We start from the raw sequence: 111,893 nt of genomic DNA, 5'->3' as shown, positions 1-111,893 counted from the left end.
GCCCGACGCCCGCGCCGCGATCTCCGCCAAGCTGCAGGCCGACCCGTCCATCGACACCGTGCTGACCCTCTCCGGCCCGATGGCCGCCACCGGCCTCCAGGCCGTCCAGGACGCCCACCGCACCGTCGAGCTGGACACCTTCGACCTGGGCACGCAGGTGGTGTCCGGGCTCAAGTCCGGCAGCGTCGGCTTCGCCGTCGACCAGCAGCCCTACCTCCAGGGCTACACCGGCGTCGACCTGGTCTGGCTGTACAAGTACAACCTGAACATGCTCGGCGGCGGCAAGCCCGTCGAGACCGGTCCGCAGATCCTGACCAAGGACAACGCCGACGCGCTCGCCGAGTACGTCGCGAGGGGGACCAGGTGAGCACCCCCGACCTCCTCGCCCACGACGGCCTGGTCGACGGCCGTCCGCCGGCCCTGCGGCGGCTCCTCGCCCGCCCCGAGCTGGGCTCGCTGATCGCCGCCGTCGCGGTCTTCACGGTCTTCGCCGTCGTCGCCGAACCGTTCCTGCGGGTCTCCTCGCTGGGCACCGTGCTGTACGCGGCCTCCACCATCGGGATCATGGCGGTGCCGGTCTCGCTGCTGATGATCGGCGGCGAGTTCGACCTGTCGGCCGGCGTGCTGGTCACCACCGCCGCGCTGACCTCCTCGATGGTCTCGTACCAGTTCACCGCGGTGACCTGGGTCGGCGTGCTGGTCTCGCTGGCGACCACGCTGGCCATCGGCGGGTTCAACGGCTGGATGCTCGGCCGCACCAGGCTGCCCAGCTTCATCGTCACGCTCGGCACCTTCCTGATGCTGACCGGCGCCAACCTGGGCGTCACCAAGGCGATCTCCGGCACCGTCTCCACCAAGTCGATCTCCGACATGGAGGGCTTCGCCGCCTGCCGCTGGCTGTTCGCCTCCGAGGTGACCGTCGGCGGGCTGACCGTCAAGGCCACCGTCTGGTGGTGGCTCGGCCTGCTCGTGGTCGGCAGCTGGGTGCTGCTGCGCACCCGCTTCGGCAACTGGATCTTCGCGGTCGGCGGCGACGCGGACGCGGCCCGCGCGGTCGGCGTGCCGGTCGCCCGGACGAAGACCCTGCTGTACCTGGGCGTCGGCTTCGGCGCCTGGGTGCTCGGCCAGCACCTGCTGTTCTCCTTCGACACCGTGCAGTCCGGCGAGGGCGTCGGCAACGAGCTGATCTACATCGTCGCGGCGGTCATCGGCGGCTGCCTGATCACCGGTGGCTACGGCTCGGTGGTCGGCTCCGCGCTCGGCGCGCTGATCTTCGGCATGGCCAGCAAGGGGATCATCTACGCCCAGTGGAACCCGGACTGGTTCAAGTTCTTCCTCGGCGCGATGCTGCTGCTGGCCGCGCTGCTGAACGCCTACGTCAAGCGCCGGGCCGAGCGGGGGCCGCGATGAACACGGACCTCACGGGGGCCGCGACGAACACGGAAGCCATGGGTACCGAACTGCTCTCCCTCGACGGCGTCGGCAAGAGCTACGGCACCGTCCGGGCGCTCCAGGACGTCTCGCTGACCCTGCGGGCCGGCGAGATCAGCTGCGTGCTCGGCGACAACGGGGCCGGCAAGTCCACCCTGATCAAGATCATCTCCGGGCTGCACCAGCACGACGAGGGCACCGTCACCGTCGGCGGCGAGGCGGTCCGCTTCGACTCCCCGCGCCAGGCCCTGGACCGCGGCATCGCCACCGTCTACCAGGACCTCGCGGTCGTCCCGCTGATGCCGGTCTGGCGCAACTTCTTCCTCGGCTCCGAGCAGGGCATGCGCCGCTGGGGCGGCCTGCGGCTGGACGCCGAGGGGATGCGCGCCACCACCCGCGACGCGCTCGCGCGGATGGGCATCGACCTGTACGACGTCGACCGGCCGATCGGCACCCTCTCCGGCGGGCAGCGCCAGTGCGTGGCGATCGCCCGCGCGGTGCACTTCGGCGCCAAGGTGCTGATCCTGGACGAGCCCACCGCCGCGCTCGGCGTCAAGCAGTCCGGGGTGGTGCTCAAGTACGTCACCGCCGCCCGCGACGCCGGGCTCGGGGTCGTGCTGATCACCCACAACCCGCACCACGCGTACCTGGTCGGCGACCACTTCACCCTGCTCCGGCGGGGCCGGATGGCGGGCAGCCATCCGCGTGCCGAGATCAGCCTCGAACAGCTCACCACCGAGATGGCCGGCGGCTCCGACCTCGCCGAGCTCTCGCACGAGCTGGCCCGACCGTCGCTCTCCGACCCCCGTGGCTCCGCCCCCGGCGGCTCCGGCACCGGGCTCCCCGGTGGCGGAGAATCGGCTTCCGGAGAATCCGACCCCCGAGAACCCGACACCCGTGAGGAGCGTCCGCAGCCGTGACCGGCTCCCAAGGCAGCACCCGGCCACCCGTCCTGCCGACCCTGCTCGGCCTCGGCCCGCGCGCCGAGCGCCGCCGGCGCGCCCTGCCCGCCGGGATACTGCGGCTGCCCACGATCGGTGTCGACATCGGCGGCACCAAGGTGGTCGCCGGGGTGGTGGACGGCGAGGGCAAGGTGCTGGAGAAGCTGCGCACGGACACGCCGCACAAGAGCAAGAGCCCCAAGGTGGTCGAGGACGTCATCGTCGAGCTGGTGCTCCAGCTCGCCGACCGGCACGACGTCCACGCCGTGGGCATCGGCGCGGCCGGCTGGGTCGACGCCGACCGCTCCAAGGTGCTGTTCGCCCCGCACCTCAACTGGCGCAACGAGCCGCTCCAGGAGGCGCTCAGCGAGCGGCTGCGGTTCCCGGTGATCGTGGAGAACGACGCCAACGCGGCCGCCTGGGCCGAGTGGCGCTTCGGCGCCGGGCGCGGCGAGGACCACATGGTGATGCTCACCCTGGGCACCGGCATCGGCGGCGCGGTGGTCCGGGACGGCTACGTGGACCGCGGCAAGTACGGCCTGGCGGGCGAGTTCGGGCACATGCAGGTGCTGCCCGGCGGCCACCGCTGCCCGTGCGGCAACCGGGGCTGCTGGGAGCAGTACTCCTCCGGCAACGCCCTGGTGCGCGACGCGCGCGAGCTGGTCGCCGAGGAGTCGCCGGTGGTGCAGCCGCTGCTGGCCCGGGCGGGCGGCACGGTCGAGGGCATCACCGGGCCGCTGGTCACCGAGGCCGCCCAGGAGGGCGACCCGGTCGCGACCGAGCTGCTCTACGAGGTCGGCACCTGGCTCGGCGTCGGCATCGCCAACCTGGCCGCCGCGCTGGACCCGGGCCGCTTCGTGATCGGCGGCGGGGTCTCCGAGGCCGGTGACCTGCTGCTCGGTCCGGCCCGGGACACCTTCCGCCGCACCCTCACCGGGCGCGGTTTCCGCCCGGAGGCCGCCATCGTGCACGCCGCCCTCGGCAACGAGGCCGGCCTGGTCGGCGCGGCCGACCTGGCCCGGCAGGTGGCGCGGCGCTTCCGCACGATCAAGCGGCGGCGGGTGGAGCGCAGCGCGCTGTAGCGGGGTGGGGGCGCCTGCCGACTGTTCTCCTGGCGCCCCCGCCCGCCCCGCCAACTACCCGTTGGTAGCGGCGCGGTGTGGTTGTCGGATCATCCCTCCTGTGGAACAACTGAGTTGACGCAGACTCAGGAGGATTCGGATGAGGGCTCTGACCCGTCTCGCACCACCACTGCTGCTCGCCACCGCGCTGGTCTGGTCCGGCGTCGGACCGGCCGGCGCCGCGACCCCGCCGACGAAGGCGCCCGAGGCGGTGGGCCGGGGCGGAGCGGTCGCCACCGTCGACGCCGACGCCACCGCCGCCGGCATCGAGGTGCTGCGCAAGGGCGGCAACGCGGTGGACGCGGCCGTCGCCGCCGCCGCGGCCCTCGGGGTCACCGAGCCGTACTCCTCCGGCATCGGCGGCGGCGGGTACTTCGTCTACTACGACCACGCCACCGGCCGGGTGCACACCATCGACGGCCGGGAGACGGCCGGGCGCACCGCCGACAGCGGCCTGTTCCTGGAGGACGGCAAACCGCTGGCCTTCGCCGACGCCGTCACCAGCGGCCTGTCCGTCGGAGTCCCCGGCACCCCCGCCACCTGGGACGCCGCACTGCGCAAGTGGGGCACCCGCTCGCTCGCCCAGAACCTCGAACCGGCCGAGCGGATCGCCGACCACGGCTTCGTCGTCGACGACACCTTCCGCGGCCAGACCGCCGACAACTACGCCCGGTTCAAGGACTTCCCGGCCACCGCCGCGCTCTACCTGCCGAACGGCAAGCCCCCCGAGACCGGCAGCGTGCTGCGCAACCCCGACCTCGCCGCCACCTACCGGCTGCTCGCCAAGGACGGCGTCAAGGCCTTCTACCAGGGCGAGTTGGCCGGGGACATCGCCAACACCGTGCAGCACCCGCCGGTCGACCCGGCGTCCGGCCGCAATGCCCGCCCCGGCAAGGTCGACACCACCGACCTCGCCGACTACCGGGTCCGCGACCAGGCGCCCACCCACGTCTCCCACGGCGCCTACGACGTCTACGCGATGGCCCCCTCCAGCTCCGGCGGCACCACCGTCGGCGAGGCGCTCAACATCCTGGAGGACGGCGGCGACGTCTCCACGTACAGCGGCACCCAGTACTACCACCACTTCCTGGAGGCCTCCCGGATCTCCTTCGCCGACCGCAACCGCTGGGTCGGCGACCCGGCCTTCAACGACGTCCCCACCAGGGAACTGCTCTCCGAGCGCTACGCCGCCTCCCGGGCCTGCCTGATCAGCCCGGACCACGCGCTGACCAGCCCGCTCGCCCCCGGCGACCTTCGCCACCCGGCCCCCTGCGCCGACACCGGCCAGGCCGTCCCCGAGCCGTACGAGGGCCCCAACACCACCCACCTGACGGTCGCCGACCGCTGGGGCAACATCGTCTCCTACACGCTCACCATCGAGCAGACCGGCGGCAGCGGCATCACCGTCCCCGGCCGGGGCTTCCTGCTCAACAACGAGCTGACCGACTTCGACTTCACCCCGCTCGCCCCGGGCGTCCCCGACCCCAACCTGCCGGGCCCGGGCAAGCGGCCGCGCTCCTCGATGTCCCCGACGGTCGTGCTGCGCGACGGCGAGCCGCTGCTGGCCACCGGCAGCCCCGGCGGCGCGACCATCATCACCACCACGCTCCAGGTGCTGCTCGGTCGGCTCGACCGGGGCCTGAGCCTGGAGCAGGCCATCGCCGCCCCGCGCGCCAGCCAGCGCAACAGCGCCACCACCCAGGCCGAGCCCGCCTTCCTGGCGCTGCCCGAGCGGGCCGCGCTGGAGGGCCTCGGACACAGTTTCGTCAACGGCGGCGAGATCGGTGCCGCCACCGGCGTGGAACGGCTGCCGGACGGCCGCTGGGTGGCCGCCGCCGAGCCGGTGCGGCGCGGCGGCGGCTCGGCCGCGGTGGTCCGGCCCGCGGGCTGACCGGGCCGGCCTGTCGGTGCCGGGCGGTATGTTCGGGGTGGGCCTCCCGCACGAGGGGCGGCCCACCCCGTCCGTATGCCCGACTGCATGTCCGTCCGCACCGAACCACCGGGAAGGCCGCCCGCCGTGACCGTCCGCATCGCCACCTGGAACATCAACTCCGTCACCGCGCGGCTGCCCAAGCTCCTGGAGTGGCTGGAGAGCGCCAAGCCCGACGTGCTCTGCCTCCAGGAGCTCAAGTGCGCGGCCGACGCCTTCCCGTACGAGGCGGTCCGCGAGCTCGGCTACGAGACGGCCGCGCACGGCAACGGCCGCTGGAACGGCGTCGCGATCGTCTCCCGGATCGGCCTGGACGACGTCGTGCGCGGCCTCCCCGACCAGCCCGGCTACTTCGCCGACGGCGCCCTGCTGCCCGAGGTCGAGCCGCGCGCCATCGCCGCCACCTGCGGCCCGGTCCGGGTCTGGTCGGTCTACGTGCCGAACGGCCGCGAGGTCGGCCACGCGCACTACCAGTACAAGCTGGAGTGGCTGGAGGCGCTGCGCAAGGCCGCCACCGAGGACGCCGCCGGCCCCCGCCCGTTCGCCGTCCTCGGGGACTTCAACATCGCCCCGACCGACGACGACGTCTTCGACGCCGCCGCCTTCGAGGGCCTCACCCACGTCACCCCGGTCGAGCGCGCCGCACTGGCGGCCCTCGACGGGATCGGCCTCCAGGACGTGCTGCCCCGCCCGCTCAAGTACGACCACCCGTACACCTACTGGGACTACCGCCAGCTGGCCTTCCCCAAGAACCGGGGCATGCGGATCGACCTCACCTACGCCAACAAGCCCTTCGTCGAGGCCGTCACCGACAGCTACGTGGACCGCGAGGCCCGCAAGGGCAAGGGCACCTCGGACCACGCGCCGGTCGTGGTGGACCTCGACCTCTGAGCCGCCCCGCGTGAGCGCCACTCCGGGTGAGCGCCACGGGTGAGCCCCGCCGAGGGTGTCACGACGGGTCACGGGTCGTAACCCGAACGGTCGTGAGCGCTGGCCGAGCGTGGGGCGCGTCCCTACCGTCGGTGAATGACCGGGTGCAGTTGCTCGACCACGTGGACATGGGAGTCCCCGGCTGCGCCCGAGAATCCCGGAGGTTCCGGTATGCGCCCCATGCGTACGGCCGCCGCCGCCCTGATCGGCGCGACGGCGCTGACCGGCCTGACGGCCCCCCTCGCATCCGCCAGGGACGGTTCCGCGTCGGTCAGCCCGTCCCAGGCCGCACCGGGCCAGACCGTGACGGTCACGGTCTCCTGCGAGAAGTCGGACAAGCCCGACGCCAAGACCATCACCGCCCGCTCCGCCGCCTTCGAGGGAGGCCCGGCGACCCTCACCCTGGGCCCCGACGGCAAGCACAGCGGCTCCGCCCGGCTGGCCGGCCAGCACGCCGGGGACAGCAAGGTCGACGGCACCTGCCCGGACGGCGGGGCCTTCGCCACCAGCGTCACGGTCACCACCGTGGCCGTGCCCGACAGGGGCGGTGACAAGGGCGGCGACAAGAACCCCCAGAAGAACCCGGGTCTCGGCGAGTGGGGCGAGGCCGCGGGGGAGTGGGCCGGTTCGCTCGGGCAGTCCGGCGCCGGCAACCAGCAGGTCGCCCCGCACGGCGCCGTGCAGACCGGCCTCGGCGGTTCGGTCGCGGCGAACCCGGGGGAGCTGGCCGGCGGCCTCGCGCTGGTCGCGGGCGGTGTCGGCGGCTTCTGGCTGCTGCGGAGGCGCGGTGCCTGAAGGCCTCGCGCCCCACTGCGCCCCTGCGCCGCGCCGCTGGATCCCGACGGGATCGGCGGCGCGGCGGCGTGTCGGGACGGCGTGCCGGTTCTCCGGAGCGCCGGTGCGTCAGGCGGTCCGCGGTTCGGCGTCCTCGCGGTGCAGCCGGTCCTGGTGGCGGAGGGTGCCGTCGGCCAGCAGGTACTGGGCCAGCACATAGGTCGCCATGATCCAGAACTGATGGCCCGGCAGCTCCCGCCACTTCGCCAGCTGGGTGGCGATCAGCGTGTCGGAGAGCAGGAACAGCGCCCCGCCCAGCCCGGTCCGCCAGCCCAGCCCGGCCGAGGTGACGGCCGTCGACGCGAGCAGCAGGCTGTAGCCGGCCACCGGGACGCGCAGGTCCCCGAGGTCCGGCCAGAGCTGCCCGACCAGGGCCACCCAGGCCGTCGCGTACGCGGCCGCGACCACCAGGGCCCGGCGGCGGTCGGTGAGCGCGCCGCGCTGGACGAACATCGTCACGTAGCAGACGTGCGCCGCCGCGAACGAGCCCATGCCCGCGAGGAACGCGGGGTCGTTCTTCAGCTGGAGCAGCACGTCGCCGCCCGCGCTCAGCAGCAGCGCCGGCGCCAGCAGCTTCGGCGCCTCCCGCCCGGCCTTCGCGGCCGCCGCCACGCTGTGCGCGGCCAGCAGCGGCATCAGGGCCGGCTTGGTGGCGTTCTGGAGCACCGAGGCGCCGGAGGCGATCGCGCCCAGGTGCGCCGCCGAGGTGGCCGCGAAGCCGCCCAGCAGGCCGGTGGCCGAGCGCAGGCGCGCCCCGAGGCCGACGCGGGTGGTGGTACGGAGGGTCATGCGTGCGCCTCTCGGTGATCCGCTGCTTCGGACCGACCCTAGAGGAGCTGGACCGGCGGTGGAAGGGTCGGTTACCGGTGCGTAACCCGGGCGGGGTGCGGCGGATGACGGGGTGGCCGGTGAGCGGAGCGCGGGCGGCCGCTTCGAGGGCTCTTGCGGAGAGTTCCTCAGGAGGGCGGTTGCTGCGGTCGGGTGGCCCGGGCACCGTCTAGTCTGGACCCCGACATGGATCAGCAGGACTACGCGGTCGGCGCCACCCGGGTGGCCGCCGGCAGGCCGGACGGACGCACGGGCGGGGCAGGGCGGGGAACCGCCGCCGCCGTCCTCGCCGTACGCGAAGCCGGTCCCGAGGCTGGTCCCGACGACGGTGGTGCCTCCGGTTCCGACGCGGGCCGCCCCTCCGGTCCCGCTGACAGGACGCCGGGGGCGGCCATGGGGAGCGGTGCTGACGGCCCGCAGGCGTCGGCCGCTCCGGCCGTCGACACGACGCTCTCGCCCGACCCGGGGCTGCTGCGCCTGGCCCACTGGTTCGCCGCCGCCACCCCCGGCACCGCCGACGACCTCTGCACCGCCTCCTTCGGCCTCTACCCCGCCCGCCACCTCGGCACCGCGGCCGAGCCCGCCGCCGATCCCGGCGTCAGCTGGTGGCACGGCCCCACCGCGCACTTGGCCACGCCCGTACGCCCCCGCGAGGACCGCACCGAGGGCGGACTGCGCCGCGCCCGGCGCGACGACGCCGCCCTGCCCGTCGTCCGGTCGGGTGCCAAGACGGGCCGGCCGGGCCGGCACCGCAGGCCCGAACGCACGCGGGTGGCACCGCCCACCGTCGTGGCGCAGGATCGTTCCGGCGAGGAGCTCCCGGCGGCCGAACGCCGGATCGCCGCCCGGCTGTTGCTCGCCCACCCGCTGGTCACCGCCTCCGGCCCGCACGCCGACGGCTTCCCGCTGATCCGCCGTCACCGCGACTGGCTCGCCGAGCGCTTCGACACCCTGCTCGGCTACCGCCTCGTGGTCGGCCCCTGGCACGCCCGGCTCTGCAAGGCAGGCCTGGGCCCCGGCGCCGCGCGCCGCCTCGAACACCCCGTCACCGGCACTCCGTTCACCCCGGCCGGGTACGCCCAACTCGCCCTCGCGCTCGCCCTGTTGGTCGACGCCCCGGAGGAGCTCGGCTACCGGCGGCTGCTCGACGCGATGAACGCCGCCGCCCCCGAACTCACCGCCGAACCGACCGACCTCGCCATGGCGCTGGCCGCGCTGGCCGGCTGGCAGGTGCTCGGCGAGCTGCCGGCCGAGGGCCAGGCCGACGACTCCTTCGTGCTGACCGTGGACCGCGAACTCGCCCGGGCCGTCCCGGCCGGCCCGCCCGCCCTCGCCGACGACGCCGCCGACCTGATCCGCCGCGCCGCCGAGGCCGAGCCCGCCACCGCCGTCCGCCGCCTGCTCGCCGAGACGCCCGCCGTCCTGGCTACCGACCTCCCCGAGGACCACCGCGCCTGGCTGGACGAGCACCGGCTCAGCGGACCGGCGGCGCTCGCCGAGTTCCTCGGACTGGAGGCCGAACTGCGGGCCGAGGGCGTCGCGCTGCTCGACCCGGCCGCCGAACTCACCGACCTCGCCCTCCCCGGCGGGGGCACCCTCACCCAGGCCGCCCTGCTGCTGGTCGAGCGCCTGGTCGAGGAGGTCCGCCCGCTGCCCGACGAGCCGGTGGCCGGCGACGTCCCGATCCCGGACGCGCTGATAGACGGCGTCCTCGGCGACATCGCGGACGAGTTCGGCCTCCCCGCCCGCTACCTCGCCGACCGCACCGCCCTGCGGCGGGACGCCCTCGACGTGCTCCACCGCCTCGCCCTGATCACCCCCACCCCCCATCCCACCCGCCCCCCGGCCTGGCGCCTGCGCCCCCCGGCCGCGCGCTACGCCCCGGCCCCCGACCTCCACCCCACCCCCGGCACCGGCCGCCACTCCCGCCCCGGACAGCCGGCGTAGCGGACCGCCGCCGTGGCGGCGGCGCCCACCGTGCCGCCCCGGCTCCGCCGCCGGGGAGCGGAAAGCAAGAAGCACCGGGCCCGGAACGGGACCGCGGTGCTGGGTGGAGCAGGGGCTACTTGCTGGCGGAGGCGCTCGCGAGGGGGCCGTGTTCGACGGTTTCCACGGTGGCGCCGACGCCCAGGGTGCCGAGGGCGATGGAGGTGAGTACGGCGGTGACGGCGAGCAGCCGGCGGTGCCGTTGGGGCAGGGGGAAGCGCGGTTCCTGGTAGGGCGCCTGAGGGTTGGCGTTCATGACAGGGAGGTTTCCAGGGCGGCGTGAACGGTCGGTACGTGCGGGTGAAGTCCGGACGGGGGTTGGGCGTCGGTTGGCCGCGTACGCCCCACCCGTCACCGGGCAGGGCGTACGCGCAGGTCAGCGGCGTGTGCCCGACTCGCCGACGACCTCCCGGACGGCGTCCCGCAGGCCGTGCGGAGGGTGGAAGCGGGCGGGGGCGGCGGCCGGGTCCTCGCGGAGCTCCTTCACCAGCGAGACGCACAGCAGCAGCATCACGACCACGAACGGCAGCGCGACCAGGATCGTCGCGTTCTGGAGCGCGGTGAGCCCGCCGGCCAGCAGCAGGGCCGCCGCGACCCCGCCCATCAGCACGCCCCAGACCACCACCAGCCAGGTGCGCGGGTGCAGCGAGCCCCGGCTGGAGAGCGAGCCCAGCACCAGCGAGGCCGAGTCGGCGCTGGTGATGAAGAAGGTCATCACCAGCAGCACCGCGACCACGCTGGTCACCGAGCCGAGCGGCAGCGCGCGCAGCATCTCGAACAGCGAGGCCTCCGGGCCCTGCGGGATGGTCGCGACCAGGTCGGCCGCGCCGGTGGTGGACAGCCGGATCGCGGTGCCGCCCATCACGCAGAACCAGATGACCGTCGCCCCGCTGGGCACCAGCAGCACGCCGAGCAGGAACTGCCGGATGGTGCGGCCGCGCGAGATCCGCGCGATGAAGGTGCCGACGAAGGGCGCCCAGGAGAGCCACCAGGCCCAGTAGAAGATCGTCCAGGAGCCGAGCCAGCTCTCGTCGGTGAAGGCGCCGGTCTGGGTGGACATCCCGAGCAGGTCGGAGAGGTAGCCGCCGACCGAGGAGGGGATCGCGTCCAGGGCGAACACCGTCGGGCCGACCACGAAGACGAAGACCATGATCAGCGAGGCCAGCACGACGTTCGCGGTGGAGAGCCACTTCACGCCCTTGTGCACCCCGGAGAACGCGGAGACCACGAACGCGGCGGTCAGCGAGCCGATGATGATCAGCTGGGCGTTCTGGGTGTTGCGGACGGAGGTGATGTAGCCGAGCCCGTCGGCGACCTGGAGCGCGCCGAGGCCGAGGCTGGTCGCGGAGCCGAAGACGGTGGCGAACACGGCCAGCAGGTCGATCGTCCGCCCGGCCCAGCCGTCCGCGCCGCGCTGGCCGATCAGCGGGACGAAGGCGGCGGAGACCCGGTTGCCCCGGCCCTTGCGGAAGGTGGTGTAGGCGAGGGCCAGGCCGCCGACCGCGTAGATCGCCCACGGGTGCAGGGTCCAGTGGAAGAGCGAGAACTCCAGGGCCTGCTGGGCGGCGGCCGCGCTCTGCGGCTCCAGGCCGGAGCCCGGCTGCGGGGTGGCGAAGAGCTGGAGCGGCTCGCCGACGCCGTAGAACATCAGGCCGATGCCCATCCCGGCGCTGAACATCATGGCGATCCAGGCGAGGGTGGAGAACTCGGGCTCGTCGTCGTCGCGGCCGAGCCGGATCCGGCCGAAGCGGCTGAACGCGAGCAGCACGCTGAGCGCCAGGAAGACGTCGGCGGCCACCACGAACAGCCAGCCGAAGTTGTGCAGCACCCAGCCGAGCGCGGTGTCGGAGGTGCGGCCGAGCGAGTCCTCGGCGAAGACGCCCCAGGCGACCACCGCCAGGACCAGGACGGCGCCGATGCCGAACACCGCCCGGTCGGCCGGAAGGGTCGCGGCGGGTTCGTCGGGCTCCTCCACGGGCTGGTCGGACTGGGGCGGCTGGCTGCTCATCGGATGGACCCCTCGACATACTCGGCGCGCGTCGGCACGCTCGGATTCAAGCTGTATGTCGCACTATGTCCAGTCCGCTCCGTGAGCGGAGGGACGGCGCGCCGGGGAAGCGCGGGGTCGGGACCTACGTCCCGTCAGGCCGCCTGCTCCTCGCCGTAGTCGTGCCCGTCGTCGTGCCGGTGCCCGGGCCCGTGCTGCCGTCCGCGGTCGGGCCCGGAGTCGCGCGCGGTGGCGAGGTAGTGGGAGAGCGCCCGGCGGCTGCGGCTGAGGTCCTCGATCCGGGAGTCCAGGTCGGCGAGTTCGCCGCGCAGGATGGCGAGCAGCTCCGGGCAGGCCTCCAGGACGGGGACCGGACCGGTGGCGCAGGGCAGCAGCTCGGCGATCACCCGGGTGCTCAGACCGGCTGAAAGCAGGCTGCGGATCTGCCACACCCGGACGGTGTCCTCCTCGCCGTACTCGCGGTAGCCGGCCGCCGTGCGGTCCGGCCGGAGCAGGCCCTGTTCCTCGTAGTAGCGGAGCAGGCGGGTGGACACCCCGGTCAGGCGGGCGAGTTCTCCGATGCGCATGACCGGGCGAACGCCGCCGCCTGCCGGGGTGTTCCCCCGGGGGGCTCGGCTCGTGAGGAACTCCGGCAGTACGTCGCGCAGTTCGGGCGGCGCCCCGGCCACCGGCTGGTGCCCGCAGGGGAGTTCGGCCAGGCGTGTGCCGGGGATCAGCCCGGCCGGCGACCAGGGCGGGGACGGCTGTCGCGGCCGGTTCGGCGCGGACGTCGGTCCGGGCGGCGGGCCGGAACCGCTGCCGGAAGCCGTCCGGTACCAGGGACTTGGGATGTTCCCGCAGCGGGGCGAGCTCGTCCGGCCGGTCGGCCAGGTCGATGAACAGCTCGGAGAGCGTCCGCAACCGGGCCGGGCCCCGGCCACGCCGGCGAACAGTGGCGGCGAGCGGACCCGCCCGGGGCGGCGGGTGGCGATCCGGACGGCGACGGCGGCGCCGAGCGGGTATCCGGCCAGATCGAAGGTGTCCGGGCGCCGGCCCCGGCCCCGTGGGCGAGCGGCGGTTCCGGGCCGGGACCCGGACGATCCGGGCGGGCGGGGTGGCTGACATGGGGTGCTCCGCTGCGGGGCGGGGTTTCGCCGACACAATGGGAACGGTAGGAGTCCACACCGGTGAGTAGGTCAGACCGGGGAGCGGAAGCCCGTCCAGGACGGCCCGCGGGCCCCGGCGGCGGCCGCGGTCGCGCGCGGCGCCGAAACCGACCACGCTGAAACGGAAGGAACGCCGTTCATGGACGACGAGGTCCGCACCCCGAACGAAGCAGCCCCGACGCCGGCCGATCCGACGCCCGCCGACCGGAGGCAGACCGATCGGAGCAGGGCCGACCGGAGGCGGGCCGAGCCGACGCGGGCCGCCCGGGACGGCGCGCGTGCCGACGGCGTGGACCGCCGGACGCTGCTGCGGGCGGCCTCCGCCGCCGGGGCGCTCGCCGCGCCGGTCCCGGCCGCGCCCCTGGTCACCGCGGGCCGGGCGGCCGCCGAGGGGGCACCCGGGGCGGTGTCCGGGGCGGTGTCCGGGGCCTCGTCCGGGCCCGTGCCCGGGATCGTCAAACCGCTGCCCGCCGAGTGGTTCGTGCCGCACGGCACCAACGCGGAGACGCGCTGGGACACCTTCCGCGGCGCCGACGGCGGCGCCGCTATCGGCCGCCACGTGCCGGTGGAGCGGTTCTTCGTCCGCAACCACACCAGCACCCCGCTGATCGACCCGGACACCTGGAGCCTCAGGCTCTTCGGCAGCGGCCTGCGCGGCGCCCCGACGGCCGGGCGCCCGGTCGAGTTCGGCCTGGACGACCTGCGGGAGCTGCCGTCCACCCGGATCAGCGCGTTGATCGAGTGCGCCGGCAACGGCCGCAGCTACTACTCCGGCCAGCAGGGCCAGCCCGTCCCGGGCACGCCGTGGACGCTCGGCGGCGTCGGCTCGGCGAGCTGGCGGGGCGTCCGGCTGGCCGAGGTGCTGCGGGCCGCCGGGCTGACCGGGGCGGCGGTGGACGTGCTGCCCACCGGCCTGGACCCGGACTTCGTCGCCGGCGGCACCAACTACGGCCCGGTGCGCCGCCCGCTGCCGATCGCCAAGGCGCTGGACGACGTGCTGCTCGCGTACGAGATGAACGGCGAGCCGCTGACCCCGGACCACGGCGCCCCGGCCCGGCTGGTGGTGCCCGGCTGGGTGGGCATCGCCTCGATCAAGTGGGTGGGCAGCGTGGAGGTCGCCGACCACCCGCTGTACTCGCCGTGGAACACCGACTTCTACCGGATGTTCGGCCCGGACTACCCGCCCGGCGGGGGCGACCCGCTCACCGTCCAGGTGGTCAAGAGCGCCTTCGAGCTGGCCGCGGGCGCGCGGCTGGCGGCGGACCGCGAGCACCGGCTGCACGGGCGCTCGTGGTCCGGCGTGGCGGCGGTGCGCCGGGTCGAGGTCAGCACGGACGGCGGCCGGACCTGGCGGCGCGCCGAGCTGCGCGACGAGCCGCGGGCCGACGGCTGGACGCGCTGGAGCCTCGACTGGCGCCCCGGGCGGCCCGGCCCGTACGAGCTGCGCGCCCGCGCGACGGACCGCCGGGGGAACACCCAGCCCGAGCGGGCGCTGTTCAACCGGGAGGGCTACCTGTTCGGTGCCGTGGTGGCCCACCCGGTGACGGTGGTCTGAGCCGAGCGCCGGTCCGCGCCGCGCCAGGAGCCCCGACGGCGGGGCTCGTGGCGCGGCGCGGCTCAGCCGGTGGACTGGACCTCGTACGGGGCCGGGTAGCGCGTCTCGTACGGGGTCAGCACCAGCCGCACCACGTCCTCCAGGCGCCGCCGGGCGTCCCCGAGGGTGGTGCGGCCGGTCACCCAGGCGGTCAGCTCGCCCTGCCAGGCGTGGGCCACGATGTGCCGCACCAGGTCGCTCGCGGCGGCCGGCACCTCGGCCGTCACCGCTTGCAGGGCGGTGCTGTCGGCCCGGGCCATGCCCTGTAGGGCCTCGCTGGCGAAGGGGTCGGTGGAGGCGGCCACGGCCACCCGTAGCCGGGCGAGTTCGGGCTGCCGCTGGTAGGCCCGCATCCCGCCCCGGACGAACCGGACGGCCCGGTCGGTGGCCCCGAGCCCGGCCCTCGGTCCGCGCAGCTCGGCCACCAGGTCGGCCAGCAGCAGGCGGTGCCATTCGGCGATCGCCGCAGCCAGGAGGTGGTCCTTGGAGGAGAAGTAGCGGTACGCCGTCCCCAGGGCGACTCCGGACCGCTCGCAGACTTGTTTCATCTGCATACGCTCGACGCCGATCTCGTTCACCAGGGCGAGCGCGGCCGCGATCAGGCTTTCGCGGCGTTCGAGCTGACGCGGAGACATCGCCTCCACCGGCCGTGGTGACAGGTCAACCTTGGTCACCCGCACCATGATACGGGCCGGGGCCGCTCAGGAGTATGACGCCGTCCGGCCCCCTTCCGTTCGTCCGGCGGTCACCGGGGTGCCGGAGGTGTGACGAGGGGGCCCTCGGGCGTCACGACGGGTCGCGGACCAGCGCCTCCTGGACGGCGGAGGCGACCAGCCGGCCGTCCAGGTCGTAGAACTCGCCGAGCGCCAGGCCCCGGCCGTCCGAGGAGGACGGGCTGCGCTGGGCGAACAGCAGCCACTCGTCGGCCCGGAAGGGGCGGTGGAACCACATCGCGTGGTCCAGCGAGGCCATCAGCAGCCGGGGCGGCTCGGTGCGCTGGAAGAAGTTCGACTGCACGTCCAGCCCGACGGTGGAGGCCAGGGTGAGGTCGGACAGGTAGGTGAGCGCGCCGGCGTGCAGCAGCGGGTCGCCGTCCGGCAGCGGGGAGGCGGTGCGCATCCAGACGAACTGCTGGAGCAGCCCGGGGACGGCCGGCGGCAGACCCGGGGTGTCCGCCGGGACGAACCGCAGGTCGAGGTCGCGGAAGCCGCCGGACGCGGCGAAGCCCCGGCGGACCTCCTCGGGCAGGAGGGCGACGGCGTTCGGCAGCGACTCCGGGTGCGGCAGCGGCGGGATCCGGCGCTGGCGGTCGGCGGCCGGCTCGGGGTGCTTGAAGGAGACCGAGAGGGTGAAGATCTCGTTCCCCCGCTGGAGCGCCGTCACCCGGCGGGTGGTGTACGACAGGCCCTCGCGGACCCGCTCGACCAGGTAGTCGATCGGGTGGCCCGGGGTGCCCGGCAGCAGGAAGTAGCCGTGCAGCGAGTGCACCGGGCGCTCGTCCTCGCAGGTGCGCCCGGCGGCGACGAGCGCCTGCGCGGCGACATGGCCGCCGAAGGCGCGCATCGGGGCGCCGGCATGGCAGCAGCCCCGGAACGTGTTCTCGTCCAGCCGCTCGATCTCCAGCAGCTCGGCGAACGGGGCGGCCGGCACGGCGCGCCGTTCGGCCCGGACGTGCGGTTCGGTGAGGTCGGTCACGAGGCCATAGTGGCAGAAGCCAACCGTGTGGTGGTGTGACCTGGGTAACGCCGCCCGCGGGCTCGTGTGATGACATAGAACACGTTCCAGTCCGATCCCCGGCTCTGGCCCCGCGCCCGGCCGGGTCGAGGCCCTCCCGGCGCCCTCGCGAGGCCGCCCCGAGGCCGCCCCGCGGTCGTCCCGACGGATTGTCAGTGCCCTCACCTAGCGTGCTCGGCATGACGCAATCCGCACACGCGTACGCCTATCTGCGCCCGTCGGCCGTCCTGGACGGCGCCGACGGCCGGCACCTCGACCTGGCCACCTCCGGCGGCGCCACCCCGCTCGGCGCCGCCGCCAACCCGCGCTTCTTCGCGGGCTTCCTGGCCGATCCGGCGCCGGCCGCCGCCGCGCTGCTCGCGGTCGCGGACGTCGCCGCCGCGCGCTACTACCAGCCGCGGCTGCGTGCCTCGCTCGACCCGGTGGTCACCGCCAACGGGGACCGGCTGCGCTTCGAGTCCTTCTCGGGCTGCTGCGGCGTCTACGCCCGGCTCGATGTGCTCGGGGCCGGGCTCGACGGGGACGAGATCGGCCACGGCACCACCAACGTGGACGTCAACAACCCGCTGCGCGAGGCGCTGACCAGGATCGGCCCGGCCGACCCGCTGCACCTCGCGGTCGGGCCGGACGCGCTGGAGGTCACCACCTTCGACGGCTCGCTGGTCGAGAAGAAGGTGCCGCTGCCGGAGCGCTGGCTGCGCGGCTTCGCCGAGACCCAGGTGGTCGCCGCCGGTTTCGAACCGCGCGCCGAGCTGCCCGCCGCCGAGGCGGTGCGGTTCCTGCGCTCGCTGCCGCGCGGCGGGCGGGCCGGCGTCGGCTGGGTCGTCCCGGCCGGGAAGACGCTGCGGCCGACCACCCGGCCGGTGCCCGGCGCGGTCTGCCTGCCCGGGCCCGACCGGCTGGTGGCGCTCCAGCGGGTGCTGCGGCACGCGCTCGCCCTGCGGGTCTACGGGCCGGTCGCGGCCGGGGAGCCGACCGCCTCCGCCTGGGAGGCGGTGCTGCCCGGCATGCGGCTGACCCTGACGCTGTCGCCCAACGCCGCCCGGGGCTTCTCCGGCGAGGGCGGGGTGCTCGACGCGCTCGCCACCGGCACGGCCGAACGGGACGCCGAGCTGATCGCGGTGCTGCTCGCCTGGGAGCCCCGGATCGAGGTCGGGGACCTCGCCGCCCAGTCCGGGCTGAGCTCCGAGCGGGTCCGCGCCGCGCTCACCCGGCTGGGCACCGCCGGGCAGATCGGCTACGACACCGCCGAGGCCGCGTACTTCCACCGGCAGCTCCCGTACGACGCCGGGCGGGCCGAGGCGGCCAACCCCCGGCTGCGGGCCGCCCGGGCACTGGTCGAGGCCGGCGCCGTACGGCTGGAGGAGGGCGGGGCGACGGCCGTCGTCACGGTGGACGAGCACATCCAGCGGGTGCGGACGGACGAGTCGGGGCGGCTGAGCTGCACCTGCCTGTGGTGGGGCAAGTACCGGGGCGGACGCGGGCCGTGCAAGCACGCGCTCGCGGTCGGGATGGTACGGGAGACGGCCGCCGGGGCGGCGGGGACGAAGGGGGCCGGAGCGTGAGCACGGTGGAGGGGGCCGACCGGCAGGGGCCGGTCGGCGAACTGCTGACGACCGTCCGGTCCGGGCGGCTGGCACGGATACCGGAGCTGCTGGCCGGGCTGGACGCGGCCCAGCGGCGGGCCGCCCTGACCGCCCTCAAGGCGCTGCGCAAGGAGCTGCGCCAGGAGTGGTCCCGGGAGGCGACCGAGACCAGGGGACGCCTGCTGGTGGCCGGGGCCGGCTGCCACGCCGGCCCGGCCGCCGCCGCCACCTGGCTGGCCGGCAGCGACTTCGGCGTCCGCGACTGGGCCCGGAACTCCGTGCTGCACCAGGTCGTCGAGGCGCAGCCGGTGGAGTGGCAGGTCGAGGTGGTCGCCCGGCTCGCCGTCCGGCCGGTGCGCAACCAGGGCTGGTCGATGTACCCGGTGATGGAGGCCGTGGTCCGGCGCACCGGCTGCGAGGTGCCGCGCGGCGAGACCTTCGTCCGGGGCTGGACGGACCGCGTGAGCGACTTCGGCAGCCGCGGCGCGCGTCCGACGCTGGCCGAGAAGCTGCGCCAGGACGACTTCACCCCGGTGCTGCTGCCCGAGCTGCTCGAACTCGCGGACGTCGGCTGGCAGCTGACGCACCGGCACAGCCCGCGCCCCGGCGACGTCTGGACCGAGGCGATCGGCGAACTGGCCGCGGCCGGCCTGGTCGACCGGGCCGAGCTGCTCGACCGCTGCCTGGCCCGGCTGCTGCGCGGCGGCAAGCCGGCCGACCAGCGGGCCCTCCTGGAGGTGCTGCGGGCGCTCGGCCCGACACCGGCCGAGTACGCGGCCCGGGTGCGCGACCTGGTGGCGCTGCTGGACGGCCAGTCGGTGCTCGCCGGGCACGCCCAGGAGGTGCTCGCCGGGCTGGACGAGGCCGGCCTGATCGAGCCCGAGGTGCTCGCCGAGGCCTCGGCGGTGGTGCTGTTCCGGACCGAGAAGAAGCTGGTCCGCGCCCAGCTGGCCTGGCTGGACAAGGCCGCCCGGCGCGCGCCCGGGCGCTCCGGCCCGGTGGTGCTGGCCGCGGCCGAGGCCTTCGGGCACCCCGACGCGGCCCTCCAGGAACGGGCGCTGAACGTGGTGGCCCGGCACCTGAAGGCGGCGGGGGAGGCGGTGGTGGCGGAGCTGCGGACCGCCGCCGAGGGGCTGAACCCGGCCCACCACCTGCGCGCGGGCGACCTGCTCGGCGCGCCGGTCGGCGGCGACGGGGACGACCCGGACACCGGGTGGAACGCCTTCCTCCCGCCGGCCCCCGAACCGCGCCCGCTCGGCGCCCCGATCGGCTCGGCGGTGGAACTCGCGGAGGAGCTGTCCGCCCTGCTCGCCTCGCAGGAGCCCGCCGTGGCGGACTTCGAGCGGGTGCTGGACGGGCTGGTCCGGCTCACCCGCCTGGACCGGAAGGCGCTGGCCGAGGCGGTGGAGCCGGTCCGCCGGGTGCACCCGTGGCGCGGCACCAACAGCGTGGGCGACTGCACGCCCCGGGAGATCCTCTACGTGGTGGCCGCGGTGGCCGGGGAGACGCCGCCGTGGAAGGTCTGGGACTACCTCGGCCGCAAGGGCCGCTCCGTGCTGCGCGGAGCGCACACCACCGTGCCCGGGGCCGTCCTCGCCGCCCGCCTGGAGGAGGCCGCCTGGCAGGTCCACCACGCCGGGCTGCCGTACCTGCTCGCCACCCCGACCGACGCCACCGGCGCACTGGACGCGGCCGAACTGGTCGAGCGGCTCGCCGGGTACGAGGCGGCGGGCGTCAAACCGGGGAAGGCCGACCTGTCCCAGGCCCTGCTGCGGGTCGACGTGCGGGCCCAGGAGGCGGTGCTGAAGGCCGCCGAGGCGCTCACCTCCCCGGCCGGGCGGTGGCTGGCGCACTGGCTGCGCACCGGCGGCCTGCCCGGGCAGCCCTCCGAGCGGGTGGTGTTCGCGCCCGGCAAGGGGGTGCGGCACACCAACGTGCACGGGGACCGCTGGTGGGAGGAGGTCGAGCGGATCGCCGTCGCCCAGCCGGGCATCGGCGCCGGACCGAAGGGGCCGGGCGGCGAGCGGCTCCCGGCCGAGCCGCGGGCCCTGCTGGACGGCACTGAGCCCAGCGTCGCCCGGGCCCGCACGGTGTACGGCTGGACGTGGCGGCCCGTCGCGCACTGGTTCGCGATGCTCCCCTGGCACCGGGAGGAGTTGGCCGCGCGCTGGCTCGACCCCTTCGCCGGGGGCGCAGACCAGGACGAGCGCGGCGCCGCCCGCTACCTCCCGCTGCTCGCCGAGGCCGGCGGCCCGGCCGGGCTCGCGCTGCACCTCGCGCTGGCGTACGGCCTGGGCTCCCGGCACGCCGAGGACCGGACGGCGGCGGTGGACGCCCTGCTGGTGCTCGCCGCGCGCGGCGACCTGGACGGCGCGTTGCTCGGCCGCGAGCTCGGCGCCCTGGTGGCCTGCGGCACGGTGATGGCCGGCCGGCTGGGGGCGGCGCTCACCACGGCGGCGGAGACCGGCGCCCGGGCGACGGTCTGGTCGGTGCTCGGGGCGGCCCTGCCGGTCCTGCTGGGCGAGGCCGACCAGTCGGCGCGCGGGCTGGGCGACCTGATCGCGCTGGCCACCGACTGCGCCCGGCGCACCGGGGCCCGCGGGCCGGTCGCCGAGGTGACGGCGGCGGCCGAACGCGGAGGCTCGGGCCGGGTGGTCAAGGAAGCCCGGGCGCTGCGGGACGTCCTCGCGGGCTGAGGGGGCGGCGCGGGCCGGGTGGCGGCTTGCGGCTGACAGCTCTCAGTCGACGGTTTTCGGCGAACAGCTTTCAGCGAACAGATTTTGAAATCTGTTCGCTGAAGGTCGTCGCCTGTTCGCGCGCCCCGGCCGCCCCCGCCCCGGTTGCCCCGGCTTCGGCCGCCCCCGGGCCGGCCACCGCCTCCTCCGGCCGCTCGCCGACCAGCGGCGGGACGCCGTGCGGGCCGGCGGCGACGGCGCGCCACCACAGCCGCAGGGCGGGCGGGGCGGCCGGTTCGAAGGGCTTGCCGGGGCGGGGCACCGCGAGTCGGGCGCCGAGCGTCTGGGCGGCGGTGACCACCCGCTCGGCGGGCTCCTCCCAGGGGTGCGGCGCGAGGTTGAAGGTGCACCAGTGGATCGGCAGCAGCAGCTCGCCGCCCAGGTCCAGGTGTGCCCGCACGCCCTCCTCGGGGGTCATGTGCACCTCGGGCCAGAAGTCGCTGTACGCGCCGACCTGCATCATCGTCGCGTCGAACGGGCCGAGCCGACGGCCGATCTCGGCGAAGCCGGGGAAGTAGCCGGTGTCCCCGCTGTGGAAGATCCGCCGCCCGCCGCCGGCCACCACCCAGGACGCCCACAGGAACAGTGTGCTGGTGCGCGGCCCCCGGCTGCAGTAGTGGCGGGCCGGCGTGGCGGTCAGGGTCAGCCCGGCGACCTCGGCCGACTCCCACCAGTCCAGTTCGACGATCCGCTCGGCCGGTACGCCCCAGTGCTCCAGGTGCGCCCCGACCCCGAGCGGGACGGCGAACGCCGCGCCGGTCCCGATCAGCGCCCGGACGGTGCCCATGTCGAGGTGGTCGTAGTGGTCGTGGGAGATCACGACCACGTCCACCGGCCCGAGTTCGGACAGCGGCAGCGGCACCGGGTGCAGCCGCTTGGGGCCGGTCCAGGAGAAGGGGGAGCAGCGCTCTCCCCAGACCGGGTCGAGCAGCACCCGCCGTCCGTCGATCTCGGCCAGGACCGTGGCGTGCCCCAGCCAGGTCAGCCGCAGCCCGGACCGGGGCGGCGCGGCCAGGTCGACAGGGAGCAGCCGGTGCACCGGGACGGCGGCGGTCGGCGTCCGGCGGGTCTTGTCCCCGGTCAGCTGGGCCCGGGGGATCTCCAGCGGGCTGCGCTCGTACACCAGGCGGCGGGTCGGCACCGGGTTGCGGAAGGCGCCGTCGGCGAAGTGCGGGGAGCGGCGGATGCGGGCCAGCCGTTCGCCCCGGGGCTCGGCGCCGAAGGCGTCGGTCCGGATCCGGTGCCAGGCGGACCGGGGCAGTCCGGCCAGCCCGGGGGCGGCGCGCTCGGCCGCGGGGCCGGCGGACGGCGGGGCGAGCTGCGACGTCAGACCGGCGAGGCGGGAGAACCACGGGGCGGGGCGGGGCACGGCTCCTCCAGGGACGGTCACGGCTACCGGGCGTGCCGGGGCGCGCAGCACAGCGGCGGGTGGGGCTGCTGCGATACGACAACCATCTCGTCGGAGATTACTCGCCGTGGGCCGTCCGGACCTGGTGGAGAGCCCCGCGCGGTCCAATCGGCGTACCCGGGGAGGGCGGCCCGGGCCGGTGCCCGGGTTCGGCCCGGCGCGGGTCCGCGCCGAGTGGAGCGCGGGCCCGAGCGCCCGTCGGTCCGCCCTCCGTCAGGCGTAGAAGCGGGTGATCGTCTCCGCGACGCAGTGCGGCTTGGTGCTCCGCTCACTGGTCACGGTGAACCGCACCACCGCCTGGACCCCGCCCGGCACCTCGGTGGCCGAGAGCAGCTCGGCGGTGGCCCGGACCGCCGTGCCCACCGGCACCGGCGCGGGGAAGCGCACCTTGTCGGAGCCGTAGTTCAGCGCCATCCGCACGCCTTCGACGGCGTAGCACTCCTTCGCGAGCACCGGGATCATCGACTGGGTCAGGTAGCCGTGCGCGATGGTCGAGCCGAACTGGCTCTCCTTGGCCCGCTCCGGGTCCACGTGGATCCACTGGTGGTCACCGGTCGCCTCGGCGAACAGGTCGATCTGCCGCTGCTCGATGGTGTGCCACTGGCTGGTGCCCAGCTCGGTGCCGACGGCGGCGGTCAGCTCGGCGAGGGAGGCGAAGGTCGTCACGGTGCGCTCCTGGTGGGGGACGGACCCGGGGAGGGATCAGGACGCCGGAAGCGTATGCCTACCCATCGGTATCTGTCAGGAGCCGAGCGGGAAACCGGTGTTCACGGGGCCGGTCCTCACGGGCCCCGCGCTCGTCGGCCCCGCGCCCGTCGGCCGTCGCGTCTGGAGCCCCGGGGCGCCCGGGACGCCCGGTCCGGTCGGGAACAGCCGGCGGCCGCTCACCAGCTCCGGCACCAGCGCCACGAACAGCGGCTCCGGATCGCCCACCCACGGCCGCAGGCCGGAGCGCAGCACCCGCCTGACCTGCTCGGGGTCGCTCACCACGTCGGCCCGCCCGTGCACCAGTACGCTCCACCCGGTGCGGGTGACCGGGTCCAGCAGATCCGCCTGGAAGGCCACCACCGTGCCGTCCAGCCCGCGCGCGGTGGCACTTCCCCGGCGTACGGCGAGCACCAGCCGCCCGTCCAGGACCTCGAAGGAGACCGGCAGGACGGCCGGCAGCGCGTGCTCGGTGTACACCACGCGCCCGACGGGCACGGTGCTGAGCAGCCGCAGGCACTCGGCCTCGCTCAGGGTCTCCACACGGTCCTCACGCTCCATGCGTCCGATCGTCCTCGGTCGGTGCCCGCATCGATAGGGCCCATGGTCCCTGAGCGGACGGGCCGGGAGCCCCGTCGGCGGCCGTCCGGGGCGGTAGCCTGCCCGGCGGGTGGAGAAATGGTGCAGGAGGGGGACGGCCGGATGGCGGGCGGGGTCGATCTGGTGGTGATCGGGGCGGACGGCGGGCCCGACCGGGCCTTCGGGGGTGCGGCGCTCGCGCCGGACGGTGCCCGGCTGCTCGCCGAGGTGCTGCCCGGGATGTGCTTCGACACCGGCGCGGCCGGCTGCCGGGTCACCACGGTGCCGCCGGACGCGGACGCCAACGCGATGCTCACCGCCGTCCGGGACGCCGCCCTGCACCCCGGCCGCTGGCTGCTGGTCTGCCTGGTCGGCCAGCTGGTGGCCGATCCGCGGGGCCGCCGGCTCGCCCTGGTCACCGCCGGCAGCACCGCCGACAACGCCTACCGCCGGGGCCTGGCCTGGGACTGGGTGGTCAGCGCGATGGTGCACGGGGACCAGGAGGAGGCGCTGCTGCTGGTCGACGCGGCGGTCGACCGGGACGCCTGGGCGGCGCTGGAGCGCGGCGAGGACGGCGCGGGCGAACTGCTGAGCTACTCGCGGGTCCCGCTGTGGGGCCGGATCGGCCGCTACAGCCCGGGCAGCCGCTACGCCCCGGGCAGACGCGGCCGGGACGCCGTCCTGCCGGGCGGGGAGGGCTCGTTCAGCCGGGCCCTGACCACCGTCCTGCGCGAGGGCGTCCCGGGTGCCCCCGCGGCCGTCTCCCCGCTCGATCTCCAGCCGGCCGTGGCCGCGCTGACGGACGGCGGGGAACCGGCCGGTAGTTCGGGTGCGCCTGGCGCGCGCCTGCTCGTTCCGCCGCACGCCGGGCGGCTCCTGATGCGCAATCGGGCCGCGGTTCGGGGCGCATTGGCCGGATTGTCGCTTTCCGAAGAACTGTTGGCCGTTCTGTGGCGGGAAAGTGCCCCGACGGAACCGCCTTCCGCGTAAGGTCAGGGGGCCTGAGGTGTTGCCGTGATGGGGTGGGTTGGCGAAGAATCGATCCCCAGCGGAAACACCGGTGGGACGGCGGAATTCTCCTGGCGGCCGTGGATCACGGATCAGGTCGGTCGCAATGAGGTGGGGCCATGCGGCAGCGCGGAAATGTGTTGCGCCCTGGGGCGGTTGGGGTCGGTGGGGCGGTTCTGGTGTTGCTGCTCGGTGCTTGTGCGGGCGGTGGTGCGGGCGGTTCCGTCGATCGCATCGGGTCGGCCGCGCCCACCGTCGCGGGAGTGAACCCGCTAACTCCTTCGAGTGGTTCGGCAAACGATTCGATCGCGCCGACCAGCGGTCCGGAAGGGGCCATGGCGCGGCTGGCCCTGAAGGCGTATCAGGACTGGTGGCAGGCCCAGGCCGAGGTGTTCGGACGGTCGGATTCGGACGGTTACGGACTGGAGCAGTACTCCTCCGGTCGGGCGCTGTCCGACAGCCTGGTCAGCCTCCGGCAACTGCGCGACGCCAAAGTGGTGATGACCGGAACGCCGCGCAATTCCGCGGTGGTCAAGACCGTCGACCTGAAAGCCGATCCGCAGACCGCCGTGATCGAGGACTGCGTCGACCTGTCCGGCTGGCACCGCGTCGATGCCGTCACCGGGGCCGCCAAGGATCCCGGAGCACGCCTGAACCGGTACGTCGGAACCGCTTCCCTGCGCTGGTTCCAAGCACATTGGTTGATCTACGACTTCAAACGGGAGGTGGATCGGACATGCTGAACGCGCGGAAACCGGCCCGGCGAATCTCGGTCGTCGCGTCGATGTCGGCCGGGTTGCTGCTGTCCTCGGCGGTGGGTGCGACCGCGGACGAACCGCCGAGCGGCGGGGCCGAGCAGTGCTACCCGAACGTGATCTGCGTGGACGTCAATTCCGGGGGGACGACCACGACGCCCGGCGGATCGAAGCCCGGCGGTGGCGGCGGTTCGGGCACCGGCCCGCAGCTGTGCAGCTACCACGACGTCCCCTGGGCCTGCCACGACCCCCAGTTGGGCTGGTTCAGCAGCGACAAGGGCTGCTACTTCCGCCCGCTGGACAACCCGCCGGCCGCCGGCGACCCGGCCTGGGGCGGCCACGACCCGAAGGACGGATCGCTCTACACGAAGGTCTGCCCGCAGACCGACGGGGGCCTGGGCGGCGCCGAGGTCGTCTTCGAGCCCACCTCGCCGGACGGGCAGAACGTCAACGCGGAGGCCACGGCCATCCAGACCGCCTACGACCGGGTCCGCTTCCGGCCCCCGGTGGGCCGGGCCGCGCCCCAGAAAACGGCGGTGGTCAACGCCCCGGTCTGGCTCTGGGCGGACGACGCCGCGCTGCCCGCACCGGGCAACGCGTCGGTCGCGGGCATCTCGGTCATCGTCACGCCCCGGTTGGTGAAGGCGGACTGGAGCTTCGGCGACCACCTCCAGACCTCCTGCACCACGCCCGGCACGCCGTACGTCCCCGCGTACGGCGACGCGAAGTCCCCGGACTGCGGCTATGAGTTCAGGACCAGCTCGGCCCGTGAGAAGAACGGCGTCTTCAGCGCCACGGTGACGATGCACTGGGAGGCCGCCGTGGTGGTCACCGGCGGGCCGAACCCGCGGAAGTTCACCATTCCGGGCATCAACCAGAGCAGCAAGCCCTTCGAGCTCAAGGTCGCCGAGATGCAGGTGCTCAACTGAGCGCTCCGGCGCGGCGATCCGCGCACTGACCAGCTAGAAGAGCCAGACCGGCCGGACGAGCCGGACGAGCCAGAGACGAACGAGGGAAGGGCGGAACCCGGTGGAGAACCGTACGTTCGCGACGCCGGGATCCGGCACCTCCGCGGGCGCGGCGGCGTCCGTGGCACTCCCGGAGCAGCCGGAGCAGGGCGGCCCGGGCAAGGGCCGGGGTCTGCCGCACGCGCCCGGACGGACCATGCGGGCGCGGCGGCGGCGCCCGGCGGTGCTGGCGATGGCGGTCGCGCTGATCGCGGCCGGTGGGCTGGGCGGGGCCGTCCTCTACAACAGCACCGGCCAGCGGGTCGCGGTGCTGGCGCTGGCCCGGGACGTGCCGTGGGGGCAGGTGATCACCGAGGACGACCTGGTGGTCGCCCGGATCGCGGGGGACCCGGCGCTGCACCCGCTGGCGGCCCAGGACCGGACGAAGGCCGTCGGCATGCGGGCCGCCACCGACCTCAAGCGCGGCGCGATGCTCACCGGGGCCGACCTCGCGCAGGGGCTGTCGGTGCAGCCCGGGCAGATCGTGGTCGGGGTGTCGGCCAAGCGCAGCCAGCTGCCCGCCAGCCGGCTCCAGCCCGGCGTGCAGCTGGTCGTCGTCTTCACCCCCGACAACGGCCGGGCCGACTCGCTGCCCGCCACGGTGATCACCGTCGGCCGGGTGGACACCGACGGCAGCCAGGTGATCGACGTGGCGGTCGGCACCGCGGACGGGCCCCGGCTGGCGCAGTGGGTGGCGAGCGGGCGGATCCAGGTGCTGCTCGCGCCGCGCGGCGGGGCGGCGGGCGGCGCCGCGCCGAACCCGGCGCCGAGCGGTGCGCCCTCGGCCGCCCCCGCCCCCGCCGCTCCTACCCCCGGGGCGACCACGCCGGGTGCCGCCACGTCCGGGGGACCGGCCGCGACGGGCGGCGCCTGATGGCCGTGATCGCGGTGGTCGGCGGCCCGGGCGCACCGGGAGCCACCACCACGGCCCTGGCACTGCTGCTGTCCTGGCCGCTGCCGCCCGGTCGGCGGATCCTGCTGGTCGAGGCCGACCCGGACGGCGGCGCGGTGCTCGCCGGCGCCCTGGAGGGCCGGGTCGAGGCGGTGTACGGGCTGCGCAACCTGGCCGTCGCCGACCGGCGCGGGCTGCTCGCGCAGACCATCTGGGAGCAGCTGATCGACCTCTCTCCCGAGGGCAACGCCGAACGGCTGCTGCTGCCCGGGCTGACCGACCCCACCCAGGCGCCCGGCCTCGCCTACACCTGGGAGCCGCTCGCCGAACTGCTGCACGGCGTGGAACAGCAGGGCTACGACGTGATCGTGGACCTCGGCCGCTCCGGCGCCACCGGCCACAGCGCGGTGCTGGCCCGCCGCGCCGACGCGGTGGTGGCGACCGTGCGCACCACGCTGCGCGGGCTGAGCGCGGTCCGGCCCCGGCTCGCCGCCCTGACCGAGGACCTGGCCGCCGCCGGCACCGGCGCGGACGCGCTCGGGCTGCTGCTGGTCGCCGAGGGGCCGTACGCCCGGGCGGAGGTGACCCGGGAGCTCGGGCTGCCGGTGCTCGGGGTGCTGCCGCACGCCCCCCGGACGGCGAAGGTGCTCTCCGACGGCGGGGACACCACCGACCGGCGGTTCATCCGCTCGGAGCTGATGCGCACGGCGCGCTCGGCGGCGGACGAGGTGCAGCTGCTGGTCCGCCGCCGGCGCCAGCGGCTCGCGCCGGGCGCGGCGCCGGCCCAGCTGACGGCGGGCGGCCCGGTCGCGGGCCCGGTCGCGGCGGCGGTGCCGACGCCGCCGGTCCCGGCCGCTCCGATGCCGGCGGCCCAGGCCCCGGCCCCGCCGATACCGACCCCGCCCGTGCCGATGGCGCCGCAGCCGTCGATGCCCGCGCCCGCGCCGGGCCCGTACGGGCAGTCGGCGTACGGTCCGGGCGGCCGGCCGGGGTACGGGCAGGGCGGTCACGGCCAGACCCCGTACGCGCCGGGCCCGCAGGCCCAGGGCCCGTACCCGCAGACCCCGTACGCGCCGGGCCCGCAGGCCCAGGGCCCGTACCCGCAGACCCCGCATGGGCAGGGCCCGTACCCGCCGGGCCCGTACGGTGCGGCGGCCCACGGCCGCTCCGGGCCCGGCCGCTCCGGCTACGGGACGGCCGAGGGCGAGCAGCCTTCGTACGCCCCGCCGCAGCCCGTCCCACCGGTGATCACCACCGGACCGGTGGCGCCGCTGGCCGGGCTGGCGCCGCAGCCGGCCGCGCCGGCGCCGTTCCCGGCGCACGTCCAGTCCGCCCCGTACGGCGATCCGGACGACCAGTACCCGCTCCAGCAGCCGTTTGTGACAGACAGTCAGGACAACGTGAACGGGCCGTACCCGCACGACCCCGGGGAGGTGCTCCGTGCGCGGTAGCCCCCTGCACCAGCGTCCCAGCGCCGATCCGGCCGCGCTGCCCTGGGCGGGGCCGGTGCCCGGGCCCGCGCCGGTGACCGGTCCGGTCGCCCCGGCGCACGGGTACCAGCCCGGCCCGGTCGCGCCCCAGCCCGGCCCGGCGCAGCCCGTCGCGCCGCAGCCCGTCCCGCCCGGCGCGGCCGCCGGGCCCACCGCCGTGCCCTCCCAGCTGCCCTCGCTGGACCTGCGCGGCTCCGCCACCCGGCCCGCCGTGGACCCGCAGGTCGCCCGCGAGCTCAAGCGTCAGGTCGCGGCCGAACTGCACCAGCAGATCACCCGGTTGACGCTCTCCTCCGGCTCCGAGCCGGACCGCGCCACCCGCCGCCAGCGCGGCCGGGCGCTGATCGAGGAGGCCGTCGCCCGGTGGTCCGACGCGTACGCCCAGACCCACGGCATCCCGCCCACCCGGGATCAGGACCGCGCCCTCGCCGAGGCCGTCTTCGACCTGCTGTTCAGGGCCGGCCGGCTCCAGCCCTACCTGGACGACCCGGAGATCGAGAACATCCTGATCAACGGCTGCGACGACGTCTGGGTCTCCAAGGTGCACCAACCCCTGCGCCAGGTACCGCCGGTGGCCGACAGCGACGCCGAACTCGTCGAACTGCTCCAGGACCTGGCCCGCCAGCACGGCGGCGGCGAGCGCAGCCTGTCCACCGCCAGCCCGACCCTCGCGCTGCGACTGGAGGGCGGCATGCGCCTCCAGGCGCTCACCGAGGTGACGCCCCGCCCGTACGTGGCGATCCGGCGCCACCGGGTGGCCTCCGCGACGCTCCCCGAGATGGTCGAACTCGGCACCCTGGACGCCACCTTGGCCGCCTTCCTGGCCGCCGCGATCCGGGCCCGGAAGAACGTGATGATCACCGGCACCCAGGGCGTCGGCAAGACCAGCCTGCTGCGCGCGATGGCCGCCGAGATCCCGCCGGACGAGCGGATCGGCACCCTGGAGTCGGAGTTCGAACTCTGGCTGCACACCCTCGGCCACCTGCGCCAGGTCGTCCCGATGGAGGCCCGCGAGGGCAACGGCGAGCGCGTCGAGGGGCGCCTGGCCGGGGAGTTGACCCTCGGCGACCTCATCCCGGCCGCGCTGCGGATGACGCTCTCCCGGATCATCGTCGGGGAGGTCCGCTCCGGCGAGGTCGTCCCGATGCTGCGGGTGATGACCAACGGCGAGGGCGGCTCGATGTGCACCCTGCACGCCCGCGGCCCGCACATGGTCGTCGACCGCATCGCCGAACTCTGCCTGGAGTACGGCTCGCACATGACCGACTCACTCGCCTACCGGCTCACCGCCAACGCCCTGGACCTCATCGTGCACGTCACCATGGTCGACGAGACCGCCGTCGGCGGCCGCCGGCACCGCTTCGTCTCCCACGTCCTGGAGGTCACCGGCCTCGGGGAGAGCGGCCGGCCCGCGCTGAACACCGTCTTCGGCCCCCGGCCGGACCTCGGCGAGCCGCGGGCCGTCCCGCACACCCCGCCGCAGTGCCTGGACGACCTGCGCCGGGCCGGCTTCGACGCCTCGCTGCTCGGTTCCCGGTACGGGAGTTGGGCCACCCCGCTGCAGCTGCGGATCGGCGGTGGCACCCGGTGATGCTGCTCTTCGCCCTGTGCGGGCTGGCGGTCGCGGGCGGCATGGTCGCCCTGGCGCTCTGGGCCCGCGGCAGTGAGCCCGTCGAGGAGGACGAGGCCGAGCGGGCGGTCAACCCGCTGGCCGGCCGGCTCCACGTGTTCTGGTACGGCGCGCCCGGGACGGCCGGGCACCGGATGGTGCGGCTGCGCCGCGTCCAGCTGCCGCTGGCGCTCGCCGGCGCGCCGCTGGCCTGGCTGTTCACCGGCATCCCGCTGACCGCGCTGCTGGTGCCGCTGGCCGTCTTCGGCCTGCCCTGGCTGTTCGACACCACCCGCCCGGACACCCACCGGATCGAGCGGCTGGAGGCGCTCTCCGAGTGGACCCAGCGGATCGCCGACGTGCTGCTGCTCGGGGTCGGCCTCAACCAGGCCATCGTCACCAGCCGGCGCACCGCCCCGGCCGCCCTGGAGGACGAGATCGGCGAGCTGGCCGCCCGGCTGCAGGCCCGCTGGCGGCCCGAGGAGGCGCTGCGCGCCTTCGCCGACAGCCTCGCCGACGCCACCGCCGACAAGGTGCTCGCCGCGCTCGTGCTGCGGGCCGGGGACAGCGGCCCCGGCCTGGCCCGCACGCTCTCCGACATGGCCGACTCGGTGCGCGAGGAGGTCCGCCAGCGCCGCGCCATCGAGGCCGACCGGGCCAAGCACCGGACCACCATCCGCTGGCTGGTCGGCATCATCGTGCTGGTCGTCACCGTCGGCTCCTTCAACACCGAGTACACCCGGCCGTACGGGACCTTCCTCGGCCAGGTGGTGCTCGCCGTGGTTGCCGCCCTGTTCGTGGCGATCATCGCCTGGATGCGGGCGCTGGCCTCCCACCCGCCGGTGCCCCGGCTGCTGACGCCCGACCGGCGCAGCAGGAGCGGACGGCGGACCAGCGCCGCGCCGACCGGGCCGGAGCCGGCCGAGCAGCTCGGGGAGGTCCGATGATCTCCCCCTGGTCCGTGCTGGCCGGCGCCGCCGCGGCCGGCGGCCTCGCCCTCCTGGTCGCCGAACTGCGGCCGGCGCCACCGGACCTGCGCCAGGCGCTGGACCGGCTGCACGCCACCCCCGCCGACCGCGAGCAGGACCCGGACGAGCGGCCCCGCTGGTACGACCGGATCGGCGAGCGGTCCGTCCACCTGCGCGGGGTCTCCGTCCCGCGCCGCGAACTCGCCCTGATCGGCCGCACCCCGGCCCGGTTCATGGTGCACAAGCTGCTGTTCTCCGCGCTCGGCCTGCTGCTGCCCGCCTACCTGGGCGCGATGGCCGTGCTGATGGGCGTCGGCCTGCCGTTCGCCCTGCCGCTGGTCGCCGGGCCGCTGCTGGCCGGACTGCTCTGGTTCGTCCCGGACGCCGTCGTGCGCGGCGAGGCCAAGGAGGCGCGCACCGAGTACCTGCACGGCATCGCCGCCTACCTGGAGCTCGTCGCGATGGAGCGGGCCGCCGACTGCGGCCCCGCCGAGGCGCTGCGCCGGGCCGCCGGGGTCGGGCGGGGCGCGGTGTTCCGGCGGATCCGCGACGCGCTGGAGCGCGCGGCCACCGACCGGCTCCCGCCGTGGGCCGGACTCGACGCGCTGGCCGAGGAGTTGGGGCTCAGCCCGCTCCAGGACGTGGCCGACATCATGCGGCTGTCCGGCAACGACGGCGCCGCCGTGTACGACACCCTGCGGGCCCGGGCCAAGGGCCTGCGCGGGGAACTGCTCGCCGAGGACCTCGCCCGCGCGAACGCCGACAGCGAGCGGATGGTCGCGCCCGGGGCCGCCCTGACCCTGCTGATGACCGTCCTGATCGTCTTCCCCGCGCTGCACCAGATGCTCAACTGACAGCCGTCCCAGAGCAGTCGACACCACACCACACCGCCACGTCCCTCCGGAGAGACCCGATGACCGTACGACTCGTCCAACTGGCAGACCGGGTGCTGCGCCCCGTCCTGCTACCGGTCCAGTTCGCACTCCTGCTGTTCACCCTGCGGCTCGGCCGGCTGCGGGCCGCCCGCGCGCGCGGCGACCGGGGTGCGATCAGCATCGAACTCGCCCTCGCCATCATCGCGTTGGTCTTCGTCGCGGGTGCCGTGGCGACCGCGCTCTACCTGCTGAAGGACAAGGTCGTCAAGAAGGTCGAGCAGGACCCGAACATGCCGGGTGCGGGCGGAGCGGGCGGCGCGGGCGGCGCCACCCCGTGATGCGTGCCGCTCTCCGCCGCAGGGGCGACCGGGGGTCGATGAGCGTGAGTCTCGCCATCGTCTTCCCGGTCGTCCTGCTGCTCGTCCTGCTCGTCGTCCAGGCCGCGCTGTGGTGGTACGACCGGCAGGTCGCGCTCACGGCCGCCCGCGAGGGCGTGGACGCCGGACGGGTGCAGGGCAGCGCGACGGACGGCGAGAAGAACGAGGCCGCCCAGCGGCAGGCCCGCGACTTCCTCGACCGGCAGGGCGTGCACGGGTACACGGTGCGGACCGACGGCAGCACGGCGCAGACCATCCGGGTCACCGTGCGGCTGACCCCGCCGCTGCTGATACCCGGGCTCAAGGCGCCCGACATCACCCAGTTCGCCGAGGCGCCCCGCGAGCGCTTCGTACCGCCGGCGGTGACACCGTGACGGACGCGCTGCGGACACCGGGCCCATGGCGGCGGCGGTGGTCGGGGCTCCGGTCGCGACCGCGCAGGCCGGACCGGGGCGGGATCGCGATCGAGGCGGCGATCGTCGTGCCGGGGGTGGTCGGGCTGGTCCTGCTGGCCGTCGCCGCCGGACGGGTGCAGACCACGGCCGGCACCGTGGAGGCCGCCGCCCGGGCCGGGGCCCGGACCGCCTCCCTGCAGCGCAGCGTGGACGGGATGGACCAGCCGGCCAGGGACTCCGCCCTCGCGACGCTGCGCCAGCAGGGCGTGTGGTGCCGCGACGGGGACGTGCGGGTCGGCAAGGGGGAGCTGAACCTGCCCGGCGGACCGGTCACGACCGTCACCGTCACGGTGGTCTGCGACGTGGAGCTGGCCGACCTGCTCGGCGGACCGTCCGGGATACCCGTGACGAAGCACCTCGTCGGCGAGTTCACCTCGGTGGTGGACCGTTACCGGGGCACATGACAGCGCGCGGCGCCGTCACCGGGAAGACAGGGGATTGGAGACGGCCCGTGCGGGGGAGACGCAAGCGGAGAGCGCTCGGGGGATGGCGGAACGGTACCGAGCGGCGCCCGGTGGGGGCCGGTGGGGAGAGCGTCGTGCGAAGTGGGGGGAGGGGACGGAAGTGGTGAGCCGTCTGCGGCGACGGCTGTCGGCGCGCCGGTCCGACCGGGGCGCGGTGGCCCTCTTCGTGGCGATCTGCGCGGCCTACGTCGTGCTCGTCATCGCCCTGGTGATCGACGCCGGCGGCCGGCTGCGGGTCGCCGAGCGGACCGACGCCTACGCCCTGGAGGCCGCGCGGGTCGGCGGCCAGCAGCTCGACCGGGCGGCCGTCCTCCAGGGCAAGGGTTTCAAGGTCCAGGAGAAGTACGTGCGGGACGCCGCCGACGCCTACCTGGGCCTGTACGGCCTGCGGGCGGGCGGCATCGAGTTCTCCGGTGACGGCAGGGTCGTCACCGTCACCGTGCAGGCCGACTACCGCCCGGTCCTGCTGGGCGCCCTCGGGGAGCGGAAGGTTACGGGCAAGGGCAGTGCGACCCTCGTCCACGGAGTAGAGAAAGCGGAGACCGACTGATGGCCGCGCCACGTGCCAAGGACCAGGCCCGTACCGCCCAGGCCCGAAACGGCCAGGCCCCCAACGGCCGGGCCGGGACGTCCCATCGGGCCGGCGGTGCCCGAAGGCCCGCCGCCCCGGCGCCCCGACCACCCCGCGGCCGCGGCCGCGCCGTGATCACCGCGCTCGGCGCGCTGGTCGCCCTGCTCGCGCTGCTGTTCGGCGTCCCCGCGCTGCTGCTGTACGGCACCGACGCGGTCGCCGGGATGGGCGAGGTCGCCTCGGGCGGGGTGGGCGAGGCGCTCACCAGTCCGGACGACGGAAGCCTGTTCCTCTGGGCGCTGGTGGTGGTCGGCTGGATCGCCTGGGCCTGCTTCGCGCTCTCCGTCCTGCTGGAGATCCCGGCCCAGCTGCGCGGCCGGATCGCCCGCCGCATCCCGGCCTTCGGCTGGAGCCAGCGGCTCGCCGCCGGGCTGGTCGGCTCGGTGCTCGCCCTGCTCCCGGTGGCCGGCTCGGCCTTCGCGGCCGTCCCCGAGCCGAACCACAGCCCGGTCGTCCAGGCGCAGTTGACGCCGGGCGTGCAGCGCGCCGCACTGCCCGCCGCGCAGGCCGCGCCGGCCCTGACCCCGGCCGCCGAGCAGCAGAGCACGTACACCGTCCGGGACGCCCGGCCGGCCGACAGCCTGTGGTCCATCGCCGAGCGCCAACTGGGCTCGGGGGAACGCTGGGTGGAGATCGCCAAGCTCAACGACGGCCGGATGATGGGCGATTCGGGCATCCGCTTCGACGCCGACCGGCCGATCCAGCCCGGCTGGGAGCTGCTGATGCCGGCGGACGCCAAGCCGGACGAGGCGAGGACGCCGGCGCCGCCCGCCCCGGCCCCCTCGGGCGACCCGGCGCAGGGCGCGCCGCAGGAGACGCCGCAGAGCGCTCCGCAGTCCGGGACGGAGGCCGGTGGGCCCGGTGGCGCGGGCGGTGCGGCCGGCTCCGGCGGCCAGCGGACCGTCACCGTCCAGACCGGGGAGAGCCTGTCGGCCATCGCCCAGCGGGAGCTGGGGGACGGGGAGCAGTGGCCGAAGCTGTTCGAGGCGAACAAGGGGGCGCAGGCCCCGGACGGGACGCAGCTGACCGACCCGGACGTGGTGGTGCCGGGGATGGTGCTCACCGTTCCGGGGGCGGGGGGTGCCGCACCGGCGCCCGCACCGGCTCCCGCCGATCAGACTCCGGCCGACCAGGCCCCGGCCCCAGCGCCGGCCCCCGCCGACCAGGCTCCGGCGCCGGGCGCTCCCGCGCCGGGCGCGCCGCAGTCGGCCCCGGCGCCCGCGCCCACGCACGCGCCGGCCCACGCCGCGCACGCCGACCCGGCCCCCAGCGACGACTACACCGTCGCCCTCTCGGCCTCCACCGTCGGCGTCCTGCTCGCGGCCGTCATGGTCGGCGCCGTCGCCCACAAGCGCGGCACCCAGCAGCGCGCCCGCCGCCCCCGGCACCGCATCGCGATGCCCGAGGCCGAGGCCGCCGCCTTCGAGAACGAGCTGATGGCCCGGCAGGACCAGGCCGGACTGGACCTGCTGGACCGCTCCCTGCGCACCCTGGCCCGCAACACCGTGCGCGGCGGCAAGCGGCTGCCCGCCATCGTCGCCGCCCGGATCACCCCGGGCCGGACCATCGAACTGCACCTGTCCGGACCGGCCACCCCGATCGCGCCGTTCCGCGCCGCGCACGCCGCCAACGTGTGGTGGTGCAGCGCCGACTCGGGCGACCTGCTCAGCCCCGGCCAGGCCCGGAAGACCGCCGCGCCCTACCCCGCGCTGGTCACCCTCGGCACCTCGCCGGACGGCTCGGTGGTCCTCGCCGACCTGGAGGCCGTCCGGCTGCTCCACTTGTCCGGCCACCCGGACGACGCCCGCGACGTGCTGCGCACCCTCGCCGTCGAACTGGCCCACAGCCCGCTCGCCGACCGGCTCCACCTGCACCTGGTGGACCTCGCCGAGGAGGTGCCGATCAGCGGCCCGGCCGCCGAGCGCGTGCACCGCCACCCCACCCTGGAGGCCGCGCTCGCCGCCCTCGGCCCGCGCACCGCCAAGGCCCGCGCCACCCTGGTCGCCGCCGAGGCCACCAGCCCGCGCGAGGCCCGCAGCCGGGGCCAGGCCGACGAGTCCTGGACGCCCGAGATCGTGCTCTGCGCCCACCAGCCCGGCGGGGACGTCCCGGCCGAGCTCGGACGCCTGCTCGACGCCCGTCCGCGCACCTGCGTCGCCGTCATCACCCGCGCCCCCGAGCGCGGCACCGGCCCGGTCGCCCGCTGGACCCTGCCGGCCTCCGGCCAGGCCGCGATCCCGGGCCTGCACCTCACGGTCGAGCTGCAGCGGCTCAGCGACCGGCAGTACGACCAGGTCGCCGAGCTGCTCCGGGTCGCCGACGACACCACCCAGCACCCGGCCCCGGCCTGGACGCTGGACGGGCCGGAGGACGACACCGACACCACCGAACTGCCCGCCGCCGTACCGGTGCTGGCCGCCGTCGGGGCCTCGGCCGCCGTGGCGGTCCCGGCCATCGGAGGTCCGGCTGCCGCGGCTCCGGTCGGTGGGGCTTCGACCGGCGGGGCCTCCGTCGGTGGGGCCTCCGCCGGCAGGACTTCCGTCGGCGGGGCTTCGGCAGGCGGAGCGGAGGAGGGCGCGGCCGCCGGGCCCCGGCTGCTCGCCCGGGTCATCGGCACCGGTGCCAGCCCGTTCGCGGGCACCGATCCGGTGGCGCCCGCTCCGACCCCTGCCGCGCTGCCGCCCGCGGCGTCGAGTCCGGCTCCGGCTCCGGCGCCTGCCCCGGCCGGCCCCGCGCGGTTCGCCGTCAACGGGCAGGCGGCGACCGACGAGACCACCCGCGACCTGCGGCGGCCGGGCCTGGCGGAGGACGAGGGGACGGCCGGGCCGGGGGACACCGGCTCGGAGTCCACGGCGACGGTCGTGCTTGCCGTCCAGCCGGTCGTGCCGCAGCCCGTCGTGGCGGAGCCGACCGCGTCGAAGACGGCCGAGGGCCTTGTGCCGTCGACCGAGCCCGCTCCCGCTGCCGCTCCCGAGGCCGCCGTCGCCCTCGGGACCGGACCGGCCGGGACCGCGGAGACCGCGGAGGCCGTCGAAGCCGCCGAGGCCGTCGGTGCGGAGCAGCCCGGCCCCGCCGCCGTCGCCCCGGTCGCCCGGACGACGCCCGGCCGCAGCGACAGCGACGACCTGCTCGCCATCCTCCGCTCCCCGGAGGCGCACGCCCCCCGCAACGCCCCCCGGATCCGGCTGCTCGGCCCGGTGGACGTCGCGGGAGTCCTCGGCGCCGCCGCACCCGGCGCGCTGCCCCGGCTCACCGAACTGGCCGTCTACCTGGCGCTGCGCCCCGGGTCCGACCGCCACGCGCTCGACCACGACCTGCACCCCGGCGCGGCGCACCTCGACCCGCACCCCACCGCGGCCGGCTCCGAGAGCCCGCTGCCGGCCAAACTCGCCGACCTGGCCGCCTGGTTCGGCACCTCGCCGGAGGGCCGGGTCTTCCTGCCCACCGAGGGCACCGAGGGCTACTCCTTCGCCCCGGCGGTCACCTGCGACTGGGACGAGTTCCGCGGCCTCTACCGGCGCGGCATGCGCAGCACCAGCGCCACCGCCGACGCGGCCCTCGCCCACGCCCTGGCCCTGGTCCGCGGCGCGCCGTTCGCCGAGGCCCCGCCGGCCTCGTACGGCTGGGCCGAGGCCGAGCGGCAGGACATGATCGCGGCGATCGTCGACACGGCCCACGAACTGGCCGCCCGCCGCCTGCAGTACGGCGACCACCGCAGCGCCGAGGCCGCCGTCTTCCGCGGCCTCGCCGTCGCCCCGGACGTCGAACTGCTGCACCGGGACCTCTTCTACGCCTACGCCTCGGCCGGCGCACGGGACCAACTCCTGCGCGCCGTCAACCGGTTGGACGCCCTCAGCCGCCGGACCGGCCGGGACCTGGACGCCGACACCGTCGCCCTGCTGCGGGACCTGCTCGCGGGCTCCTGACGCCGCGACCGCCCGTCCGGCCACTCCTGTTCCAGGGGTGGCCGGACGGGTTTCCGGGAGCGGTCACTCCTCCCAGGAGAAGGGCCGGCAGGCACAGGTGCCGTCGCGCGCCGGCTCGGCGGCCGAGTGGACGTCCTGGACGACGGCCTCCTGAACCCGTGCCACGGCCACCAGGACCCGCCGGTCGTCCGCCGGGGTCCGCGCGACCACCTCGACCTGCTCCTGCTCCTCCGCCGTCGCCCGGACGAGCGAGCTGAACACGTACGTCCCGCCCTCGACGCCGTACCCGTCCGCCCACAGCTCGACCAATGCCCCGCCGTGCAGGGCCAGATGCCAGCGGGACGGTGTTCCGGCGAGGGGTTCCATGGCGGGGCAGTGCAGTCAGGTCGTCCGCAGCCAGGCGTCCAGCGCGGCGAAGTCCGCGTCGGTGAGCCCGCGTCGGGGATCGACCCGGTGGAGCAGGGCGCGGGCGGGGGAGTGGGCGGCGACCCAGCGGCGGTCGGCCCCGGTGATCTCGTCGTCCACCCAGGCGAACGGCCGCCCGCCAGCCCAGGCGACCAGCGTGCGGGTCTTCCAGTGCAGGCCCTCCGGCGGGTACGTGGCGTCCGCGGTGTCCGCGTCCTCCGCGTCGTCGGAGTCGTCCACCGGCCAGTCCACGACGGGCAGTCGGGGCAGGCCGAGCCAGGGCGCGAGGCACTCGTTGGCGTCCTCCAGCCAGGTGGTGGCCCACACCGGCTCGGCCGGCAGGCGGAGCAGCCGAGGGCCCAACTCCGGGTCCACTCGGGCGATCAGCGGGTTCCCGCCCGGCGTCGTACCGGCCGGGACGTGCGGGCTGCGGTGGACGGGGTAGCCGCCCGGCGGCGGGCCCCCGAAGGGGATCAGCGGACCGTCCACGTCGAGGAAGAGCAACGGGCGATCGGTATCGATCATGACGGCACCTTAGCGGGCGGCGCGGGTGGTGTGGCGCGCCGATCGGCCACCCGGCCTGGAACGGGTGAGCCGGGATCTCGTAGGGTGGCGCGCACGGAGTGTGGTGGCAGGCACCACGCAGTCGAGGGCATCAGACGCCGCGGGAGCGGCGGGGCGGGGCGGTGACCAGGAGATGGCGGAGACGACAGCGGTTTCCGGAGGTCCCGACCCGGCCGGGGGCTCGGGTCCCTGGGACGCCGTACCGCCGCCCCCGCGCCTCCCGGCCGAGGAGCACCCGCCGGGCCCCGCCGCGCTGTACGAGCCGCCGCCGGCGCCCCCGGCCGCACCACCGGTCGCGCCGCCGCCCGCACCGCCCGTCCCGCCCACCGGATGGACCCTCACCGGGCTGCCCGCCGCCGGGGCCGCGTCCACGGCGACCCCGCCGCCGTTCCCGGTCCAGAGCGCGGCGCCGAGCGCCGCCGCCGTCGGCGCGGGCGGGCTCGGTGCCGCGCCGCGCGGACGGATCCTGGTCATCGAGGGCGGGTACGGAACGTCCGGCCGCCGCACCTGGGGCCGCGGCGGACCGACCCAGGCACCCGTACTCTCGGCGATGCTCGCCGCCGTCTCGCCGCAGGTACTGCTCGCCGCGGACGCGGTGGACGCCGTCCACCTCCCCGGCGCCGGGGACCCGCACACCGTCCTCGCCCACCTGCGCGCCGCCTCCCGGCACCCCGGACCGCTGCTGATCCACCTGGGCGGCCACGTCGTCGCCGACAAGCGCGGCGGGCAGCTCCAGCTGACCCTGCGCGACGCCAAGCAGGACGGCCTCCCCTGGCAGGCCGTCGCCGCCGAGCTGAGCCACCGTCCGGCCGAGTGGCAGACCCTCGTCATCGCCGACCTGAGCGCCGACCAGAACGCCTGGCCATACCTCCAGGGCACCGTCTCGCCGCTCAGCGAGGGGATCCCGCTCTGGGCGGTGGTCAGCCCGGACCCGGAACAGATCGGCACCTTCACCCGCGCCCTGATCGAGGCGCTGCACGGCGGGCGGCCCGGCGCGGGCGAGGTGCTCGCGCCGGAGCAGCTGCGTCAGCAGGTGTACTCGGTGCTGCGGCCGGATGTGGTCATCCTGGCCACGCACGCCCCGGACCGGCCGTTCTTCCGCAACACCGCCCGTCGCGGCGAGGGCCTGCCGGCCGAGGTGGCACCGCTGCCGACCGCCGGTACGGCGCCCTCCGACGCGCCGCCGCCCCCGGTGGCGCCGACGGCGCCGCTGCCGCGTCCGGCGGAGCCCCGGGACGCCGCTCCCGAGTGGCCGGTAGCGGCCCCGGCCGGGGCGCCCGCGTCGTCGGCCGGGTCGGCGGGGGCGGTCGGGTCCGCTGCGTTCGCCGGGTCTCCGGTGGCCGCGGGCGGTCCGGTCAGCCTGGTCAAGCCGGGCGTACCGCCCACCCCGCCGCGGCCGGCCCGCCCGGTCAGCCTGCAGAAGGCGGGCGGGAGCGTCGAGGCACCGGGCGTGACCCTGCGCAAGCCCGCCCCGGCCGACACCGTGCCTGAGGACAGCGCGTCCCCGGCGGGCGTCACGCTCCTGAAGTCCCGGCCGGAGCCGGTGGACGGTGCCGTCGCCGAGCCCGAACTCCCGCAGGAGGAAGCCGCGGTGGCCGCCGAAGCCGCGGCGGAGGCGGTCGAGGCCGTGGTCGAGCCGGTGGCCGAGGAGGCAGTGGAGGAGACGGCGGAGGAGACGAGCGAGGAGGCAGCCGAGGGCGCTGCCGGGGAGGTCGTCGAGGAGGCACCCGAGGCCGCGGAGGAGCCCAGGGACGCCGTCCCGGTGGAGTCCGTGCCGACGGACGAGGCGCCCGCCGAGCAGGAGTCCGCCGAGCAGGCTCCCGCCGACGTCGTTCCGGTGGACGGGACACCTTCTGACGAGGTGCCGGCCGACGCCGTGCCGCAGGACGAAGCGCCGGCCGAGGACGCTCCCGCCGACGCGCCGCCCGCCCCGAGTGACGCCCCTGCCGACGCACCGGCCGACGAAGCCGCTGCGGCCGCTGCGGCCGCTACGCCCCGCGCGGACTACCGCGAGGTCATCGGACGGATCGTCCGTAGCGCCGAGGCCGGGGACCACGCCGCCGCCACCGACCTGGCCTTCGCCCTCGAACTGGAGGCGATCGCCGAGCACGGTGCCGTCTCCGAGCCGGTGCTGCAGGTCCGGCAGGTCCGGGCGCACGTCTGCCGGCTCGCGGGCCGGTCGGCCGAGGCCGCGGACATCTACCGCGAGGTGGCGCTGACCCTGCTCCGTTCGCAGGGCCCGGACCACGTGGAGACCCAGCGGGCGGCCACCAACGCCGAGGCCTGCTGGCGCGCGATCGCCGACCGTGCGGAGGCCATCCGGATCGCCCCGGAGATCATCGAACTGCGCGCCTACCTCCCGGGCCCGGACGGCCGCAAGCTCCGCGCCGCCGAGCGCTACCTCGCCCAGTTGGCCGCGACCGGCTGACAACCGGCGGTCGGCGGGCGACAGCTGACGGATAACAGCGAACAGCGGACAGATTTCAAAATCTGTCCGCTGTCGTCTGTTATCTGTTACCTGTCACCCGTCACCCGGTGACCCGCCGGTTCACCGACCGGCGACCGCGTGCACGAACTTCGCACCGTCGATGGTGCCCAGGCCGCTGGCGAGGTCGTAGCCCTCGGTCGCGTTGTAGCCGGTGACGCCGTTCCAGCCGTTGTCGCCCTGCTTCACGTCCACGATGCCGCTCCACTTGCTCGGCAGCAGGTTCATGCCGTACAGGCGCCAGTTGAGCTGGCCGAGGCGGTGGCCGGCGAGCTGGTCGGCGAGCGCGACGACGCCCGAGAACAGCGGGGTGGCCTCGCTGGTGCCGCCGGTGAGGTGCCAGCCGACCGAGGTCGGGTCGTAGGACTCGTAGGTCCAGGCGGCGCCGTCCACGGCCGCGCTCATGCTGATGTCCGGGGTGCCGCGGTGGTTGCCGGTGACGTTGGCGACGCCGGCCTGGTACCACGGACGCTCGAAGATGCCCGAGACGCCACCGCCGCCGGCGCCGGACTTGTCGTGCCACACCTTGTCGGGCGCGGTGCGGTTGCCCTTGTCGTCCAGGGTGAGCTGGGTGCCGCCGATGGAGGTGACCAGCGGGTCCGAGGACGGCCAGGAGTTGACCTTGTACGGGTACAGGTCGGTGCCGTTCTCCTGGGCGTCGGTGGCGCCGTTGTCGCCGGAGGCGGCGAGCACCGTCACGTTGTGGTCGGCGGCGGCCTGGAAGGCGTAGCGCAGGTCGGTGAGCGACTTGAAGTCGCCCTTGTCGTACCCCGGGAAGGTGTTCTCGGTGGCGCCGAAGCTCTGCGAGATGACGTCGGCGCGGCCGGCCTTGATGAGGGCCTTCTCGGCGTCCATCATCTCGGGCAGGCCGGTGGTGCCCTCGGTCTCGGCGACGCCGGTCTCGACCAGGATGATGTGCGCGTCGGGGGCGATCGCGTGGGCGTACTCGACGTCCAGGGTGGTCTCGCCGGCCCAGCCGGTGTGGTCGGGGTTCTTCGGGTCCCAGGTGGGGACGTTGCCCCACTTGACCACCTCGACGTTGGTGTCCGGGATGCCCCACTGCTTGTCGAAGACCTCCAGGTCGTGCTGGATGGTCGGCGAGCCGAAGGAGTCGACGATGACGATGGTGCGGCCCTTGCCGGTGATGCCCTCCTGGTACAGCGGGTCCAGGTTGTAGGCGGTCCGGTACTGCAGCGGCGAGTAGCAGTGGATACCGACCTGGCTGACGCACTGGGTGGTGCTCAGCGGGGCGGGGCGGCCCTGGGCGTTGTGGTGCCCGAAGGAGGCGGGGCGGACGTGGACGCCCGTGAGATCGTGCGCGGGGGCGGCGATCGCGGTGCCGGCGGCCGGTACGGCGACGGTACCGGCCGTGAGGGCGGTGGCCCCCACGGCGAGCAGGGCCAGGGCGCGGCGGAGGGTGGCGGGGCTGCCCATGGGACTCCTTGGGGCGCAGGGCCCGACCTGGTTCGGTCGGGTCGGTGCGGCCATCCCATCGAGAGCTGCATGATCATGCCATAGTCATTTGGTGGGGCCATGTGATCAAGGACATGGTCATACTCGGCCACGCGAAAAGGTAAAGGCCGTCCCAGGGGAAAGTAACCTCCCACCCGGGACGGCGACATGACGATACGTCAGACGACCGCCTAGCGTGCTCCGCCGTTGACGTACAGCGTCTGCCCGCTGACGTACGAGGCCTCCTCGCTGGCCAGGAAGGCGACGACCGAGGCGACCTCCTCCGGCTGCCCGACCCGGCGCAGCGGCGTCCGGGCGGCGACCTCGGTCTGGTGCTCCTCGGCGCTGCTGCCGACCCGCTCGGCGGTGGCCGCGGTCATCGCGGTGGCGATGTACCCGGGCGCGACGGCGTTGACGTTGACGTTGAACGGCCCGAGCTCGATCGCCAGGGTCGCGGTGAGGCCCTGGATGCCGGCCTTGGCGGCCGCGTAGTTGGCCTGGCCGCGGTTGCCGAGGGCGGAGCGCGAGCTGAGCGAGACGATCTTCCCGTACTTCTGCGCCACCATGTACTTCTGCGCGACGTGGCTGCAGTTGTACGCGCTGGTCAGGTTGACCGTCAGCACCGCGTCCCAGTCGGCCTTCGGCATCCTGAAGAACAGGTTGTCCCGGGTGATCCCGGCGTTGTTGACCAGGATGTGCACCCCGCCGAGGTCCGCCGCGACCTGCGCGAACACCGCCTCCACGGCGTCGTAGTCGGCCACGTCGCAGCCGTACGCCCGGGCGGTGCCGCCCTTGGCGGTGATCTCGGCGACCGTCCCGGCCGCCCGCTCGGCGGTGAGGTCGACCACGGCGACCGCCGCGCCCTCCTCCGCCAGCAGGCGGGCGGTGGCCGCCCCGATGCCCTGGGCCGCGCCGGTCACCACGGCGACCTTCCCCGCGAACCGCGTCATGTGAACTCCTCGGAAGTCTGGAGGTTGAAGGTCGGTCCGGGCCCTGGAGGCTCGGACCGACGGAGGTGTGGACCAACAGAGTTGTGGATCGACAGAGGTGTGGATCGACGGACGGGGAGCGCCGGTCGTCAGACGTTCTCGACGAGCACGGCCGTACCCTGCCCCACGCCCACGCACATGGTGGCCAGACCGCGCCGGGCACCGGTACGGCGCATCCGGTGCAGCAGGGTGGTGAGGATGCGGGCGCCGGAGCCGCCCAGGGGGTGGCCGAGCGCGATCGCGCCGCCGCTGGGGTTGACCACCTCCTCGGCCCGCTCGGGGCTGAACCCGATGCCGTCGGCGGAGGCGAGCGCCTGGGCCGCGAAGGCCTCGTTCAGCTCGGCGGTGTCCAGGTCGGCGAGCGACCAGCCGGCCCGCGCGAGCACCTTCGCCGTGGCCGGGACCGGGCCGATGCCCATGACGTCCGGGTGCACCCCGGCCGAGGCGCCGGCCACGTACCGGCCGAGCGGCCGCAGCCCGAGGTCGTGCAGCGCCTCCTCGCCGACCAGGAGCAGCCCGGCCGCGCCGTCGTTCATCGGCGAGGCGTTCCCGGCGGTGACCGTGCCTCCGGGCCGGAACACCGGCTTGAGGCCGGCGAGCTTCGCCAGGCTGGTGTCCTCGCGGATGCCCTCGTCGCGGCCCACCGTCACCCCGTCCGGCCGTTCGACCGGGACGAGTTCCGCGTCGAAGTGCCCGTCCTCGCGGGCGGCGCCGGCCCGCTGGTGGCTGCGCAGCGCGAAGGCGTCCTGGCGCTCCCGGCCGATGCCGTACCGGGCGGCCACCTCCTCGGCGGTCTCGCCCATGCTGAGCACGCCGTGCAGTTCGGCCATCCGCGGGTTGGTGAGCCGCCAGCCGAGCCGGGTGTCGAAGGTCTCCATCCGGTGCGGCAGCGCCTCGTCGGGGCGGGGGAGGACGAAGGGGGCGCGGGTCATCGACTCGCAGCCGCCGGCCAGCACCACGTCCGCCTCGCCGGAGCCGATGGCCCGGGCGGCGAGGGTGACGGCCTCCAGGCCGGAGGCGCAGAGCCGGTTGACGGTGGCCCCGGGGACGGTCTCCGGCAGGCCGGCCAGCAGCACGGCCATCCGGGCGGCGTTGCGGTTGTCCTCGCCGGCCTGGTTGGCGGCGCCCCAGTAGACGTCGTCGATCCGGGCCGGGTCGAGTGCGGGGACGTCGGCGAGCAGGGCGCGCAGCACGGTGGCCGAGAGGTCGTCCGGGCGGACCGTGGCGAGCGCGCCGCGCAGTCGGCCGATGGGTGTGCGGCGGGCGGCGGCGAAGTAGACGGGACGCACGTCGTCGGGCTCCTTGTCGGGAAACGGGTGGCAGGGGACGGGAGCGGGGCAGGCGGCGGGCCGGCGTCAGAAGGCGTTGACGCCGGTGAGGGCGCGTCCGATGAGCAGCTGGTGGATCTGGCTGGTGCCCTCGTAGAGCGTCATCACCCGCGCGTCGCGCAGGTACTTGCCGACGGGGTACTCGTCGATGAACCCGTAGCCGCCGAAGACCTGGAGCGCGTTGTTGGCGGCCCGGACGGCGGCCTCGCTGGCGTACAGCTTGGCGACGGAGGACTCGGTGGCGAACGGCAGGCCGCGGTCGATGTGGTCGGCGACCTTCCAGGTGAGCAGCCGGGCCGCCTCGACGTCGACGGCGATGCCGGCCAGCAGCTCCTGGACGAGCTGGTGCGAGGCGATCGGCTTGCCGAACTGTTCGCGCTCGCCCGCGTAGCGGACGGCGGTCTCCAGGCAGGCCCGGGCGATGCCGACGCAGCCGGCCGCCACCGACATCCGGCCCTTGGCCAGCGCGGCCATCGCCACCGTGAACCCCTTGCCGACCTCGCCGAGCCGGGCGCTGTCCGGCACCCGGACGTCCTCGAAGGAGAGGCCGGCGGTGGCCTGGCCGCGCAGGCCGAGCTTGCCGTGGATCTCGGCGCGGGTGAAGCCGGGCAGGTCGGTGGGGACCAGGAAGGCGGTGATGCCCCGGTGGCCCCGCTGCTCGGGCGCGTCGCCGCCGGTGCGGGCGAAGACCAGGGCGACGTCGGCCCAGGTGCCGTTGGTGATGAAGGTCTTGGCGCCGCTGATCAGCCAGTCCCCGCCGTCCCGGACGGCGCGGGTGGTGAGGTTGGCGGCGTCCGATCCGGTGCCCGGCTCGGTGAGCGCGAAGCAGGCGAGCGCCTCGCCCGAGGTGAGCCGGGGCAGCCAGTGCCGCTTCTGCTCCTCGGTGCCGAAGGCGTTGACCGACTTGCCGACCAGGCCGAGCGAGACCGAGACGATCCCGCGCACGGCCGAGTCGCCGCGCCCGAGTTCCTCCAGGACGAGGCAGTACGCCAGGTGGTCGCCGCCGCTGCCGCCGTACTCCTCCGGGATGGTCAGCCCGAGGAAGCCGACCTTCGCCAGCTTGCCGATGATCGCGCGGTCGACGGACTCGGCGCGGTCCCACTCGGCGGCGTGCGGCACGACCTCGCGGTCGGTGAAGGAGGCGGCGAGGTCCCGGACGGCGCTCTGCTCCTCGGACAACTCCAGGTTCACGGCGGCTCCCGAATCCGGTGTCCAGGGCCCCGGCCCCAGGGCCGGACCCATTAAACTAGCGCTGCAAGTTTTATGGGGGGACTGTAGCCCCGCCCCGCCCGCGCTGGGAAGGGGCACCTGCCAGAATCGGTCCCCAGCACACCCGACCGGAGGAACCGGAGGCACCCGCCGCGATGGCCCGTCCACGCACCCCGCTGCTCAGCCGCGAGCGCATCGTCGCCGCCGCGCTGCGGCTGATCGACGACGAGGGGCTGGACGCCCTCTCCACCCGCCGGCTCGCCAGCGAGCTGTCGGTCAGCGGGCCCTCGCTCTACAACCACTTCGCCACCAAGGACGAGCTGCTGGACGCGGTGGTGGACAGCGTCATCGGCGAGGTCGACCTGTCGATGTTCGGCACCGCCGGGGCTGCCGGAGCCGGTGGGGGTTCCTGGCCGGAGGCGCTGCGCGACTGGGCCCGCTCCTACCGGGCCGCGCTGGCCGCCCACCCCAACATCGTCCCGGTGCTCGCCCAGGGCCCCGGGCGCCGGCCGAACGCCCTGCGGCTGGCCGACGCCGTCTTCGGCCACCTGGTCGAGTCCGGGTGGCCGCGCGGCCAGGCGACCAGGATCGGCGCGTTGATGCGCTACTTCGTCACCGGCTCGGCGCTCGCCTCCTTCGCGGCCGGCTTCCCCGCCGACGCCGAGGTCTACGACGCGGCCGACTACCCGCACCTCGGCGAGGCGCACCGGCTGGCCGGGCACCGCGGGACGGTGGACGAGGGCGCCTTCGAGACCGGGCTGGAGGCGCTGCTCGACGGGCTCGCCCTGCGCTACGCCCGGCTCGCCGAGCGGCCCTGAGACGAGGCTGGAGGGGCCCGGTCGAGCGGAAACGATTCGGCCCCCGCACCCCGCGCTGATCGCGCCGGGGGTACGGGGGCCGAGAGGTCGGCGGGCCGACGGGCGGGTCAGCCCATGTCCTCCAGCCGGACGCCCTTGGTCTCCTTCATGAACTTCGCCACGAAGAGGATGGAGAGCGCCGCGAAGGCGGCGTAGATCAGGTAGGTCGCCGACAGGTTCCAGCGCGACATGGACGGGAACGAGACGGTGATCACCCAGTTCGCGATCCACTGCGCGGAGGCGGCGACGGAGAGCGCGGCGGCGCGGATCCGGTTCGGGAACATCTCGCCGAGCATCACCCAGACGACGACGCCCCAGGACATCGCGAAGAACAGCACGAAGGCGTTGGCGGCGACCAGCGCGACGGTGCCCTGGAAGTCGGGCAGGGTGAGGTTGTCCCCGCTGCCGGTGGCCGAGGAGAAGGCCCAGCCGGCGGTGCCGAGCGCGACCGCCATGCCGGCCGAGCCGATCAGGGCGAGCGGCTTGCGGCCGACCCGGTCGACCAGCACGATCGCGATCACGGTGCCGAGGATGTTGATCACCGAGCCGACGAAGCTGATCAGCAGCGAGTTGCCCTGGTCGATGCCGACCGACTGCCACAGGATCGACGAGTAGTAGAAGATCACGTTGATGCCGACCAGCTGCTGGAAGACCGACAGGCCGATGCCGACCCAGACGATCGGGAGCAGGCCGAAGCGGCCGCCGAGCAGGTCGCGGAAGCGCGGGCGGTGGTCGGAGGCGATCAGCGCCTGGACCTCGGCGATCCGGGCGTCGGTGTCCACGCCCTCGCCCTCGACCTCGGCGAGCACCTTGCGGGCGTCGTCCAGGCGCTCGGCCTGGATCAGGTAGCGCGGGGACTCGGGGATCACCGAGGCGAGCACGAAGTAGACCGCGGCCGGGACGACGCAGATGCCGAGCATCCACTGCCAGGCCTCCAGGCCGAGCAGCCGGCCGCGGGTGTCGCCGCCGGCCGCCTGCGCCAGCACCCAGTTGACCAGCTGGGATATCGCGATGCCGAGCACGATCGCGGCCTGCTGGAAGGAGGCCAGCCGGCCCCGGTACTTGGTCGGCGCGACCTCGGCGATGTAGGTCGGGGCGATCACCGAGGCGATGCCGATGGCCGCGCCGCCGAGGACGCGCCAGAGGGCGAGGTCCCAGGCGGAGAACGGCAGCATCGAGCCGACCGCGCTGATCGCGAACAGCAGGGCGCCCGCCTTCATGACCTTGATGCGGCCGTACCGGTCGGCGAACCGTCCGGCGACCGCGGCGCCGACCGCCGAGCCCAGCAGGGCCGAGGAGACGATCAGACCGGTCACGCCGCTGCCGACGCCGAACTTCTCCTGGATGCCGGAGACGGCGCCGTTGATCACGGAGCTGTCGTAGCCGAACAGGAAGCCGCCGAGGGCCGCTGCCGCGGTGATGAAGACGACGAAGCCGAGGCGGCCGGGCGCGGGGGCCTCGACCGCCCCGGAGGGCTTCTGGGTGACGCTCACGATCTGACTCCTGGTACTCAACGCTGAGCTCGGTAGCCGAGATCGTAACCCCTATTCGTTTAAGTCTTGTACACCGGGAACCTCAAGTTTCGCTCTGAGAATTCGTAAGGTGAACAAGCAAATTGGGCCGTCCGGGCAAGGCGGTCAGGCCGGCGAGGCGAGCGAGAGCCCGAACCGGCCCTCCGGGTCGGTCCACCAGTGGCTCAGCCGCAGCCCGGCCGCCGCCAGTTCCCCGGCCACCCGCTCCCGGCGGAACTTCGCCGACACCTCGGTGCGCAGCTCCTCGCCCCGGGCGAAGTGCACCGGCAGGTCCAGGGCCGGGATCTTCACGGACTGCGCGCGCAGCGAGCGCAGCCGCATCTCGATCCACTCCTGCTCGGCGTCCCAGAGCGCGACGTGCTCGAAGGCGTCCGGGTCGAAGTCGGCGCCCAGCTCGCGGTTGAGCACGTTCAGCACGTTCCGGTTGAACTCGGCGGTCACCCCGGCGGAGTCGTCGTAGGCGGCGACCAGCACCGCCGGGTCCTTGACCAGGTCGGTGCCGAGCAGCAGGAAGTCGCCCGGGTCGAGGGCGGTGCGCAGGCCGTGCAGGAAGGCCGCGCGCTCAAGGGGCAGCAGGTTGCCGAGGGTGCCGCCGAGGAAGGCGACCAGGCGCGGGCCGCCCTCCGGGGGCAGGCCGAGCCCGGCGGTGAAGTCGGCGAGCACGCCGTGCACCGCGAGCCCGGGGTACTCGGCGGAGATGGCGGCGCCGGCCGCGGTCAGCGCGCTCTCGCTGACGTCCACCGGGACGTACGTCTCCAGGGTGCCGAGCGCGCGCAGGGCGTCCAGCAGCAGCCGGGTCTTCTCGGAGGAGCCGGAGCCCAGCTCCACCAGGGTGCGGGCCCCGGTGGCGGCGGCGATCTCGCCGGCCCGGGCGGTCAGGATGGCCCGCTCCGCCCGGGTCGGGTAGTACTCGGGCAGCCGGGTGATCTCCTCGAACAGCTCGCTGCCCCGCGCGTCGTAGAACCACTTCGGCGGCAGCCACTTGGGCCGCGCGGTCAGTCCGTGCTGCACGTCGTGGCGCAGCGCGGTGCTGAAGTGGTCGGCGGGCAGCAGTCGGGTGAGTTCGAAGGTGTCCATGACAGGGTGGTTCCTCTGTTCAGAAGGTGAAGGAAGAGTGGGGATCAGTCGCGGCCGGGGAGGCGGCGTACGGTGACGCCGCGCGAGTCCGCCAGCAGCAGCGAACCGTCGGGGACGGACGTCCAGCCCGGCGCGTCGTCGTACGGTTCGGAGGCCACCACCGTGCCGAGGCCCGGCAGGGTGCGGTGGTACAGGGTGTCGCCCCAGGTGGTCGCGGCGATCGAGGCGCCGTCGGTGAGCAGCAGGTTGAGCCGCCCGGTGGTGTGCGCGGTGACGTCCGCGACGGTGCCCGCCAGGGCCTCGCCCGGCCCGGCGCCGTCCCGCAGCCGGTGCAGGGTGAGCGCCCACAGCAGCGCCGAGTCGGTGCGCGCCTCCAGGCCCAGGAGCTCGGCCGGGGGCAGCAGGGCGGCCAGCGCGTCCAGCTTGCCGGGCCAGCCGGCCACCGCGCCGTTGTGGCTGAACAGCCAGCGCTCGGCGGCGAACGGCGCGGCCGCGCCCTCGCCCGGCGCGCAGCCCTCGGTGGCGGACCGGACGGCGGCCAGCAGCGCCCGGGTGCGGACCACCCGGGCGAGGTCGGCGAAGGCCTCGTCCGCCCAGATCGGCCCGGTCCGGCGGTAGCGGGCGGGCACCTCGTCGCCGTCCGCGTACCAGCCGAGGCCGAAGCCGTCCGCGTTGACCGTGCCGTACTGCTGGACCCGGGGCGCCCAGGACTGCCGGTACAGCCCGTACGGCGGGTGCACCAGCAGCTCCCGGGGCGCCACCGGCTCGCCCAGGTAGGCGATGTGACGGCACATCAGTCCGCCTCCAGGTCGCGGGCGGTGCGGAACCCGGCGAAGATCTGCCGCCGGACCGGGTAGTCCCAGTTGCGGAAGGTGCCCCGGCAGGCGACCGGCGCCACCGCGAAGCAGCCGCCGCGCAGCACCTTGTGCTCGGGGCCGAAGAACACCTCCGAGTACTCCCGGTACGGCCAGGCCCGGAAGCCCGGGTAGGGGCGGAAGTCGCTGGCCGTCCACTCCCACACGTCGCCGATCAACTGGCCCACCCCGTACGGGGACCGGCCCTTCGGGTAGCTGCCCGCCCCGGCCGGGCGCAGGTGGCGCTGGCCGAGGTTGGCGTGCTCGGGGCCGGGCGGGCCGTCGCCCCAGGGGTAGCGGCGGGAGCGGCCGGTGGCCGGGTCGTGCCGGGCCGCCTTCTCCCACTCGGCCTCGGTCGGCAGCCGCCGGCCGGCCCACCGGGCGTACGCGTCCGCCTCGTACCAACTGACGTGCAGGACGGGCTCGTCCGGCTCGACCGGCGCCACCGTGCCGAAGCGCCGGCGGAGCCACTGGCCGTCCTGGTGGCGCCAGAACAGCGGGGCGGTCAGGTCGGCGCGGCGGCGGTGCTCCCAGCCCTCCGGCGTCCACCAGCGCGGGTCGTCGTAGCCGCCGTCCGCGATGAACCGCTGGTAGGCGGCGTTGGTGACCGGGGTGGTGTCCAGCAGGAAGGCCGGCAGGTCGACGGTGTGCGCCGGGCGCTCGTTGTCCAGCGCCCACGGCTCGGTGTCCGTCCCCATGGTGAACGGGCCCGCGGGGATCAGGACTTCGGCGGGCAGGGTGGCCGCGTCGGCGGGCGCGGGCGGTGGCGGTGGGGCGGCCAGGGCCGGCTCGCCCTGGCGGAGCTGGTGGGTGATCAGCATCGTCTCGTCGTGCTGCTGCTCGTGCTGGGCGATCATCCCGAACGCGAACCCGGCGTCCAGCAGCGGCGCGCCCTCCAGCGGGCTCGCCGCCAGCAGGTCCAGCACCCGGCCGCGCACCTCGTGGGCGTAGGCGCGGGCCTCGGCGGGCGGCAGCAGCGGCAGGCTGGGGCGCTCGGCGCGGGGGTGCTGGAAGGCGTCGTAGAGCGGATCGATCTCGGGGTGCATCGGGTCGCGGCCGCCGACGTTGCGCAGCAGCCAGAGCTCCTCCTGGTTGCCGATGTGCGCGAGGTCCCAGACCAGCGGGGACATCAGCGGGGAGTGCTGGGCGGTGAGGTCGCCGTCCCCGACGCATTCGGTCAGTGCGGCGGTGCGGGCGCGGGCGGCCAGCAGCTCGGTGGCGATGCTCTCGCGCAGCGCCTCGGTGCCGATGGCGGCGGCGTCAGGGGCGGCGGTGGCGGCGGTCGGGCCGGTGCTGCGGTCCGCGCCGACCGCCTCGGTGCCCCCGTGGGGTCGGATGTCGGTCATGGTGCGGCCTCCTCCGGGGGAGCGGGTCGGGTGCCGGAGCGCAGGGCGTCCAGCTGGTCGTCGGCCGGGCAGCGGCCGCGCGCGGGGTAGCGCTCGGCGAACTCGGCGACGACGGTGCGCAGTTGACCGGCGCCGGGCAGGCGGCCCAGTGCGGCGTCGGCGGCGGCGAAGCAGGTGAGGGTGGCCCGGCGCAGCTCCGGGTCGGCCATGGCCAGGGTGGCGGCCCGGCGCCAGACCTCGCTGCGCGGCGGGCGCGGGCCGTCGGTGCGTTCCAGCGGCTCCAGCGCGGCCAGCGCGGCATCGGCGGCCACCGGGTCGTCCAGCAGCGCGGTGACCAGCGCCGCGACCACCACCCAGCCGTCTCCGGGCTGGGCGTCGATCATCCGCAGCTCCAGGTGGCCGCGCGGGCGCACCGGTGGGAAGAGGGTGGTGCGGTGGTAGTCCAAGTCGTCGAGCGTGGGCTGGCGTTCGCCCGCGCCGCGGATCCAGTCGCGGAAGGTCAGCCCGGTCGGGGCTGTCCAGGGCAGGCCCTCGGGCCTTCGCACGCAAAGGACTCGGGCGTCCAGCACGTACTGTGCCCAGGCCTCGCGCGGGTCGCCGTGGTCCGGCTCCGGGGCGAGCGTGCGGGTCGGGTCCATCCGGGACCAGACGGCCTGCCGGGTGGACCGATGGCCGGTCGAACTACCGTCCAGTGTCGGGGAGTTGGCGAAGGCGGCGACCAGCACCGGGCCCAGCTGGTGGGCCAGTCGCCAGCGGCGCTCCACCGCGTGCGGCCCGTCCGCCTCGCCGGCGTCCAGGCAGACCTGCACCGACGCGGTGCCGGTCATCATGATGCGGCCCCAGGGCCCGGCGGAGTCGAAGAAGCGCTCCATCGCGAGGTAGCGGGGGTGGTCCAGCACCATCCGTCGGGGGCGGGCGTAAGGGTCCGTCCCGGTGCCGGTGAGTCGCAGGCCCTGTGCCGCGAAGGCGGCCCGCAGGGCGGTCAGATCGCGTCGGGTGTCCTCGACGCAGGCCAGGAGGCCGGTGGCGGGCGGGGAGCTGAGCTCGACCTGTCCGCCGGGTTCGAGCGTGAGGCGCGAACCGGAGGGGAGGGAGACGCCGTCCGGTCCGCCGAGTGGCAGCGACTCCAGTGCGGCGTGGAGCAGTTCCGGCCGTACGGGGCGGGACGGACATCGATCGTCATGGACGAACCATTCGACCTCCACCCCCACCAGGCGGGGCGGTCCGATCTTGAAGCAGACGCCCGACACGTGGCTGCGCGCCCCCGATTCGGTCAACGGGGTCACCCCCGGCGGGGGTGTTGGCGTGCTCTGCCGGTCGGGCGGAGTGGTGCGGGATACCGGTATCACCGGACTCACCATCCTCGGGATCACGATTGCGGCCCGGTCTACTTTGCCCAGTCTGCTACGGAGCATGCGGGGATGCCCCGCAAAAATCGTGTGAACGTTCGTTTTCGCAGGTCAGAGCTGTGGCGAACGGGTGAGTTCGGGGCTGTCAGGCCGATCGGCGGGCAGGGAGCGGTCCGTACCCGGCCGGGGCACGTGCCGGGGTCACAGGCGCTCCAGCCGCTCCAGGGCGCTCGCCAGCACCGGCCCCGGCAGGGCGTAGTTCAGGCGCAGCGAACCCCGGCCGCCGGGCCCGAAGTCGGCGCCGTCGGAGGCCTCCAGACCGCAGCGCTCCAGCAGTGCCCGGCGGGCGTCGGCGGGCGGCAGGCCGAGCGCGGCGGCGTCCAGCCAGAGCAGGTAGGAGGCCCGCGGGGTGGCGCGGACGGCGGGCCCGAGCCGGTCGGTCAGCCGGGTGCGGGCGGCGACCAGGTGGGCGAGCAGCGCGTCCAGCCAGGGCCCGCCCTCGCGCAGCGCCGCCTGCTGCACGGTCTGCTCCAGCAGGCCGCCCTCCCAGAGGCCGTAGCCGGCCAGCGCCTCGGTGAACCGGGCGCGCAGCCCGGGGTCGGGGACGAGGGCGAAACTGCTGGGGATGCCGGAGCAGTTGAAGGTCTTGCCGACGGAGTTGAGGGTGACGACGAGGGGCCGGTGCGCCGGGTCGGCGGTGGTGACGGCGACGGGGTGGGCGCGGTCGGGGTGGGTGAGGTCGCCGTGCACCTCGTCCGAGACCAGCAGCGCACCGCTCTCGGCCGCCCGGGCGGCGAGAGCGCGCACGGCGTCGGCCGGCCACACCGTGCCGGAGGGGTTGTGCGGGTTGCTCAGCAGTACGGCGCCGACGGGGCGGGGGAGCGGGCCCGACGGGAGCCGGTAGCCGCTCGGGCCCAGGTGCAGTACTTGCGGCGGGTGCGCCGGGTGCAGCGGCAGCTCGCGGTACGGGAGGCCGGCCGCGCGGCAGAGCTGGGCGAAGCCTCCCCACTCGGGGGTGGGGAAGAGGACGGGGGCCTGCGGCCGTACGGTCTCCAGGAGGACGCGCAGCGCGGTGCGCGGGCCGCAGGGCAGCAGCAGGACCCAGTCCGGGTCGACCGCGGCGCCGTGCCGGGTGCGGTACCAGTCGGCCACCAGCGCGCGGCCGGCCGGGTCGCAGACCGTGTAGCCGTACGCGCGGTGCCGGGCGCGCCGCTCCAGTGCCTCGGCGACGGCGGGCGGTCCGGGCAGGTCCATGTCGGCGAGGCCCATCGCGATCGTCCCCGGGGCGTCCGCGTGGGCCCACTTGCTGCTGCCGGTGCCGGTGCGGTCGAAGGGGGCGTCGAAGCCGAAGTCGGGGGCGGGGACGTCGGTGGGCGCGGGGCCGGGGCTGTCGCGAACAGATGACAGATTTCGAAAGCTGTCATCTGTTCGCTGAAAGTTGTCGTCTGTCATCTGTTCGCCGCCATCCGTCCTCCGACGCCCGTTGCCCCGCCCGACGCCCGTCACCCCGCCGCCCCCCCGCCAGGTACGCCGCGAGCCCCCGCCGTCCCCGGCGCATCATCACCGCGTGGTTGGCCCGGAACAGCGGGTGCAGCGGCAGGGCGAGCCGGCGCAGCAGGGGTTTGCCGGGCCGGGTCTCCTCCTCGAACAGCACCCGGCTGCCCGGACCGCCCGGCCCGCGGGCCTCGTGCGGTCCGCCGGCCCCGCCCGCCAGGTCCGGCGTCACCGTGAACCGCGACCACCCGGCCAGGTCGCCCCGCATGGCCACCTCCAGCACCCCGGCGGCCGGGTCGCGCCGCCTCGCCGCCAGCCCGATCACCAACCGGTACGGCAGCAGCGCGCGCACCACCACGTCCCCGGAGTCCTCGCCGGTCGGTCGGACCTCGCGGATCTCCGGCCACCACAGCGGATAGCTCCGCACGTCCTCGAGGGCCGCGTACACGGCGGTCGCCGGAGCCGCGAGCCGCCAGACGCCCCGGAATCGGTAGTGGTTGGGGTCCACGGCCCCACCCTAGTCCGGGCCGGTCGCTCCGAGGGGTGAACGCCGTTGGACCGTTGCCGAGTTGGTCCGTGGCACGGCCGGTAACCGGAGGTGAATCTTCCGGAAGCGCCCGTCCGGGAGGAAGGAAGCACTCCGCTTGCACCCGTTCGGGGTGCGGGGGAGGATCTTCTGTGCTTGTAGTCTCATCAGTCACGGCAGCATCCCCTGGGCGCTGCGACCCCAGAAACCGGAGTGAAGGAGTCACAGGCATGCGGCGACCGAGCTGGGTACCGGAGGGCACGGACCTGGACAAACCGAACGCCGCGCGGGTCTACGACTACTACCTGGGGGGCTCGCACAACTTCGAGGTCGACCGGGAGATGGCCCGCAAGGCGATCGCCATGTGGCCGGAGCTGCCGCAGATCATGCGCTCCAACCGCGCCTTCCTGCGCCGCGCCGTGACCTTCCTCGCCGAGCAGGGCGTCACCCGCTTCCTGGACATCGGCTCCGGCATCCCGACCTTCGGCGCCGTGCACGAGATCGCCCGGGCGATCCGCCCCGAGGCCAAGGTCGTCTACGTGGACCGCGACCCGGTCGCCGTCGCGCACAGCCGCCTGCTGCTGGAGGACGACCACGACTGCGCCGTCGCCCAGGCCGACCTGCGCGACGTCGACGACCTGCTGGCCCGCCCCGAGGTCACCGAGCTGCTGGCGGCCGGCGAGCCCGTGGCCGTGCTGCTGGTCGCCGTCGCGCACTTCGTCGGCGACGAGGACGACCCGTGGCGGCTGATCGGAACGATCCGCGACGCCCTCCCGCCCGGCAGCGCGCTGGTGCTCTCGCACGCCGCCCTGGAGAGCCGCCCCGACCAGGCCGAGGACCACCAGAAGCTCTACCAGCGGACGCCGACCCCGCTGACCATGCGCACCCACGAGCAGATCACCGCGATGTTCTCCGGCTTCGAGCTGGTCGAGCCGGGCGTGGTGCACCTGCCGCTGTGGCGTCCGGACCAGCCGGGTACGGTCGGTGAGCACCCCGAGCGGATCGCCGGGGTGGCGGGCGTGGGGATCCGCCCTTGAGCGGACGCGACGGACGAGGCACCGACGGCCGCACGCCCCGCGCGGCGGCCGTCGCGAGGCCTGCCCGGCCCGCTCGGCCCGCAAGGCCTGCCGGGCCCGCCGGAACCGGCGCGTACACCAGAGGAACCAGGTTCAGCAGATGAGTACCACCCCGGTGCGCGGCAACGCGGAGCGGTTCCACGAGGAGTGGGCCCGGCTGCTCTCCGCCGACCACGGCACCGCCGTCCACCCCGGCCTGCTCGGCCGGCTGGTCGCGCGCACCGCCGCGCTGCTGCACCGCGCCCAGGAGGACGAGCCGTTCGAGCCGCGGCTGGCCGCGCAGGCCGGCGCCGACCTGGTCGACGCGCACTTCACCGACCCGGTGCTGCTGGCCCGGGCGGTCGAGCTGCTCCAGGCGCAGCCCGTCCAGGACGACCGCGGCCCGGCCCTGACCGGCGCCTTCGCGGCCGGCTGGGCGGCCGCCCTGCGCGAGCGCACGCTGACCGAGCAGGAGGCGATCCGCACCGCCGCCGACAGCGCCCGCAAGGAGGCCGAGCGGGCGCTGCGCGCCTCCGAGGCCCGGTTCCGGGCGCTGTTCGAGAGCGCCGCCATCGGCATCGGCATCGGTGACACCGACGGCAACATCATGGCGGTCAACAAGGCCCTCCAGGAGCTGTTCGGCGCGGGCCCCGAGGACATGATCGGCCGCCGGGTCGGCGACCTGGTGCACCCCGAGGACGCCCCCGGCGTGTGGGAGGCGTACGAGGAGCTGATCAGCGGCAAGCGGGACTACTTCCAGTTCGACAAGCCGTACTACCGCCAGGACGGCGAGGTGATCTGGACCCACCTGACCGTCTCGCTGATCCGCGACGACGACGGCATCCCGCAGTACCAGGTCGCGATGCTGGAGGACGTCACCGACCGCTACCGGCTCCAGGAGCGGCTGCGCCACCAGGCCACCCACGACCCGCTCACCGGCCTGCCCAACCGCGCGGCCTTCTTCGAGCGGCTGGAGAAGCTGTTCGAGGAGCCCGAGCCGGGCGCCCGCTTCGGCCTCTGCTACGTCGACCTCGACGGTTTCAAGGTGGTCAACGACAGCCTCGGCCACGACATGGGCGACCAGCTGCTGGCCGCCGTCGCCGCCCGGCTGAAGGCCGCCCTCACCCCGCTCGGCCACCTGGTGGCCCGGCTCGGCGGCGACGAGTTCGTCGTCCTGCTGGAGAAGTGCCGGGGCGAGCAGGAGGCGGTGGCCGCCGCGAAGACCGTGCTCAAGGCGCTGGCCGGGCCGGTGCTGATCGGCGACCACAAGCTCGCCGTCGGCGCCAGCGTCGGCGTGCTGGAGCGGCGGGTGTCCACCACCACCCCGGGCGCCGCCGTCCGGGCCGCCGACCTCACGCTGTACCGCGCCAAGGAGGCCGGCCGCGGCCGCTGGACGCTCTTCGACCCCAAGGAGAACGCCCGCGCGGTCAGCCGCTACGCGGTGTCGGTGCGGATGCCGGCGGCCCTCGACCGCGGCGAGTTCTTCATCGACTACCAGCCGCTCTACCGCCTCGCGGACGGCCGGCTGGCCGCCGTGGAGGCGCTGGTGCGCTGGCGCCACCCGCAGCTCGGCGTGCTCGGCCCGGACGAGTTCGTCACCACCGCCGAGGAGACCGGGCTGATCATGCCGCTCGGCCGCTGGGTGCTGGAGCAGGCCTGCGGCCAGGCCGCGGACTGGATCAAGCGGTACGGCGACGCGGCCCCGCAGCTCAACGTCAACCTGGCGGTCCGGCAGGCCCGCAGCGCCGCCCTGGTCACCGACCTCGCCCGGATCCTCGACAGCACCGGCCTGGACCCGGCCCGGTTGCAGCTGGAGATCACCGAGTCGACCGTGGTCGGGCCCGAGGACGAGGCGCTGCGCACCCTGCACGGGCTGGTCGACCTCGGGGTGTCGCTGGCCGTGGACGACTTCGGCACCGGCTGGTCCAACCTCGCCTACCTGCGCGACCTGCCGGTCTCCGGGCTGAAGATCGCCGGCTCCTTCGTCGGCGACCTGCACGAACCGGGGAAGGACGAGTCCACCGGGTGGCGGATCGTCAGCGGACTGGTATCGATGGCGCACGCGCTCGGGCTGAACGTCACCGCCGAGGGCGTGGAGACCCACCGGGACGCCGAACGGCTGCGGACCATGGGCTGCGACTGGGCGCAGGGCTGGCACTTCGGACGCCCGGTGCGGCCCGAGGAGATCGCCCGGCGGATCGTGGAGGAACCGCTGGGGCGCCCGGTCGAGGAGCGCTGAGGCGGGCCGGCTGGACGCCGACTCGAGTTCCGCTCGGGGGCCGGTCCGTTCCCGCCCGGTCCTGCTCCGCTCCGGCGGTCGCGGTGCCGGCCCGACCGCCGTACGGGCAGTGCCGGCCGAGGCGTCGACAGCGGCCGGTTCCCCGTCGGGGATCGCGCTTGCGTACCGGTCCTGCGATGGGTCGGTCCTGATCCGCGAAAGCGGCCGACACCCGCGCCCGCCATGAGGGATGATGACGCGTCACAATCCACCCCGGAACCGGTGCGCCCATGGTCACGGCCCCGCGCCGGTCCGGGCTGCGGGGGAGGGGAGCGTCGCATGGGCACGACGGAGGACGCGGACCCGGCCGAGGGCGGTCGGCGCGGGCCGAGGCCCCGGTCGGCCGCCGGAGCCGAGCCGGGGAATCCGCCGGGGAGCAGGGTGGAGCGGTGGTCGCGGGGGCGCTGGCGTGCCTCCGAGGACGCCCCGGACCGGTCGTCCCGGCTCGGCGCGAACCCGCGGGCCCGGGTGGACCCGCAGGCCGCGACCCGTCGGGTGCCCGCCGCCCCGCCGCGCTTCGATCCGGAGGCCGCGACGCGTCGGGTGTCCGGCAACCAGCCGCGGTACGACCCGGAGGCGGCCACCCGCCGCAGGCCGGACACCGGGCCGAGGTTCGACCCGCACGCTCCGACCGAGCTCCGGCCGAACCGGCCGGGGGGCTCGGGCAGTTCGGGGGGCTCGGGGCACTCGGGACGTTCGCCGGGTGCCGACTCGGAGGCGGTGACCGAGGTCGTCCGGCCCCGGTCGGGCTCGGGGGCCGGCTCGTCCTCCTGGCAGGACGGCATCGGGCCCGGCGGCCCCGCCCCGGCCGGGGGAGTCGGTGGCGGGAGTGCGGGCGGGAGCCCGGCCGGCCCCGAGGACGGGTTCGGCGGGGCCCCGGACACCGGCGGTCCGTTCGAGGGCGTCTTCCCGGACGCCCTGCGGAGCCGCTTCATCCCGCTGGGTCGGGCCGGAGCCGGCTCCGAGGGCACCGTCTGGTACGTCCGGCGCACCGACGGCGGCGGTGACGCGGCCGTCAAGGTGGCCGTCGCGGGCCAGCCGATGGACCACGACCTGCTCTCCCACCTGGGCCACGACGGCTTCCGCCGGCACGTCCCGCAGCTGATCGACTTCGGCCGGGTCCGCCACCACGGCGCCCAGGTCGACTGGGTGGCCATGGAGTACCTGCCGGTCACCCTCGCCGCCCACGTCGCCGGGCTGTGGCAGTCGGGCGGGCACGGCGACCGGCGGACCACCGAGCAGATCGTCTACGAGCTGGTCGCCCTGCTCGACTTCTGGCAGCAGCGGATCCAGCGCAACCCGCTGGACTTCAAGCCCGCCAACATCCTGGTGCGCCCCGGCAGCGGGTCCGGGGAGTTCGTGATCGCCGACTTCGGCGGCGTCGACCGGCTCACCGACAGCCGCCGGTTCACCTCCGAGATGATGGTCACCGTCGCCTACATGGCCCCCGAGCAGCTGGCCGGCAAGAACCACCAGGCCGGGCCCTGGTGGGGGCTCGGCAACGTGCTGTACGAACTGTTCGTCGGCCGCCCCCGCTTCGTCGGCGCGGACGGCGAGCGCCCGGACGACCAGGAGCTGGAACTGGAACTGGTCATGGGCGAGGAGGTCGACCTCAGCGCCGTCCGCGACCCGCGCCAACTGCTGCTCCTCCAGGGGCTGTTCACGAAGATGCCGGAGGACCGCTGGACCGCCCCGCAGGTCCGCAGCTGGCTGGCCGGCGGCACCCCCGAGGTGATCCGCCGCCGACCGCAGGCGCAGGCCAGGGCCCACCGGCCGGTCACCTTCCTCGGCAACCCGTTCACCGACCCGGTCCGGCTCACCGAGGCGCTGCTCAAGAACTCCGGCGCGGCGGCCCGCTGGCTGGCCACCGGGGGAGCGGAACGGGTGCGCGACTGGCTGCGGGACGAGGTCGAGGACACCGTCTTCGACCTGCACTACCTCTCCGACGTGGCCAAGGCGCCCGGCTCCCGGCGCGAGTCCGTGGCCGCGGTGGCGGTGCTCGCCCTGGGGGCCGCCTTCGTCCCGGGCGCCGTCCCGCACTACCGCGACCGGCCGATCGACACCACCGGGCTGGAACGCGTCGTCACCGCACCGGACGGCGCCGAGCTGATCGACGAACTCGTCCGGGGCGGGGTGCCGGCCGTGGTCGCCCGCTACGACTGCTTCCACCCCGAGTGCGCCGGCGAGCACTGCTCGCGGCTGCTAGCACTGGCCGCACTGCCGGAGGTGCTGGCCGAGGTGGACCGGCTGGCCCGCACCGTCGGCGGCGGCCGGCGCGGCGGCGACGGGCTCAGCCCGGAGGAACGCGAGGAGGCGCACCGGCAGGCGGTCTGGCTGAGCATCCGGCCCGAGGAACGCGCGCGGCTGCTCGGCCGGCTCTCGCCGCTGCCCGCCGCACTGCACCGACTGCCGCTGCCCGAGCGGGTCTCGGAGCTCGCCGCCGCGGTGGCCGCCACGGTGGTGGACGGCGCGCTGGCCATGGGCGCGGGCGCCCGCACCGCCGTACGGACCGTGGCCCGCAAGCCGGCGCCCGACCCGGCGGCGGCCACTCCCCGGGACGTGGTCCGGCGCCACTGGTCCGCGCTGCGCCGACGGGCGGTGAGCGCCGACCCGGCGCAGCCGGCCGGCCGGGCGGCCCTGGTCGCGGCGGAGGCACTGCGGCGGCGCGGCCGGGGACGGCCCGAGCGGCCCGAACCGGAGGCCGGGGTGCGACAGGAGGGGCGGGTGGCCCGGCTCTGGCTCAACCGGCGCCGCCGGCCGTCGACGGGCTGGGAGGAGCGGCGGGAGCAGCTGGCGGCCTGGTGGCCGCACGCCCGCACCGCGCTGCCGCGCCGGGCCGGGGCGGTCCTGCTGCTGCTCCTCGCCTTCGGGCTGCTGCTGTGGGCGGGTGCGGTGCTCCGCTACCCGGTCGAGGCGGGGGAGAAGCTCGACCTCTCGCCCGCCGGCGCCTTCGGCGGCCCCCTGCGGAACGCCGGCGAGCACGCGGCCCGGCAGGTGGCCGGACAGCTCGGCGCGGGGCTCGTTGCGGCCGCCGTGATCGCCTTCTTCCCCGCGCGGGTGGGCATCGGCACGGCGCTGCTGACCGGCGCCGGAGCCCTCGCCATCGGCTACCTGCGGCTCGGGCCGCCGATGACGGTGCTGGAGACGCCGCCGTCGGTGGCCGACCGGGTCGTGGTGTTCGAGGGCGGGATGGGGAGTTGGGCCGGCATCGCGGCGGTGGTGGCGACCGTGGTCTCGCTCGTCCTGATCGAGCGGGCCGCCAACCGGCTGCTGAAGCCGGCTCAGGAGGCCCGACGGCAGGCCCGGGAGGCCTGGCGGGAGCGGGGCGTGCGGGGTGTGCGGGGCGCGGGGCCGTCCGGGGCCGGCACCGCCGAGCGGGCGGGGAGCGCGCCGTCCGGGCGGTGGCGGACGGGCGGCGCCGGTGCGCGCGACCGGCTGCGGTTCGCGCTCGGGACGACGGCGGTGCTGGTGCTGCTGCTGTGGGCGGCGGTCGAGGTCCGGCTGGCGGCCACCGGGGCGCACCCGACGCCCGACTCCTGGGGGACGGGGCAGGGCGGTGCGGACTACCAGGCCGGGTTCGTCCTGCTGCTGGCGGTGGTGTCGCTGGTCAGCACCCTCGGGACGCCGGCCACCGCCAAGGGGCTGTTCGTGCTCTGGGTCCCGGCCACGCTGTTCCTGGGCGCCTGGCCGGGTCCGCTGGGCCCGGTCGAGGCGCTGCGGATCCCGGTGTTCGAGGGGCTGTTCCGGGCGATCGCCGGGCTGTGGGGGCACGGGGCCTTCTGGGCCGCGCTGCTGGTGGCGCTGCCGCTGGCGGCCTACGGGGTACTGCGGACAGTCCGGGGGCGCGCGGGGCGCGGGTGACAGCGAACGGCTGACAGCTGACAGATCACAGCGAACAGATGACAGCGAACAGATGACAGCGAACAGATAACAGATGACAGCTGACAGATTTTGAAATCTGTCAGCTGTCATCTGTCACCAGCCGCCTGTGCGGCAGCTCAGCCGACCAGCCGGGACAGCTCGATCGAGTGCCCCGTCCGCTCCACCTTCGCCCGCAGGTAGCGGACGTTGCTGGCCGACAGGTGCACCCCCGTCGGCACCCGGTGCCGCACGACGATCCCCAGGTCGGCCAGCTGCGCCGCCTTGTCCGGGTTGTTGCTCAGCAGGTCGATGCCCGTGGCGTCGAGCGCGGCGAGCATCTGGGCGGCCGCGGTGTAGTCGCGGCCGTCCTCGGGCAGGCCGAGCGCGGTGTTGGCGTCGTACGTGTCCAGGCCGGAGTCCTGGGGTAACGGTACACCCCTCCACCTTGTTCCCGACCTGCGGAAACAGGGTGAGGTGGTGAGGTCCGCGCTCCTCCCGTCACGGGAACAGCCGGTAAGCATCGAGCGCCCGCTTTTCGGCTTCCGCGCGGACCCGCGCGGCCTGCTGCTGGTTGCGCAGGGGGACTTCCCAGGTGCGGAGCAGGTACTTCATGCGGGAGGTGGGGATGCCATAGCGCTGCCCGAGCTTCTTCGGAGACATGCCTTCGTTGTAGAGCCGGGTCGCCTCCTCGCGGTCCATCCGGGGGACGGTGCCGGCCGAGTACCGGGCGATGTCGTGGCGGAGGTGGGCGGCTTGACGGAGGGTGCGTCGGGGGACCTCCCACGCGCTGAGAAGTGACCTCATGCGGTAGGTAGTGACGCCGTAGCGTCGCGCGAGCGCTGCGGGGATCGTTCCGTTGTTGTAGAGCCGGGTCGCCTCCTTGCGGTCCACGCGGGGGTCCGTGTCCGCGCTGGGCCGGTGCCTAGGGGCCTCCCAGTTCCGGAGCCATTTGGACATGGTGCCCTGGGACACCCCGTAGCCCTGGGCGAGCTTGTACCCGGGGGTGCCAGTCGCGTAGGCGGTGATCAGGTCGTCGCGGGTCTTGCCGGTGGGTTCGGGGATCTTGGGTGGCATGGGTCTTCCGTTCATAGGTTCGTATGAAGAAGCCCCGCCCCGTGCGGTGCTGAGGTCGTACACGGAGTGAGGCCGGAGGCGAATCGATCACATAAACCAACTGGCCTCTGGTAGCGGCAAGTTGGCTGTAGGCTGCCAGGATGGAGCTTCCTGACGAACGACTGGCGGCCGGCCATGCCGGCGGCGATGTTCTGGCGTTGTCCACGATCCACCGCTTCACCTCCCTCGATGTTGACGCCTTCGAAATTCCGAAGGGCCGAGAAGAGGACTGGCGGTTCACCCCGCTGTGGCGGCTGAACGGGCTGCACGACGGGACTGCCGTACATCGCGACAACGGCCTCTACTCCGGCCCTGCGCGGCTGGAGAGTGGAGTCCGCGTTGAGGTCGTCGCCTCCGGGGCCGGAGGGGAGGATCCCCGCATCGGTTCGGCCGTCGCGCCGGCCGACCGTGTTGCAGCTCAAGCCTGGCGCAGCCACACCCACGCACTGCTGGTGACCGTGCCACCGGACACGATCGCGACGGAGCCCGTCATGGTCGGAGTCACCGGCCCGGGAGAGGGCACCGCGGCGTACGGCCACGTGACGATCCGGGCCGGCAGGTTCAGCAAGGCCACCGTCGTGGTGACCTACACCGGCTCGGGGACCTTCGCGGACAACGTCGAGCTGGTTGTCGAGGAGAGCGCCGACCTGGCCGTGGTGGTCCTCCACGAGTGGAGTCCGGATGCCGTCCACGTCTCGGCACACCACACGAGCCTCGGACACCACGCCAAGCTGAAGCTGACCACCGTCAGCCTCGGTGGCGCGGCGGTCCGCGTCAGCCCCACCCTGACCTTCGAAGCGCCCGGAGCGGACGCTGAGCTGTCCGGCCTGGTCTTCGCCAAGGCTGGGCAGCACATCGAGCACCGGCCCGTCGCCGACCACACCGGGCCGAACTGCACGTCCCGGGTCAACTACAAGTGCGCTGTGCACGGCCGGGATAGCCGAAGTGTGTGGATCGGCAATGCCTTCATCCGTTCCGCGGCTAAGGGCACCGACACCTACGTGGCCAACCGGAACATCTTGCTGTCGGCTGGCGCCCGTGCCGATGCGGTCCCGAACCTGGAGATCGAGATCGGTGACATCGTCGGCGCTGGCCACGCGAGTGCGACCGGGCGATTCGAGGATGACCAGCTGTTCTACCTGATGTCCCGAGGTATCGACGAGAACGAGGCGCGGCACCTGGTCCTGCGCGGCTTCTTCCGGGAGATCATCGCGAAGATCGACATCCCCGAGGTCGAAGACCGGGTGCTGGGCACGATCGAAGGCGAGCTGGACCGGCTGAGCTGACCGGCTGGTCACCGGACGCTTCCCAGGACGACGTACGCCACGGCCGGGTAGCAGGACGCGAACGCCCACACGAAGCAATTCAATCCCATGGTGATCGCAATGATCATGTGGAAGGCCAGGGCCAGCCCGATCAGCAGCGGAAGGAGCGGAGGCGGCGTCAGCAGCACGAGCGGGAACGCCGTCTCCGCGCTGACCAGGGCCAGCGACAGCCAGCGGCACAGAGCGGGCCGCCCGGACAGTCGGCGCGCCGCCCAGGCGTTGCCCCATGAACGCGTTCGGAGGACCCCTAGGAGGCCGCTCCCGTCGCGCCACTCCGAGTGGAGCACCTTCGCGAACCCTGACGAGAAGTACGCCAAGCACGCCTCCGCGACGATGAACCACAGGGCGATCCGCTGACCGCCGAAGGTCTGCGCCATCGCCAGCGCGCCGAAGACGATCAGGAGCACCTGATCGGAGCCCTCGCCGCCGTAGGGGGCACGCAGGCCGCGCATCGCCAGCGACGCCGTCACCAGCCACAGCAGAAGGGCTTGCCAGGCCCCAGAGGGGGCGGCCAGGACCAGCGCGGCGGCGGCCGCCGATCGCACCGCCACGCCGATCAGGTCGCGCGGGTACCCCAACAGGCCGTCGGCCACGGCCCCGGTGCGTCCCGTCGAAGTCCAGCGCCGGCGCAGCCGCAGAACGCGCCAACTGTTCCACGAGCCGTCGTCGGTGCTTCGAGGCCGAGCCAGGACCTCAAGAGAGGAGATGAGTACGCCGATCCCGGCGATGATCTCCGTGAGGCGGATAGCGGAGGGCGGAATCACCGGGATTCTCCAAGGCGGTGGCGGCTAGATTTGAAGATAACGTCCGGGCTCTCGTCACTGAGAACGCCATGAGAAATCGCCAGGACGAATTGAACCTCGCGGGCGCCTGGATCTCTCGCTGCAACGGCGGTGACGTAGGTCAGAATCGCGAGGTACGGCAGGGAAACCTGCACGGCGCGCGGCCTCTGCACATCAAAGCGGTGGGCGACGGACATCACGTCGGACAAGCCCTTGAATGCACGGCGGTCCGGATTCCAGGCGATGTGCCACCAGCAGCGTTCCGGGGGGCCGGCGACCTGATGCCAGGGGCCGAATTCTCCGGATGGCCCGGCCGTCCGCATGAGGAGGTGATAGTCGTGCTGGACCGGTCGGGGCGCGAAGAATCTGTAATTCGGAACAATCCCGAAGATATCCCAGGCCCTCAGCCGGTCCAGCAGTCGCCGCGGAACCGTCAACTGGCCGACAGCCGACACGATGAACCACGCCGTCAGAACGACGGCCGTGATGACGGTTCCCACGGGATCAGGCCGCGATCAGCAGGGCCGTGCGCCGGACGCCCAGCAGCTCGACCAGGCCGGCGTTCTCGGACGCCGAGTCCACGAGGTCGACGGCGATCTGGTCGTCGTCGGTGACGACGCTGCCGGCCGAGAAGGTCGCGTTCCCCTGGGTGGTGACGTCGGTGACGCCGGTGAGGGCGTCGCTGATCTCCGGGTCGGCCCCGATGACCGCCGAGATGTCGAACGACATGTGCTCTCCTTTCCCGAGCTTCCTTCCAGCGGATGCCGGAAGGAATCTTCGAGACGATCACCCCGACGCGGGATGTGCTCTCGAAGGTGTCATTAACATAGCCGACATCGGAGATCCACTAAAGCGCTTTCGGCGGTACTATTTATAGGGAACTTCGCATTCCGGAGTTTCTGCCTTTGGGCATGACTAAGCCCCCTATTTCGACAAGTGAGATAGGGTGATAGATGGGTGCCGGGCTGCCAATAGATGACAGCCCGGCGCGGGTCGCCCCGAGGCTCTAATTTCGGGGCCCCACCTCCGATCGGAAGACCTCGGGCGCGTCGTCGGAGCACTCCACGAGTGCCACCAGGGCCGTCATCGCGATCACGGCCAAGGCCGAGTGGAGGTCCCTGGTGGCGACAGCCTTCTGACTGGGCCGCATCTTTCGCAGCTTCAGCATGTTCAGCGCCGCGTTGCCCATGCACTCCTGCAAGCTGAACATCAGCAGGCTCAGGAGGTCCGGCGCGTTCTCGGAGCGCGCCTTCAACTGGGCGTGCATGAGGTGCGCGCGTTCCCAGAGCCATTCCGTGTGCATACCTGAATACTCATTTCTCAAGAGAAGGGTGAGCGGTTCGAGCGAGCTGGGTGCCTGGTGGCCGCTGGCTAGCGGGCGCGGGACTGCGGACGGAGTCGGAGTTCGGCCCACACGTCCTTGCCGCAGGCGTACAGGTTGACTCCCCAGCGGTGTGCCAGGCGGTTGACGACCAGGAGCCCCCGCCCGCGCAGGGGTACGTGGTCGGGGCCGGCCGGGAGGCCGGCGTCCACGAAGACCGGCAGCGAGCAGGAGCCGTCGCTGACCGTGATCCGGACCGTGCACTCGCCTAGGCGCTGGATCGAGAGCCCGAGCTTGCGGCAGCACGCCGTCTCGATGGCGTTCGTGACCAACTCGCTCACCACCAGCACGGCGCTGTCGATCAGGTCGAACAGCTCCCAGCCGGCCAGGGCGGCGTCCACGAGCCAGCGGGCCAGCGCGGCCGACTCGGGTACGTAGGGGTACTCCGCGGTGAAGCTTGTGAGGGGGACGTCCAGCTCGACCTGGACGGGGGGTTCGGCAGTGGTAGTCATGTCACCTCCATCCGTCTTAAGCCGTCGAGTAGCCGTTGCATGAGATCGGCCGGCGGCGCCTGGTGGCTGTGGTCCTGGTGGAGCTGTTCGATCTGCTCGGTGCCGAAGTGCTCCTGGAGCGCCTGGCCGGGAGCACGCCGGACCAAGGGGGGCTCCGTGTTCGCGGCCCGGCCCGCGTTCACGACCGATGCGAGCCGGACGGCCCGGATCTTGGCTTGCAGGTCTTCCAGCATCGACCGGTTGAGTCGGAGTTCGATCACGGGAGGGGGGCACTCCCCGGAGGGGTCCGGCTCGATACCGCTGAGCGTCATCCGGAACGACTGCGTCGGACGATCGAGGAGCTGCAACTGCGCCGGCGGGATCTCCTCGACGGAGATCCGCCCTCGTCGCGGCGCGGTGCTGGTCTGGGGGTTCGAAGGCGCGGTCCCGACCGTGGGGCGGAGGACCGTTCGGATCTTGTTCTCCAGCCGCACCACGGTCTTGCGGGTGAGGCGGAGTTCGATCGGGGGAGGGGGGTGGCTCTCGGTGGCGTCGAGGCCGATCCCGCTCAGGGTCAGCAGGATGGGGCAGTCAGGCTGACCGAGGCGTTCCAACCGCGACGGGCCGAGTTCTTCGACGGAGATCCGGCCCCGGCGGAGCGGAGAGCTGTCCTGCGGGTAAGGCTGTATGGACATGCTGTCCGCCGGCCTCATCGAAGTCCCCCTTGAGAGTGGCGCAGACGATCTTGTAGCGGTCGACCGGGTTGAGGTCGTAGTGCCACCGCACGGTCAACTGCGTGACCAGCTCAAAGCCCCTGCCGCCGGTCTCGTCCGGCCCGGCGGCGCGCGGCTTCGGCAGGTCCATCGAGCGGTCCAGAACCTCGATCCAGGGCAGCCTGTTCCAGAGCGCCACAAAGGTCACCTGGTACGGCGTCTCGGCGTGCCGGAGCGCGTTCGTCGCCAGCTCGCAGGCGACGAGCACCGGGTCATCGGGGTCGCTCCCGATGGCCTGGCACGACTCCGTGATGAGCCGCCGGACGCTGCGAACCGAGGTGGGGTCAGGTTCGAAGGATTCCGATCGAAAGAGACGAACGATGGTGCTCAGGTGGGCGTGATCGAACACGGCTTGCACAGCTCCTCCACAGGTCGGCCGGAGGGAGCCGTGCGTCATCGCGGACGCACTACACTCCGCAGATGGCTCGTAGCGGGTGGTGCCCGAATAGTGTTCCGCGTACTTAACTGCGTACGCAACCCCCAGCCTGACGAGCCTTCAAAGTTCACTCCTGGGAGGCATGCTGCCCTCAGGACGCGCTACGCTCATCCAAAGACGATGCAGCTGGATGAAGAGGTGATAGGCGTGGGTACCAGGCCGCAAGCAGCCCGTGCTGCGGCGAGCGTCGGCCGGCGACTGAGCGCCCTTCGGTTGGACGTGCGACCGCGCCTCACCCAGGTCACTGTTGGCAAGGCCCTGGGCAAGAGTCAGGACTTTGTATCCCGGATCGAGAAGGGGGCCCAGCTCCCCACTGATCAGCAGCTCCGTAAGATGCTTGATCTCTATGAGGTTGACCAGGCCATTCGTCTCGATCTGATGGCCGAGATCCGCGAAGCGCGGGCGGCGGAGTCGGAGTGGTGGACCAAGTATGTCGCTGATCTCCCGCGAAGCTTGGTCAAGCTGATCGAGCTGGAGGACGTAGCGACGAAGGTCAGTATTGCCTCTGGCGGACTGATCCCTTGGCCGTTCCAGACCGAGAAGTACATGCAGGGCGTGGACGAGTTCGCTTCAGTCGAGGTCGGCGCGGAACGACTGACCACTCAACACGCTGTTCGAGTGAAGCGCCAGGAGATCGTTACCCGAGCCGACCGGCCGGTGATCGTGGATGCTCTGGTCTCCGAGGCTGCTCTCCGCCCCCACGTAGGTGGTCCGGCTGCAATGCGTGAGCAGCTGGATCGCCTGATCGAGATGGCAGACTTGCCTAACATCACGGTGAGGGTCATCCCCTTCGCCGCTGGTGGTGCTGCCGCCTCGCAGCTGAACCTCACGATCATCGACTTTCCCACCCCGAACGACCCCGGTGTCGCGACCATGGACACCGGGACGGGCGTCGCCATCCTGGACGACCCGAAGGAGGTCCGGGCACGGCGGCGTAGGTTTGACTACCTGTGTGGGAAGGCGTTCAGTTCTACTGAATCGCTAGAGCTGATCAGATCCGCAAGTAAGGAATTCCTCTAACCATGGAAAAGCAGGAACTGTACGACGTTACTCCGCCCATGGAGGATCGCTTCAAGTCGCCGTTCAGCGAGGCGAACGGTGCCTGCGCGACGTTCGCGCCGATCCTAGGTGAGGACGGGCGGTTGATCGGGGTCTTTCAGGGCGACAGTCAGAACCCCGAGATCCTCGGAGTCCGGCACACTATTGCGGAGTTCGTCGCCATGGCGGACGGGATGACCGCCATCCGCACACGGCTCGGCCTGTAGAAGCATCTCTCCATACACTCTGCCCAGGACACCCCTGCCTCCGCCGGAGGCAGGGGTGTTTGCCGTTCCCGGCCCTCGTCATCGAGTCACGACGACGGGGTGGGGCCTGGCACCACCCGGTACGTCTCCTCTTCCTCCGGCGGCGGGAGCGGGACGGCGATGGACAGTTCGATGCCGGCCACGGCTCGGAGCTGGTAGCCGTAGCCGGGCGGGAGGGTGCCCGGCGGGGCGCCCTCGGTGGTCTTCGGTATCCACACGCGCCCACGGAGTTCGACGGTGCCGATCTGTTCGCCCAGGCCCCGGACGACCCGGAAGCGGCCTCGGCGTCCCTCGTAGGTGAGGTCGAAGACCCGGTCGTCCCATTGGCCGTCGGGCAGCAGGTTGGCGGGGTGGGGAATCAGGGGTGTGTCCTTCCGTTCGGGTGGGTCGGGGTGGGACCTGGTGCCAGCGGCCGGCGGAGCCGGTGGAGCACGACCGGGTGGAAGCCGCGGGGGTGGGGCCTGGTGTCCAGAGGCCGATCTCGACTCCGTCGGCGAGCAGTTGCCGGACGGCGGCCTCGGTCTGGTGGGGGTAGGGGTGGCGGGAGTGGAAGTGGCCGTTCTCGCGGATCTCGTACATGTCGGTAGCGAAGTCGCGGTCGTTGAGGGTGACGTCGAGCCGGCGGGCGTGGCCGCTGCCGGTGACGCTCCAGCGGCCGGCACCCACCGCGGACCACGTCAGGTCGATGTCCGCTCCGGTGCGGGCCCGCTGGGCGCGCTCGCGTTCGGCCTGGGCGTCGGCTCGGCGCTGGCGTGCGGCGGCCAGCTCGGCCTGGTGCTGCCGCTCGGCCTCCTCGCGACGCCGCAGGAACTCGGCCCGGCTCTGGGCGGCCTGGCGTTCCAGCTCCAGCATGCGCTGGCGGGCCTTCTCGCGGCGGCGTGCGGCTTCGTGGCCGCCGGGGAGCGGGGGTAGGGCCTGGGGCTCGTGGCGGGCGGGCCAGGGCTCGGCGAGGTCGGTGCGGTGGTGCTGCCAGATGGTGAGCATGGCGCGGCCGTCCGGGGTGGCGACGACGTCGCCGCGCTCGTCCTGGCGGAGGAAGCCGGCCGCGAGGGCCAGCTCGACCACGCGGCGGCGCACGCGGCGGCCCTTGGCGTCGTGGCGGGCTCCGGCGGGGACGAGGCGGTAGCCGGTGCCGTCCCACCACACCCCGCCGTCGGGGTCCTCCCGGGTCGCCGCCGAGACGAGGGCGTACACCCGCGTCGTCCACCCGGACTTCTCGCGGGTCTCGCGGGTGCGCTCGGCGGTGATGTACCGGCGGATCTCGGCTTCGTGGTCGTCGGCGTGGAGGCGGGCGGCGTGGTGGGCGTCGTCGCGGTGGTGGTGGTCGTCGCCGACCTGGGCGGGGCGCCCGGTGTACCGGTCGCCGCAGGACAGGCACCACACCTTGCCGCCTTCGCTCCGGTGGCCGCCGGGGCCGACGCCGACGGGGCAGGTGTCGCGCAGGCCCCACTCCAGGGCGGTTCCGCCCCCGGGTATCCAGGGGGCGCGGGTGGGGGTGGTCACTGGGGTCTCCAAGGGGTGGGGCCTGTGGTCACGCTGGGCGATGGAGTGAGTGGACAGCGTAAGGGTCTATGTCGTTATGTCATTTTTTATGACATTTAAAAAAAATATATAAACAGCACTACAACGGTGGGAACCAACCTGAATCGGGCTCCGACATACGGCACTTCGGCACACCCCACCCTCACCCGGAGGCGGGGGCGGGGCCTGGTGTCGGCGGGGTGGGTCAGTCGGTGCCGAGGGCTTCGAGCCATTGGCCGGCGTCCATGCCGTCGATGGTGGGGTGGCCGTCGTGGAAGCGGATGTCCCGGGGCTCCAGGGTGACGTCGAGGAGCTGCCCGAGGTGCAGGCACTCCCGGACGACGAGTCCCCGGTAGGCGGCTTCGGCGCGGGCCTGGGCGTCGTCTCCGTAGTACTGGCGGGGCTGGTCGCCGGTGGGCATTCGGCCGGCCGCTCCGTACGGCTGCCTCTCGACGGTCCAGGTGCCGGTGGCGTCGGGGGCGACGGTGAGCCGGACGGCCATCGGCGGCTGCTCGGGGTGGGCGGTCGGGTAGGTCAGGGTGTATCGGGTGGGGGCTGGCACTGGTGTCTCCGGGGGGTGCGGGGTCAGGGGTGGACGAGGGGCGCGCAGGCCGGGCAGAGCGGGTCACCGTTGAGGGCCCAGTCCGGGGTGAGCGGGGTGTCGGGGCTGCACAGCGCTCGGCGGTCGGGTCCGTCCACGAGGGTGGCGTGCGGTGGGGTGCCGGGGCGGGCGTAGCCGAAGGTCAGATGGCGTGGCAGGTCCATGACCCGCAGCGGCTCGGGGGTGTCGTGCACGGGGTTCTCCGGGGGCGGGTGGGGCCTGGTGTCAGCGGGGGTTCAGCGGTGTTCGGTGGCGAGGTGCCGGCGGCGGGTCTCGTCGGTGTAGCCCTTGCCTGCGTTCTTCGTCTCCCACCCGCAGGTGCACACGGCCTTCGAGTAGGCCCGGCCGGGGCAGCCCTCGGTCAGGGGCTTGCCCGAGCTGGTGTGCTTGTGGGTGGGCGGGCATTCGGTGCCGTCGGCGTGGTGGTCGGTACGGGGCGCCTTGAACTTGGCCGCAGGGGTGTCCTGCTTCGGCCGGCGGGCCCGGGGAGGGGCCTGGTGCCAGGTGCTGCGGCGGCGGTTGTCGGCTTCCTGCTCGGCGTCCCACTCGGCTTCGGTGAGGGCGTCGCCGACGACCAGGGGCTCGGTATGGTCGTACCACGTCGTCCGGTCGGCCTGGAGGATGCGTTCGGCCGCGTCCTGGGCGGCTTCGGGGCTGTCGGCGAGGACGGGCACCACGTGCACGTCGATGATGTCCACGGCAACGATGTACTTCGGCATGCTGCTTGTTCTCCGGTGCTGCTCGGGGGTGGGGCCTGGGGTCTGGCCGGGCGTCGGCGCGGTCCGGACGTGTGCTCCGGGCCGCACCGGGGCGGGTCAGGCCGCCAGTTCGGTGCCGTTGACGAGCAGGCCGGGCAGGCAGTCCTGGAGGAGGGCGGGGATCATCTCGGTGTCGCGGTCGCGCATCCACGGGTGGCCGGGGGCGGTGACGATGGCGAAGGGTTCTCCGCCGTCGGCGGGGACGACGACGCGGTACCGGGCTCGGGTCTTGGCGACGGGCGGGCAGGCGAGTCCGAGCTCGCGGGGGTGGGTGTCGCTGGCGACGCCGTAGCGCACGGTGCCGTCGGGCTCGGTCCAGCGCTGCCACCCCGCCCCCTTCGTGCGGGTCCGGCTGGGCTTCGTGGCGGGGCGGGGGTCGGGCCCGATCTTCACCGCGCTGCCGGGGCTGCTGACCTTGGGCAGGTCCAGGGCGAGCTGCACAGCCTTCGTGTGCTTCGTCTGTGCGCCGCGCTGGTCGGCCGGGGTGGTGACGGCCACGGTGCGGTGCTTCGTCGTGAACTGGCCCTTCTCCTCGTGCTGGTAGGGCAGGCGAAGCGTGGTGGTGAGGGCGGCGGGGGCGGTCACGGTGGCGCTGTTCCTTCGGTGGTGCGGGAGGGGGTGGGGCCTGGTGTCAGCGGCGGAGGGTCACGCGGCGGCCAGGAGCGCGTCCAGGGGCTCGGGGTCGTGGACGGTCGGTTCGTGGCCGTGGCTGTAGGCGTCGGCGCGGGCGTCGCTCTCGAACACCGACATGGCGGCGGCTTCGGCCGCGTCGTAGTCGTCGGCCTCCACCACGAAGCGGAAAGTCTCGGTGTTGTCGATGTAGACGGCGAAGCGGGGCACAGCTGTCTCCTATAGGTGGGGTGTGGTGGCAGGGCAGTGGGGCCCGGCCGGCATCGGGGCGGGTGACGCCGGCCGGGGGTGGGGCCTGGTGTCAGCGGCCGTCGTAGGAGATCCACCAGTCCGTCTGGCCGGTCGCGTAGGCGAACCACTCGCCGTCGTCGCCCGTCCCGCCGGTGGCTTCGGCCCAGGCGCGGAACCCTTCACGGCTGAGCCGCCAGCCGCGCAGCCTGCTCGCGTCCAGGGCGCCCTTGCCGTAGGCCCGGCTGTCGGCGGTCCACTCGGGCAGTTCCTCCGACAGGTCGACCCACCCCGCCCGGATCACCGGCCGCCACACGACGCGGACGGTGCGGTCGGGGCGGGGCCATTCGACGGCGACGGCTCCACCGGCTTCGGGGGTGAGGGTCGCGCCGTGGTGGACGGCGTGGCGGGCGAGGCGCTGCGTCAGGAGGTGGGGGCTGGTGCTCGGGCTGTCGGCTTCGGTGCCGTACGCCATCGCGCCGTTCCCTGCGGCGTGGTCGCCGAGCTGGCCGACAAGGGTGTCGTAGTCGTAGGTGCCGGGGGTGTTCATGGTGGTGCTGTTCCTTCGGTGGTGCGGGGGTGGGGCCTGGTGTCAGTGGCGCTGGAGGAGGCGGAGGACGGCCGCCCGGAGGTCCGCGAGTTCTGCCCGCAGCGCGGTGTTCGCGGCGGTGACTGCCGTGACGCGGGCGCGCAGTTCGTCCAGCTCGGCGGGGTCCGGTTCGACGTCGGCGGCCCGGATCACCGGCCGCTCTCCGTCCCACGGATGAGCGCTTCGAGTTCGGCGGTGAGGTCGAGCAGCAGTTCCCGGCACTGGTGGGCGCGGTCGGCGTTCGCCTCGTCGTAGGCACCCATGTACCGGTCTTCGGCGGGCTGGTCGGGGTGGTGGGGGTCGTAGGTCGGGATGCGGTCGTAGAAGAGGGTTTCCCAGTCGGCTTCGTTCTCCCGGACGCGGTCGACAAGGGCCTGGAGCTGCATGGTGGTCATGGCGCTGTTCCTTCGGGGGGTGGGGCCTGGTGTCAGGCGGTGGCGGCTTCGAGGTCGCGCAGGAGGGCGTCCAGGGCTTCGGCGGTGGCGAACAGCTGGTCGCGGGAGGCGCGTTCGCGGGCGGCGCACAGGTCGTCGTAGTGGTCGCAGTCGTCGTCGCTGGTGTGGAACTCGCCTTCGGCCGGGTCGGGGTTGTAGGAGGGGATGGCGTGGAACGCCTGCTCCCACTCGTTCTCGAAGGTGGTGTGGGCGGCGAGGACGGCACGCAGTCGGGCGGCGGTGGTCACGGGGGCTCCGGTCCGGGGTGAGGGGGGTGGGGGTTAGAGGTAGATGCCGCACAACTCGTTGTCGGCGCTGCACACGGCGTTGCTGATCGTGTCGTCCAGGTGGGCGGGCGCGGCCTGGTCGCAGGAGTCGCACTCGGTTTTGGCGTTCTCCACGTCGAGGCCGGTGCCGATGAGTTCCACGCTGCCGTCTTCGTCCTGGACGACGTGCAGGAACGCGGGGACGGTGATCGTGAACGTTCCGCCGCACGGGCAGCGCAGTTCCGGGGTGGTGGGGGTGGTCAGGGTTGCGGGCATGGCTGTGCCTCCGTGGTGGCGGTTGGGGGGTGGGGCCTGGTGTCTGTGCACCCTTGGCGGGGGCCCGGCGTGGGGGCTGGGCCCTCACCAGGGGCGCACAGCTCAGAGGGACCGGAAGAGGTGCCCGCTGGCGGTGTGGGCGTAGTCGCACTGCCAGGCGATCAGGTCCAGCTGGGGACGCCATCCCCGGCATCCTTCGACGGCCGCGCGGTACTCGTCGTCCGTCTCCATGAGCTGGTCGTGGGCGAAGTCCTCCAGGCTGTCCCACTCGCCCTCGTAGGCGTCTTCGAAGGTGGCTACGGCGTACTCGGCGTTGCCCACGTACGCGGCGTAGGCGGTGAGGGCTTCCAGCTCGGCGACGACTCCGGCATCTTCGGCAAGCTCGGTCAGGTAGTCGGCGGTGCGGCTCACGGTGGGGTCTCTCTCGGGTCGGTGCGGGGCGTTGGGTGGGGCCGGGCGTCAGACGGTGTCGGGGGCGTCGAACAGCTCGTCCAGCAGGAGGTCGAGACCCCGGGCGTACTCCGGGTCGTGGCGCATGTCGCGGAACGCGTCGAACATCGCGCTGACGTTCTCCGGGTGGTCCATGCCGAGCTTGGCGAGGCGGGGCCAGTAGCCGGACAGGGCAAGGGCGGTGGCGCGGGTCATGGTGGTGCTTTCCGTTCTGTGCTGGGGAGTTGGAGGGGGTGGGGCCTGTTGTCAGGCGGCGCGGCCGTACACGGCGCGGTATCCCTGCGCGGAGCCCCGGACGATGGCGCGGACGTCTTCGCGGTACGCGGCCCCGTGCTGGGTGGCGTAGCCGGTGAGGTAGGGCGTCAGGACGGCGGTCAGGGGCTTGCCGGTGTCGGGGTGGGACGTCTCGTTGAGCGCGCAGTCGCGGCACAGCGGCTCACCGCGCCGGGCGTCCGTGGGGGTCAGCCACTCGTCGCAGTCGGAGCAGGCGGTGTATCCCATGCCGGACAGGACGTCTTCGACTATGGACATGGTGATCTCTCCGAGCGAGGGGCACGACAGCTTGCGGAGCACTTCCTCCCCGTCGACCCCATCCGGCAGGGTGAGGGGTGAGCCCTCGATCTCTTCCACCATCGCGGCGTGTTCCCGCTCGGTGTGGTCGTCGTCGTCCAGCAGCGGGTACCCGGCCAGGCTGTCCGCGATCCGGCGCGCCGCATCGCTGGCCAGGAACGAGTCGGCGTCGTAGATGATGCCTTCGCCGCAGGTGTCCCACAGGGTTCCGCGCTCCCCGGCGGCGTCGCCCATGATCCGGCATGCGGCTTGCCAGTTGGACTGTGCGCGGACGGCGTCCGACTCGTGTTGGTGCCAGCCTTCCCCGTCCTCCAGGGGGCTGCCTGCGCCGTCCATGACCATGCCGAGGCTGGCCCAGCCGTAGGCGTCCGCTTCCGCTTCCATGCGGTTCATGAAGTCCCATGCGTGGCAGTGGTGTTCGGTGGCGGCGAGGAGTTCGGCGGTCAGGGTGGTGCTCATGATCGTGTTCCTTGCGGTGGTGCGGCTCGGGGCGGGTCAGCGGGTGATGGTGGTGAGCCAGTCGCAGGCGTACGCGCTGCCCTGCTCGCAGGCGTCGACCATGGCTTCAGCCCACCCGTCGTTGAAGGCGGTCACCTGTGCGGGGTCGCTGTTGGCCGGTGCGGTGGTCGTGTGGCCAACCAGCCACCCACCGAAGGCAGTTGCGGCGGACAGGGCGATCACGGCGAGGGTGCGGCGGCGGTTCATCGTGGGTTCTCCGAAGGGTTGAGCCGGGGTGGTCAGCGGGCGTTGCGCTTGCGCTTGCCCCGGCGGGTGGGGACGTCGGCGCGGTCGCGGTCGTAGGCGTTCACCGGGGCGGGGGCGACGGTCACCGGCTCCGGCTCCACAGCAGCCACAGCCGGGCTCTGGATGGCCCGCTTGACCAGACCGGGCACCTGCCTGCCCCCGTGGGCCAGCAGGCCGGTCAGCAGGGCTGCTGCGGCCGTTCCGCCCCAGTTGTGGGTCTGCCACGGCGACCCGGCCAGGAACATGGCCAGAGCAAGGGCGGCGGGAGCGAGATTCTTACGCACAGTGACAACTTTCAGGGCCGAGGGGCGCGGCCATTGCGCGCCGCCATTCAGGGGGATTTCAATCCGATCGCTTCGGCGGTGAATTCGTCCGTGGCGGCGGCATTTCGCTTCGCTGCACTTCGGCGGACCGGCCGAGCAATTCCAATGAAGCAAACATGCAGCTCAGAGCGCAAGTTCAGCCGGTGTGACGTGCGTCTCGTGTTTATCGAAATGCACCCCGGGGGGTGACTCCCGCGCGTTTCCTTTTATTGCCCGGAGCGTCATAGCAGTCGAGATCCGATACGAACGCCGGCCGACCCCTTCTTCCAGCTGATTCACGCAGTGTGACCAGTGGGGATAAACTCATTGCCACGCACTGAATGCGGAGAGTGAGGCCGCGGGCGTCGGCCGCGTGTTAACCGCCCCCGCTTAATACATGTGGAGGCGGCTTCGCGCGCGTGCGCGCACCCCGTTGCAGCGGCACCCCGGCCGGCCTCCGCCCGTAGCCCCGCCAGGGCAACGCTCCCCGACCGGCCCTCTCTCCCCGGTCGAGGTCGAGCACCTGGCGGGGCCCTGCGCTTCAAGGAGGCTGCCGTGGCCGCGAGTTCGCGCCGGACGACTCCTCTTCCCCCGCACTGGGCCCGCCTTCGCCGCGCGGTGATGAACCGCGACGCCTGGCGCTGCCAGCACGTCCGCTACGACACCGGCGATCCGTGCGCCGAGCCCGCGCGCCACTGCGACCACATCGTTCCCGCCTCCGAAGGCGGCTCCGACGACCCCGCCAACCTCCGCGCCCTGTGCGACTGGCACGTGCTCCGCAAGGACGCGGCCGACGCCGGCCGCGCCCGCAAGAGGGCCGCCGCGGATCGCTGGCAGCCCGCCCGAACACGCCGACCACACCCCGGGGAGGTCCGCTGAACGTCGACCCGACCGAGAAGAACCCGGCGGTGATCCGCGCCGCGCTGGTCGAGCTGTACGAAACCGAACTCGACCTTGAGCCGACCGACCTCGCGCTGATCGACGTCGCCGCGCCGATGCTCGCCCGCGCGGCCCAGCTCGACGCCGTGGTGAAGCGCGAGGGCCAGATGATCGAGGGTGGGAACCGGAAGGACATGATGGTTCTCCATCCCGGCATCGCGCAGGCCCAGCTCAACCGCACGCAGGCCGCCGGCCACCTCGCCAAGATCCGCGGGGAGGGCGACGGCAACCGCCGTGGCCACAACGCCCGCGACGCCGTGGGCGCCCGCTGGGGCAACCGAGTCTGAGAGGAGCCCGCCGTGGCACGCCGCAAGGCAGCACGGGCCGCCGGCCCCTCGGACGAGTCCCTGCGCATCGCGCGGACCATCGTCTACTACGAGGCGTGCCTGGACTCCGAGGTCCCGCACGCTGTCGCCCGCGAGCTGTGGGCCCACGACATGAACTCGCCCTTCGCGGCCGGTGAGCACGTCTCCATGGAGGCGGCCCGGCTGTTGGAGGACCGCGCCCGCCGGGAGGCAGTCCAGCCGTAGGAGGTGGCCGTCCTGACCATCACCTACGAGCCGCTCCGCACGATCCCGGACACCGTTCCTCACCCGCACCGCACGCTGGCGGGTGAGCTGCTGCGCTGGAGCGCCCGCGCGTTCCGGCCGGACTGGAAGTACACCCCGGAGCAGGTCAGGATCTTGGCGCGCTGGTACGAGCTGCGCGACGACGCCGTGCCCGAGGACCCGAACGACCCCGAGACCTGGGGCCGCGGATTCCGGCACGAGTCCGGCACCCTGCGCCGCCTGAAGGGCTGGGGCAAGGACCCCGCGATGGCCTCGGTCTGCGCGATGGAGTTCGTCGGCCCCTGCCGCCTGGTGGGCTTCCGCGAAGACGGCTCGCCGGTCGGCGGCCCGCCGCAGGAGAGCTGGGTGCAGATCTTCGCGACGGCGGCCGGCCAGAACGTCAACACGATGTCAGCGCTGAGCACGATCTTCTCCCAGGCCGCCATCGACCGGTACGCGATCAAGCTGGGCCAGGAGGTCTGCTACGCCTCGCAGACCGACACCGACGGCCGGCAGTGCCGTCTGGAGGCGAAGGCGTCGTCGTTCCGCGCTGCGGAGGGCGGGCGCCCGTCGTTCGCGCTGCTGAATGAGACGTGGCACTGGGTGGAGGGCAACCACGGCCCCCGCCTCGCCGCGACGATCCGCCCGAACGCCACGAAGGTGGGTGGGCGGACGATGGAGATCACCAACGCCCCGGTGATCGGCGAGGAGTCGGTGGCCGAGGGCACGTGGTACGCCTGGGAGAAGCAGCGCGACGGCATCAACCGCGACGCGGGCATCTACTACGACTCGGTGGAGGCCCCGCCCGGCGTCGACCTCGCCGACGAGGACCAGCTGCGCGCCGCGATCCTGTGCGCCCGCGGCGACTCGGTCTGGATCAACCCGGCCCGGGTGATGAAGGACATCTGGTCGGCCAGCACGTCCGAGGACGAGTCCCGCCGGAAGTACCTGAACCAGCTCAGCTCGCACGACGATGCGCTGGTCGACCGGGACACCTGGGACCTGGCCACGGTGGAGCCGGCCGACGGCATCAAGCCCGGCGAGCGGATCGTCCTGGCTTTCGACGGCGGCAAGACCGACGACTCGACTGCCCTGCTGGGCATGCGCGTTCGGGACCGGCTGGTGCAGCCGCTCGCGCTGTGGGAGAAGCCGGACGGCCCGGCCGGCAAGAACTGGGAAGTGGACGGGGCCGAGGTCAACGACATGGTCGACCACGTCTTCCAGAAGTACACCGTCGTGGCGTTCTTCGCTGACGTGAACGGCTGGGAGGGCCGCATCGCCGACTGGTCGGAGACCTACGGCAAGCACCTGCTGATCAAGGCGTCCGGGAAGTCGTCGGTCGGGTTCGACATGCGCGCCAACCAACGCGAGATCACGGTCGAACACATGGCGATGGTCGGCGCGATCGAGGCCCAGGCCCTCCCGCACGTGCGCGACTACTCGCTGACCCGGCACACCATGAACGCCCGCAAGCGCCCGAACAAGTTCGGCATCGGGTTCGGCAAGGAGTCCCGCGAGTCGAAACTGAAGGTCGACCTCTACGCCACGATGGTGATCGCCTGGATCGCCCTGCGCCGCCTCATGGAGAGCGGCAAGCTCAAGCCCCCTAAGCAGCCCGGAACGCTACAGACCCGAGGAGGGTTCTGATGTCCCTCCCCGCCGTCCTGACGCGTGCCCGGCACGCGAAAGGCCTGATCGACCGCGACGCCGAACGCCTGAACCTGGTCGACCGCTACGCCCGCGGCCTGCACCGCGCGCCGTGGATGCCGGCCAAGGCCAACGCGGAGTTCAAGGACCTCGTGAAGCGCTCGATCGTGAACGTCTCCGCCCTGGCGGTGGAGGCCCCGCTGAACGCCCTGCGCGTGCAGGGCTTCCGCAAGCCGGGCAGCGGCGAGAACGCGTACGAGTGGAAGTACTGGCAGAACAACCGGCTGGACGAGCGCCAGAACGCCGTCCACCGCGCCGCGCTCACCAGCGGCGCGGCTTACGTGGTGGTCACCCCGGACCCGCGCAAGGGCCGCCGTGAACCCGCGATCCGCGCATACGACGGGATCAACACCGTCGCCGTGTACACCGACCCGGCGTGGGACGAGTTCCCGGTGTACGCGCTGCACGTACCCGAGCACCAGCCGGACGAGCACCGCACGCTCGCCTGGCTGTGGGACGACGTGGGCCGGTACACCGTCGACCTGGAGGCCGAGCCGGAGGCCGCGGTGCTCGGCTTCGAGCCGCACGGCATGAACGTGTGCCCGGTGGTGCGCTTCTCCCCGGCCGTGGACCTCCGGGGCCGAACGAGGGGCCTGGTGGAACCCCTGATCACGCCGCAGGACCGCCTCAACCAGCAGACGCTGTCCCTGCTGCTCACCGAGCACTGGGGCGCCCACGCGATCCGCTTCGCCACCGGCCTCGCCCCCTCCGAGCGCCTGGACCCCGAGACCGGTGACCCGCTGCGCGACCCGGAGACCGGCGAGCCGGTGTACGACGTTCCCTCGCTGGACCCCTCCACTCTGCTGATGGCGCCCAACAGCGACGCCAAGTTCGGGCAGCTCCCCGCGATGCCGACCGGCGACCTGCTGGCCTCCCGCCGTCAGACGATCGAAGAGATCATGGGTCTGGCCGACGTGCCGCCGCACTACCTCGCCGGGTCGAACCTGGTGAACCTGAGCGCCGACGCCCTCGCGGCAGCGGAGACCAGCTTCAAGCGGTTCCTGTCCACGCTCCAGGACTCGCTGGGCGAGTCCTGGGAGAGCGTGTTCCGGCTGTGCGCCGTCGCAGCCGGCCGGGGCGAGATCGAACAGGACGAGAGCCAGGTCGAGTGGGCCGAGAAGGCCACCCGCAGCCTCGCGCAGGCCGCCGACGCCATGGTCAAGCTGATGCAGCAAGGCGTCCCCCTCGCCGTCGCGCTGCGCAAGGTGCCTGGCTTCAGCCAGGCCGACATCGACGAGGCGGTGAAGGCCGCCGAGGAGGCCGCCCGCAAGGCGGAGCAGGCCGAAGCCGAGGCCCTGAAGCAGCAGAAGGAGGCGGCCGGTGGTGTGGATTCCAAGGTCCGCCGAGATCCTGCGGGCGGTGGCCGCGTACCAGCTCGCGCAGGAAGCGCTGGCCGGTAGGTTCGCGGCCCGCTGGGCGGAGGCCCTGGCCGCCGTCGAGGCCCGCGACATCGCCAGCTCGCTGACCGAGCTCGAAGCCGAGTACGCAGCGGCGGTCCACGAATCCGCGGCGGCCTCCCGCGCGCTGTCGATCGCCTTCTACCGGCTGGTCCGGGCGCTGGAGACCGGCCGCGTGATCGGAGGCCCCGGCTACCGCCCGGGGGCCTCGCTCGGCTCCCTGTGGGCCGACTTCAACAAGCTCACGGGCAAGCGGACCGGCTCCGGACCGTCAACGCCTCTGCCCGTGGACACCCGCAACCCCTTCCCCGCCGAAGACGTCGCCCGCGAGGCCGAGCGCGCCGCCAAGGCGTTCCGCCACCAGGTCGCCGACCGCGTCGCCAAGCGCGACCGGCAGGGCTCGGCCGCGCTGGACGACGCCGAGCTGATCGCCTGGGAGAAGGAGTTCCTGGAGACGCTGCGCACCGGCAGCACCGGGGCAGGCGGGATGCTCGTCCAGGACGCCGGCCGCGACGCGATCCACGCCGCGCTCCAGGACGACCCCGGGGCGATCGGCTACTACCGCAAGACCGACAGCTCGCCCTGCTACTTCTGCGCGCTCATGGCCTCGCGCGGCGCGATCTACAAGTCGAAGCGCACGGCCGCGTTCGGCGCGCACCTGCACTGCCACTGCCAGCCGGTCCCCATCTTCTCCCGCCGCTACCAACTCCCCTCGGAGAACCACAGGTTCGCCCGGATGTGGAAGGACTTCGGGGGCGGCTCCCTGGCGGACTGGCGCACCTACTACAGCAAGACCTAGATACCACAAGCACTACCGCAGCCCCGCCGGACTGGCCAGCGGGGCTGCGGTGAACGGCTCGGGCCGCCTACTGGGGCTCGTCGATCACCATGGTGAAGCTGAGGACCATGATCTGCTCGTACCTCGGAGGGAACCTCTGGGTCAGCTTGAGGAGGGACTTGGCGTCGACGTCCACGTCGTTCTGCTCGATCGTGATTGTGGCGCCCTTGCCGTCCTTGTGGCTATCGCCGACCTTGACGATCGCCTCCTTGTCCGGGCTGGAGACGGTCAGGGAGGAGGTGATGTTGTCGAAGTCGTCGCCTACGTCACCCGTCGCAGTGAGGGTCTTGCTGCGGCCGGCGAACTTCGAGTCCTCGTACAGCGTCACCGTCCACCCCTTCGGGATGGTCACCGAGCTGATGAAGTCGTTGTCATCCAGCGCGCTCGTGTCGTACGCGCCGGGCTGCAAGGTTTGGCTCTTGCCCTTGCAGCCGCGCTCACCGTGAACGATCACGTGGTCGTTGGCCATGATCCCCTCAATTTCCCTTAGTTGGAACAAGACGAGGGTGACGCTAGGGCCAGAAGGCCCTGGCGGCGGCGGACTCGCCCGCCTATTCACCCTTTCGGGCGTCGGACGGGCCCGCCAGACTCACGAACTTAGGAGAGATATGTCCGAGACCCCGACCCCGACCCCGGCCGAGGCGATCCCCGGCGGCGTGGCCCACCCGGACACCCTGCCCGCCGTCGCCGAGCAGCCCGAGGCCCCGGCCCCGGAGGGCGGCGAGGAGAGCGCCGTCCCGAGGCCGGTGGAGCCGGACTACCGGGCGCTGTACGAGAAGATGCAGGCCGACCTGGACGCCACCCGCGAGCGCTCCACCGAGGCCGGCGTCGAAGCGGACGAGCTGCGCGCCCAGGTGGCCCAGCTCCAGCAGCAGGCCCTTCGGGACCGGATCGCCGCCGAGTACGCGCTGCCGCCGGTCCTCGCAGCCCTGGTCCAGGGCGGTGACGAGGCCGCCGTACGGGCGCACGCCGAGCAGCTGGCCGCCGTCGCCGCGCCGAAGCCGCTGCTGGGCGCGGGCGGGCTGACCCCGCACTCCGAGCCCGACCCGTACAAGGGCCTCGCCGAGACGCTGCGCCGCCGCCGCTACGGCATCTGACCCCCACCCGCACCGCATGAGGCCGTCCCGTCCCGGGGCGGCCTTCCGTCTTCCCGAGGAACAGCGCCATCTCTCTCAACAGCAACCGGGCCAACGCCTTCCAGAACCCCGACAAGCTCGTCCAGGCGGCTCTCGCCAACCTGAAGGACTCCGTGGTCCTGGCGGGCATGTTCGACCGCCGGGCCGCGTCCGAGTTCGTCAACGCCACCGGCCAGGTCATCAACATCCGCCGCCCCGCCCGCCTGAAGGGCGCGGAGGAGGCCATCGACGCCAAGCGCAAGTTCAACGACGCCTCCACCTGGATCCAGTCGGAGAACCTGAACGAGGGCCTGCTCACGGTCAAGATCGACACCCACGCCTACTCCGCGGTGGACCTCTCCGACGCCGAACTCTCCCTGGATCTCCTGTCGTTCGGCGAGCAGGTCATGGTCCCGCAGATCGACTCCATCACCGAGCGCCTGGAGAACAAGGTCGCGAGCGCGATGACCGAGTTCCCCGAGGTCGCCACCGCCGCGAAGATCCCGGCCGACCTCACCAAGGCGGGCAGCGACGAGCAGGCCGGCCAGATGATCCGCAAGGCCCTCGCCCGCCTGCGTGTCCAGCTCAACAAGGAGAACATCCCGAGCGAGGGCCGGACCGTCGTCCTGGGCTCCGAGGCCGCGTTCTACCTCCTCAACGACCCGAACATCCTCAAGGCCAACGAGCACGCCGACGGCGGCGCGGCCCTGAAGGAGAGCACCCTCGGGCGTATCCACGGCTTCCGCCTGGTGGAGTCCACGAACGACAAGCTCAACCCGCTGGGCGTGTACGCCTTCCACCGCTCCGCGATCCAGCTCGTCTCCGGCGCGCCGTCCGTCCCGGAGTCCGCGAAGGGCGGCCGGCAGAGCGCGGAGGGCTTCGCCCTGCGCTGGATCAAGGACTACAACAGCGGCGCGGCGATGGAGCGTTCCTTCCTCTCCTCCTACTGGGGCGCCACCCTGGTCACCGACCTGAAGAAGGGCGAGACCAACTGGCAGGACCCGAAGAACATCGTCAAGGTCCGCGGCGTCAAGGTCACGTTCACCGGCGAGCCGGCCGCCACCGCCGCGAAGTAAGGGGGCCGCGTGGCGCTCGATGTCGCCGACCTCTTCAAGCGCCTGGGCAAGCCCGCCCCCGAACCCGGTACCCCGGACTGGGAGCGGGCCAACGCCGCGCTCGAAGACGCCTTCTGGGTGATCGCCGCGACCGGCCACCCCGCCTGGTCGCCCGAACGGCACCCACCGGTGATCCGCACCCTGGCCCTGGCCGTCGCCGACCGCCGCTTCCGCAACCCTGAGGGGTACGTGCAGGAGCAGGCCGGAGAGGTCTCCTACCGCATGCCGGACGGCACGCCGATCGGCCTGACCCTGACCCGGGGCGAGGTCGCCCTGATCGAGCGGACGGCAGGCCGCGGGGGTCTGCGCTCCGTGCAGGCCCGCCGCGAGGTCGCCTCGCGCGGGATGCGCAGCGGCTACCCGTTCCCGGACCCCGAGGACTCCTGGGGTACGGCGTGAGCCTGCTGGAACGCGGCCGCACCCGCGTGACCGTCCACACCGTGGTCATGGTCGATGACGGCTACGGCGACCGTCGGCCGGCACCCGGCCCGAGCACCACGTACTCGGCGTGGGTCGCCCCGGTCGGCGACGCCGCAGGTTGGCGGGCCCCGGTCGGCGCTCAGGTCGGCTGGTCCCCGCCGATCCGCCGCAAGGTGCTGTTCGGCCCGGACATCGAAATCGACAAGTGGTCCGCCCTGGAGTTCGCCGACGACGGCGACCCCGGTACCCGCTGGGCCGTGGTGGACGCCCCGCGTGCCCACCACGGCGCGAGCGACCGCATGCGCTTCGTGACCGTGATCGTGGAAGGCGGTGGCCAGAGTGGCGGAGATCCGTCCTGACCTTGACTCCGTGATCGCCGGTCTGCCCGGCGTGATGGGCGCCCTCCGGCTCGAAGCCGAGGAGCGCAAGGCCCGCGTCGTCGCGAAGGCCGCGCTGCACATCGACACCGGCGAGTTCATCGCCGGACTGAAGGTCAAGCGGCATGCCAAGGGCTACGCCATCGTCAACGAGGACCCGCTGGCCGCCCACAAGAACTGGGGCGGATGGAACGAGCGGGCCGGGCGCCCCGTGGACGGCATCCACGCGATGGAGGCCGCCCTGTGGTGACCGAGCCCTACCTGATGCCCGACTCCGAGCGCCTCGTCCTGGACGCCCTGCGCACCGCCCTTCCCGGCGTGCGCTGCGCGGTCTACCTGCCCACCGACTGGCAGCTCGCCCTGCGCGAGGCCGGCGGCCTGGTGATCGCCCGCCGCGTCGGCGGGACGATGAAGGACAAACGCTTCATCGACGAGGGCATGTTCACGGTCCAGGCCTACGCCCCCTCGCGCGCGGACGCCTCCCTGCTCGCCCGCCGCGCCCGCGCCGGCCTGGTCCGCCTGACCTTCGAGCAGTTCGGCAACGACGAGGGCCACCTGTCCCGGTTCCGGGAGGCGACGGGGCCGTTCATGACGACCGACCCGATGACCGAGGCGCAACCGGACTTCTACCGGTTCTCGGCCAACTACATGATCGCTACAAGGCCCCGCTGACGGGCCGGAAAGGAGTCAGCATGGCTGCTGACGACGCCCCGGTCCTGGTACCGGGCACCGGATACATCTACGTCGCCCCGCCGGGCACCGCGCTGCCCGACCTCAAGCCGGGCTTCGACCCGAAGGACTCGACCAAGTGGGGCCCCGAGGGCCTGACCTGGAAGTCCATCGGCAACACCTCGCTCGACAACGGCATCGAGATGTCGGTCGACGGCGACGAGCCCGAGGTATTGGGGTCCTGGCAGAACAAGAGCCTGAAGACCACCGACCCCGGCAAGACCTACGCCGTGACGATCAACCTCAGCGACTTCACCGCGGAGTCCTACAAGCTGTACTACGGCACCGACAAGGGTCTGGACTCCAAGGGCCTGTTCTCGATTCCGACCAGCCCCACCGCGCAGAATCGCGCGCTGCTGATCGCGGCCGTGGACGGTGCGAAGTGCGTCGCCTGGCACTACCCGAAGACGTCGATCATCGGCGCGGACTCGGTGACCATGGACCCCGCCGCGCTCGGCGAGATGCCGGTGAAGGCCACCGTCGTGGCCCTCAACCAGAGCACGCCGCTCGGCAGCGTCACCCCCGTGTTCGACCTGGCCGCCGGCCTTCAACCCGCTGCCTGATCTTTCTCGTGATCTAGTGGCGGCTGTGGCGGTCCCTGGCCCTTTCGCAGCTCTGCCAGGACCTTGCGGATCGCTCGAATCGAGATGATCGCATCCTCGCTCAGAGACGGAATCCAGCGCCTTAGCACCACGCGGAGGACCGTAACCACCGCAGCGGCACCGAGGACCACAGGCGCCAGCCAGCCAGGAACCTGCACTACAACTCCCTTGATCTGACAGCAGATCGGGAGTGACCTGTTCTTGGGCAGGCTCGACCCGACCTACCGCGAAATCGCGATAAGACGAATCGAGATGCCTGCCGGTGCAGAAATCTCGTGTTGCGAACCTGGATTTCGAACTCCAGGTCTTTTTCCTAACGAGGGTGTCCTTCCAGTTGCGCTCGCCTCAGGCTGTTGAGGTATGGAAAACGCACGTGTATTCGGTCCGCACACCGGCACAGACCTGCGTCGCCCATGTGAGCTCACCGCCTGCTCTGGGCGGCTTCCGCAGCGGCCAACCCGCCACTGCTTGTGCAATAGCTTCGAGTAAAGCGCGAGGCATCGTCAAACCGGAACCTAACATTGCACTTTGGAGATTTGTACATGACCACCCTGGACTTCGCCGACCTCAAGGCCGAGGCCGAGCGCAAGCACACCGGCAAGGGCCTGAAGTTCGTCGCCAAGAACGGCAAGCGGGTCCGGCTGCGCCGGATCGAGGCCCTGCCCGGCGGCGACCTGAAGTCCGCGCTCGCCCTGCTGGACCTGGTGCAGTCGAAGAAGGTCAGCAACGAACGCCGCATCGAGGCGATGACCGGCTTGCTGATCGCGGTCGCCTCCGACAAGAAGGCGATGCGCGAGAGCGTGGACGCGCTGCCGCTGGAGCAGACCATGACCGTGGTCGAGGCGTGGATGGAGGAGGCCGCGCCGGGGGAAGCCGCGGCCTGATCAGGCTGCTGGACAAGTACGGCGCGGAGGTTACCGCCGACCTTCGCCGCTTCTGCGGCATGGATGTCCTGGACTGGTTCCGGGGCCGGTGCTCCGCCCGCTTGATCCTCGCCCTGATCGGGACGCTCCCCGACGACTCCGCGACGGTGGCCGCACTGCGCGGCGGCCGTGAGGCGCTGGGCTGGGATGCCCGGACCTACGTGCTCGCGGACCTGGTGGACGCCGTGCAGGCGCTCACCCATGTCCAGGTCGCCAAGGCTTCGAAGAACCCGCGCTCGGTCGAGAAGCCATCGCCGTACCCGCGCCCGTACGCCAAGAAGTCCCGCCGGCCGACCGGCACCAACCCCTTCTCGGCCGCCCTCCAGCGTGAGGTCGGCGAGGGCGGCGGCCCGGTCCTCGCCGAGCCGTCTTCCCCCATCACAGACTCGTTCCGCCTTCCGGCGGCCGTGCTCGCGCGCTCCACCGCGCCCGCTCGGCCCGCGCCGGTCCGACTCACGTAGGAGGTGAGCCTGTGGCCGGCCCCGGCGGCAAGGAGGCCGGACGCGTCCACGTGCGCGTCCTGCCGGACACCGACGGCTTCCGGGACCGCTTGAAGCGGTACCTGGAGATGTTGGAGAAGTACACCAAGCTCTCCGTCAAGCTCGATCTTGACACCGGGGGCGTGAACGCCCGGCTGCGGGAGCTGACCCATGACCGCCAGGTCCGGGTCAACGTCGTCGCCGACACCGGCGAGGCCGCCGCCCGGATCGCCGCGCTCACCCGCGAGCGACGAGCGCGGATCTCGGCCGACGCGGACACCGCTCCGGCCGAGGCCCGGCTGCGGGCGTTCACCGGCCGCCGCTGGCGGCTGGGGGTCAACGTCCACCTCGCGAGGGGTGGGTTCGACCGGATCAAGTCCGGCCTGCGGGACATCGGTTCCGGGGCCGCGGAGGTCGCCCGGAACTTCGGCCGGCTGTTCACGCTCAGCATCGAGCAGACGGCCTCCGCCCTCCAGGGCATCGGGTCGGGCATCAGCTCGGCCGCCCAGGGCGCCCTGGGCATGGCGGCGGGTTTCGCCCAGTCGCTCGCGGCGGCGCTGCCGCTGCTGGTGGCGGTCACCGCCATCGCCTCGTGGGTGACGGTCGTCGCCTCCGGGCTGATCGCCGTCCTGGCGCTGGCCGCGCTGCCGGTCCTGCCGATCGGCTTGGCCGCGATCGCGGCGGCCGGCGACATGAAGACCCTCGGCGACAACGCCGAGGAGGCGATGCAGAAGGCGTCGGCGGCGCTGAAGCCCGCGACGGCGCTGATGCGCGCCGAGTTCGGGGGCGCGCTTCGCGACATCACGGGCTGGTTCAAGCAGGCCGAGCCGGTCCTGAAGTCGTTCTTCGACTCGGGGGCGCAGTTCGTACGCCCCATGGTGAAGTCGATCCTGGACTTCACCGACGTCCTCTTCCCCAAGCTCACCGAGGCGATGAACTCGGCGGGGATGAAGGCGTTCACCGACGCCCTCCCGGCCGCGCTCGTCGGCATCGGGGCCAGCCTCGGCGACTTCTTCCTCGTCCTGGCCAACGGGGGTGACCGGCTCAAGTCGCTGCTGCCCCCGCTGAACGGGCTGCTCGACGTCTTCCTTCAGGGGATCGCCTCGCTGGCGGTCCAGTTCTCTCCCGAGATCGCCGCGTCGATCTCGTGGTTCGCGGGCAGCCTCCAGCAGTTCTTCCAGGTCTTCAAGGACAACGCCCAGGCCACGGCCGCGATGATGCGGCTGGTCGACCTGGGCTTGCGCGCCCTGGTCGTCGGCTTCGACATCACCATGACCGCCTGGAACGCCCTGGCGGTCGCCGCCGTGGCCGCCTGGCACGCCGTCCAAGCCGCCTGGGACGGACTGACGGCCGCCACCTCCGCGGCCTGGTCCGCGGTGACCTCGTGGACGGCCTCGGCCTGGGCGTCGGTGACGTCGGCCGTCTCGTCGGCGGCCAGCGCCGTGGGCTCGGCCGTGTCGTCGGCCTGGGCGTCGGTGACCTCGTGGACGGCGTCCGCCTGGGCCTCCGTGACGTCGGCCGTCTCGTCGGCGGCATCCTCGGTGGCCTCTGCCGTCTCGACCGCATGGAACAACGTCTCTTCCTGGACGTCGAGCGCCTGGAACTCCGTGACGTCGTGGACCTCGTCCGCCTGGGCGTCCGTGACGTCCACCGTGTCGTCCCGGGTCTCGGCCGTGGGCAGCGCCGTCTCGGCGGGCTGGAACAACGTCCAGTCGTGGACGTCGTCCGCCTGGAACGCCTGCTACAACGCCGTCACCTCCGCCTGGTCGAACATCGCCAGCGGCGTGTCCAACGGCATCGGCACGGTCGTCTCGTACGTCTCCAGTCTGCCGGGCAAGATCCTCGGCGCGATCGGCGACCTGGGCAACTTGCTGTTCGACAAGGGCAAGTCGGCGATCCAGGGCCTGGTCAACGGCATGAAGTCGATCTCCGTGTCCGGCGTCGTCTCCAGCATCGTCGGCTCGCTCAACCCGTTCAAGGCCAGCATGCCCGCCGCCCCGGCCGCCGCGCCCCGGGCCCTGGCAGCACCCGTGATGGCGTTCACCGCGATGCCGGCCGCCGCGTACGCGAGCCCGCTGGAGCAGGCCCTCCGGCCGGTCGCCTCGGGGATTCGCTCGCTGGACTCCTACGGCTACGGCCAGCGCGCCGCCGCCGGGCTGCGCCACCCGGAGCCCGCGTCCAAGGACGCCGGCCGGGCGCGCTACGGCGCACAGATCACCGTCAACGCCCGCACCAACGCGGACCCCCACGAGATCGGCAAGGCCATCGCGTGGGAGCTGAAGACCTCCGGGAGGTAGCTGCTTGGGGGCTCTCTCCCCACCCTTCATCGGCGACGTCACGGCCCACACCGCCCGCGTCTTCTTCACGAAGACGCCGGGCGCGTGGACGGACGTCGAAACCACCAACACCGCCACGGGCAAGGCGCACTACGACGCCGAAGACCCCCAGTGGCCGGGCACAGCCCTCGTCGGCGACGAAGGCCCGCTCGGCGACGACCCGCCCCTGGAACCGGACACCGAGTACCAGGTCCGCTACCACTGCACCGGCACCGACCTTGACGCCTGGTCCGAGCCGGTCACCTTCCGCACGCTGCCGGACCTGCCCGCGCCGCAGCTCCCGGACATAGGCCCCCAGCCCAGCGCCCACAACCCCTACACCGGCCAGCCGTGGACGGCGACGTGGGGCGGACTGCTGCTCGGCGAGGACTCCACGGTCGTCCTGGAAGAGGTCAGCGGCCTCCTGGACGCACCCGACGTCCGCAGCTCGGACGCCGAACTGCTTCAGCGCGACGGCCTCACCCCGGGCACCGACTACATGGGAGCGCGCACCGTCACGCTGACAATGCTGGCCCTGGACGACCACGAACTCCCGGACGTGCTGGCCGCGTTCGCCCCCGGCGGGCCGGAGCGGCCGTTCGCCTTCGCGTTCCCGGGGGTGGCCGGCGGGAGGGCGCGGATCATGGCCCGGGTGCGCAAGCGCGCCGTCACCGTCGACCGCGAGTTCCACGCCGGCCGCCGCCGCGTCACCGTCGAACTCCTCGCCGCCGACCCCCGGTTGTACTCGGCCGACGAGGCGAGTGCGACCGTGGCGGTGGCCGCCCCGCGCGAGGGTAGGCCGATCTTCCCGCTGACGTTCCCGTTCGACATGGGCAGCGGGCCCGCTGTCCGGGCCGCACCGGACATCACCAACACCGGGTCGGTCGACACCTGGCCCGTCGTCCGGCTCACCCCGCGCGCCGGGGAGGTGCGCGACCCGTCGCTGACCCTCGTCCACAACGGCGAGCGCGCCCGCTTCAGCACCCGGGGGCTTCGGGTCGGCCGCGGTGACGCCCTGGTGGTCGACATGGGTCACCGCCGCATCACCCTCAACGGCGCTTCGCGCTTCGGGCAGGTCGACCCGACCTCCACCTGGTTCTCCGTCCCGCCCGGGGCGAGCACCGTCCAACTCGACGTACTCGAAGGCCCCGACGGGGTCACGGCGGATGTGCAGTGGCGCTCCGCCTGGATGTAAGGACCCCTCACTCTTGGCCGCTGAACTCCGCGCCCCGCTGTTCGTCCAGCAGGGCCGCTACGACGCGCTCGATCTGCGCACGATGATCGGCGGGACCCGGGGCGCCCACGTCGGCGTCGCCGGGCCCACCGCCCTGCTGGTCGAGAAGGTCGACAACCCCACCCCGCGCGTGAGCGTGGCGGCCGGCTCGGTGTGGCTGCCCGACGACGTGGCCGTCTCCCACAAGGGCGCGGTGCACTTCGCGAACCTTGACACCTCCGTGCAGCTCCAGTGCTCCACCCCCAAGCCGGGGGAGGCCGCGCGCACCGACCTGGTGGTGGCCTTCGCCGATCCGGACTCCGTCCCGGCGGGCCCGCTGCTGATGGACATCCGCACCACCGCGGACCAGTACATGCAGCCCGTCTCCTACGCCGCAGACGGCACCCCCTACGCCACCGCCGCCTCCGGCGCGCAGGTGACCAAGGAGGGCGCCAAGGGCTGGTCCATCGCGGTGCTGGCCGAGTCCACCCCCGGGGCGAGGGACTGGCCGGTGCCGTCCAACTCGGTGCGCCTCGCACTGGTGTCCATCGCGCAGACCGGCATCACCGGCATCGAGGACGTGAGGTTCGTCGTCGCCGGGCAGCTCGACACCACCCCGCTGCGGCACCTGCGTACGGCTGGCGCCCAGGGCATCGCCCAGGCCGCCACCGGTGCTCCGGCCGGCTCTCTGGTCTACGACTCGGTCACCACCGCCCTGCACAAGGTCACCGGCCCCGGCACCACCGCCCCCGTGCTGCCTGGTGCCGTCCGCCTGGACGCCTCGTACCAGGCCGGGGACGGGGCGTGGGGCACGCTGGCGTGGCACCAGTTCACGGCCCCCGCCGCCCCCTACCCGCGCCTGGTCACCGTCTCCTTCGAGGTCAGCTATCGAGGCGACTTCGGCGAAGGCTGGATCACGCCCGTGGTCTCCGGACACGGCGAGCGCCGTCGCGCGGGCCGCCCGCAGTTCGTGAGGGCCGGTGACGCCCACGACGCCCGGGGCAGCGCCACCGTCCGAGTGCCGGCCGGGACCCCGCTCAACGTCTCCACCATGGTCTTCACCGACAACTCGGACAACAACAATGTCCGGCTCACCACCGCGTGGACGTCCTACGCCGAAGCCGTCGTCGTTCAGGCGGCCTGATGACGGACGACAACGGCTACCGCGTGATCCTCTCCGAGTTCAAGGGCGGCGCTCTGCTCGCCGAGCTGCCCGTCTCGGCCCTGAACTACCGCTCGATCCTCAACGCCCCCGGCTCCGCGAGCTTCACCGTGCCGCTGGCCGCCGAACCGCTTGCGGGCCTGGACTGGTCGCTGATCTCGCCGTGGCGGATCACCGCCCACGTCCAGCGCGGCTCCCGCGTCCTGTGGGGCGGTCCGCTGCTGACCTGGTCCGTGGACCTGGCCGCCGAGGAGATGACGCTCGACTGCGTGGGGCTGTGGGAGTACTACCGCAGGAACACGATCAACCTCGGCTACTCCACCGGCACGGTGCCCCGCGAACAGACCACCATCGCACGGGAGTTGATCCAGCAGTTCGCCGACAACCCCTCGCCGGTCGCCCCCGGCGAGTACGGGTACTGGGGCAGCAACGGGCCCGGCGCGCTCACCTTCGGCCCCGACCTGGACACCATGAAGCGCGAGCGCACCTACGACTGGTTCGCCTGGAAGTCGGTCGGTGAAGCGGTCGAACAGCTCGGCGCGGTGATCAAGGGCTTCGACTTCCGCATCGACCACGACTGGGACGTGGACGCCCGGGTGATCCGCAACCACTTCCGCTTCCTCTACCCGGCCGGAGGCCAGGACACCGGCATCGTCCTGGAGCACGGGGCGAACTGCACCGTCACCAGCGTCACGTCCGACGGTGACCAGATGTGTACCGAGACCGGCGTCAACGGCGCGGGCGAAGGCTGGAGCCAGCTCAAGAGCTGGTGGTACAACGGCCAGCTCGAAACCGAGGACGGCCGCCGCATCCCTCGCCTCGCGTCCATCGCCACGAACAACTCGGTCGTCCGCGTCGAGACCCTGACCGCGCAGGCCGAGCGCATGATCGCCGTCGGCGCGTTCCCGATCGTCGTCCCCGAGGTCACCCTGCACCCGCGCGGCGAGTACTCCGCCGCCGAGCTGCGCGTCGGCCACAAGATCCGCGTGCGTGCCCGCACCGCGAAGTGGCCCGGCATCGACGCGGAGTACGTGATCCAGGAGATCAACACCAAGGTCTCCCGGACCGGTGAGGAGACCACCCTCGCCCTCGTCCCCGTCACGATCTTCGAGCGCGTGGACGACTGGGTGAAGGGCGAACTGGAGGCAGCCGCGTGACCGCCTACGGCCGCCCCACCCTCGCGGACGAGTTCCAGGGCATCGACACCCGCCTGGCCGCGATGGAACGCACCGCCAGCGCCCTCGGCGCGGTCCTGCCCATGACCCCCTACCGCCCCGGCCTGGACGTCGCCACCACCTGGCGCGCCGCCGCCACCATCCCCACCGCCGGCATCGCCCACCCCGTCATCCGCCTGGACTGCCGCGTCTCCAGCCGCACCGGCGCGAACGTCTGGCTGCGGCTGTTCGACGTCGACCGGGCCCGCGCGGTCACCGCGGAGTGGCAGTACACCGGCGGTGCGCTCAACAACGGCTGGGTCCGCCTCGACTGGGTGCTGCCGATGGGAGGCGGCCAGCCCGGCGAGTGGCAGCGCGTCCTCCTCCAGACCCGCACCGACGTGGAAGGCGGAGGCACCGTCGACCCCGGCGTCGCCATGGCCCTCCCGTTCAACCAGGCCCCCGGCGCGACCGAAGCCGGCACCTGGACCCCCGTGCCGATCCCACCCGGCTACGCCTGACCGACATCTCTTCGGTCCTAGGAACGTTCCTAGTACTGCAACGACACTTCGACATGCCCTCTTCGCTTGTAGTGGCTGGCGCGTGCCCGGGCTTGGGATTTTCTGCGCCAGTGGGACCAGGTGAGCGCGTGCCGGATTCCGTGGCGTATCGGAGAGGAGACGCGGTTGAACAGCCGTCGTGCCTCGTTCATGCTGACGGGCACGAGGGCTTCATCAGTTCGAGTTTTCTCGTCCCCTTTTTTGTCTCGGCCCGCAGGATAGCGAGGAAAGCGAGAGCGGCCATCGAGAGGGTGATGTGCCGGTACCACGGGGTGTAGCCGCGGACCTGGTAGTGGTCGAGGCCAGCCTCGTTCTTCGCGGTCTGGAAGCACTCCTCCACCATCCACCGCGCCCCCGCGATCTCCGTGAGCTTTTCAAGTGGAGTCCCGGTCGGGCAGAAGCAGATGTAGTAGGCGATTTCCGTGGGATCGGAGGTGCTTCGCCGGGCGAGCAGCCAGTGGTCCCATCCCTTGCGCCGCCAGGGCCGGATCGGGGCCGCGGCCCAGTTGTACTCCCGCGGGCCGTGGGCGCCGTCGCCGCAGCTCAAGCGCTGCCACGCCTCGTCCGGAAGGCGGCCGATCAGCTCGTGCGCGCGGGCCTGGCCGAAGAACTCCATGGTCATGACCATCTGGGATTTCGGAACTGCGAGCACATGGGGGATGTCGTTCTCCTCCAGCCAGAGCCGCAGGCGCCCGGTCTGGCCGTAGAGTTCATCGGCTGTCACCCAGCCGAACGGCACTTCGGATTCCACCGCGCGTTTCAGCATCCGCAGTCCGATATCGGGTTTGGTGGCGAACTCGACGTCGTCTCCGATGCCCGCCGCCCGGCAGCGTTCACGGTCCGAGGTCCAGGCCTTCGGCAGGTACAGCTCCCGGTCGATCAGCGCCCGGCCCCGGTTGGATCCGTAGGCCAGGAACACCGCCACCTGGGAATTCTCGATCCGGCCCGCTGTGCCCGAGTACTGGCGGGCCACGCCCGCCGACCGGACACCCTTCTTCAGGAACCCTGTCTCGTCGAGGATGAGAACTCCATCATGGGGATCGCCGATGTTCTCCAGAACGGCATCACGGACATCGTCGCGCAGCGCGTCGGCGTCCCACTGGTAGTGGTTCAGCAGGCGCTGCATCCCCTGCGGGCCATCGTCGCCTGCGGCCTCGGCCAGGGTCCAGCCGTTCTTCCGCTCGGCCTCGCCGAGCAGTCCCCGCAGGTAGGACACCATCCGCCGCCGAGGCTCCACCCGACCGAAGCGGCCGGCGAACCGCGCCGTGAAGTCAGCAAACTCGCCCGACCATCCGTCAGTTATTTCTTCCAGCACGAACACACTCAACGAGGCGAGGACACGCAACGTTACGGAGTGTCGTTGCAGTACTAGGACCCCCCTTAAGGACCTTGTATCTCCCGCGAAGCAATGATCACCGAGGCCCTGAAGTGGGCCGACCAGAACTACCGGGGCGGCCGGAGCCCCAGCGGCAAGTACTACGACACCCCCTTCGGCCGCTGGTACGGGCTGAACCACGAGCCCTTCTGCGACATGTTCGTCTCCTGGTGCGCCGACAAGGGCGGCGAGGCCACAGCCGTCGGCAAGTTCGCCTACTGCCCCTCGCACGTTCAGGCGTTCCGTAGCAAGAGCCAGTGGTTCGGCCGCGACGCCGCGTTCAAGCGCGGCGACATCGTCTTCTTCTCCTGGGACGGCGGCCCGACCGCCGACCATGTCGGCATCGTCCTGGAGGACTCCGCCCCGGGGCAGCAGGTCCAGACGGTGGAGGGCAACACCGCCCGCACCTCCGGCGCGGGGCAGGGCTCCGGCGGCTGCGTCGCCCGCAAGAGCCGCCCGCGCTCCGTTGTGCTCGGCGTCGGCCGCCCCGCCTACGCCTCCGGTGGCGGGGGCACCACCCCGTCGACCGGCCAGGCCGTCACCATCAACGGCAAGGCGTACGGCCCCGGTGCGCGCGGCGAGCACATCACCGCCATGGGGCGTGCCCTGGTCCGCGCGGGCTGCTCGCGCTACATCGAGGGCCCGGGCCCCGTCTGGGGCGGCGCTGACACCGAGTCGATGCGTGTCTACCAGATCAAGATCGGCGACACCGACAGCGCCGACGGCATCCCCGGCCCCAAGCAACTCGCCTGCCTGCTCGCCGAGTTCGGCGACGCTCCCGTGCCGCAGCCGCCGGCCACCCGCACGATCACGGTCCGCCGGGGCATGACCCTGGGAGGCATCGTGGTGGCGCTCGGCACCACCGTGGCCGGACTGCTCTCCCTCAACCCCCAGATCGAGAACCCGGACCGGATCACCGAGGGCCAGCAGATCACCGTCCCCGCTGCCTCGCCGGCATCCGGGTCGACCCCCGACGCGGCCACCGCGGACCCGACGGTGCCCCCGGCCCCGGACCAAGCCGAGCAGCCCGTCCCCGTCCCGGACCCGCTGCCCACCCCGGCCCCGCGCGCGGCCACCCACACCGTCGCCGTGGGCGACACCCTGTCCGCCGTCGCCACCCGCTACGACGTCGGCCTGGACGCCGTGGTTAACGCCAACCCGCAGCTGCTCGACCCCGACCGGATCGAGGCTGGCCAAGTCATCAGCCTGCCGACCGCCACCACCGGAGCCTCCGCCCCGCCGACCCACACCGTCGTGCCCGGCGACACCCTGTGGGACATCGCCGCATGCTACCGCGTCACCCTGGAAGCGCTGATCGCCGCGAACGCGTCCACCGTCGCCAACCCCGACCTGATCTTCCCGGGCCAGGACATCGTGATCCCGGACGGCTCTGCCCCCGTCCCGCGCCCGGCCTCGCCGAAGACCCCGGCCCCCGCTGCGACGCCGGAGCCCGACGCGCCCGCACTGGCTCCGCTGGCCGAGGAACCGCCGGCCACGGTGAGCACCAGCTACTCCAACGACCTCGCCGGGTGGATCGAGGAGGCCCGGGACATCCTGCGGGCGAACGGCGACCTCGTCCCGTCCGCCGCCGCGATCGAGCACCGGGCAATGGTCGAGTCCGGCGGCAACCCGGCTGCCGAGAACCACTGGGACAGCAACGAAGCCGCCTACGGCGGGACGTACGGCCTCCTTCAGACCATCCAGCCCACGTTCGACGCCTTCGCGCTGCCCGGCCACCGCGACATCCTGAACCCGGTGGACTCGATCATCGCCGGAGTCCGCTACGCCAACGCGACATACGGCTCGTTCGAGTCGATTGCCTGGAACGCAGGGGGCTACTGATGGCCGACGAGAACGAGCGCCTGGGCGGCGTGGTCATCGGCCCGCGCGAGATCTATGACCAGCTCGTCGGCGTCAGAGAGGACGTCCGCTCGCTCGCCCAGAGCAGCGACGCGGTCGACCAGACCCTCCGTGACCACGAAGACCGCGTCCGCGCCCTCGAACGCTGGCGCTACGGCGTCGTCGCCTCCGGACTCGCCGGAGGCACCGCGCTGATCACCGACGTCGTCGCACGCCTGAAGGGCTGAGCACCATCCAAGACCTGAAGAACTGGATCACCGACAACCCCGTGAAGGCACGGTCGGCCGTCGTCGCGGCGCTGACCGCGCTGGGCATCGTCGTGCCGAAACTCGCGGGCATCGAGACCAACGAGGCCGTCATCGGCCTGCTGCTGGTCATCGCCACGATGGCCGCCGGCCACTCCGCGGACAAGCGCGTCGTCACCACCGCGACCGACGCCGCCAACACCGACGCGGCCCGCACCGAAGCGCTCGCCGAGTGCTGCGCGTGCCCCCACGCGGACTCCGCTCCCGTCGCCCTACCGCAGAGCGACGGCATGAAGAGCAAGCGGTAACCCCTGGGCCCCGGCTCGTCTTCGGACGGGCCGGGGCCCTTTTCGCGTTCCGGAGGCCCGTGCACGCCGGTTGTTAACCGGCCCGGCTCAACGGCTGTGAAGGAGGGTGCCGACATGGAGAACATCGCACTGATCGGCCGGGCGAGGTCCGGCAAGGACACGGCCGCCAAGGTCCTGGCCGGGTACGGGTACGCGCGGCTCGCACTGGCCGACCCGCTCAAGCAGATGGCGTACGACATCGACCCCGTGATCGGCGTCGAGCTGCTGGGCGTGGACGCCCCGGCCCTCGTCCGCCTCGCCGACGCCGTGGACCGCTACGGCTGGGAGCGGGTGAAGGACGAGTTCCCGCAGGCCCGCCGCTTCTTGCAGCGCCTCGGGACCGAAGGCGTCCGCCGCCACGTCGCCGAGGACTTCTGGATTACCCGGCGCGTGAAGGCCGCCGCCGCGTCGCAGCGCCCGGTGGTCGTCACCGACGTGCGCTTCGACAACGAGGTGGACGCGCTGCGCGCGGCCGGGTTCGCGGTCTGGTTCATCGACCGGGGCGCCCCCGACGGCGAGCACCCCAGCGAACAGCTCGGCCCCGAGCAGGCCGACCAGGTGATCGCCAACACCGGCACCCTCGTCGACTTCCACGCCCGAATCCGCGAAGCCCTGGAGGCCACCGCATGACCCTGCGTGACCGCTGCGACGCGATCGACCGCACCGCAACCGCGATCGAGAACGTCGTCTTCGTCTACACCCCCGTGCCGGACCTGCTCACCCCGGACGAGCGCGAGGCCGACGAGCAGGCCGCGACCGCCCGGGTCGAGGCGGAGGTGCCTGGCTACGTGGAAACGCTGCCGTCGCTACTGCACTGAATTTCATGCTCACAGTCATTGAGTTAAGCAACCTCAAGTCGCGCCGGGAATGGGCGTGACCAGGGATTATTGCTGCACAGTCTATGTATTCCCGAGTAATTTCGGCAGGTAGTTTCGTCGAAAAGCAGTGAGCATGACAACTCCACTTCTGACCTGCAGCGTTACTTGCAACTCGGTAAGTCCCCGGGAGCAAGCTCAGGCGAACGGGGGGTCGAGGAGGGCCGGCCGAACCGCCTCTTCACGCGAATAGCACGGAAGACCTGCGAGTTTGATGGAATGTCATGCGCGACGGTACTCTCGCCCCAAGCGCAAGCGAGTGCGGGCCACCTCTGCCAGGAGGTGGCCCGCGTTTCCTCGCTGCCCCTTGGGAAAGAGCATCGGAAGAGGTTCCATCATGACACACCAGCGCCGCCCCCTCCCCTCTAGCGGGGGTAGTGACCGTCCCGTCACCTGGCGGGATGTCGCGGTCTACGGGCACGGGTTGCTCACAACTGCATCCCTTCACTTCCAGGTCGGCTGGCCGACCGCAACGGCTGCCGCCGTCGGCGCAACTGGCCCAGTCATGTGGGAGCTGCTGCGTCGCGGGTCGGTAAGGTAAGTAAGTAAGTAAGTAAGTAAGTAAGTAAGTAAGGCTCCATCAGCCCCGGTTGTCCCCTTCGGACAGTCGGGGCTTTTGCGTGCCCGCATATGGAAGGACCGCATGTCCGAAGGCGTCCGTACGATCCACCAGCGGGGTTCCCGCTACTACGTCCACCCCGAGTCGGGCGACCTCGCCCCCTCGGTGACGAGCATCCTGAACATGGAGGCCAAGCCCTTCCTCCAGACCTGGGCGGCAGGCATGGCCGCCGAGGCCGCGGTGACCGATCTGGAGGTGGTCCAGCGCATCGCCAGCCGGGACCGGCAGGCCGCCGTCGACTTCCTCAAGTTCGCAGCGAAGAGGTACACCAAGGTCCGCGCCGATGTCGGCAGCCTCGTGCACGACTACTTCGAGCTGCGCCTGCGCGGTGAAGAGGTGCCGTACCCGCACCACGACGTCGAACCGTACGTACCGCACATCGAAGCCTGGCTCGACCGTTACCAGCCCGAGCTGCTGTTCGCGGAGGACGTGGCCTGGTCGCGCGAGCACGAGTACGCGGGCTCGTTCGACTTCATGGTGAAGATCAACGGCAAGACGGTCCTCGGCGACCTGAAGACCGCCAAGTCGGTCTACACCTCCGTGGCCGCGCAGCTCGCGGCCTACGCCCACGCGGACGACCTGATCACCGTGGACCGCAAGATCCAGCCGTTCCCGAAGATCGACGCCGGAGCGGTGCTGCACATCACCCCGGCCCGCGCCGAGTTCCGCCCGGTCAAGATCGACCGCGACGTCTTCGACCGGTTCCTCACCCTGCGCAAGCGCTTCACCGACGACCGCGCCTCGGACGCCGGGATCATCGGCCGAGTCGCCTGGGCCAACGAAGCCGGCCGCCAGACAGGCACGGCCCGTCGCGCCGCCTGACCCGGGGCTGTTAACCGCCCCGACTCAACCATCACGAACCCGGCGGATCGCCCCGCCCGGCCCCAACCCCCGAGCGAACAGAGAGACCTTGAGCAACGCACTCGACAACATCTTCGCCAGCGACCCCGAGCTGGCCGAGCGCGCGGAGCGCGCCGAAGCTGCGGCCCGCCCGGACCTGGCCGGCGTCTTCCGCAACTACGAGGCGGCCCCCGACGGCGGCTTCCCGATCGCCCAGCACCAGTGGATGGTGACCACCGCACTGCCGGCCACCGCCGAGGCCGTGGCCGAGCTGCTGGGCGGTGAGCCGTACGAGCGGGAGACCGAGGCCGAGGACGCCATGGCGGTCAAGACGAACGCCGACCGGGTCGAAGTCGTCATCGACGGCCCCGAAGCCGTCTCGCTGGACTTCAAGCAGTGGGTGAACGGCAAGCTCGCCCACCACTGCGACACCCGCGTCTTCCTGTCGCCGCCGGAGGACGTCGGCGTGCCGTGCCGCTGCCCCGGCACCATCGCCGAGCTGAAGGACCGGGCGAAGGCCGAGCGCGGGCCGAAGCCCAGCATCGAGATCGACTTCACCCTGCCCCACGCCCTGGAGCTGGGCCGCTTCCGCTACAAGTCGAGCGGCTGGTCGCTGATCCCCGAACTACCCGCGCTGAAGGGCGCACTGGCCCGCTCCGGCGGCCCGTCGCTCGCCCACCTCATCAACGAGCGGGTGCAGTACACGAGCAAGTCCGGCCGCGATGTCGACTACCAGAAGGCCGCGGTGAAGGTGATCAAGCCCTACGAGCTGGCGCTCACCGACCCCAAGGCCCAGGCCATCGAGGAGGAGCCGCCGTTCTAACCGGCGCTCCACCCACCAGCACCACCAGCGGGACCGGCCCTTCGGGGCCGGTCCCGCTCCCGTTTCCCTGGAGAGAGAACCGTGCACACCCTGACCGGCCCTGAGCCGATCCCGGCCCGGCTGATCAACCCCCTGGCGGCCACCGACCGCGCGCAGGAGATCATGCGCCTCGCCTTTCGCGAGTCTCCTCGCTCGACGTCGGCCGGCACCCGCAACTCGCAGGCCCGGCTCACCGAGCGCAAGGTCTACGCCATCCGTCGCGCTGCCGACCTGGGCGCAAGCCTCTCCGCCCTCGCGGAGGCGTTCGGCATCTCCGAGCGCGCCTGCCGTCACATCGCGCGGCGGACCTCCTGGGCTCACCTTCCCGAGGAAGGGGCGGCTCGTTGACCGACTACTCCACCCCCCTGTGGCGGATTCCGCCCGAGCAGCGCCGGGCCTTCCTTCACGGCCGGGCGCGGTCGCTCGCCGCCGACGGCGCGTCCGCCGCCCGGGTGCTGCGGGCATCGGACGCCGCGCACACCGCCGACTTCCGCGAACCCCGCGCCCCGGAGGAGACATGATCTACCGCATCGGCCCCGGCTGTGCACCGGCGATCGGCGACCTGTACCGGGCCGGGCCCGGGGACACCATCGTGTTCCTGGCAGGCTCGCGCGAGCGCGAGGACTGGCTGCGCTTCTGGCAGGCCGCGGCGGTCGCCGTGTTCCGGGGCGCTGCCCTGACGGTGGTGACCGCCTAGTGGTCAACCGCGCGAAGGCGAAGGGCACCGCCTGGGAGTCCGCGGTGGCCGACTACCTGAACGAACAGCTCGGCCAGTACCGGGAGTTCTGGAAGGACGGCGACCGTGCGGTGCGCTGGAAGGACCCGCTCAACCCCGACAACGTCCGTCGCAACGTCCAGGAGGGCGTCAACGACATCGGCGACCTCGGGGTGCGCCCGTTCGCAGGGGAATGCAAGGCGGAGAAGTCGTTCGACCTCGCCTCCTACGTCCGCCAGGCCGAGACCGAGGCGAAGAACGCCGGCCAGCCCTTCGGGGTCGCGTACGTGAAGAAGCCCCGCGCGAAGACCGAGGACGGGTACGCCGTCACCTCGATCCGCACGCACGCGGCGATCGTCAAGGCCCTGCGGGAGGCCGGTTACTAGAGGAAGGAGAGGGCTGTGCGGATGTCGGCGATCCTGGACCGCCTGGAGGAGTGGCGGGACTACCAGCCCGGTGAGTGGGTCGCCCGCTGCCCGGCCCACGACGACGGGAAGCCGTCGCTGTGGCTCAACCTGAAGACGTCCGGCATGGTGGGCCTGGCCTGCCGTGCCGGGTGTCGTTTCGAGGACATCGTCGCCGGGATGGACCTGCTGCCGAGGCAGCTGTTCAACGTGGACGCCGAGGGCCTGGTCGCCGTCGCGGAGGCCCGGCCGGAGCCGGTGTCGCCGTTCCTCACGGCGGCGCTGCGGGTGTGGCTGGACGCCATGGCGGCCGGTGAGCTGGACGCCGCCCCGGCCGTGGCCTACGCACAGAAACGTTTCGGCCTGGCGACGGCCGAGCAGGAGCGGCTGGGCCTGCGCTGGTGGCCCGGTCCGCAGCCGTGCCCCGACTGGGTTCCGACCTCGTTCGTCCGGTATCCCCGCCTCGTCGTGCCCATGGCCGACTTCGCGGGAGTGGCCCGGGGCGCCCAGGGCCGGGACCTGTCGGGGCGCTGCCCGGTGAGGTGGATCTCGCTGGCCAACCCGGACGGGTTCGAGTGGCAGCGTTACGGGGTGTTCCCGGGTCCCGACCTCGACGCGCCCTGGGTGATCGCCGAGGGCCTGTCGGACCCGCTGGCGATCGTCGCCGACGGCTACAACGCGGTGGGGGTGCGCGGGGCCGCGCTGCTCAACAACGACCCCGCGACGCTGGACAGCCTAGCCAGCGGGTTGGCCGGCCGCGATGTGCGGGTGTGCGGCGACAACGACCGCTCTGGGCGGGAGTTCACCCGCACCATCCTCGCCGCCCTCCACGAACGGGAGGTGCACGCCCGGCAGTTGACGCTGCCCGAGGGCTTCAAGGACTACGCAGTATGGAGAGAGACCCGATGACGGCGTATGCCATCGACAGCCTGACCACCCCCTACGTGCCGGAACAGCCGTCGCTGACCCTGCCGCCGGCCGAGGCGGTGGCCGCCTACCGTGCGGCGGCGTCCCGGTACGGGGCCTCGGACATCGTCAACGCCCACGCCCTGGTGCGGTACACCAAGGGCGGCATCAAGTACGCCGACGGCGTCGGCTTCCACGTGTGGAGCGGGACGCACTGGGTGCGCAACGAGGTGCTGGTGCGCCAGGCCGCCCACGACCTCGGGGCGGCGATGGTCGAGACGCTGGCCCGGGAAAAGGCGGTCATCCGCGAGGCTCTGGCGCTGAAGCTGGCCGGGGACGCGCTGGAAGTCGAGTACGAGAAGCAGGTCGCAGCCCTGCCGCTCGCGAAGGCCGCGAAGGGCTTCACCATGGCCAGGCGGATTGACGACCTGATGCGCGAGCTGGCGTCGGTGCGCGGGGTCCACTGCGAGGTGGACGACTTCGACAACCGGCCGCACCTGCTGAGCTTCGCCAACGGGACCGTCGACCTGCGCACGGGCAGGCTCCAGCCGCACGACCCAGCGGACATGCTGACCAAGTCCCTGCCGTGGAACTACAACCGGTTGGCGAAGGCCAAGCGGTGGCGGCGCTTCCTGAAGGAGGTCTTCCCCTCCGAGCCGACGATGGTCGACTACATCCGGCGGCTGTGCGGGTACGGCATCACCGGCTCGACGGCGGAGCAGGCGTTTGCGGTGCTGGTCGGAATCGGCGCGAACGGCAAGAGCGTGTTCCTGGACACCCTCTCGCACACGTTCGGCGCGCTGTCCGAGACGACCCGCTTCGAGACCTTCGAGGACCGGGGCAGCTCGATCCCCGCCGACCTGGCCGCGCTGCGCGGGGCCCGGATGGTGATGGCCTCGGAGGGCGAGGCCGGCAAGCCGATGAGTGAGTCGGTGCTGAAGCGCGCGACCGGGTCGGACCGGCTGACCGCGAGGTTCATGCGGGAGAACTTCTTCACCTACCAGCCGACGTTCCTGCTGTGGCTGGCGTCCAATCACACCCCGGCGTTCCGCTCGCAGGACGAGGGCCTGTGGCGGCGCGTGAAGCTGATCAAGTTCGACCGGTACTTCAAGCCGGAGGAGCGGGACCACGGCATCTTCGCCGAGCTGCGCGAGGAGGCCGAGGGGATCGCCGCGTGGGCCGTCGCGGGCGCGGTGGAGTGGTACCGCGACGGGCTGAAGGAGCCCGACTGCATCAAGGCCGCGACCAGCGCGTTCAAGGAGAACTCGGACGCCCTGGCGGAGTTCCTGACGGACGTCCTGGTGAAGGTCGGCGACGACAAGCAGCACGTCCTCTCGCAGGACGCGTACACCGCGTACCGCGACTGGTGCGAGGCACAGGGCGAGAAGGCGTGGACCCGCCGCGGATTCATCAGCGCGCTGGACGAACGCGGTATCCGCCAGCACCGCATGACCCGGGGCCGGGTGCTGCTGGGCGTCCGCTTCGCGGGCGAGCCCGCTGCCGCCGGACCGGGAGTCTTCGACACCACCAACGACTAGGAAGAGAGCACATGCGGGTACACCCGTACCGGCTGGCCCAAGAGCCGGTCGAGATCAAGGTCGCCGAGAACGGTGACGACCTGCGGGAGTTCCGCACCTGGTGGACCGGCCATGCGAACGCCGGAACCCTGCTGGGCTTCGACACCGAGACCACCGGTCTGGCCTGGACGGACCGAATACGGCTGGCCCAGTTCGGCGACACCCACACCGCGTACGTCATCCCGGTCGAACTCGGTGGCCCGTTCCGCGAGGCCGCCCGCGAGGCGCTGGCGAACCTGCCGAACCTGGTCGCCCACAACCTCGCGTTCGACGCGCTCAAAGTCGACACTGAGCTGGGCATCCGGCTCGAAGACCTCTACCCCCGCGCCCAGGACTCCCGCGTGGCCGCCCACCTCCTGGACAGCCGCCACGACTACGAGGGCGGAGTGGGCCTGTCGCTGAAGCCGCTGTCGGCCTGGTACGTCGACCCCGCTGCGCCCGACACGCAGAACGACCTGACGAAGGTCTTCAACAGCATGGGCTTGACGAAGGAGAACGGCTGGGCGCGGATCGCCCTTTCGCACGACGTCTACGAGCTGTACGCCGGTCTCGACGCCTTGCTCGTCGCCCGGCTGCTCCCGAAGCTGCTGGCCCGGTACAAGGCCGAGGGCCTGCGTTCGGCGCTGCTGCCGTACGAACACCGGCTCGCCCTGGTCTGCGCGAAGCTCCAGCGCACCGGGATGCTGGTCGATCCCGAGTACACGAAGGGGTTGGTCGGTCGCCTCGCGGACGAGAAGAAGTGGCACTCCGCGGTGGCGGCCCGGTTCGGGGTGGAGTCGGTGAACTCGCCCGACCAGGTGGCCGGCGCGCTGCTCGGGATGGGCGAGAAGCTGACAGAGAGGACCGACAGCGGCGCGCTGTCGGTGGCCAAGGAGGTGCTGCTGCCCTTGGCGGATCTCGACCCGGACTGGCAGCGTCTCGGGATGCGCGAACCCAACCAGTTGGCCGACTCCGTGTTGAGGGCTAAACGCGCGGGGAAGTGGTCGACCAGCTACGCCGAGGCGATGCTGAACAACCGCGACGCCTTCGACCGCATCCACCCGAAGATCAACCCCCTGGGGGCGCAGACCGGACGGGCCTCCCACTCCGACCCCGCCATGGCGCAGCTGCCCTCCCATGGGTGGGAGGTGCGTCGGTGCGTCGTCGCGGAGCCCGGGCACGTGTACTTCTCGGTGGACCAGCAGGCCGTCGAACTCCGGGTGCTGGCCGCGCTGTCCGGGGAGTCCCGGATGATTCGGGCCATCGCTTCGGGCAAGGACCTGCACGGGTTCGCGGCGGAGATGATGTACGGCGGGGGCTATGACAAGGGGCAGCGCACGCTGGCGAAGATCGCCGGGCTCGGCACCGCGTATCAGGGCGGTGCGGCGACGCTGGCCAAGCAGACCGGCCAGGACGTCCAGGTCATGCGCGACACCCTGTCCCGCTACGGCCGGGCGTTCCCCGGGATCAAGAGGTGGGCCCGCAAGCTGCAACGCCTCGCCCTCGCCGAGGGATGCACGATGACCACGCTGACCGGCCGGCGGCTGCACCTGGACCGCGACAAGCTGTACAAGTCCGTCGCCTACGCCTGCCAGTCGACCGCGCGGGACACGATGGGGCAGGCGCTGATCACGATGGACGAGCAGGGCCTGACCCCCTACCTCACGATGTGGGTGCACGACGAGGTCGTGGGCACCGCCCCGAAGCGGGAGGCCGCGGACGTCGCCCGGGCGTGCGCGGACGCCATGAAGATGACGCTTCTCGGGGTGCCGCTGGACACCGACGCCGAGGTCTACGGTCCGAGCTGGGCCGACGGCTACGGCCTGCCGAAGGAGTGGGCCTATGCGGCGTGAAGTCCGTACTCCCGAGAGCGAGTTCACCCAGTTTTGTGAGGTGTGCGACGACGAGCAACCCCTGGTCCGGTTCGGCCGGCGCAAGCGCGCGCCGAACGGCCGGGCGAACGTCTGCCGCGCCTGTGTGAAGGCCGCGAACCACAAGGCGAACCGCGACCCGCAGGTGGTCCGCAAGCGCCGGGACGCCCGGCTGCGCCGGGTCTACGGCATCACGCTGGCCGACTATGAGCGGATGGGCCGTCGCCAGCGGTGGCGGTGCGCGATCTGCGGTCAGAAGGCTGCCGTCGGGGATCGGCTGGTGGTCGACCACGACCACGACAAACCTGTGGGCGAGGCCGTGCGGAGGCTGCTGTGCCGGGGCGAGAACTCGGCTCTGGGCCACTTCGGCGACTCCTCGGCCCGCCTCGACAAGGGCGCCCGATACCTCCGCGAGCACGGGAAATGAGACCCAGCTCACATTACCATTACTTTACGTAGTGTTGCCTGGTTATTTACATGATCGGGACCCTCGACCTAGGGCAAAGGTCCCCATGGTGCCGTTGCCGACGAACTAGCCCAACCTCTACTCTCTGCACGCAAAGTTATGCATATGGGTACATCCCTCAGAGGACAGGAGTGGTGATGACGGGCCGATACGGCACCGCCCTCGTGGGCATCCGCCGCCTCCTGGCCCGCATGGCCCGCATCCGCCGCCGCTTCGCGGAAATGGCCACCGCCCGGACCCTGCGGGCGTTCTGGCGGGCGGTCGGCGTCGCCAGCGCGGACATGCTGAACCTCGGCCCACTGTCCTTCCAGGTCCCCCTGCGCCAGATCGAGCAAGTGGAGCTGCGCGCGTTAGCCTCCCTGCATACGCATCGGGCCGTGAGCCCCGAGGCGGGCAGGGCTCGCTTCAGACGGGCCCTGCACCTCCTCATCACACGTTGCATGGCGCTGTTCACGCGCCACCTCGCCCTCTCGAACCCCGCGGCCCTGCGCCGCAGTGCTCCGGGAGTCTGAATACCGGCCTGACCTGACGTCAGGCACCTCCAGGCCCCTGCCCTTCGGCTGACCCGAACCGGCAGGGGCTTCTCCATGCCCCGACGCGGCCACCAGTGCCGGCCGGGGCTTTGCCATGCCCTGGCGCGACCGCCGCGCGGCGATACCGCACGCCCATCTATATGTCCTGTACATGCCAAGGAACCTCCATGTCCACGCCCTGCATCACCCCTGCCCTGATCCGCCAGGCCCAGACCCCCAAGCCGCTGCCCGCCCTCACCGGCATGGGCAGGCTCGACCGGGGCCGGGTGGCCACCGAGGAGATCCTGAACGGACTTGAGGGCATCGCCCGGTCCGTCTCCCGCAAGCGGGCCCAGCAGATGGAAGGCGACAGCCACCAGGCCGCCCAGGACATCGCCCAGGAGATGCGGCTGAGCTTCTGGCGCGCCATCCACGCGTGGGACACCGACGCCGACAACACCGCGCAGTTCACCACCTACGCGTTCCAGCGGGCCAAGCTCGACGGCCGCGCCGCCGCCACCCGCGAGATCGCCCCCGGGGTGACACGCGACTCCGCCACGGTGTTCATGGGCGCCCTCCAGCGCAACGGAGGATGCTTCACCGCGGCTAAGGAGGAGGTGGTGACCGGGCTGGACGCCAAACGCCGGCTCTCGCCCGAGCACGCCGACATCGTCGCCGCCGCCTTCACCCGCCCCCTGCCGATCGCCGGTGTCACGGAAGGCGCGCTCGAAGCCTCCACCGCGCAGGACCCGGACCGCCTGGTCGAGTACACCGATCTCGGCACCACCCCCCGCACCGCCCGCCTGCACATGGCCGTCAAGGACGGCCGGCCCGTCGTCGCCGCCGCGACCACCGAAGGCTGGTGCACCGACCTCCAGCCCTCCCTGGCCCACAACCCCCTCGCGATCTCCCGAGACGCCGTGCGCTGCAAGGGCGTTCGCGTCACCGGCACCAAGCGCGGCAAGCACGCCACCGGAGCGATCATCGACCACGCCGCCGACGCCGAGACCTCCGCCCGCTTCACCACCGCCGCCCGCATCAAGGCCGCCGAACTGCTGGCCGGCATGTCGCCCACCGAAGTCGCCGTCGCACGTCTCGCCTTCGGCTTCGACGGCAACCCCCCGATGCTCACCGACGCCGGGAAGCTCGACGCCACCGCGATAGCCGAGGCCCTGGGCAAGACCCCCGGCACGGTCAAGGCCACCTGGTCTCGCGCCCGCAAGAAGCTCCGGGCCACCGCGTGAGCTGCACTGTTAACCACCCCGGCTCAAGCCTTCCGAACCCCACGGAAAGGCCCTCGTGATGAAGAACCCGGTCGGCACCTTCTCCCTGCGCGGCGGCGCGACCCTGCACGTCACCCCCGACGACGGCGACGGCTACCGCCTGGAGATCACCCACGACGGCCAGAGCGTCCGCTACGACGGCGGGCACTCCGCCCGCGAAGTCCAGGCGTTCCTGGCCCTGTTCACCTAGAAGACGGAGAGAGACCCCGATGACAACCGCAACCGAGACCGTACGCCCGGACGAGCAGCGCTTCCCCTGCAAGTACGACGGCCCCCGGGACTACGCCCGCACCCACGTGGACGGCGAAGGCGACGTCGGCCTACTCGTCCACTGCGGCGAGACCACCGCCTCCATCTACCTGAACCCGGAGGTCGCCGAATCGCTGGGCAACGCCCTGGTCCAGTCGGCCACGCAGTCCCGCACGATCGCCCAGGAGATCGCGCGCGTCCGCCAGGAGGAAGCCGAGGCCGCCCTGCGCCTCGGTGAGATGGAGGCCGCCCGCCAGGCCGAGGAGGCCCGCCAGGCGGGACTGCCCTACCTCGCGGCCGGCGGCTCCACCTCGCCCGCCGCCCTCCCGCAGCCGGTCCTGGCCGACATGCTCACCGCCCCTCAGTCGGCCGTCCCCGAGATACCGGCGTACCCGCCGACCTTCGCGGACGTGATGCTGCCGCAGCCCGGCACCGAAGAGCGCGAGCGCGCGTTCCTGCGCGCCTCCGAACTCCTCGGACCGGACGCCGGGGTCGCCTCCAAAATCGCCATGGCCAACTACCTCCTCAAGGGAGCGGCATGACCCTCCCCGTGATCCACGCCGTCGTCCACCAGGCTGCCCGCGCCTACGAAGCCCGCACCCCCGCAGGCGAACGCGTCATCGTCATCGAGACCGAGCACACCCTGCCCGGCCAGATCACCCGATCAGTCCTCCCCCTTCCGGAGCACGTAGCGCTCGACCTCGCCACCGACATCGAGTCCGTCGGCTGGTGACACCTACCCGACCCACGCCAAGGCCCCCGGCCGGCACTGTTCGCACAGTGCTGACCGGGGGCCTTTTCTGCGTTTCAGGACTCGCCCGCCCCGGGCTTCTCGTCCTTCTCCTTCTTTGGCGGCTTCCACCCGCGTGGCTTCGCCCACTCGATGACGATCCGCTGCGGTGTCACGCGCTGGCCGGAGTAGTCGGCTTTCCGGATGAAGACCTTGTCGATGGCCAGCCGCAAGAGCTGACCTCGGAAGGTGTCGTCAGAGGAGTCCCACAGCTCCGCGCAGCGGTCGGGGTCGGTGAGGACGGAGACGTCGCCGGTCGGCTGAGCCACCTTCTCCCATTCCTTCTGCGCCGTCTCCACATCGGACACTGATGCCCGCCGTTGCTTGACGAACGTGGTCTCGCCGTCGCGACCGGGATAGGCTCCAGCGGCGTTCAAGCGGTCGAGCCGGGCGACCGCCTCCTGGGCGACCTTGAGCTGGCCCCGAGCATCGGCCTCAGCCTTGCTCTCTGTCGGGTGAGAGAGCGCAACCCAGCGCTCACCTACAGCCAGCATGGTCGGGTCCAGCGGGTCCTCCGCTGCCAGGCGCTTCTTCCATGCGGCGAGCACGACGCGCAGCACGCCATCGCGTGTAGCGGTGCACGGTTCCTCGCAGGGAATCCCCGCGAGGTTTGCGGCGCACCGGAAGGCATTCCCGTTAGACGTTGCACGGTGCCCCGTCTTCTCGACAAAGCCACCCCCAGCGCACCAGGTGAGGCCGGCGACGGGGTTGTTCTCGGCAGGAGCCTGGTCCTCTGCCCGATCAGTGCCGAAGCCCGCTGGCCGCTCGACTCCGGCGGCTGTCCGGCGGTGCTTATCCCAGACTGCCTGCGGGATGCCGTCGAAGCCCTTGGCGAAGACCCGCACCTTCTTCCCCCTGGCGTTGAGGTAGACCACGGGCGCACCCTTGACGGTCACCACTTGCCAGCCCAGGTAGACAGGATTCCGGAGGATCTTGCCAACAGTGGTCGCCCGCCAGGGCCCGCCGCGAGGTGCGGTGAACCCGTCTGCGGTCAGCCC

121 protein-coding genes and 1 pseudogene (2 of these 122 only partly in view) are annotated in these 111,893 nt (G+C 72.9%); 72 read left to right on the top strand and 50 right to left on the bottom strand.

The genetic code is table 11. From position 1 onward, the window contains the following. The 7 genes from ACWDD9_RS01095 to ACWDD9_RS01065 form a co-directional block, all read left to right on the top strand. Positions 1–367, top strand: the final stretch of a protein-coding gene (locus tag ACWDD9_RS01095; RefSeq protein WP_049654482.1) for a sugar ABC transporter substrate-binding protein. It extends 653 nt beyond the left edge of the window; the window shows 367 of its 1,020 coding nt (coding positions 654–1,020); its start codon lies beyond the left edge, outside the window; its stop codon occupies positions 365–367. Further along, a complete protein-coding gene (locus tag ACWDD9_RS01090; protein ID WP_049654484.1) occupies positions 364–1,410 on the top strand; it encodes an ABC transporter permease in 1,047 nt (348 codons plus the stop codon). Before ACWDD9_RS01095 ends, ACWDD9_RS01090 begins: the two co-directional genes overlap by 4 nt. Positions 1,411–1,448: 38 nt before the next feature. After that, positions 1,449–2,351: an ATP-binding cassette domain-containing protein gene (locus ACWDD9_RS01085; RefSeq protein ID WP_234348494.1), complete on the top strand. Its 903-nt coding sequence runs from the start codon at positions 1,449–1,451 to the stop codon at positions 2,349–2,351. Beyond that, on the top strand, positions 2,348–3,454 hold the full coding sequence (locus tag ACWDD9_RS01080) for an ROK family glucokinase (protein WP_396277058.1): 1,107 nt from the start codon (positions 2,348–2,350) through the stop codon (positions 3,452–3,454). The genes ACWDD9_RS01085 and ACWDD9_RS01080 overlap by 4 nt, the downstream gene beginning before the upstream one ends. Before the next feature lie 139 nt (positions 3,455–3,593). Further along, positions 3,594–5,384 carry a gamma-glutamyltransferase gene (gene ggt, locus ACWDD9_RS01075; protein ID WP_449810478.1) on the top strand — a complete coding sequence of 597 codons (1,791 nt, stop codon included), beginning with the start codon at positions 3,594–3,596 and terminating at the stop codon, positions 5,382–5,384. An 87-nt stretch (positions 5,385–5,471) separates the two neighbouring features. After that, complete coding sequence (locus ACWDD9_RS01070) at positions 5,472–6,314, top strand: exodeoxyribonuclease III (RefSeq protein WP_049654497.1); 843 nt, start codon at positions 5,472–5,474, stop codon at positions 6,312–6,314. Positions 6,315–6,524: 210 nt separating this feature from the next. Further along, a complete protein-coding gene (locus tag ACWDD9_RS01065; protein WP_049654489.1) occupies positions 6,525–7,148 on the top strand; it encodes a hypothetical protein in 624 nt (207 codons plus the stop codon). 108 nt (positions 7,149–7,256) lie between these two features. On the opposite strand, the gene ACWDD9_RS01060 is transcribed toward ACWDD9_RS01065, so the two are convergent. Continuing rightward, a complete protein-coding gene (locus tag ACWDD9_RS01060) occupies positions 7,257–7,976 on the bottom strand; it encodes a lysoplasmalogenase (RefSeq protein ID WP_375873460.1) in 720 nt (239 codons plus the stop codon). Between the two features lie 225 nt (positions 7,977–8,201). Between ACWDD9_RS01060 and ACWDD9_RS01055 the strand changes: the two genes are divergently transcribed. After that, a complete protein-coding gene (locus ACWDD9_RS01055; protein WP_449810477.1) occupies positions 8,202–9,962 on the top strand; it encodes a DUF2398 family protein in 1,761 nt (586 codons plus the stop codon). 115 nt (positions 9,963–10,077) lie between these two features. On the opposite strand, the gene ACWDD9_RS01050 is transcribed toward ACWDD9_RS01055, so the two are convergent. From ACWDD9_RS01050 to ACWDD9_RS01040, 3 genes are all read right to left on the bottom strand, one after another. Continuing rightward, positions 10,078–10,257, bottom strand: coding sequence for a hypothetical protein (locus ACWDD9_RS01050; RefSeq protein ID WP_449810476.1), 180 nt, complete (start codon positions 10,255–10,257; stop codon positions 10,078–10,080). A gap of 120 nt (positions 10,258–10,377) precedes the next feature. Beyond that, entirely contained in the window at positions 10,378–12,009 is a 1,632-nt protein-coding gene (locus ACWDD9_RS01045) for a BCCT family transporter (protein WP_049659793.1), read from the bottom strand. 134 nt (positions 12,010–12,143) lie between these two features. Then, the gene (locus ACWDD9_RS01040) at positions 12,144–12,575 is read right to left on the bottom strand and encodes a MerR family transcriptional regulator (protein WP_449810475.1); all 432 of its coding nucleotides are present in this window, start codon (positions 12,573–12,575) and stop codon (positions 12,144–12,146) included. 718 nt (positions 12,576–13,293) lie between these two features. On the opposite strand from ACWDD9_RS01040, the gene ACWDD9_RS01035 reads away from it, so the two are divergent. Next, entirely contained in the window at positions 13,294–14,709 is a 1,416-nt protein-coding gene (locus tag ACWDD9_RS01035; protein WP_449810474.1) for a sulfite oxidase, read from the top strand. Positions 14,710–14,771: 62 nt separating this feature from the next. On the opposite strand, the gene ACWDD9_RS01030 is transcribed toward ACWDD9_RS01035, so the two are convergent. Next, positions 14,772–15,422, bottom strand: coding sequence for a TetR/AcrR family transcriptional regulator (locus tag ACWDD9_RS01030; RefSeq protein ID WP_063780393.1), 651 nt, complete (start codon positions 15,420–15,422; stop codon positions 14,772–14,774). 112 nt (positions 15,423–15,534) lie between these two features. Continuing rightward, on the bottom strand, positions 15,535–16,443 hold the full coding sequence (locus ACWDD9_RS01025; RefSeq protein ID WP_387969364.1) for an acyl-CoA thioesterase: 909 nt from the start codon (positions 16,441–16,443) through the stop codon (positions 15,535–15,537). Between the two features lie 218 nt (positions 16,444–16,661). Between ACWDD9_RS01025 and ACWDD9_RS01020 the strand changes: the two genes are divergently transcribed. After that, complete coding sequence (locus tag ACWDD9_RS01020; RefSeq protein WP_449810473.1) at positions 16,662–18,047, top strand: SWIM zinc finger family protein; 1,386 nt, start codon at positions 16,662–16,664, stop codon at positions 18,045–18,047. After that, positions 18,044–20,764 carry a DUF7824 domain-containing protein gene (locus tag ACWDD9_RS01015; protein ID WP_449810472.1) on the top strand — a complete coding sequence of 907 codons (2,721 nt, stop codon included), beginning with the start codon at positions 18,044–18,046 and terminating at the stop codon, positions 20,762–20,764. The genes ACWDD9_RS01020 and ACWDD9_RS01015 overlap by 4 nt, the downstream gene beginning before the upstream one ends. Before the next feature lie 70 nt (positions 20,765–20,834). On the opposite strand, the gene ACWDD9_RS01010 is transcribed toward ACWDD9_RS01015, so the two are convergent. From ACWDD9_RS01010 to ACWDD9_RS01000, 3 genes are all read right to left on the bottom strand, one after another. After that, positions 20,835–22,073, bottom strand: coding sequence for an MBL fold metallo-hydrolase (locus ACWDD9_RS01010; protein ID WP_449810599.1), 1,239 nt, complete (start codon positions 22,071–22,073; stop codon positions 20,835–20,837). Positions 22,074–22,424: 351 nt separating this feature from the next. Further along, positions 22,425–22,877 carry a MaoC family dehydratase gene (locus ACWDD9_RS01005; RefSeq protein WP_380738702.1) on the bottom strand — a complete coding sequence of 151 codons (453 nt, stop codon included), beginning with the start codon at positions 22,875–22,877 and terminating at the stop codon, positions 22,425–22,427. A 75-nt stretch (positions 22,878–22,952) separates the two neighbouring features. After that, complete coding sequence (locus ACWDD9_RS01000; RefSeq protein WP_449810471.1) at positions 22,953–23,477, bottom strand: pyridoxamine 5'-phosphate oxidase family protein; 525 nt, start codon at positions 23,475–23,477, stop codon at positions 22,953–22,955. A gap of 117 nt (positions 23,478–23,594) precedes the next feature. Here ACWDD9_RS01000 and ACWDD9_RS00995 point away from each other — a divergent pair, with 117 nt between their 5' ends. The 13 genes from ACWDD9_RS00995 (at position 23,595) to ACWDD9_RS00935 (ending at position 37,952) form a co-directional block, all read left to right on the top strand. Beyond that, positions 23,595–24,485, top strand: a complete 891-nt coding sequence (locus ACWDD9_RS00995; RefSeq protein WP_049658838.1) for a hypothetical protein — start codon at positions 23,595–23,597, stop codon at positions 24,483–24,485. 137 nt (positions 24,486–24,622) lie between these two features. Then, entirely contained in the window at positions 24,623–25,246 is a 624-nt protein-coding gene (locus tag ACWDD9_RS00990) for a hypothetical protein (protein ID WP_147409328.1), read from the top strand. Next, on the top strand, positions 25,240–26,187 hold the full coding sequence (locus tag ACWDD9_RS00985; protein WP_449810470.1) for a hypothetical protein: 948 nt from the start codon (positions 25,240–25,242) through the stop codon (positions 26,185–26,187). Before ACWDD9_RS00990 ends, ACWDD9_RS00985 begins: the two co-directional genes overlap by 7 nt. Before the next feature lie 100 nt (positions 26,188–26,287). Continuing rightward, complete coding sequence (locus ACWDD9_RS00980; protein ID WP_117492594.1) at positions 26,288–27,139, top strand: SAF domain-containing protein; 852 nt, start codon at positions 26,288–26,290, stop codon at positions 27,137–27,139. Next, positions 27,139–28,608 (top strand): hypothetical protein, encoded by a 1,470-nt coding sequence (locus tag ACWDD9_RS00975; protein WP_449810469.1) that lies wholly within the window; start codon positions 27,139–27,141, stop codon positions 28,606–28,608. Before ACWDD9_RS00980 ends, ACWDD9_RS00975 begins: the two co-directional genes overlap by 1 nt. Continuing rightward, positions 28,598–30,238, top strand: coding sequence for a CpaF family protein (locus ACWDD9_RS00970; protein ID WP_387969380.1), 1,641 nt, complete (start codon positions 28,598–28,600; stop codon positions 30,236–30,238). The genes ACWDD9_RS00975 and ACWDD9_RS00970 overlap by 11 nt, the downstream gene beginning before the upstream one ends. Continuing rightward, on the top strand, positions 30,238–31,203 hold the full coding sequence (locus ACWDD9_RS00965; RefSeq protein WP_375873470.1) for a type II secretion system F family protein: 966 nt from the start codon (positions 30,238–30,240) through the stop codon (positions 31,201–31,203). Before ACWDD9_RS00970 ends, ACWDD9_RS00965 begins: the two co-directional genes overlap by 1 nt. Beyond that, positions 31,200–32,078, top strand: a complete 879-nt coding sequence (locus ACWDD9_RS00960; RefSeq protein WP_449810468.1) for a hypothetical protein — start codon at positions 31,200–31,202, stop codon at positions 32,076–32,078. The genes ACWDD9_RS00965 and ACWDD9_RS00960 overlap by 4 nt, the downstream gene beginning before the upstream one ends. 59 nt (positions 32,079–32,137) lie before the next feature. Continuing rightward, positions 32,138–32,437, top strand: a complete 300-nt coding sequence (locus ACWDD9_RS00955) for a hypothetical protein (protein ID WP_049658132.1) — start codon at positions 32,138–32,140, stop codon at positions 32,435–32,437. A 38-nt stretch (positions 32,438–32,475) separates the two neighbouring features. Continuing rightward, a complete protein-coding gene (locus ACWDD9_RS00950) occupies positions 32,476–32,850 on the top strand; it encodes a TadE/TadG family type IV pilus assembly protein (RefSeq protein WP_234348625.1) in 375 nt (124 codons plus the stop codon). Between the two features lie 107 nt (positions 32,851–32,957). After that, on the top strand, positions 32,958–33,335 hold the full coding sequence (locus ACWDD9_RS00945; protein ID WP_143204636.1) for a pilus assembly protein: 378 nt from the start codon (positions 32,958–32,960) through the stop codon (positions 33,333–33,335). Between the two features lie 160 nt (positions 33,336–33,495). After that, on the top strand, positions 33,496–33,945 hold the full coding sequence (locus ACWDD9_RS00940; protein WP_049658128.1) for a hypothetical protein: 450 nt from the start codon (positions 33,496–33,498) through the stop codon (positions 33,943–33,945). Further along, entirely contained in the window at positions 33,945–37,952 is a 4,008-nt protein-coding gene (locus ACWDD9_RS00935) for a LysM peptidoglycan-binding domain-containing protein (RefSeq protein WP_449810467.1), read from the top strand. Before ACWDD9_RS00940 ends, ACWDD9_RS00935 begins: the two co-directional genes overlap by 1 nt. Before the next feature lie 63 nt (positions 37,953–38,015). Here ACWDD9_RS00935 and ACWDD9_RS00930 read toward each other — a convergent pair whose 3' ends face one another. Further along, positions 38,016–38,318 (bottom strand): hypothetical protein, encoded by a 303-nt coding sequence (locus ACWDD9_RS00930; RefSeq protein WP_388047910.1) that lies wholly within the window; start codon positions 38,316–38,318, stop codon positions 38,016–38,018. Between the two features lie 15 nt (positions 38,319–38,333). Beyond that, entirely contained in the window at positions 38,334–38,882 is a 549-nt protein-coding gene (locus tag ACWDD9_RS00925; RefSeq protein WP_449810466.1) for an HAD domain-containing protein, read from the bottom strand. 172 nt (positions 38,883–39,054) lie between these two features. On the opposite strand from ACWDD9_RS00925, the gene ACWDD9_RS00920 reads away from it, so the two are divergent. Continuing rightward, entirely contained in the window at positions 39,055–41,349 is a 2,295-nt protein-coding gene (locus tag ACWDD9_RS00920) for a hypothetical protein (protein ID WP_449810465.1), read from the top strand. A gap of 120 nt (positions 41,350–41,469) precedes the next feature. On the opposite strand, the gene ACWDD9_RS00915 is transcribed toward ACWDD9_RS00920, so the two are convergent. From ACWDD9_RS00915 to ACWDD9_RS00900, 4 genes are all read right to left on the bottom strand, one after another. After that, complete coding sequence (locus ACWDD9_RS00915) at positions 41,470–42,840, bottom strand: S53 family peptidase (protein WP_049655521.1); 1,371 nt, start codon at positions 42,838–42,840, stop codon at positions 41,470–41,472. 209 nt (positions 42,841–43,049) lie between these two features. After that, a complete protein-coding gene (gene fabG / locus ACWDD9_RS00910) occupies positions 43,050–43,808 on the bottom strand; it encodes a 3-oxoacyl-ACP reductase FabG (protein ID WP_449810464.1) in 759 nt (252 codons plus the stop codon). A 128-nt stretch (positions 43,809–43,936) separates the two neighbouring features. Beyond that, a complete protein-coding gene (locus ACWDD9_RS00905) occupies positions 43,937–45,136 on the bottom strand; it encodes a thiolase family protein (RefSeq protein WP_387820002.1) in 1,200 nt (399 codons plus the stop codon). 66 nt (positions 45,137–45,202) lie between these two features. Then, the gene (locus ACWDD9_RS00900) at positions 45,203–46,366 is read right to left on the bottom strand and encodes an acyl-CoA dehydrogenase family protein (RefSeq protein ID WP_449810463.1); all 1,164 of its coding nucleotides are present in this window, start codon (positions 46,364–46,366) and stop codon (positions 45,203–45,205) included. A 173-nt stretch (positions 46,367–46,539) separates the two neighbouring features. On the opposite strand from ACWDD9_RS00900, the gene ACWDD9_RS00895 reads away from it, so the two are divergent. After that, positions 46,540–47,202, top strand: coding sequence for a TetR/AcrR family transcriptional regulator (locus ACWDD9_RS00895; protein ID WP_380738679.1), 663 nt, complete (start codon positions 46,540–46,542; stop codon positions 47,200–47,202). 107 nt (positions 47,203–47,309) lie between these two features. On the opposite strand, the gene ACWDD9_RS00890 is transcribed toward ACWDD9_RS00895, so the two are convergent. From ACWDD9_RS00890 to ACWDD9_RS00860, 7 genes are all read right to left on the bottom strand, one after another. Next, positions 47,310–48,737, bottom strand: coding sequence for a sugar porter family MFS transporter (locus ACWDD9_RS00890; protein WP_049655533.1), 1,428 nt, complete (start codon positions 48,735–48,737; stop codon positions 47,310–47,312). Positions 48,738–48,878: 141 nt separating this feature from the next. Further along, positions 48,879–49,850, bottom strand: coding sequence for an L-histidine N(alpha)-methyltransferase (gene egtD, locus ACWDD9_RS00885; protein WP_074004338.1), 972 nt, complete (start codon positions 49,848–49,850; stop codon positions 48,879–48,881). A 44-nt stretch (positions 49,851–49,894) separates the two neighbouring features. Then, positions 49,895–50,644: an ergothioneine biosynthesis protein EgtC gene (gene egtC / locus ACWDD9_RS00880; RefSeq protein ID WP_449810462.1), complete on the bottom strand. Its 750-nt coding sequence runs from the start codon at positions 50,642–50,644 to the stop codon at positions 49,895–49,897. After that, on the bottom strand, positions 50,644–52,050 hold the full coding sequence (gene egtB, locus ACWDD9_RS00875) for an ergothioneine biosynthesis protein EgtB (RefSeq protein WP_449810461.1): 1,407 nt from the start codon (positions 52,048–52,050) through the stop codon (positions 50,644–50,646). Before egtB ends, egtC begins: the two co-directional genes overlap by 1 nt. After that, positions 52,047–53,327 carry an ergothioneine biosynthesis glutamate--cysteine ligase EgtA gene (egtA, locus tag ACWDD9_RS00870; RefSeq protein WP_449810460.1) on the bottom strand — a complete coding sequence of 427 codons (1,281 nt, stop codon included), beginning with the start codon at positions 53,325–53,327 and terminating at the stop codon, positions 52,047–52,049. The genes egtB and egtA overlap by 4 nt, the downstream gene beginning before the upstream one ends. 273 nt (positions 53,328–53,600) lie before the next feature. Further along, entirely contained in the window at positions 53,601–54,851 is a 1,251-nt protein-coding gene (locus ACWDD9_RS00865; protein ID WP_449810459.1) for an aminotransferase class I/II-fold pyridoxal phosphate-dependent enzyme, read from the bottom strand. Further along, positions 54,820–55,401, bottom strand: coding sequence for an SRPBCC family protein (locus ACWDD9_RS00860; protein WP_449810458.1), 582 nt, complete (start codon positions 55,399–55,401; stop codon positions 54,820–54,822). Before ACWDD9_RS00860 ends, ACWDD9_RS00865 begins: the two co-directional genes overlap by 32 nt. Before the next feature lie 248 nt (positions 55,402–55,649). Between ACWDD9_RS00860 and ACWDD9_RS00855 the strand changes: the two genes are divergently transcribed. The 3 genes from ACWDD9_RS00855 to ACWDD9_RS00845 all read left to right on the top strand — a co-directional run bounded on the left by ACWDD9_RS00855 (position 55,650) and on the right by ACWDD9_RS00845 (position 62,613). Beyond that, positions 55,650–56,456 carry an SAM-dependent methyltransferase gene (locus tag ACWDD9_RS00855; protein ID WP_074004343.1) on the top strand — a complete coding sequence of 269 codons (807 nt, stop codon included), beginning with the start codon at positions 55,650–55,652 and terminating at the stop codon, positions 56,454–56,456. Between the two features lie 139 nt (positions 56,457–56,595). After that, entirely contained in the window at positions 56,596–58,713 is a 2,118-nt protein-coding gene (locus ACWDD9_RS00850) for a putative bifunctional diguanylate cyclase/phosphodiesterase (protein ID WP_449810457.1), read from the top strand. A gap of 759 nt (positions 58,714–59,472) precedes the next feature. Then, positions 59,473–62,613, top strand: coding sequence for a protein kinase domain-containing protein (locus ACWDD9_RS00845; RefSeq protein WP_449810456.1), 3,141 nt, complete (start codon positions 59,473–59,475; stop codon positions 62,611–62,613). A 137-nt stretch (positions 62,614–62,750) separates the two neighbouring features. Here the strand turns inward: ACWDD9_RS00845 and ACWDD9_RS00840 are convergent. Both ACWDD9_RS00840 and ACWDD9_RS00835 read right to left on the bottom strand, forming a co-directional pair. Then, positions 62,751–63,035 (bottom strand): annotated as a pseudogene (locus tag ACWDD9_RS00840) (GTP cyclohydrolase); the annotation flags it as partial. Positions 63,036–63,111: 76 nt separating this feature from the next. After that, positions 63,112–63,687, bottom strand: coding sequence for a hypothetical protein (locus ACWDD9_RS00835; protein ID WP_449810455.1), 576 nt, complete (start codon positions 63,685–63,687; stop codon positions 63,112–63,114). A 140-nt stretch (positions 63,688–63,827) separates the two neighbouring features. Between ACWDD9_RS00835 and sufD the strand changes: the two genes are divergently transcribed. Beyond that, positions 63,828–65,012 (top strand): Fe-S cluster assembly protein SufD, encoded by a 1,185-nt coding sequence (gene sufD / locus ACWDD9_RS00830; RefSeq protein ID WP_449810454.1) that lies wholly within the window; start codon positions 63,828–63,830, stop codon positions 65,010–65,012. Between the two features lie 8 nt (positions 65,013–65,020). Here sufD and ACWDD9_RS00825 read toward each other — a convergent pair whose 3' ends face one another. The 7 genes from ACWDD9_RS00825 to ACWDD9_RS00795 form a co-directional block, all read right to left on the bottom strand. Continuing rightward, entirely contained in the window at positions 65,021–65,815 is a 795-nt protein-coding gene (locus ACWDD9_RS00825) for a hypothetical protein (RefSeq protein ID WP_449810453.1), read from the bottom strand. Continuing rightward, complete coding sequence (locus tag ACWDD9_RS00820; protein ID WP_449810452.1) at positions 65,812–66,333, bottom strand: hypothetical protein; 522 nt, start codon at positions 66,331–66,333, stop codon at positions 65,812–65,814. Before ACWDD9_RS00820 ends, ACWDD9_RS00825 begins: the two co-directional genes overlap by 4 nt. Before the next feature lie 4 nt (positions 66,334–66,337). Then, entirely contained in the window at positions 66,338–66,562 is a 225-nt protein-coding gene (locus tag ACWDD9_RS00815) for a hypothetical protein (protein WP_449810451.1), read from the bottom strand. Positions 66,563–66,839: 277 nt separating this feature from the next. Further along, entirely contained in the window at positions 66,840–67,136 is a 297-nt protein-coding gene (locus tag ACWDD9_RS00810) for a hypothetical protein (RefSeq protein WP_449810450.1), read from the bottom strand. A 68-nt stretch (positions 67,137–67,204) separates the two neighbouring features. Beyond that, positions 67,205–67,666 (bottom strand): ATP-binding protein, encoded by a 462-nt coding sequence (locus tag ACWDD9_RS00805; protein WP_387969436.1) that lies wholly within the window; start codon positions 67,664–67,666, stop codon positions 67,205–67,207. Beyond that, positions 67,663–68,259 (bottom strand): hypothetical protein, encoded by a 597-nt coding sequence (locus tag ACWDD9_RS00800; RefSeq protein ID WP_449810449.1) that lies wholly within the window; start codon positions 68,257–68,259, stop codon positions 67,663–67,665. Before ACWDD9_RS00800 ends, ACWDD9_RS00805 begins: the two co-directional genes overlap by 4 nt. After that, positions 68,237–68,767, bottom strand: coding sequence for an ATP-binding protein (locus ACWDD9_RS00795; RefSeq protein ID WP_449810448.1), 531 nt, complete (start codon positions 68,765–68,767; stop codon positions 68,237–68,239). The genes ACWDD9_RS00800 and ACWDD9_RS00795 overlap by 23 nt, the downstream gene beginning before the upstream one ends. 207 nt (positions 68,768–68,974) lie before the next feature. Here ACWDD9_RS00795 and ACWDD9_RS00790 point away from each other — a divergent pair, with 207 nt between their 5' ends. Together ACWDD9_RS00790 and ACWDD9_RS00785 are read left to right on the top strand one after the other, a co-directional pair. After that, positions 68,975–69,874, top strand: coding sequence for a helix-turn-helix domain-containing protein (locus ACWDD9_RS00790; RefSeq protein ID WP_387969445.1), 900 nt, complete (start codon positions 68,975–68,977; stop codon positions 69,872–69,874). Between the two features lie 2 nt (positions 69,875–69,876). Further along, positions 69,877–70,119 (top strand): hypothetical protein, encoded by a 243-nt coding sequence (locus ACWDD9_RS00785; RefSeq protein WP_387969448.1) that lies wholly within the window; start codon positions 69,877–69,879, stop codon positions 70,117–70,119. Between the two features lie 78 nt (positions 70,120–70,197). Here the strand turns inward: ACWDD9_RS00785 and ACWDD9_RS00780 are convergent, their stop codons facing one another. The 16 genes from ACWDD9_RS00780 to ACWDD9_RS00705 all read right to left on the bottom strand — a co-directional run bounded on the left by ACWDD9_RS00780 (position 70,198) and on the right by ACWDD9_RS00705 (position 77,509). Next, entirely contained in the window at positions 70,198–71,661 is a 1,464-nt protein-coding gene (locus ACWDD9_RS00780) for a hypothetical protein (protein WP_449810447.1), read from the bottom strand. Between the two features lie 223 nt (positions 71,662–71,884). After that, positions 71,885–72,241: a hypothetical protein gene (locus tag ACWDD9_RS00775; RefSeq protein ID WP_449810446.1), complete on the bottom strand. Its 357-nt coding sequence runs from the start codon at positions 72,239–72,241 to the stop codon at positions 71,885–71,887. Positions 72,242–72,264: 23 nt separating this feature from the next. After that, positions 72,265–72,474 (bottom strand): hypothetical protein, encoded by a 210-nt coding sequence (locus ACWDD9_RS00770; RefSeq protein ID WP_449810445.1) that lies wholly within the window; start codon positions 72,472–72,474, stop codon positions 72,265–72,267. A gap of 42 nt (positions 72,475–72,516) precedes the next feature. Then, positions 72,517–72,999: a hypothetical protein gene (locus tag ACWDD9_RS00765; RefSeq protein WP_449810444.1), complete on the bottom strand. Its 483-nt coding sequence runs from the start codon at positions 72,997–72,999 to the stop codon at positions 72,517–72,519. A 96-nt stretch (positions 73,000–73,095) separates the two neighbouring features. Then, positions 73,096–73,623 carry a hypothetical protein gene (locus tag ACWDD9_RS00760; protein WP_449810442.1) on the bottom strand — a complete coding sequence of 176 codons (528 nt, stop codon included), beginning with the start codon at positions 73,621–73,623 and terminating at the stop codon, positions 73,096–73,098. Between the two features lie 60 nt (positions 73,624–73,683). Further along, on the bottom strand, positions 73,684–73,878 hold the full coding sequence (locus ACWDD9_RS00755) for a hypothetical protein (protein WP_449810441.1): 195 nt from the start codon (positions 73,876–73,878) through the stop codon (positions 73,684–73,686). A gap of 91 nt (positions 73,879–73,969) precedes the next feature. After that, positions 73,970–74,446 (bottom strand): hypothetical protein, encoded by a 477-nt coding sequence (locus ACWDD9_RS00750; protein ID WP_449810440.1) that lies wholly within the window; start codon positions 74,444–74,446, stop codon positions 73,970–73,972. Positions 74,447–74,488: 42 nt separating this feature from the next. Further along, entirely contained in the window at positions 74,489–74,638 is a 150-nt protein-coding gene (locus ACWDD9_RS00745; RefSeq protein WP_449810439.1) for a hypothetical protein, read from the bottom strand. Next, positions 74,635–74,880, bottom strand: coding sequence for a hypothetical protein (locus tag ACWDD9_RS00740; protein ID WP_449810438.1), 246 nt, complete (start codon positions 74,878–74,880; stop codon positions 74,635–74,637). The genes ACWDD9_RS00745 and ACWDD9_RS00740 overlap by 4 nt, the downstream gene beginning before the upstream one ends. A gap of 32 nt (positions 74,881–74,912) precedes the next feature. Further along, positions 74,913–75,167, bottom strand: a complete 255-nt coding sequence (locus ACWDD9_RS00735) for a hypothetical protein (protein ID WP_449810437.1) — start codon at positions 75,165–75,167, stop codon at positions 74,913–74,915. Positions 75,168–75,200: 33 nt separating this feature from the next. Next, positions 75,201–75,461, bottom strand: a complete 261-nt coding sequence (locus tag ACWDD9_RS00730; RefSeq protein ID WP_449810436.1) for a hypothetical protein — start codon at positions 75,459–75,461, stop codon at positions 75,201–75,203. A gap of 102 nt (positions 75,462–75,563) precedes the next feature. Next, the gene (locus ACWDD9_RS00725; RefSeq protein ID WP_449810435.1) at positions 75,564–75,872 is read right to left on the bottom strand and encodes an antirestriction protein ArdA; all 309 of its coding nucleotides are present in this window, start codon (positions 75,870–75,872) and stop codon (positions 75,564–75,566) included. Positions 75,873–75,920: 48 nt separating this feature from the next. Next, positions 75,921–76,106: a hypothetical protein gene (locus ACWDD9_RS00720; protein ID WP_449810434.1), complete on the bottom strand. Its 186-nt coding sequence runs from the start codon at positions 76,104–76,106 to the stop codon at positions 75,921–75,923. A 51-nt stretch (positions 76,107–76,157) separates the two neighbouring features. Then, entirely contained in the window at positions 76,158–76,940 is a 783-nt protein-coding gene (locus tag ACWDD9_RS00715; protein ID WP_449810433.1) for a hypothetical protein, read from the bottom strand. 36 nt (positions 76,941–76,976) lie between these two features. Continuing rightward, complete coding sequence (locus ACWDD9_RS00710) at positions 76,977–77,186, bottom strand: hypothetical protein (protein ID WP_449810432.1); 210 nt, start codon at positions 77,184–77,186, stop codon at positions 76,977–76,979. A 32-nt stretch (positions 77,187–77,218) separates the two neighbouring features. After that, positions 77,219–77,509 carry a hypothetical protein gene (locus ACWDD9_RS00705; protein ID WP_449810431.1) on the bottom strand — a complete coding sequence of 97 codons (291 nt, stop codon included), beginning with the start codon at positions 77,507–77,509 and terminating at the stop codon, positions 77,219–77,221. Positions 77,510–78,082: 573 nt separating this feature from the next. Here ACWDD9_RS00705 and ACWDD9_RS00700 point away from each other — a divergent pair. Genes ACWDD9_RS00700 through ACWDD9_RS00675 form a run of 6 tightly spaced genes read left to right on the top strand, consistent with a single transcriptional unit; the run spans position 78,083 to position 82,917 of the window. After that, entirely contained in the window at positions 78,083–78,406 is a 324-nt protein-coding gene (locus ACWDD9_RS00700) for an HNH endonuclease (RefSeq protein WP_449810430.1), read from the top strand. A 29-nt stretch (positions 78,407–78,435) separates the two neighbouring features. Beyond that, entirely contained in the window at positions 78,436–78,753 is a 318-nt protein-coding gene (locus tag ACWDD9_RS00695; RefSeq protein WP_387969501.1) for a hypothetical protein, read from the top strand. A gap of 12 nt (positions 78,754–78,765) precedes the next feature. Next, positions 78,766–78,996: a hypothetical protein gene (locus tag ACWDD9_RS00690; RefSeq protein WP_449810429.1), complete on the top strand. Its 231-nt coding sequence runs from the start codon at positions 78,766–78,768 to the stop codon at positions 78,994–78,996. Positions 78,997–78,999: 3 nt separating this feature from the next. Beyond that, complete coding sequence (locus ACWDD9_RS00685) at positions 79,000–80,661, top strand: terminase (RefSeq protein WP_449810428.1); 1,662 nt, start codon at positions 79,000–79,002, stop codon at positions 80,659–80,661. Then, positions 80,661–82,121, top strand: coding sequence for a phage portal protein (locus ACWDD9_RS00680; RefSeq protein WP_449810427.1), 1,461 nt, complete (start codon positions 80,661–80,663; stop codon positions 82,119–82,121). The genes ACWDD9_RS00685 and ACWDD9_RS00680 overlap by 1 nt, the downstream gene beginning before the upstream one ends. After that, positions 82,042–82,917 carry a VG15 protein gene (locus ACWDD9_RS00675; RefSeq protein ID WP_449810426.1) on the top strand — a complete coding sequence of 292 codons (876 nt, stop codon included), beginning with the start codon at positions 82,042–82,044 and terminating at the stop codon, positions 82,915–82,917. The genes ACWDD9_RS00680 and ACWDD9_RS00675 overlap by 80 nt, the downstream gene beginning before the upstream one ends. Before the next feature lie 67 nt (positions 82,918–82,984). Here the strand turns inward: ACWDD9_RS00675 and ACWDD9_RS00670 are convergent, their stop codons facing one another. Then, entirely contained in the window at positions 82,985–83,410 is a 426-nt protein-coding gene (locus tag ACWDD9_RS00670; RefSeq protein ID WP_449810425.1) for a hypothetical protein, read from the bottom strand. Between the two features lie 154 nt (positions 83,411–83,564). Here ACWDD9_RS00670 and ACWDD9_RS00665 point away from each other — a divergent pair, with 154 nt between their 5' ends. From ACWDD9_RS00665 to ACWDD9_RS00600, 14 genes are all read left to right on the top strand, one after another. Next, entirely contained in the window at positions 83,565–84,053 is a 489-nt protein-coding gene (locus ACWDD9_RS00665; protein ID WP_449810424.1) for a hypothetical protein, read from the top strand. Positions 84,054–84,121: 68 nt separating this feature from the next. Continuing rightward, a complete protein-coding gene (locus tag ACWDD9_RS00660; RefSeq protein ID WP_449810598.1) occupies positions 84,122–85,147 on the top strand; it encodes a P22 phage major capsid protein family protein in 1,026 nt (341 codons plus the stop codon). A gap of 9 nt (positions 85,148–85,156) precedes the next feature. Beyond that, positions 85,157–85,585: a hypothetical protein gene (locus tag ACWDD9_RS00655; RefSeq protein ID WP_449810423.1), complete on the top strand. Its 429-nt coding sequence runs from the start codon at positions 85,157–85,159 to the stop codon at positions 85,583–85,585. Beyond that, a complete protein-coding gene (locus ACWDD9_RS00650) occupies positions 85,582–85,965 on the top strand; it encodes a hypothetical protein (RefSeq protein WP_449810422.1) in 384 nt (127 codons plus the stop codon). The genes ACWDD9_RS00655 and ACWDD9_RS00650 overlap by 4 nt, the downstream gene beginning before the upstream one ends. A 10-nt stretch (positions 85,966–85,975) precedes the next feature. Beyond that, positions 85,976–86,233 (top strand): DUF5403 family protein, encoded by a 258-nt coding sequence (locus ACWDD9_RS00645; RefSeq protein ID WP_449810421.1) that lies wholly within the window; start codon positions 85,976–85,978, stop codon positions 86,231–86,233. Continuing rightward, positions 86,230–86,655 (top strand): phage tail termination protein, encoded by a 426-nt coding sequence (locus ACWDD9_RS00640; RefSeq protein WP_449810420.1) that lies wholly within the window; start codon positions 86,230–86,232, stop codon positions 86,653–86,655. The genes ACWDD9_RS00645 and ACWDD9_RS00640 overlap by 4 nt, the downstream gene beginning before the upstream one ends. A 20-nt stretch (positions 86,656–86,675) precedes the next feature. Next, entirely contained in the window at positions 86,676–87,275 is a 600-nt protein-coding gene (locus ACWDD9_RS00635; protein ID WP_449810419.1) for a phage tail tube protein, read from the top strand. 581 nt (positions 87,276–87,856) lie between these two features. Continuing rightward, a complete protein-coding gene (locus ACWDD9_RS00630; RefSeq protein ID WP_449810418.1) occupies positions 87,857–88,198 on the top strand; it encodes a hypothetical protein in 342 nt (113 codons plus the stop codon). Then, positions 88,159–88,698 carry a hypothetical protein gene (locus tag ACWDD9_RS00625; RefSeq protein ID WP_449810417.1) on the top strand — a complete coding sequence of 180 codons (540 nt, stop codon included), beginning with the start codon at positions 88,159–88,161 and terminating at the stop codon, positions 88,696–88,698. Before ACWDD9_RS00630 ends, ACWDD9_RS00625 begins: the two co-directional genes overlap by 40 nt. Positions 88,699–88,709: 11 nt before the next feature. Then, positions 88,710–91,013 carry a phage tail protein gene (locus tag ACWDD9_RS00620; protein WP_449810416.1) on the top strand — a complete coding sequence of 768 codons (2,304 nt, stop codon included), beginning with the start codon at positions 88,710–88,712 and terminating at the stop codon, positions 91,011–91,013. 4 nt (positions 91,014–91,017) lie between these two features. After that, positions 91,018–92,226 (top strand): phage distal tail protein, encoded by a 1,209-nt coding sequence (locus ACWDD9_RS00615; RefSeq protein ID WP_449810415.1) that lies wholly within the window; start codon positions 91,018–91,020, stop codon positions 92,224–92,226. 13 nt (positions 92,227–92,239) lie between these two features. Then, on the top strand, positions 92,240–93,388 hold the full coding sequence (locus ACWDD9_RS00610; protein ID WP_449810414.1) for a hypothetical protein: 1,149 nt from the start codon (positions 92,240–92,242) through the stop codon (positions 93,386–93,388). Continuing rightward, positions 93,388–94,563, top strand: a complete 1,176-nt coding sequence (locus ACWDD9_RS00605) for a hypothetical protein (RefSeq protein ID WP_449810413.1) — start codon at positions 93,388–93,390, stop codon at positions 94,561–94,563. Before ACWDD9_RS00610 ends, ACWDD9_RS00605 begins: the two co-directional genes overlap by 1 nt. Next, complete coding sequence (locus ACWDD9_RS00600; protein WP_449810412.1) at positions 94,560–95,081, top strand: hypothetical protein; 522 nt, start codon at positions 94,560–94,562, stop codon at positions 95,079–95,081. Before ACWDD9_RS00605 ends, ACWDD9_RS00600 begins: the two co-directional genes overlap by 4 nt. A gap of 187 nt (positions 95,082–95,268) precedes the next feature. On the opposite strand, the gene ACWDD9_RS00595 is transcribed toward ACWDD9_RS00600, so the two are convergent. Then, positions 95,269–96,432: an IS701 family transposase gene (locus tag ACWDD9_RS00595; RefSeq protein WP_375877823.1), complete on the bottom strand. Its 1,164-nt coding sequence runs from the start codon at positions 96,430–96,432 to the stop codon at positions 95,269–95,271. Between the two features lie 96 nt (positions 96,433–96,528). Here ACWDD9_RS00595 and ACWDD9_RS00590 point away from each other — a divergent pair, with 96 nt between their 5' ends. The 20 genes from ACWDD9_RS00590 (at position 96,529) to ACWDD9_RS00495 (ending at position 110,838) form a co-directional block, all read left to right on the top strand. Continuing rightward, positions 96,529–98,337 carry a LysM peptidoglycan-binding domain-containing protein gene (locus ACWDD9_RS00590; RefSeq protein WP_449810411.1) on the top strand — a complete coding sequence of 603 codons (1,809 nt, stop codon included), beginning with the start codon at positions 96,529–96,531 and terminating at the stop codon, positions 98,335–98,337. Further along, positions 98,337–98,582, top strand: a complete 246-nt coding sequence (locus ACWDD9_RS00585) for a hypothetical protein (RefSeq protein ID WP_449810410.1) — start codon at positions 98,337–98,339, stop codon at positions 98,580–98,582. The genes ACWDD9_RS00590 and ACWDD9_RS00585 overlap by 1 nt, the downstream gene beginning before the upstream one ends. A 41-nt stretch (positions 98,583–98,623) precedes the next feature. Continuing rightward, positions 98,624–98,908 (top strand): hypothetical protein, encoded by a 285-nt coding sequence (locus ACWDD9_RS00580; protein WP_449810409.1) that lies wholly within the window; start codon positions 98,624–98,626, stop codon positions 98,906–98,908. Between the two features lie 114 nt (positions 98,909–99,022). Beyond that, complete coding sequence (locus ACWDD9_RS00575; RefSeq protein WP_449810408.1) at positions 99,023–99,577, top strand: deoxynucleotide monophosphate kinase family protein; 555 nt, start codon at positions 99,023–99,025, stop codon at positions 99,575–99,577. After that, positions 99,574–99,765 carry a hypothetical protein gene (locus ACWDD9_RS00570; protein WP_449810407.1) on the top strand — a complete coding sequence of 64 codons (192 nt, stop codon included), beginning with the start codon at positions 99,574–99,576 and terminating at the stop codon, positions 99,763–99,765. The genes ACWDD9_RS00575 and ACWDD9_RS00570 overlap by 4 nt, the downstream gene beginning before the upstream one ends. A 700-nt stretch (positions 99,766–100,465) precedes the next feature. Next, positions 100,466–101,263, top strand: a complete 798-nt coding sequence (locus tag ACWDD9_RS00565) for a hypothetical protein (RefSeq protein WP_449810406.1) — start codon at positions 100,466–100,468, stop codon at positions 101,261–101,263. Positions 101,264–101,351: 88 nt separating this feature from the next. Beyond that, the gene (locus ACWDD9_RS00560) at positions 101,352–102,104 is read left to right on the top strand and encodes a recombination directionality factor (protein WP_449810405.1); all 753 of its coding nucleotides are present in this window, start codon (positions 101,352–101,354) and stop codon (positions 102,102–102,104) included. Between the two features lie 81 nt (positions 102,105–102,185). Further along, positions 102,186–102,491 (top strand): hypothetical protein, encoded by a 306-nt coding sequence (locus ACWDD9_RS00555; protein WP_449810404.1) that lies wholly within the window; start codon positions 102,186–102,188, stop codon positions 102,489–102,491. Then, entirely contained in the window at positions 102,488–102,664 is a 177-nt protein-coding gene (locus ACWDD9_RS00550) for a hypothetical protein (protein ID WP_449810403.1), read from the top strand. The genes ACWDD9_RS00555 and ACWDD9_RS00550 overlap by 4 nt, the downstream gene beginning before the upstream one ends. Then, positions 102,661–102,840, top strand: a complete 180-nt coding sequence (locus tag ACWDD9_RS00545; protein WP_449810402.1) for a hypothetical protein — start codon at positions 102,661–102,663, stop codon at positions 102,838–102,840. The genes ACWDD9_RS00550 and ACWDD9_RS00545 overlap by 4 nt, the downstream gene beginning before the upstream one ends. Beyond that, entirely contained in the window at positions 102,840–103,244 is a 405-nt protein-coding gene (locus tag ACWDD9_RS00540) for a hypothetical protein (RefSeq protein WP_449810401.1), read from the top strand. Before ACWDD9_RS00545 ends, ACWDD9_RS00540 begins: the two co-directional genes overlap by 1 nt. 21 nt (positions 103,245–103,265) lie before the next feature. Next, a complete protein-coding gene (locus ACWDD9_RS00535) occupies positions 103,266–104,171 on the top strand; it encodes a toprim domain-containing protein (RefSeq protein ID WP_449810400.1) in 906 nt (301 codons plus the stop codon). Beyond that, positions 104,168–105,706 carry a DNA primase family protein gene (locus tag ACWDD9_RS00530; RefSeq protein WP_449810399.1) on the top strand — a complete coding sequence of 513 codons (1,539 nt, stop codon included), beginning with the start codon at positions 104,168–104,170 and terminating at the stop codon, positions 105,704–105,706. The genes ACWDD9_RS00535 and ACWDD9_RS00530 overlap by 4 nt, the downstream gene beginning before the upstream one ends. Before the next feature lie 11 nt (positions 105,707–105,717). Then, on the top strand, positions 105,718–107,577 hold the full coding sequence (locus tag ACWDD9_RS00525; protein WP_449810398.1) for a DNA polymerase: 1,860 nt from the start codon (positions 105,718–105,720) through the stop codon (positions 107,575–107,577). Next, positions 107,567–108,022: an endonuclease domain-containing protein gene (locus ACWDD9_RS00520; protein WP_449810397.1), complete on the top strand. Its 456-nt coding sequence runs from the start codon at positions 107,567–107,569 to the stop codon at positions 108,020–108,022. Before ACWDD9_RS00525 ends, ACWDD9_RS00520 begins: the two co-directional genes overlap by 11 nt. 176 nt (positions 108,023–108,198) lie before the next feature. Continuing rightward, positions 108,199–108,573, top strand: coding sequence for a hypothetical protein (locus ACWDD9_RS00515; RefSeq protein ID WP_449810396.1), 375 nt, complete (start codon positions 108,199–108,201; stop codon positions 108,571–108,573). 188 nt (positions 108,574–108,761) lie between these two features. Further along, complete coding sequence (locus tag ACWDD9_RS00510; protein WP_449810395.1) at positions 108,762–109,817, top strand: hypothetical protein; 1,056 nt, start codon at positions 108,762–108,764, stop codon at positions 109,815–109,817. Between the two features lie 55 nt (positions 109,818–109,872). Beyond that, positions 109,873–110,046 carry a hypothetical protein gene (locus ACWDD9_RS00505; RefSeq protein ID WP_449810394.1) on the top strand — a complete coding sequence of 58 codons (174 nt, stop codon included), beginning with the start codon at positions 109,873–109,875 and terminating at the stop codon, positions 110,044–110,046. A gap of 19 nt (positions 110,047–110,065) precedes the next feature. Then, positions 110,066–110,647 carry a hypothetical protein gene (locus ACWDD9_RS00500; protein WP_449810393.1) on the top strand — a complete coding sequence of 194 codons (582 nt, stop codon included), beginning with the start codon at positions 110,066–110,068 and terminating at the stop codon, positions 110,645–110,647. Then, positions 110,644–110,838, top strand: coding sequence for a hypothetical protein (locus ACWDD9_RS00495; RefSeq protein ID WP_387969613.1), 195 nt, complete (start codon positions 110,644–110,646; stop codon positions 110,836–110,838). The genes ACWDD9_RS00500 and ACWDD9_RS00495 overlap by 4 nt, the downstream gene beginning before the upstream one ends. 74 nt (positions 110,839–110,912) lie before the next feature. On the opposite strand, the gene ACWDD9_RS00490 is transcribed toward ACWDD9_RS00495, so the two are convergent. Continuing rightward, positions 110,913–111,893, bottom strand: partial view of a recombinase family protein gene (locus ACWDD9_RS00490; RefSeq protein WP_387969616.1) — the 3' portion only. Its footprint extends 615 nt past the window's final position; the window shows 981 of its 1,596 coding nt (coding positions 616–1,596); its start codon lies beyond the right edge, outside the window; its stop codon occupies positions 110,913–110,915.

This window comes from Kitasatospora sp. NPDC001119, assembly GCF_053598475.1.
This window is presented reverse-complemented; position numbering and strand designations above follow the sequence as displayed.

Excerpts from the sequence above, each read along its gene's own strand:
- ACWDD9_RS01085 (WP_234348494.1), top strand. The coding sequence starts at position 1,449 with ATGGGTACCGAACTGCTCTCCCTCGACGGCGTCGGCAAGAGCTACGGC.
- ggt (WP_449810478.1), top strand. The coding sequence starts at position 3,594 with ATGAGGGCTCTGACCCGTCTCGCACCACCACTGCTGCTCGCCACCGCG.
- ACWDD9_RS01070 (WP_049654497.1), top strand. The coding sequence starts at position 5,472 with ATGTCCGTCCGCACCGAACCACCGGGAAGGCCGCCCGCCGTGACCGTC.
- ACWDD9_RS01065 (WP_049654489.1), top strand. The coding sequence starts at position 6,525 with ATGCGCCCCATGCGTACGGCCGCCGCCGCCCTGATCGGCGCGACGGCG.
- ACWDD9_RS01060 (WP_375873460.1), bottom strand. The coding sequence starts at position 7,976 with ATGACCCTCCGTACCACCACCCGCGTCGGCCTCGGGGCGCGCCTGCGC.
- ACWDD9_RS01055 (WP_449810477.1), top strand. The coding sequence starts at position 8,202 with ATGGATCAGCAGGACTACGCGGTCGGCGCCACCCGGGTGGCCGCCGGC.
- ACWDD9_RS01050 (WP_449810476.1), bottom strand. The coding sequence starts at position 10,257 with ATGAACGCCAACCCTCAGGCGCCCTACCAGGAACCGCGCTTCCCCCTG.
- ACWDD9_RS01045 (WP_049659793.1), bottom strand. The coding sequence starts at position 12,009 with ATGAGCAGCCAGCCGCCCCAGTCCGACCAGCCCGTGGAGGAGCCCGAC.
- ACWDD9_RS01040 (WP_449810475.1), bottom strand. The coding sequence starts at position 12,575 with ATGCGCATCGGAGAACTCGCCCGCCTGACCGGGGTGTCCACCCGCCTG.
- ACWDD9_RS01035 (WP_449810474.1), top strand. The coding sequence starts at position 13,294 with ATGGACGACGAGGTCCGCACCCCGAACGAAGCAGCCCCGACGCCGGCC.
- ACWDD9_RS01020 (WP_449810473.1), top strand. The coding sequence starts at position 16,662 with ATGACGCAATCCGCACACGCGTACGCCTATCTGCGCCCGTCGGCCGTC.
- ACWDD9_RS01000 (WP_449810471.1), bottom strand. The coding sequence starts at position 23,477 with ATGGAGCGTGAGGACCGTGTGGAGACCCTGAGCGAGGCCGAGTGCCTG.
- ACWDD9_RS00995 (WP_049658838.1), top strand. The coding sequence starts at position 23,595 with ATGGTGCAGGAGGGGGACGGCCGGATGGCGGGCGGGGTCGATCTGGTG.
- ACWDD9_RS00990 (WP_147409328.1), top strand. The coding sequence starts at position 24,623 with ATGCGGCAGCGCGGAAATGTGTTGCGCCCTGGGGCGGTTGGGGTCGGT.
- ACWDD9_RS00985 (WP_449810470.1), top strand. The coding sequence starts at position 25,240 with ATGCTGAACGCGCGGAAACCGGCCCGGCGAATCTCGGTCGTCGCGTCG.
- ACWDD9_RS00975 (WP_449810469.1), top strand. The coding sequence starts at position 27,139 with ATGGCCGTGATCGCGGTGGTCGGCGGCCCGGGCGCACCGGGAGCCACC.
- ACWDD9_RS00965 (WP_375873470.1), top strand. The coding sequence starts at position 30,238 with ATGCTGCTCTTCGCCCTGTGCGGGCTGGCGGTCGCGGGCGGCATGGTC.
- ACWDD9_RS00960 (WP_449810468.1), top strand. The coding sequence starts at position 31,200 with ATGATCTCCCCCTGGTCCGTGCTGGCCGGCGCCGCCGCGGCCGGCGGC.
- ACWDD9_RS00955 (WP_049658132.1), top strand. The coding sequence starts at position 32,138 with ATGACCGTACGACTCGTCCAACTGGCAGACCGGGTGCTGCGCCCCGTC.
- ACWDD9_RS00950 (WP_234348625.1), top strand. The coding sequence starts at position 32,476 with ATGAGCGTGAGTCTCGCCATCGTCTTCCCGGTCGTCCTGCTGCTCGTC.
- ACWDD9_RS00935 (WP_449810467.1), top strand. The coding sequence starts at position 33,945 with ATGGCCGCGCCACGTGCCAAGGACCAGGCCCGTACCGCCCAGGCCCGA.
- ACWDD9_RS00930 (WP_388047910.1), bottom strand. The coding sequence starts at position 38,318 with ATGGAACCCCTCGCCGGAACACCGTCCCGCTGGCATCTGGCCCTGCAC.
- ACWDD9_RS00925 (WP_449810466.1), bottom strand. The coding sequence starts at position 38,882 with ATGATCGATACCGATCGCCCGTTGCTCTTCCTCGACGTGGACGGTCCG.
- ACWDD9_RS00920 (WP_449810465.1), top strand. The coding sequence starts at position 39,055 with ATGGCGGAGACGACAGCGGTTTCCGGAGGTCCCGACCCGGCCGGGGGC.
- ACWDD9_RS00915 (WP_049655521.1), bottom strand. The coding sequence starts at position 42,840 with ATGGGCAGCCCCGCCACCCTCCGCCGCGCCCTGGCCCTGCTCGCCGTG.
- fabG (WP_449810464.1), bottom strand. The coding sequence starts at position 43,808 with ATGACGCGGTTCGCGGGGAAGGTCGCCGTGGTGACCGGCGCGGCCCAG.
- ACWDD9_RS00895 (WP_380738679.1), top strand. The coding sequence starts at position 46,540 with ATGGCCCGTCCACGCACCCCGCTGCTCAGCCGCGAGCGCATCGTCGCC.
- egtD (WP_074004338.1), bottom strand. The coding sequence starts at position 49,850 with ATGGACACCTTCGAACTCACCCGACTGCTGCCCGCCGACCACTTCAGC.
- egtC (WP_449810462.1), bottom strand. The coding sequence starts at position 50,644 with ATGTGCCGTCACATCGCCTACCTGGGCGAGCCGGTGGCGCCCCGGGAG.
- egtB (WP_449810461.1), bottom strand. The coding sequence starts at position 52,050 with ATGACCGACATCCGACCCCACGGGGGCACCGAGGCGGTCGGCGCGGAC.
- ACWDD9_RS00865 (WP_449810459.1), bottom strand. The coding sequence starts at position 54,851 with ATGACAGACGACAACTTTCAGCGAACAGATGACAGCTTTCGAAATCTG.
- ACWDD9_RS00855 (WP_074004343.1), top strand. The coding sequence starts at position 55,650 with ATGCGGCGACCGAGCTGGGTACCGGAGGGCACGGACCTGGACAAACCG.
- ACWDD9_RS00850 (WP_449810457.1), top strand. The coding sequence starts at position 56,596 with ATGAGTACCACCCCGGTGCGCGGCAACGCGGAGCGGTTCCACGAGGAG.
- ACWDD9_RS00835 (WP_449810455.1), bottom strand. The coding sequence starts at position 63,687 with ATGCCACCCAAGATCCCCGAACCCACCGGCAAGACCCGCGACGACCTG.
- sufD (WP_449810454.1), top strand. The coding sequence starts at position 63,828 with ATGGAGCTTCCTGACGAACGACTGGCGGCCGGCCATGCCGGCGGCGAT.
- ACWDD9_RS00815 (WP_449810451.1), bottom strand. The coding sequence starts at position 66,562 with ATGTCGTTCGACATCTCGGCGGTCATCGGGGCCGACCCGGAGATCAGC.
- ACWDD9_RS00810 (WP_449810450.1), bottom strand. The coding sequence starts at position 67,136 with ATGCACACGGAATGGCTCTGGGAACGCGCGCACCTCATGCACGCCCAG.
- ACWDD9_RS00805 (WP_387969436.1), bottom strand. The coding sequence starts at position 67,666 with ATGACTACCACTGCCGAACCCCCCGTCCAGGTCGAGCTGGACGTCCCC.
- ACWDD9_RS00790 (WP_387969445.1), top strand. The coding sequence starts at position 68,975 with ATGCAGCTGGATGAAGAGGTGATAGGCGTGGGTACCAGGCCGCAAGCA.
- ACWDD9_RS00785 (WP_387969448.1), top strand. The coding sequence starts at position 69,877 with ATGGAAAAGCAGGAACTGTACGACGTTACTCCGCCCATGGAGGATCGC.
- ACWDD9_RS00765 (WP_449810444.1), bottom strand. The coding sequence starts at position 72,999 with ATGCCGAAGTACATCGTTGCCGTGGACATCATCGACGTGCACGTGGTG.
- ACWDD9_RS00750 (WP_449810440.1), bottom strand. The coding sequence starts at position 74,446 with ATGAACACCCCCGGCACCTACGACTACGACACCCTTGTCGGCCAGCTC.
- ACWDD9_RS00740 (WP_449810438.1), bottom strand. The coding sequence starts at position 74,880 with ATGACCACCATGCAGCTCCAGGCCCTTGTCGACCGCGTCCGGGAGAAC.
- ACWDD9_RS00730 (WP_449810436.1), bottom strand. The coding sequence starts at position 75,461 with ATGCCCGCAACCCTGACCACCCCCACCACCCCGGAACTGCGCTGCCCG.
- ACWDD9_RS00720 (WP_449810434.1), bottom strand. The coding sequence starts at position 76,106 with ATGACCCGCGCCACCGCCCTTGCCCTGTCCGGCTACTGGCCCCGCCTC.
- ACWDD9_RS00715 (WP_449810433.1), bottom strand. The coding sequence starts at position 76,940 with ATGAGCACCACCCTGACCGCCGAACTCCTCGCCGCCACCGAACACCAC.
- ACWDD9_RS00710 (WP_449810432.1), bottom strand. The coding sequence starts at position 77,186 with ATGAACCGCCGCCGCACCCTCGCCGTGATCGCCCTGTCCGCCGCAACT.
- ACWDD9_RS00680 (WP_449810427.1), top strand. The coding sequence starts at position 80,661 with ATGTCCCTCCCCGCCGTCCTGACGCGTGCCCGGCACGCGAAAGGCCTG.
- ACWDD9_RS00665 (WP_449810424.1), top strand. The coding sequence starts at position 83,565 with ATGTCCGAGACCCCGACCCCGACCCCGGCCGAGGCGATCCCCGGCGGC.
- ACWDD9_RS00635 (WP_449810419.1), top strand. The coding sequence starts at position 86,676 with ATGGCTGCTGACGACGCCCCGGTCCTGGTACCGGGCACCGGATACATC.
- ACWDD9_RS00630 (WP_449810418.1), top strand. The coding sequence starts at position 87,857 with ATGACCACCCTGGACTTCGCCGACCTCAAGGCCGAGGCCGAGCGCAAG.
- ACWDD9_RS00605 (WP_449810413.1), top strand. The coding sequence starts at position 93,388 with ATGACGGACGACAACGGCTACCGCGTGATCCTCTCCGAGTTCAAGGGC.
- ACWDD9_RS00590 (WP_449810411.1), top strand. The coding sequence starts at position 96,529 with ATGATCACCGAGGCCCTGAAGTGGGCCGACCAGAACTACCGGGGCGGC.
- ACWDD9_RS00585 (WP_449810410.1), top strand. The coding sequence starts at position 98,337 with ATGGCCGACGAGAACGAGCGCCTGGGCGGCGTGGTCATCGGCCCGCGC.
- ACWDD9_RS00575 (WP_449810408.1), top strand. The coding sequence starts at position 99,023 with ATGGAGAACATCGCACTGATCGGCCGGGCGAGGTCCGGCAAGGACACG.
- ACWDD9_RS00570 (WP_449810407.1), top strand. The coding sequence starts at position 99,574 with ATGACCCTGCGTGACCGCTGCGACGCGATCGACCGCACCGCAACCGCG.
- ACWDD9_RS00565 (WP_449810406.1), top strand. The coding sequence starts at position 100,466 with ATGTCCGAAGGCGTCCGTACGATCCACCAGCGGGGTTCCCGCTACTAC.
- ACWDD9_RS00545 (WP_449810402.1), top strand. The coding sequence starts at position 102,661 with ATGATCTACCGCATCGGCCCCGGCTGTGCACCGGCGATCGGCGACCTG.
- ACWDD9_RS00535 (WP_449810400.1), top strand. The coding sequence starts at position 103,266 with ATGTCGGCGATCCTGGACCGCCTGGAGGAGTGGCGGGACTACCAGCCC.
- ACWDD9_RS00530 (WP_449810399.1), top strand. The coding sequence starts at position 104,168 with ATGACGGCGTATGCCATCGACAGCCTGACCACCCCCTACGTGCCGGAA.
- ACWDD9_RS00525 (WP_449810398.1), top strand. The coding sequence starts at position 105,718 with ATGCGGGTACACCCGTACCGGCTGGCCCAAGAGCCGGTCGAGATCAAG.
- ACWDD9_RS00520 (WP_449810397.1), top strand. The coding sequence starts at position 107,567 with ATGCGGCGTGAAGTCCGTACTCCCGAGAGCGAGTTCACCCAGTTTTGT.
- ACWDD9_RS00515 (WP_449810396.1), top strand. The coding sequence starts at position 108,199 with ATGACGGGCCGATACGGCACCGCCCTCGTGGGCATCCGCCGCCTCCTG.
- ACWDD9_RS00510 (WP_449810395.1), top strand. The coding sequence starts at position 108,762 with ATGTCCACGCCCTGCATCACCCCTGCCCTGATCCGCCAGGCCCAGACC.
- ACWDD9_RS00500 (WP_449810393.1), top strand. The coding sequence starts at position 110,066 with ATGACAACCGCAACCGAGACCGTACGCCCGGACGAGCAGCGCTTCCCC.
- ACWDD9_RS00495 (WP_387969613.1), top strand. The coding sequence starts at position 110,644 with ATGACCCTCCCCGTGATCCACGCCGTCGTCCACCAGGCTGCCCGCGCC.